A 105,687-nucleotide genomic window follows, 5' to 3' on the forward strand; every position below is an offset into this window, starting at 1 on the left:
GATGGTCAGGCGCTTGCGCCCGGCTGTCAATGCGCGGCTCCGTGACCATCACGGGGCGCCTTCATCTTTGTTGCTTGTGCGATATCGGGGGCTTCGCTAACCCATTCGCATGATGACGATCCTCGGAAAAGGCCGCACCCTGCGCGGCATCGCGTTTCTGGCGCTTGTCGCCCTGGCCTCCTGCGAGGCCACGACGGGCCGTCCCCCACTGCAGCAGGCCGCGCTCGAGGAGGGCGCGGTGGTCGTCGGCGGTCCCGGTGGCTATTGCATCGATCCGGTGACGCTCGAACGTCGCGCCGGGCGGGGTTTTGCGGTGTTGGCCTCCTGCCAGATCCTCAGCGGCGGCGAGAGCGGTGGCTTCGTCGATCCGATGATGCTGACGGTGACGGTCGGCCCGGTGGAGGGCGCGGCGGCGCTTCCCTCGCCCGAAACCATGGCCGCGGAGGCAGGGCAGCGGGTGATCGCCGGGGGCGGCGTGGTCGACGGGCTGTCGCTGGTGCATCTGGCGGCGGGCGGCAACCGGGTGCTGCCCGAGGGTGATCCGCGCCATTGGCGCGGCGCGTTCCGGCTGAACGGCCGGCTGGTGCTCATGGCGCTCTACGCGCCGAAGGACGGCACGCTGGCCGGGCGCGATGGCGCGGCCATGCTGCAGGCGGTGCGGGCGCGCATCACCCGGCTCAGCCCCGAGGCGGCGGTGCAACGCTGACCGCGCCACCGATCGCGGCCCCGTTTATTCGATCTTCGGGATTTGCCATAAGAACCGGACCGCGCGCGAAACAGCGCGCGACGTGGGATGGGCGAAGGACCGGGGACGCATGGCAAGGCAACGGGGCGGCGGATGGATGCGGCAGGCGCTGCAGGCGGCATCGCTGCGGCGCTGGTCGCGGCTGGCGGCCGAGGCGCCCGGCATGGCCTTGTCCGACCTGCGCAACCAGCGAAGCGCCGCGCGCCGCCTGCGGGCCCGTCTCGACGACCTTCTGCACGTGGCCGAAGAGCGGCTGGCGCTGCCGCTGATCGGCAACCAGCCCTTTCCGCGTCCGGCCGATGCGGACTGGGCCTGGCGCCCCGAACTCTGGAGCGGGCCAATGCCGCTGCCGGGCATCGCCTCTGCGCCCCAAAAGGCCCAGGTCGGCGCCGAGGCGAAGCTCTTTCACGACTGCCCGCGCTCCGAGATCACGCTGCGCCAGATCCGCAACCTGCGCGAAGCCGACGCCGCCCCCTACGGGCTGCGGCTCGACGTCTTCCGCTTCAGCGGCTCCTATCTGTCGCTGGCTGTCGACCTGCCCGCCGAGGCCCGCGCCGGCTTGAGCCGCCGCCACCTGATCCGGATCCAGACCATCGTCGAGATGGAAAGGCCGCTCGAGATCTTCGCCCGGCTCAACATCCGCCACGGGCCGAACACCGAGCAGATCCTCCGCGAACTGCCGCTGACCGCCGAGGAGATCGCCGTCGAGTTCGACCTCGCCTATACCCGGCTCAACGAGAAACGGGTCGACGGCGCGTGGCTCGACCTGATCTTCGAGGGGCCGGAGATGAATGAGGTGATCCTGCGGGACCTGACCTTCAGCCGCCGCCCGCGGGCGCCGCTCTGAGCCGGAGAGACAGATGAGCGACTACAGACTCACCAAGACCCGCTTCCGCGAAGGCGTCTGGCATGGGCTGCTGTCGGGCCCGCCCGGGAGTCAGCCCGAGATCAGCGTCACGCTCGACGCGGCACCGTTGCGCGGGGTCACCCTGTCCGAGATGGGCACGCGCGGGCAATGGGCGCTGGAGGTGCAGGTGCCGCTCGAGGCGGTTGGCGACGGGGTGCGGACCTTCGTGATCACCGAGGCGGCGAGCGGCGCGCTGCTGGAGAGCTTTACCCTGATCGCGGGCGAGGCCATGGCCGAGGACATCCGGGCCGAGATGTCGCTGCTCCGTGCCGAACTCGACATGCTCAAGCGCGCCTTCCGCCGCCACTGCACCGAGGCAGAGGGCCCCGCGGCTAGTTGACCTTGCCGCAGGCAAGCGCCAGTGTGCCCGAGATTTTTCTCTTTCGGCGCGTCGCCCGAGGTCATCATGTCCCCCTTGCGCGGCATTGCGCTGAAACTCACCTCCGTGGTGCTCTTCGTCTTCATGTCCGCCATGATCAAGGCCGTCTCCGACGAGGTGCCGACTGGTCAGGCGGTGTTCTTCCGCTCGTTCTTCGCGATCCCGGTGATCTTTGGCTGGCTGGTCTGGACGGGCAAGTTGAAGACCGGGCTGAAAGTCGCCAGTCCGATGGCGCATTTCCTGCGCGGCATCATCGGCGGCGGGGCCATGGCCTTCAGCTTTGCCGCGCTGGGGCTTCTGCCGCTGCCCGAGGTCACCGCGCTCGACTATGCCGCGCCACCCCTGACGGTGATCTTCGCGGCGCTGCTGCTGGGCGAGAAGGTTGGGCTGTTCCGCATCTCGGCGGTGTTCATCGGTCTTCTGGGCGTGTTGGTGATCATGCTGCCGATGCTCACCGTCTCGGAGGTGAGCCCGGCGGTGCTCTGGGGCATCGGCTTCGTGCTGACCTCGGCGGTGCTGCGGGCGCTGGTGCAGATCCATATCCGCCGCATGGTGCAGACCGAGGCGACCTCGGCCATCGTCTTCTATTTCTCGCTGACCACCACGGTGTTGTCGCTGCTGACCCTGCCCTTCGGCTGGGTGATGCCTGGGCCCGGCACCCTGGCCTTGCTGGTCAGCTCGGGGCTGATCGGCGGCGTGGCGCAAATCCTGCTGACCTCGGCCTACAAGGGTGCGGAGGCGGCGCTCCTGGCGCCCTTTGACTATGCCTCGATCCTCTTCGCGATCCTCATCGGCTACCTGGTCTTCGACGAGGTGCCGACGGTGCTGATGCTCGTGGGTTCGGCGATCGTCATTTCCTCGGGCATCGCCATCATCCTGCGCGAGCGCGCGCTCGGGCTGAAGCGGTTCAAGGCGCGTCCGGGAATGACGCCGCAGGGCTGACCCAAACTCAGTCGCGGAACAGCTCGGGGTGGGACCGGCGGTAGTCCGGAAGCTGCCGCAGCACGCCGGTCACATGATAGCGGGTCGCCGCGGCCGCGCCTTCAGCGTCGCGCATGATGATCCGGTCGACGATGCCACTGTGCTGGCAAATCATGTCAGGCGCCGAGAGGCTGCCCTCGACGGTGAAGCGCGGGCGGTCACTGCAGAGTTTCCATGCCTCGAGCCAGGGCCAGAGAGATCCCAGCCCCGCGCGTTCGGCCAGCGTGCGATGGAACCGGTCGTCGAGCCGCAGCAGATTGCCCGGGCCGCGCATGCCGACAAGCTTCTGGCGCAGGATTTGCTCGCGCAGATCGTTCATGAAATCGGTGTCGGCGCTGTGGGTGACGCGCCGGACAATCTCGGCCTCGGCCTGCTCGCGGAGAAAGACCGTGTTGCGCAGGCACGTCTCCGAGATCGGAAGCACCCGCGCCCGACCTTCCGCGCAACGCTCTACAAGGCCTTCGTCGCTGAGCAAAAGCAGGGCTGCGGAAACGGTTTCGAAAGAGATGCCCCGCTCTTCGGCGACGTCGGAGAGCGCCATCACCGTGCCGGGTGGAATCCGGTTGCGCGAAATGCCGTCGCGCAGGGTGACGAAGAGCTTTCGGACCGGCGGAAGATCAGATTCTCTGTCCGCCAAGGGTGCAACGCGCAGAACCATGGTACGATACCCGTACTTTACGTAGGGGGAGCGTAGGGGGTGCCCGTCTTTCCCGCAATCACTTCCTCGCGTCCCGGCCTTGCCCGCCGATATCCTCGGGCGCGACGGCAACAGTCTTCATCACCGCGTGGCACGGGGTGCCCGGGGCGAGCTGCAGCGCTTGGGCTGACCGCCGGGTGATGCGCGCCAGCACCCGGCCCGCCGCGGTGTCCAGCGAGACCAGCATCCCCGGACCATCACCGGCGCGGATTTCCTGCACCTTGCCGCTGATGATGTTCAGTGCCGAGAGCCCCTCGGGACGCTGCCGCGAGAGGATCACTTCATGTGCGGCGATGCGCACCCGTACAGGGGTGCCCGGTGCCGCCGCGAGCCGCGGGATAAAGAGCGCGGCGCCGCCCGCGTCGAGCTCGGTCAGCCCGTCGTCATGGTGCCGCGCCACGCGCGCGCTCAGCACCGCGCCTGCCGCCCGCGCTCCGAGCGGGGTGACGGCGGGATCGGCCAGAACCTCGGCCGCCGGACCCTGACGGGTGACACATCCGCCCTCCAGAACGACCACGGTCGTGGCGAGCCGCGCGACCTCGGCGGCGGAGTGGCTGACGAAGAGGATGGGGATCTTCGCCTCGTCACGCAGCCGCTCGAAGTAGGGGAGGATCTCGGATTTGCGGGCCTCGTCGAGCGCCGCCAGGGGTTCATCGGCAAGGATCATGCGCGGCGAGGAGAGCAGCGCGCGGCCGATGGCGACGCGCTGTTTTTCTCCTCCCGAAAGCGCGCCGGGGCGGCGCGCGAGCAGCGCGCCGATGCCCAGCATTGCGACCACCCGGTCAAAGTCCTCAGGCGTCGCGCGGTTCGGCGAGAACCACGATCCGTAGTGCAGGTTCTGGCGCACCGACAGGTGCGGAAAGAGTCGCCCCTCCTGGAAGATATAGCCGATGCGGCGCCGGTGCGGCGGCAACCAGAGGCGCCGGGCCGTGTCGAAAAGCACCAGATCGTCCGCCGCGATCCGTCCTGCATCGGGGCGCAGCAGCCCGGCCACGGCGTTGACGATGGTGGTCTTGCCCGAGCCCGATCGCCCGAAAAGCACCGTGATCCCCTTGGGAGCCTCGAAGCGCGCGTCGAGCGCGAAGCCAGCGAACCGATGGCGCAGGTCGACCGAAAGCGTCATGTGCCCGACACCCGCCGCTGCGCCCGCCGCGCCAGCCATTCCGACAGCAGCAGCGCCGACATGGCGACCGCGACAGAGACCGCCACCAGCCGCAGCGCGGCGCTTTCTCCGCCGGGCACCTGCAGGAAGGCGTAGATCGCCGAGGGCAGGGTCTGGGTCTGGCCCGGGATGTTCGACACGAAGGTGATCGTGGCGCCGAATTCGCCCATCGCCTTGGCAAAGCCGAGCACCGCCCCGGCGATGATGCCAGGCAGAATGAGCGGCAGGGTCACCGTGACAAAGACCCAGAGCCGCGAGGCGCCGAGCGTGGCGGCGGCCTGCTCAAGTTTTGGATCGACGGATTCGAGCGACAGACGCATGGCGCGGACAAGCAAGGGGAAGGCCATGATCCCCGCAGCCAGCGCCGCCCCGGTCCAGCGGAAGGCGAAGACAAGGCCGATCTGCTGCAACATCGAGCCGACGGGGCCGCGGGTGCCGAAGGTCAGCAGCAGCAGGTAGCCGGTGACCACAGGCGGCAGGATCAGCGGCAGGTGCACCAGCCCGTTGAGCAACTGCTTGCCCGGAAAGCGCCAGCGCGCCAGCGCATAGGCCGCCAGCAGCGCCGGGGGCAGGGCAAAAATCGTGGCCCAGAAGGAGACCCGCAGCGAGAGCCGCACCGCCTGCCATTCCTCGGGGCCGAGCCAGTCCATGCCTCAGCCGCCGGTGCCGGGCTGGGAGACGACCTCGAAGCCCTGCGCCTCGAAGGCGGCGCGGGCCTCGGGGCCGTGCAGGTAGGTCAGGAAGGCGGTCTCGGCCGCGCCGTCCCGCCCGGCCAGTTCAGCCACGGGGTAGACGATGGGCGGATGGCTGTCTTCGGGGAAGGTGCCGATCACCGAGACGTTTTTGTCGGCGGCGGCATCGGTGGCGTAGACGATGCCGAGCGGCGCCTCGCCGGTCGAGACCAACGCCAGCGCGGCGCGTACGTTGTCCGCCTGCGCCACCCGCGGCAGGGCCGTGTCCCAGAGGCCGAGGCTCTGGAGCGCCGCCTTGCCATAGATGCCGGCGGGCACCGCGTCGACCAGCGCCATGGCAAGGCGCCCGTCGCCCAGCATCGCGGGCAGATCGAGCGCGGGGCTGATCGCGACAGGGGCGGCATCGGCGCCATGGGCGATCAGCACGATGGAATTGCGCAGCAGGTCACTTCGGCTGCCGGGCTCGAGCAGCCCATCCGCATCCAGAGTGTCCATCCATTCCTCGTTGGCCGAGATGAAGATCCCGGCGGGCGCGCCCTGTTGGATCTGCCGCGCCAGCGCCGAGGAGCCGGCGAGCGAGACGGTGACCTCGTGGCCCGTTTTCGCCTCGAAGGCGGGGGCGATCTCGTCCATGGCGGTCTTCAGGCTGGCGGCGGCAAAGACGACCACCTCCTCGGCCTGCGCTGCCAGGGGCAGGGCGGCCAGCAGGGCAGCGGCCAGCGCCGGGCGGAGGAGGCGGGGAAACGGCATGGGAGAAAAGCCTTGGAAAGTGATATGTTCTTTGAAACATATCGCAATCAGGCTCCACCCGGGCAAGCGTTATTTCTCCTCGGGAATATCGGGGGGCGACACGGGCGCGTCGCGCAGCAGGCCGCGCAGGGTCTCGATCCGGTCTGCCCCGGCCTCGGCGATGGTGTCCTCGAGGGCGCGGTAGTTGGCCAGAACTTCCTCGCCTGTCTCGGTGAGATGCGCGCCGCCGCCCCTGGCGCCGCCGCGGCTGCTGTCGACCAGTGGTGCGCGGAAGGCGTGGTTCATCTCTTCGACGAGGCTCCAGGCGCGCTTGTAGCTCATCGCCATGGCGCGGCCCGCCGCGGCGATGGAGCCGGTCTCGCGGATCTGCTCCAGCAGGTCGGCCTTTCCGGGGCCGAGCATCGCGTCGGTGCCGAAGAGAATGCGCAGACGCAGCCTCGGCGGGCTCTGCATCTCGGGTCTGGACTCTTTCATGTTTAAAGTCTTCCTGCATCGTCGGTTTGCTGGCAAGCAGATGACCTCGCGACAGCGAGAAAAGATCATGCGAGACCGCAGAGCGGCTTTTCTTGCATTGTATTTCACGTGCGTCTGGCGAAGACTGATGCTCACAAAAAACGGCGGACCGCACGTAAGAGGCGGTCCCGAAGAAAACCAGGGAGTTATTCATGCTCAAACAACTTCTCGCCTCCGCGGCGCTCATCGCCTGCGCCTCCGCAGCCACGGCCGAGGTCAAGGTCGGGCTCATCACCACGCTCTCGGGCGGCGGCGCAGGGCTCGGCATCGACACCCGCGACGGCTTCATGCTGGCCGTCGAAGAGGCAGGCCGCGACGATCTCGAGGTGGTGGTCGAGGACGACCAGCAGAAGCCCGACGTCGCCGTGCAGATCGCCGACCGGATGATCCAATCCGACAAGGTCGACCTGCTGACCGGTATCGTCTGGTCGAACCTCGCCATGGCGGTTGTGCCCTCTGCGACCGCGCAGGGGCTGTTCTACCTGTCGACCAACGCCGCCCCGGCGCAGCTGGCCGGCAAGGGCTGCAACCCCAACTATTTCTCGGTCTCCTACCAGAATGACAACCTGCACGAGGCGGCGGGCGCCTATGCCACCAGCGCCAACTTCAAGAACACTTTCATCCTTGCGCCGAACTATCCGGCCGGGAAGGACTCGCTCAATGGCTTCAAGCGCTTCTTCGAGGGTGAACTGGCCGGCGAGATCTACACAAAGCTCGGCCAGACCGATTACGCCGCCGAAATCGCGCAGATCCGCGCTTCGGGCGCCGACAGCGTCTTCTTCTTCCTGCCCGGCGGCATGGGGATCTCCTTCCTCAAGCAATATGCCGACAGCGGCGTCGACCTCCCGCTGGTGGGTCCGGCCTTCTCCTTCGACCAGAACATCCTGCAGGCGGTGGGCGATGCGGCGCTCGGCGTGAAGAACACCTCGCAGTGGAACAAGGACCTCGAGAACGAGTCCAACGCCCATTTCGTCGAAGCCTATCTCGCCAAGTACGACCGCCTGCCCTCGCTCTACTCGGCGCAGGGCTACGACACCGCGCTGCTGCTGCTCTCGGCGATGGACAAGGCCGACATCGGTGACAAGGACGCCTTCCGCGCCGCGCTGGAAGAGGCGGATTTCGCCTCGGTCCGCGGTGACTTCGAGTTTTCGGCCAGCCATCACCCGATCCAGGACATCTACGTCCGCGAGGTGATCAAGGAAGGCGACATCCTCACCAACAAGATCGTCGGCACGGCGATCGAGGATCGTGGCCACGCCTACGAGGACGAGTGCAAGATGTAATTCAGACGGGTGCGGCCCTCCGAGCAGATGCTTGGAGGGCCGCGTTCCATCCCGGCCCCCGGGTCGGGCAACGCGGGCGATGCCCCGCTGCTGAATTGAGACGGACCACAGAATGACCCCCATCCTCATCGCCGAGCAGGTCCTCAACGGCCTGCAATCGGGCGTGATGCTGTTCCTCATGGCCGCCGGGCTGACGCTGATCTTCGGCGTCATGGGGCTGATCAACCTCGCCCACGGCTCGCTCTACATGGTCGGCGCCTTTGCCGCGGCCGCCACTGCCGCCGCAACCGGCTCCTTCCTGCTGGCACTGGTCGCGGCGCTGGCCGCCGCCGCCGCCGCGGGCGCGCTCGTCGAGCGGCTGGTGATCCGCAGGCTCTACGACCGCGATCACCTCGACCAGGTGCTGGCCACTTTCGCGCTGATCCTGATCTTCTCGGAAGGCACGCGCTGGATCTTCGGCTCCTTTCCCCTCTATCTCGACATCCCCGAGGCGCTCTCGGGGCCGGTCACCCTGCCGGGGGGTATCCAGTATCCGCTCTACCGGCTCTTCATCATCGGCATGGGCCTTGTCGTGGCTGCGCTGCTGTTCTGGCTGATCGCCCGCACGCGGCTCGGCATCCGCATCCGCGCCGGCGAGAACGACCGCGAGATGATTGCCGCGCTCGGCGTCGACATCGCCCGGCTCTACACGCTGGTCTTCGCACTCGGCGCAGCGCTGGCAGGGCTGGCCGGCGCGCTCGTTGGGGCCATCCAGTCGGTGCAGGTGGGCATGGGCGAGCCGGTGCTAATCCTTGCCTTCGTGGTGATCGTCATCGGCGGCATCGGCTCGATCGAGGGGGCGCTGGTCGGCGCGCTGCTCGTGGGCCTCACCGACACGCTCGGCGGCATCTTCCTGCCGCAACTCTTCGGCCTCTTCATGGACCCTGCCGCCGCCACCCAGACCGGCGCGGCGCTGGCGTCAATGGCGATCTATGTGCTGATGGCGGCCGTGCTCGTCTGGAAGCCGACCGGACTATTCGGAGCGAAATCATGAGCCGCGAACGTCTTCTGGGGGCGGTGGTGCTGCTGGCGCTTGGCCTCGTGCCGCTGGCCGCGCATCTGATGGGCGAGCCCTTCACCATCACCCTTGCGACCCGGGCCGCGATCCTTGCGCTGGCCGCCGTGGGGCTGAACATCGCGCTTGGCCTCGGCGGGTTGGTGAGCCTCGGCCACGCCACCTTCTTCGGCATCGGCGGTTACGCCATGGGGATCCTCGCCAGCCATGTGCAGAACTACGAGCCGATGTTTGAATGGCCTTTCCTCTTCGAGGGCTCGACCTCGATGCCGGTCATTTGGCTGGTGGCGGTGCTGGCCTCGGCGCTGGTCGCGTTGCTGATCGGGCTGCTGGCGCTGCGGACCTCGGGCGTCTACTTCATCATGATCACGCTCGCCTTCGGGCAGATGTTCTACTTCTTCTCGATCTCCTGGAGCCGCTACGGCGGCGAGGACGGCATGTCGATCTACGTGCGCAATGGCTTCCCGGGGCTCAACACGCTCGACCCGATCCAGTTCTTCGGCCTGTGCTACGCGGTGCTGTGCCTTGTGCTGCTGGGCGCGCATCTGCTGGCGCGCAGCCCCTTCGGACTGGCGCTCGGCGCAGCGCGGCAGAGCCCGGACCGGGTGCAGGCTGTGGGGCTCGACCCCAAGCGGCTGCGGCTGGTGGGCTTCGTCATCTCGGGCGCGATCACCGGCCTTGCGGGCGCGCTCTTCGCCGACCTCAACCGCTTCGTCAGCCCGACGATGTTCAGCTGGCAGACCTCGGGAGAGATCATGGTCTTCATCATCCTCGGCGGCGTCGGACGGCTGTTCGGCCCGGTGGTCGGGGCAGCGGTCTTCGTCATGCTCGAGCATTGGCTCGGCGACATGTCGGAATACTGGCACATATGGCTCGGGGTTCTGCTGCTCGCCGTAGTGCTCTTTGCGCGCGGCGGCCTTGTCGGGCTGATCGCGGGACGGGAGCGCGCCCATGACTGACGCCATTCTCGAAACCCGCGGGTTGGTGAAGACCTACGGCGCGCTGCGCGCCTCGGACGGCATCACGCTCGACCTGCGCCCCGGCGAGATTCACGCGGTGATCGGTCCCAACGGCGCCGGCAAGTCGACGATGATCAAGCAGCTCTCGGGCAATATCGCGCCGGACGAAGGCACCGTGCATTTCCTCGGGCGGGACGTCACCGGCCTCAGCACCATGGCCCGCGCCCGCATGGGGCTGGCGCGGACCTTCCAGGTCTCGGCGCTGGCGATGGAGGACACGGTGCTGCAGAACGCGGTGCTGGGTGCCCTCGGGGCGACCGCCTCGCCGTATCGCTTCTTCCGGCCTGCGCTGAAGCGCGCGGAATTGCGCGACCGGGCCATGGCCGCGCTGGACCGCATGGGATTGGCCGACCACGCCGCCACCGTGGTGAGCGAGCTGAGCCACGGCCAGCGCCGCCAGCTCGAGGTCGCGGTGGCGCTGACGCTGCAGCCGAGGGCCTTCCTGATGGACGAGCCGATGGCCGGTCTCGGCGGTGAGGGCTCACAGCAGCTCACCGGCATCCTCGACCGGCTGCGGACCGAGGCGCCGATCCTGCTCATCGAACACGACATGGACGCCGTCTTCGCGCTGGCCGACCGGATCTCGGTGCTCGTCTACGGGCGGATCATCGCCACAGGCACGGTAGACGAGATTCGGCGCAGCCCGGAGGTGCGCGACGCCTACCTTGGAGATGCCGAATGAGCCTTCTGGAACTGCACGATCTGACCGCCTCCTACGGCGCGTCCCAAGCGCTTTTCGGCGTCTCTCTGGAAATTGCCGAGGGCGAGGTTCTGGCGCTCATGGGCCGCAATGGCATGGGCAAGAGCACCACTGTCCGCTGCCTCAGCGGGATGATGGCGGCCGGGGGTGTCCGGCGCTTTGCCGGGCAGGACATCGGCAAGCTTCCCTCGCACAGGGTGGCGCGGCTGGGGATTGGGCTGGTGCCCGAGGGACGCCGGTGCTTCCGCGATCTTACGGTGACCGAGAACCTTATCGCCGCCGCCCGCCCGGGTCCGTGGGATCAGGCGCGGGTCGAGGCGCTGTTCCCCCGGCTGGCGGAGCGCCGCACGCAGGTGTCGGGCACGCTCTCGGGTGGCGAGCAGCAGATGCTGGCCATCGGCCGGGCCTTGATGACCAACCCGCGGCTCTTGGTGCTGGATGAGGCGACCGAGGGGCTCGCCCCGCTGGTGCGTCAGGAAATCTGGGACGCGCTGGGGGTGCTGAAGCGCGAGAGCGGTCTGTCGATCCTGGTGGTCGACAAGGCGCTGTCGGAGCTGGCGCAGGTCGCTGACCGCGCGGTGATCCTCGAGCGCGGGCGCTCCGTCTGGGACGGGGTGTTCGCCGAGGTGAAGGGCGAGGTGGCGGAGCGGTATCTGGGGGTGTGAGCCCGCCCGGACTCAAGGCGAAGCCGCCGGGCGAGCGCCTGCCCGTCCCCACGGGCTGGCGCTCTGTCATCGTCGCGCAACGCTCCCGTGTCGTCCGGATCTGGCTGGCATAAAGCGCGAAACTCCGGCGTTGCAGCGCCAGCCCCCGGGCAGGCGCTCACCCGGCTACCGTGGGACAAAAAAGGGGCGGGAAAATTTCCCGCCCCTTTCCCGTCTCTGATCCCGAAGGCTTAGGCCTGCAGCGGCTTGACCACCAGGTCGCCCTCTTCGCGCGCCTGCATCGCCTGCGCGGCGGCATGGGCGCCGGCGGCGGTGGTGAAATAGGGGATCTTGTCGTAGAGCGCGACCGAGCGGATGGCGCTGCTGTCCGAGATCGAGGCCGCGCCCTCGGTGGTGTTCAGCACCAGCTGCACACCGCCGTCCTTCAGCAGGTCGACGACGTTGGGACGGCCCTCGTAGACCTTCTTGACCACCTCGCAGGTGATCCCGGCCTCTTCGAGGAACTTGGCCGTGCCGACGGTGGCGAGGATCTTGAAGCCGAGGTCCGACAGGATCTGCGCCGCCTCGACCATCTGCGGGGTCTTGTCCTGGTCGCGGATCGAGATGAACACCGCGCCCTCTTCCGGGAGGTGCGTGCCCGCGCCCATCTGCGCCTTGAGGAAGGCACGCGGGAACGAGCGGTCCCAGCCCATGACTTCGCCGGTCGAGCGCATTTCCGGCCCGAGGATCGTGTCGACGCCCGGGAAGCGGGCGAAGGGCAGCACGGCTTCCTTGACCGAGAACCACGGCATGTTCGGATCGGCCAGCGTCATCGGGTCCGCCAGCGGCAGCGCGGTGTCGTAGTCTGCGTTCTCGGGGTAGGGTGCGCGCAGCGGGAAGGCCGAGAGCTTCTCGCCCGCCATGATCCGCGCGGCGATCGAGGCGATCGCGCTGTCGGTGGCCTTGGCGACGAAGGGCACGGTGCGCGAGGCGCGCGGGTTCACCTCGATGAGGTAGATTTCATCCTCGCCCTGCTCGTTCTTCTTGATCGCGAACTGCACGTTCATCAGGCCGACCACGTTGAGCGCCTTGGCCAGCGCCACGGTCTGCTCCTTGATCTGGGCGATGATCTCCTCCGAGAGCGAGAAGGGCGGCAGCGAGCAGGCGGAGTCGCCCGAGTGGACGCCGGCTTCCTCGATGTGCTGCATGATGCCGGCGACGTGCACGTCGGTGCCGTCGCAAAGCGCGTCGACGTCAAGCTCGGTCGCGCCCGACAGGTAGCTGTCGAGCAGCACCGGGCTGTCGCCCGAGACCACGACAGCCTCGGCGATGTAGCGCTCGAGGTGGGCCATGTCGCGGACGATCTCCATCGCCCGGCCGCCCAGCACGTAGGAGGGGCGGATCACCAGCGGGAAGCCAATCTCGTCGGCGATGGCCAGCGCCTGCGCGTCGGTCGAGGCGATGCCGTTGCGCGGCTGCTTGAGGCCGAGCTGGTTGACCAGCGCCTGGAAGCGCTCGCGGTCTTCGGCGAGGTCGATCGCGTCGGGCGTGGTGCCGAGGATCGGGATGCCCTCGGCCTCGAGAGCATTGGCCAGCTTCAGTGGGGTCTGGCCGCCGAACTGCACGATGACGCCGTGCAGCGTGCCGTTGTCCTGCTCGACGCGCAGGATCTCCATCACGTGCTCGAAGGTCAGCGGCTCGAAGTAGAGGCGGTCCGAGGTGTCGTAGTCGGTCGACACGGTCTCGGGGTTGCAGTTGACCATGATGGTCTCGTAGCCGGCCTTGGTCAGCGCAAAGCAGGCGTGGCAGCAGCAATAGTCGAACTCGATGCCCTGGCCGATGCGGTTGGGCCCGCCGCCAAGAATGACCACCTTCTTGCGGTCCGAGGGACGCGCCTCGCACTCGACCTCGCCCATCATCGGCATCTCGTAGGTCGAGTACATGTAGGGCGTCTGCGCCTCGAACTCGGCGGCGCAGGTGTCGATGCGCTTGAAGCTGGCGACGACGCCGAGGTCGGTGCGGCGCTTGCGCACGTCCTTCTCGGCAAAGCCGGTCAGCTTGGCGAGGCGGGCGTCGGTGAAGCCCATGATCTTCAGCGCGCGCAGGCCCTCGGCGTCGGTCGGCAGACCGTTCTCGCGGACCTGCTCCTCGGCCTCGACGATCTCGCGAATGCGGGCAAGGAACCACGGGTCGAACATGGTCACGCCGTGGATCTCGTCATCGGTCAGACCGTGGCGCATCGCCTGCGCGATGGTGCGCATCCGGTCCGGGGTCTGCTGGCCGATGGCCTTGATGACCGCCGATTTCTCAGGCGCGCCGGGGATTTCCACCTCGTCGAAGCCGGTCAGGCCGGATTCCATCGACGCCAGTGCTTTCTGCAGCGATTCATGGATGGTGCGGCCGATCGCCATCGCCTCGCCCACAGACTTCATCGCGGTGGTGAGATGCGGCTCGGAGCCGGGGAACTTCTCGAAGGCGAATTTCGGGATCTTGGTGACGACATAATCGATGGTCGGCTCGAACGACGCCGGGGTCACCTTGGTGATGTCGTTGTCGAGCTCGTCAAGCGTGTAGCCCACGGCCAGCTTCGCGGCGATCTTGGCGATCGGGAAGCCGGTGGCCTTGGACGCCAGCGCCGAGGAGCGCGACACACGCGGGTTCATCTCGATGACAACCATGCGGCCGTTGTCGGGGTTCACCGCCCATTGCACGTTCGACCCGCCGGTCTCGACACCGATCTCGCGCAGCACGGCGATCGAGCCGTTGCGCATGATCTGGTATTCCTTGTCGGTCAGGGTCAGCGCCGGGGCCACGGTGATCGAGTCGCCGGTGTGCACGCCCATGGGATCGACGTTCTCGATGGCGCAGACGATGATCGCGTTGTCCGCCTTGTCGCGGACGACCTCCATTTCATACTCTTTCCAGCCCAGCAGCGACTCGTCGACGAGGATCTGGTTCACCGGCGAGGCATCCATGCCCGAGCGGCAATAATGCATATAGTCTTCGCGGTTGTAGGCCACGCCGCCGCCGGTGCCGCCGAGGGTAAAGGCGGGGCGGATGATCGCCGGCAGGCCGATGTCTTCCAGCGCCTCAAGCGCGATGGCCACGCCGGCGTCGAGGTCGGCCTTTCCGTTCGCCTTCTTCGGCGCGGTGACGATGGTCGCGCGCGGGTTCTCGAGCCCGATGCGGTCCATCGCCTCGCGGAACAGGGCGCGGTCCTCGGCCATCTCGATGGCGTCGCGCTTGGCGCCGATCATCTCGACACCGAATTTCTCGAGCACGCCCATTTCCTCGAGCTTCAGCGAGGTGTTGAGGCCGGTTTGCCCGCCCATGGTCGGCAGCAGCGCGTCGGGGCGCTCCTTCTCGATGATCTTGGCAACGACTTCCGGCGTGATCGGCTCGATGTAGGTGGCATCGGCGAGCTCGGGATCGGTCATGATGGTGGCCGGGTTCGAGTTCACCAGGATGACCCGGTAGCCTTCTTCCCGGAGCGCCTTGCAAGCCTGGGCACCGGAGTAGTCGAATTCGCAGGCCTGCCCGATGATGATGGGCCCCGCCCCGATGATCATGATGGATTTGATATCGGTTCTTTTAGGCATGGGGCACCTTCATGTGATGTCAGTCGCGGTCGGGCAGGGGGCAGCGCGCGACGGAGTCGCCGCTCCCCGCAAATTGTCGTGCGTTATAGACAGAAGCTTTGCCCACGCAACCCCAGATCCGCCTTGTTTTCCTCTGCAAAGCAAATGGCGGCGACAGCGACGTGACAGCGGCGTGGCCGGAGCGTGACGCCACGTTGCCCATGGGTCACGGAGTCTTGCCCGAATTTCAACAGCAAGCGCCGGGCCGAGGGGGCGGCCCGGGTGGGTGAGCCGTTCGGCTGCGCGCCCCTATTGCGCGGCGTGCAGCATTTCCTGTTCACGGTCCCCGTAGAGATAGTCCCGGGTGGTCGGCACGGCGTACTGCTTGTGCGACAGCTGCACGTGGAAAACGCCCTGCCGGGTTTCCTCGAAGGCCGCCTCGCAGACCACGAGGTAGAGGCGCCACATGCGGATGAACCGCTCGTCGTAACCCAGGTCGCGGACCTTCGGCAGCGCCGCCTCGAAGCGGCGGCGCCAATGGTTCAGGGTCGGCCCGTAATGGCCACGCAGCACCTCTATGTCGGTCGCCCAAAGGCCAGACTTCTCGACTGCGGCGGACACTTCCGAGAGGCTGGGAATGTAGCCGCCGGGGAAGATGTATTTGTCGAGCCAGGGCGAGGTCGGCGCGGGCGGGGCGGTGTGCCCGATGGTGTGAATGAGCGCGACGCCGTCCGGCGCGAGCACCTCCTGCACCTTGGCGAAATACTCGCGCAGATGTGGGTAGCCCACGTGTTCGAGCATCCCGACCGAGACCACCCGATCGAAGCGGTCCTCGATCTTGCGATAGTCGAGCAGGCGGAAGTCGGTCTTGTCGGCGAGCCCGGCTTCCTCGGCGCGGCGCCTGGCGGTGGCGAGCTGGTTCTCGGAAAGGGTCACCCCGGTCACATGCACGCCGTAGTCGCGCGCCAGTGTCAGCGCCATGCCACCCCAACCACAGCCGATGTCGAGCACCCTCATCCCGGACTTGAGCAGCAGCTTGTGCGCGATATGGTCCTTCTTGGCCTTCTGCGCGGCCTCGAGGGAAATGCCCGGATCGGTGAAATAGGCGCAGGAATACTGCATGTCCTTGTCCAGGAAGAGCCGGTAGAGATCATCCGAGATGTCGTAATGGTGCTGCACGTTGGTCTGCGAGCGAAGCGGGTTGTTGCGCTGCTCGATGCCGCGCAGCGCGACGCGCATCCTGTCCATGGCCGAGAACCAGCTGGGCATCTTGCCCGACTGCTGATTGCGCACCAGCAGCGCGACGAAAGCGTAGAGCCGGTGCGGCGGGCAGTCGATTCTGCCGTCCATGTATCCCTCGCCGAGCGCCAGGACAGGGTTCGTACAGAGCTCGCCGATGATGCTGTCCTCGGTGAGCGTGACCTCGGCCTCCGGACCGGCTCCGGGTCCGTAGTCGCGACAGGTGCCGTCAGGCCAGGTGACCCGCAAGCGCCCTTCGACAATGAGTCTTTTCAATATCCGTTCGAGCAAGGTCTGCCACATGCCGGCCCCCCTTAACTGCGTGAAGTGCAAAAAACGGGTAAAAACGCCCTGAATCGCAAAAAGGTTCCCAGACGTTACAACATGAACGAAATATGGCAAATACCGTGGGCCTCCCTTGACTTCCCGCGGCTCTAGCGGTGTATCGGCGCCTAACTTTCCAGCAGTTTCCGAAGGGCAAGAGCCATGCATGCCTATCGCAGCCATACCTGCGCAGATCTGACCAAGGCCAATGTCGGCGAGACCGTGCGTCTCTCCGGCTGGGTGAACCGCATCCGCGATCACGGCGGCATTCTCTTTATCGACCTGCGCGACCATTACGGCATCACGCAAGTCCTGTGCGACCCCGACAGCGCCGCCTTTGCGGACGTCGAAAAGGTGCGCTCGGAGTGGTGCATCCGCATCGACGGCGAGGTGAAGGCCCGCGACCCCGAGCTGGTGAACCCCAAGCTGCCGACCGGTGAGGTCGAAGTCTTCGTGCGCGGCATCGAGGTGCTTGGCGCGTCGAACGAGCTGCCGCTGATGGTCTTCGGCGAGCAGGAATACCCCGAAGAGACCCGCCTGCGCTATCGCTACCTCGACCTGCGCCGCGAGAGCATGCAGCGCAACATGACCCTGCGCTCGGATGTGGTCGCCTCGATCCGCCGCCGCATGTGGGACAAGAGCTTCCGCGAGTTCCAGACGCCGATCATCACCGCCTCCTCGCCCGAGGGCGCGCGCGACTTCCTCGTGCCGTCGCGCCTGCACCCGGGCAAGTTCTACGCGCTGCCGCAGGCCCCCCAGCAGTTCAAGCAGCTGATCATGGTCTCGGGCTTCGACAAGTACTTCCAGATCGCGCCCTGCTTCCGCGACGAAGATCCGCGCGCCGACCGCTCGCCGACCGACTTCTACCAGCTCGACATGGAAATGAGCTTCGTCGAGCAGCAGGACGTCTTCGACACCATCTCGCCGGTGATCGCGGGCATCTTCGAAGAGTTCGGCGGTGGCCGGAAGGTCGATGCGCCCGGCGAATGGCCGCAGATCTCCTACCGCGACGCGGCCAAATGGTACGGCACCGACAAGCCCGACCTGCGCAACCCGATCAAGATGCAGGACTGCTCCGAGCACTTCCGCGGCTCGGGCTTCGCGATTTTCGCCAAGCTGCTCGAGCAGGAGGGTACCGAGGTCCGCGCCATCCCCGCGCCCACCGGCGGCTCGCGCAAGTTCTGCGACCGGATGAACGCCTTTGCCCAGAAAGAGGGTCTGCCTGGCATGGGCTACATCTTCTGGCGCGACCAGGGCGAGGGCATCGAGGCCGCCGGCCCGCTCGCAAAGAACATCGGCCCGGAGCGCACCGAGGCGATCCGTCAGCAGCTTGGGCTCGACGTCGGTGACGCCGCCTTCTTCCTCGGCGGCAAGCCCTCGAGCTTCGAGCGCGTGGCGGGCAAGGCGCGCGACGTGATCGGTGCCGAGCTGGGCCTGACCGAGACGGACCGTTTCGCCTTTGCCTGGATCGTCGACTTCCCGATCTACGAGAAGGACGACGAGACCGGCGAGATCGACTTCGAGCACAACCCCTTCTCGATGCCGCAGGGCGGCATGGAGGCGCTGATGGGCGATCCGCTCGACGTGCGCGGCTACCAGTATGACCTGGCCTGCAACGGCTACGAGCTGGTGTCGGGCGCAATCCGGAACCACAAGCCCGAGATCATGCTCAAGGCCTTCGAACTGGCGGGCTACGGCGAGGAAGAGGTGAAGAACCGCTTTGGCGCGCTCTTCCAGGCCTTCCACTACGGCGCCCCGCCGCACGGTGGCTGCGCGGCGGGCATCGACCGGATCGTGATGTTGCTGGCGGACGAGCAGAACATCCGCGAGGTCATCATGTTCCCGATGAACCAGCGTGCCGAGGACCTGATGATGCAGGCGCCTTCCGTGCCTGCCTCGGACCAGCTGATGGAACTCTCCCTGCGGGTCATCCCGCAAGAGTGACCGCAGGGGAAGTTCCGGTGCTAGAGACGCTCAGATCCCGCGGCTTCGATGTCGAAGTGCGCAACCATGCCGCGGCGATTCTGAGCGTCGATTTCCCCGAGGAGACGGCCGAGCTGGTCGAGACGCTCTCGGAGTTCAGCATCGAGCTGTCGGAGCTGATCGCCGGTGGCGGCGGCGAGTCGGGTCAGACCCAGCGGCTGCGACGCGCGCTCGCCGCCCGCGGCTGGGCCAAGCACAACTTCCTTGTCCAGACCATCGTCGACGGTGTCGAGCGCGAGGCGATCTCGCACGAGATCGACCACGTGCGCCGCGCCAAGGCCGGGCGGCTCGCACTCGAGATCGAGTGGAACAACAAGGACCCGTTCTTCGACCGCGATCTCGAGAACTTCCAGCGCCTGCACGCACAGTCGGCGATCTCGCTGGGGATCGTGGTGACGCGCGGGTCTTCGTTGCAGGACCGCATGCTGCCGCGCATCCGCGGCTGGCTCGAGGCGCAGGGGCTGCAATCGGAAGAAGACCTGCAGAGACTCGGCATTGGCGACCGCACCGCCAAGCAGCGCGCGGCGGTCGAGGCGCAGGTCGCCAGGGGCGTGTCCTTCCCCGAGGCATTTGCCCGCAAGTTCGTCGGCGACAAGTTCGGCACTGCCACCACCCATTGGTCTAAGCTCGACGAGCGCGTCCGCCGCGGCGTCGGCAATCCCTGCCCATTGGTGCTGATCGGCCTGCCGGACGCGATCCTGTCGGGCTGACGTCCCGAAGCTCCGGCGCTTCGGAAATGTTCAGAAGCGACCAAAGCGCGCCAGACGTCGAGCAGAGCCCTGGGGCGGGCGCTGGTTACTCCGCCGCGACGCTCGAATTGTAGCTGTAGGTTTTCCAAGTCGGCTTGTAATCGGCATCGGCCTGGTTGCCCCAGACCGTCCAGCCCTCGCGCACGCCACGCCCAAACATTTCGAGGTAGGGCCCCTTCGAGCAGCTCTCGATCAGCGTGTATTGCTCGTCGGGCTTGCGCGAGTGCTCGCGCTTGCGGGTCTGGATCATGTTGACCTGGCGCCGGCCCGCTGCTTCGGTCCGAGCGCTTCTGCCACGGGTTCCGAAGAGCAGCAGCTCGGTCACGTTGCGGAAGTAGAAGCCCACACCGCGCCCGTCCGAACCGCCGTCCTTGCGAATCTTGTGCCAGACGATGTTCGACTTGTATTCGAAGCCCCAAGAGCTGAGCACCTGAAGCCCCTCGGGCAGCAGCGCGTTGGGCACCCAGAGGTAGCAATGGGCCGTGTCCTGCAGGTGGTCGGCCACCGGCAGTGCGCAGATGTCCTCGAGCGTCATCGTGGGATAGCGCGCCAGGCGCTTATGTTCGGGGGCGACCTTCCCGGTGCGGTTGGTGAACCGCCAAGGCGGATCGGCCATCACAGTGGCGAACCGGTCGTCGCCAAGGAACTCGGACAGATGTTGCGCGGCGCTTTGTGTCATCGTCGAAATATAGCCCCCAGATCGAGCAAATGTCACGCGGCTTTCGCGCCCCGCGCGAGGCATTTACGCTCTATGGCAGGGCGCGAACAAAAATGGAACGATTCGACGCTGGGGAAGGCGCCCGATTGCCTCGACGTTGCGGAGCTTGGTCTAGCCCCGGCGCGCGCTGAGACGGACCAGTCAGCCGCGCCGTGGGGCTCGGGCCCCCTCCGGCGCGGCACTGTTCCAAGCGCGCAGGTCAGTCCTCGAGGTGATCTTCCTTCTTCTCCTCGATCAGCCCCAACTCCTTTTTCTTGCGGTCGAGGAAGCGCTGGCCGTAGGCATCGTTGTCCTCTTCGCCGACGACCTTGCGGGCACGGGCGAAGACGTCCTCCTCTTCTTCGTCCATGTGGTGCTCGTAATCGTGCTTGAGCGTGCGGAAGCGCGTCAGCCAGCCGGGCGAGGACATGTCCATCTCGTTTAATTCCTCGAGGATCTCGTCCATCTCGGCGTGTTCATGCACGGAATGGCGGGCGGCGTCCTGGCCCCAGGTGTGCTGCATCAACTCGGAATAGAACTCTTCTTCCTCGGCGGCGGAGTGGGATTTGATGTCGCGGTAGAAGGTGTTCCAGGCCTCGCGGCGTTCGGGGCTGTCGCCGGTGGTCTCGTCGATACGCTCGAGCAGAGCGCGATGCGTCTCGTGGTCCTTCTTGATGGCGTCGTAGATCGAGGTCATGGCAGCTCTCCGCGTGCAGATGGCGATTGCGCAGGCAACGCAGAGAGAGCTGCGCGGGTTCCGTCTGGTGGGAGGGCTCAGATCGCTATGCGGGTCGCCATGCGCTGGTGCAAGAGGGCAGAGAGCTGCGTGAGCGCCTGCGTCGTCGGGCGCCGCTCGGCCCGCGCCGCGGCCAGCGCCCGCGCCGCAGCCTCGAGCGCGCTGTCCCCGGCGCTGCGTGCCAGCCCGGCAAGAAACTGCGCGATATAGTCGGCGAGCCCGGGCTCTCCGGCCTCTTGCAAGAGCGCGGCGGCATGGGCGATGTCGTCCTGGTAGGCCAGCGGGTCGGGGGTGATCGGGTCGTCCGAAACGAGCCGGATGCCGCCGGGTTTGCGGCTGTCGGGCAGGGCGGCGATGATCGCGTTCTGAAACGCGAGCAGGCTGCGTAGCGGTTTTTCGAGGAAACCGTCAGCCCCGGCGGCGCGCAGCATGTTCTCGGCAAAGGGGTCGCCGCTGATGCCGAGGATCACCGGCAACCGCGGGCTGCGTGCCACCAGTTCGGCGATCAGCCCCGCACCCGATCCGTCGGGCAGTCCGAGGTCGATCACCGCGACGGTCGGTCGGTAGAGCGACAGGTGGCGTCGCGCCGCCTGCAGGCAGTCCGCCCGGCGGATCCGCGCGCCGCTGCGCAGGGCCATCAGGCGCAGCGCATCGCAGGCGTAGCGGCTGTCTTCCACCGCGAGGATCGTCATGCCGAGCAGGGGCCGGGTGGCGGTGGGGCGCGGTGGAAAGGGCGTGTTGCGGTTGCTGTCGGTCATGTCGCTGTCGGTCATCTGGCCTTCCTCGATAGAGCGGTCGGGCGGGGTCGAGAAGAGACGCCCGCGCCAGTCCATCGTGCCCCGCCTTGGCTAATGGGCGGTTAATGGACGCACCCGGCTTGCGGGGCAGGGGCCGCACGCGCGATAACCGGGCGACGCGAGGATTCGAGGGAGAGTGTCATGATCGGTCGTCTCAACCATGTCGCCATTGCCGTGCCCGATCTGGAGGCGGCCTCGGCGATGTACCGTGACACGCTGGGCGCGGCGGTCGGCGCGCCGCAGGACGAGCCGGACCATGGCGTGACGGTGGTGTTCATCGAGCTGCCCAACACCAAGATCGAGCTGCTCTACCCGCTCGGGGACGAGTCGCCGATCCAGGGCTTTCTCGACAAGAACCCCTCGGGCGGCATTCACCACGTCTGCTACGAGGTCGAGGACATCCTCGCCGCGCGCGACCATCTCAAGGCACAGGGGGCGCGGGTGCTGGGCAATGGCGAGCCGAAGATCGGCGCGCATGGCAAGCCGGTGCTTTTCCTGCACCCCAAGGATTTTCAGGGTACGCTCGTCGAGCTGGAACAGGTCTGAGGACACATCATGGCAATCACTTCCGGCATCGTGCTCTTCGCGGTCATCTGGTTCATGACCTTCCTTTGCGTGATTCCCGTGCGGCTGAAGACGCAGGGGGACCTCGGCGAGATCGTGCCCGGCACCCACGCTGGCAGCCCCGAGGTGCACAATCTCAAGCGCAAGGCTTGGATCACCACCGGCATTTCGGTTGTTCTGTGGGGAATCTTCGCGGGGATCATCTTCAGCGGGATGATCTCGGTCCGGGATATCGATGGCTGGATGTTCAACCGGATGGGCCCGCCCTTGACGGCTGGCGAGTGATCCCGCCAGCCCCGGCTTTCTAGCCTGATTGCCTAGCTCGCGGGGCGTTCGCCCTGCAGCCGGTGGTAGAGGTGGGTGAAGGTCGCCGCCCCGAGGATCGGGATCAGCAGGTTCACCAGCGGCACCGACAGCGGCAGCGCCATGAGCACGCCGGCGATCCAGATCGTCACGAGGTGGCGGCGGCGCAGCACGGCGGCCTGTTCCCGACCGACCCGGCGCATCGCCGCGAGGGTGAAATATTCCCGCCCCAGCAAGAAGCCGTTCAGCCCCCAGAAGATGAAGGGCGCGAGCGGGGCGAAGAAGACGTAGAGCACCAGCGCCACGAGGTTGGCCCCGATCAGCACGCCAAGGAAGCTCAGCGTGTCGCGCAATGCCTCGTCCCAGCTTACCTCGGTCGCCGGGCCGAGTGCGGGATAATGTCGGTCCTCGACCGCCTGCGCCACGTCGTCGAGGAAGAACGAGGTGATCGCCGAGGCAACGGGCACCATCAGCACCACCGAGAGCAGCATCATCAGCGGCACCGCACCCCAGCTGATCGCGGTGTCGACCCAGGTCACGTCGCCGATCCAGGGCAGCGAGACAGTGTCGCCGACCAGCCAGCCAACGACGGTGACGAAGACGAAGTAGATGAGCACGAAGAGCCCGACCGTCAGGCCGAGCCCCTTGAGCAGAACCGAGCGGAAGCGCGGATCGCCGATCTGGCCGATCGCGGCAAGAAAGGATGCCGGGATCATGCGTCCATCCAGGTGGTGATCGCCTCGAGGTCGGGGCGCGGGCGCTCCGGCGGGGCCGAAGTTTCGGTGCCGATGTGAATGAAGCCCGCGACGCGCTCGTTCTCGGCCAGCCCAAGCGTCTCGGCGACGAAAGTGCGGTCGTGCGAGGCCCAGCCGGTCAGCCAGTTCGCGCCCCAGCCCGAGGCCAGCGCGGCGTTGAGCAGGGCAAGGCAGGCGGCGCCCGCGGAATAGGTCTGCTCCAGCGGCGGAATCTTGGGGCTTTCCTTTTGCACCTCGATCACCGCGATGCAGAGCGGGCTATCGGCAAAGGCGGCGCGGGCCTTGGCGCCCTGGTCTTCGTCGATACCCAGCGCGGAAGCGCGGGCTGCGACGGCCTCGGCCATACGGTCGAGCGCGCCGCGCTCCAGCACGATGAAGCGCCAGGGCTCGAGCTTGCCGTGATCCGGCGTGCGCGCAGCGGCGGTGAGCAGCGGCAGGAGCGCCGCGCGGTCGGGTGCCGGGCCGGTCAGCGTCTTGGCCGGGCGCGAGCGCCGGCTGAGCAGGAAGTCCATCGCCTGCGGGTTGGGGGTGGGCATCGCCGTCTCCTCATTCAGTTGACCCCTATGTCAGGCTTTGACGGCGCGGATTCAACCGGTTGCGGTGCCGGGGTGTGCCTTGAGACAGGCCGAAGGCAGTCGGCGCCGAGTTGGGGGTGTCTGGTTTGCGACGGGCTGATATGAGCACGGGCAGCCGCACGAGGAGCCCCGCCATGGCCAAATCCGACCTTTCCCATCTCGCCGCGCCGGGTACGGTGCTGGAGCTGCGCGTTACCCCCAAGGCCTCGCGCAACGAGATCCGCGAGGAAGAGGGGCAGATCCGGGTCTACGTCACCACCGTTCCGGAAAACGGCAAGGCCAACGAGGCGGTGATCAAGCTGCTGTCAAAGGCGCTGGGGTGCCGAAGTCGCGGCTCACGCTGGTCCGCGGAGCAACGTCACGGGACAAGGCCTTCCGGGTGGAGGGGTGATCACTCCTCCTCGTCGGCTCCCTGCCTGGTATAGACGCCCTCGGGCAGGCTGATCGCGGCGGCGAGATCGCGCATCTGGGTCATCGAGAGCGTGATCTTGTTCACCCTGTCGGTGCGCGGATCATATTGCTCGACCGTGACGCATTCCTCGAAGCTCGAGACGATCACGTCTTCCTGCAAATGCGGCTCGCCCTCGTCGACGAGGGTCACCACTGTGGCGTCAAATTCGTGCTCGATGCTGAACATGAACCCAGCCTAGACCTGCCTTCACGCGGCGCGCAATCCACAAAATGTACCAGCCCCTGGCGGCGGCGCGGGGCCCACGCAAAAAGCACAAAGATGCCACTCTATGCGCGCTGCACTGGCGCCGGGGCGCGCCGCCGCCTATCCTTCGATCCATGACCCGAACCGGAGCGACCTTCCGCATGCGCCGACTTCTGCCCGTTTTCCTCGTCCTCGCCTCGGCCCTTGTTTCGGCCTGTGCCGTGGCGCCTGTTTCCTCGGTGCCCTCGGGTCGCAACGATCCCTTCTCTGGAGGGGGCGAATCCCGCGCCGCACGGCAGTTCACCGAGGTTGTCCACCGTGTCGAGCCGGTCGCCGAGAGCCAGTGCCGAAACTTCACCCGCGGCGGCGCGAACTGCGATTTCCTGATCGTCGTCGACGACCGCCCCGACGAGACGCCGAATGCCTTCCAGACCCGCGACAGCCAGGGGCGGCCGGTTCTGGCCTTCAACCTCGCGCTGATCCGCGAGGCGCAGAACGCCGACGAACTGGCCTTCGTCATGGGCCACGAGGCCTCGCATCATATCCTCGGACACCTCGACCGGGTGCAGGAGGATGCCGCCATCGGCGCGATCATCTTCTCGGGCATCGCCGCGATGACCGGCGCGGATGAGGCTTCGGTGCGTTCGGCCGAGGAATTCGGCGCCTCGGTCGGGGCGCGGACCTTTACCAAGAACTACGAGTTGGAGGCGGACGAGCTGGGCACGGTGATCACGCTGCGCAGCGGCTTCGATCCGATTCGCGGCGCGCGGTTCTTCGAGCGTTTGCCGGATCCGGGGAACCGTTTCCTCGGGACTCACCCGCCGAACAGCGAACGAATCGAAACCGTGCGGCGCACGAGCGAGGCGTATCGGGCCGGCGGCGGCGTCTGACGTTGATGTGCATCAAGGGGGCCGCCGCCCTGCCGTGCTAGGCTTGTCCCGAGGCAAGGCCGAAAAGGCCGCCAACAAGGGAGAAGAGCCATGCCTGGAGCGAAGGATTTCAAACGTCATGCCGGTCTCGTCGACCAGATGGCCGGAGCGCTCGGCGTCGACCTCGAAGAGCAGATGATGCGCGGACGGTTGAGCTTTGCCGGTCTCGAGGATGCGGTGCTGGCCTGCACCGGCTGCCACAAGCCCGGTGACTGCGAGCATTGGCTCGCCACCCGCGATGGCATCACGGCGGCCACGCCGGGCTATTGCCGCAACGCCGACCTTTTTCGCGATCTGACCGGACGCTAGCGCGATGATCTCGGCCAACATGCTGCGCGGCCCGAGGCCCTTTCCGCTGGGCGACGAGCGCAGCCATTACTGGCGCGTACAGCGCATGGCCCGGGCCACCGGTGTCGATCTCGCCGAGGCGCAGCGCCGCGGGGTGCTGCCGCAGGACGACTGGGCCGGGATGGTCCGGCGCTGCCGAGCCTGTCTCTGGGCCGAGGGCTGCGCGCGCTGGCTCGACCACCGGGCCGGTATAGAGGCCGAAGGGGAGGGCGCGCGCGTCTGGCCCGAAGACTGTGTGAACGGACGTCCTTTCAAGATGTTGCGGGATGAACTCCGGAACGAGGTGTGAATCATGCTGGGCGATCAGGCACGGCACTTCTGGATGGCGCGCAGCGTGGCGCGGGTCATGGGCCTCAACCTTGCCGAGCAGATCGACACGGGGCGGCTTCGGCCCGAGGAATATCAGGTGATGGTGGCCGCCTGCTGCGGCTGCGCGCTGGTGGAGCAATGTGAAAAGTGGCTGGCGACCCATTGCGATCTCGCCAGGGTGCCGCCGCCGGGATGCCGGATCTCGGCGCCGCTGACCCGGCTCAGGCGCGCGAAATGAGATAGGTGCACTTTTTTGAGAGGGGAGTGCATCTCACTGCGGCCCGTTAAACATGAGCGGGCCGCTTTTTTCTGCCCGGCTTCCGCGGCAGCCGGGGAGCGATCGTAAGACCGCGCCCTGCTCTGACCCTGCAGGCGGGGCTGCACGCTCAAGAAACAGGCTGATGCATCGGGACCGCCTTCCGTATAGGCGGTTCGCTTTGACTTGCACCCCGCGCCGCCGATAGCTAGTGGCGTTGCAAATTCTGGAGTACCCCGCATGGTCATGACCCGCTTTGCCGGCGCCGCGCTTGCGCTCGCGCTTTCCTTCGCATCTGGCACCGCTTCGGCGCAGGAGTTCGTGGCCAAGATCGGCCATCTCGAAAGCACGGCGCAGAGCCGCCACGTGCACCTCGAGAAGGTCGCCGAGCTGGTCAAAGAGCGCACCGAAGGCGCGGTCGAGCTGCAGATCTTCCCGCAGGGCCAGCTGGGCAACCAGCGCCAGATGAACGAGGGCGTGCAACTCGGCACCATCGAGGGCACCGTCGCCCCGGCCGCCTTCCTTGGCGGCTTCAACCCGGCGGTGTCGATCCTCGATATCCCCTACCTGATCCCCGAGGACGCCGCCGAGGCGCAGGCGCTGCGCGAGGGCCCCTTCGGCCAGGCGTTGCTGGACACCTTCTCGGACAAGGGCATGGTCGCGCTGATGCTCTGGCCGAATGGCAAGAAGCAGTTCACTTCGAACAAGCCGCTCGACAATCTCGCCGCCTTTGCCGACCAGAAGTTCCGGGTGATGGACAGCTCGATCCTCATTGAGCAGTTCAACGCGCTGGGCGCCTCGGCCATCGCGCTGCCCTTCGGCGAGCTCTACACCTCGCTGCAGACCGGCGTCGTGGACGGCGAGGAGAACCCGCTCGATACCATCAAGAACATGAAGTTCTACGAGGTTCAGGAGAACGTGGTGATCTCGGATCACGGCGCGATGGAAGACGTGGTTCTGTTCAACCCGATGTTCTGGGAGAGCCTGCCGGCCGAGTATCAGGACGTGATCAAGGGCGCCTTCGCCGAGGTCATCCCCGATCTGACCGCCCACAAGGCCGCCGCCGTCGAAGAGGCGCTGCAGGTGATCAAGGACTCGGGGACCAACGTCCGCGTCGCCTCGCCCGAAGAGCGTGCCGAGCTGCGCGAGCTGACCTGGGGCCCGGCCTCGGAAGCCTATGTCGCCATGGCCGGTGAAACCGGCAAGACGCTGCTGGACGCCTACGAGACGGCCACCGCCAAATAAGTCCGCGCCCCGCGGGGCGACCTGACTTTCCAAGACCTTACAGGGCGCCCGGTTCTCCGGGCGCCTCTTTGCAAGACGCCGCCCGACCGCTGATCCGGAGACCGCCCATGACATTCCTCAACTTGCTGCGAAGGGTCGAGCGCACGATCCTCGTGGTGCTGTTCCTGACCATGGTGGCGCTGTTCTTCGGCTCGGTGGTGGTGCGGGAATTCGGCGGCACCATGGCCAGCCGCTTTGCCTGGATCGAGGAAGCGGTGCGGCTGATGAACCTTTTCCTGGTCTTCCTCGCGCTCGGCCTCGCGCTGGAGCGCGGCAAGCACGTGGGCATCACCAACCTGCGCGACAAGCTGCCCGAACCCGCGCGGCGCTGGCTCTTGCGGGTCATCGACACGGTGGGGCTGCTCTTTTCGCTCTACGTGGCGTGGCTGGGCGTACAGATGGTTGAGTTCGTGCTCAAATCCGGCCAGACCTCGCCGACGCTGGGGATCCCCATGGGGCTGATCTATCTGGCGCCGGTCATCGGCTTCCTGCTGCTGGCGCTGCGCTACGGGCTGAGCCTCTTCGGCGTCATCGACCGCTTCGCGGCGCAGGCGGAGGCCGAGTGATGCTGATCCTGATCGTCCTCCTCGCCGCGCTGCTGCTGCTTGCCGGTTTCGAGATGCTGCTGGTGCTGGGCGTGCCCGCGCTGGCTTACAAGGAGCTCTTCTACGCGAGGCTGCCGGACCCGGCGATCGTGCAAAAGATCGTCGGCGGCATAGACCACACGACGCTGCTGGCCATCCCCTTCTTCATTTTCGCAGCAAACCTCATGGGGGCGGGGCAGATCGCCGCGCAGCTGGTCAACGTGGTGAAGGCGCTGGTCGGCCATACCCGGGGCGGCATCGGACACGTGGTGGTCGGCGGCTCCATGGCCTTTGGCGCGGTCTCGGGCTCGGCCCCGGCGACGGTCGCGGCGATGGGCCGAATGGTCTATCCCGAGATGCGCCGGGCCGGCTACTCGGACAAGTTCAGCCTCGGCCTGCTGGTGGCCAGCGCCGAGACCTCGCTGCTGATCCCGCCGTCGATCACGCTCATCGTTTACGGCTGGATGACCGGCACCTCGATCTCGCGGCTCTTTGCCGGTGGGCTCGCCGTGGGGCTGGTGCTTGGCCTGGCCTTCGCGCTCTTTGTCTGGCTCGAGGCCGGCAAGGGTGGGGTGACCCGCGAGCCGCGCGTGGCGTGGTCCGAACGTCTGCGGGCCATCTGGCAGGCGAAATGGGCGCTCGGGATGCCGGTCATCATCCTTGGCGGCATCTATTCCGGCGTCATCACCCCAACCGAGGCGGCGGCGGTCAGCGTGGTCTATGCCATCGTCGTCGAGGCCTTCATCCTGCGCAGCCTGACGTGGAACGACCTGTTCAAGATCACCGAGCGCAGCGCCATCAACACCGCGATCATCTTCGTGCTCTTGGCGATGGGCGGGCTGATCTCCTTCTTCGTGACGCTGGCGCAGGTGCCGAACTCGATCATCGGCCTTCTGGAGTCGGTGGACGCGGGCTGGATCACCTTCCTGATGGTGGCCAACCTCTGCTTCTTCGTCGCGGGCATGTTCATCGACCCGAACTCGGCGCTGCTGGTGCTGGTGCCGCCGCTCTTCCCGGTCGCGCAGTCGCTGGGGATTGACCCGGTGCACTTCGGCATGATCGTCACGCTGAACATCTCACTGGGGATGATCACGCCGCCCTTCGGGCTGGATATCTTCGTGGCCTCCTCGACTCTGGGCAAGCCGGTGTCGCAGATCATTGCCGGGGTCTGGCCCTTCGTCGTGGTCAACATCCTGGTGCTGCTGCTGATCACCTATCTGCCGCAGATTTCGCTCTTCGTGCCGAAACTGATCTTCGGGTGAGCCCGGCGCGCGGCGGCCCTCCACATCGCGGCGCCGCCCTGCTACACCTGCGACAACCTCGCGAGAAAAAGGGCGTTTGCGCATGACCACTCCGAAACCCGTTGTCCTGACCATCCTCGACGGCTGGGGCCTGCGAGACGAGACGGCGTACAACGCCCCGGCGCTGGCCAAGACGCCCACGATGGACAGGCTCTACGCCACATGCCCGCATGCCACGCTGGTCACCTTCGGGCCCGAGGTCGGCCTGCCGAGCGGCCAGATGGGCAATTCGGAAGTGGGCCACACCAACATCGGCGCGGGCCGGGTGGTGGCGATGGATCTGGGCCAGATCGACCTCGCGATCGAGGACGGCTCCTTCTTCAAGAACGAGGCGATCCTCGACTTCGCTGCCAAGGTGAAGGCTGCGGGCGGTCGCGCACACCTGATGGGGCTCGTCTCGGACGGCGGCGTGCACGGTCACATCACCCACATCAAGGCGGCGGTGAAGCTGCTGGTCGATCAGGGCCTCGAAGTGGTGCTGCACGCGATCACCGATGGCCGCGACGTGGCGCCGAAGTCGGGTGAAGGCTTCGTGAAGGATCTTGACGAAAGCCTGCCCGAGGGTGCCAGCATCGGCACCGTCATCGGTCGCTACTACGCCATGGACCGCGACAACCGCTGGGAGCGGGTTCAGACGGCCTATGAGGCGATGGTGGGCGGGAAGGGCGAAACCGCCCCCGACGCGGTCACCGCCGTTGCCCAGAGCTACGCCAATGACAAGACCGACGAGTTCATCCCGGCGACCGTGATCGGCGGCTACGAGGGGCTGACGGCGGGCGACGGTTTCTTCTGCCTCAACTTCCGCGCCGACCGGGCGCGCGAGATCCTCGCGGCCATCGGCGCGCCGGACTTCGACGGGTTCGAGCGCGAGAAGCCCGAGCTTTCGGCGCTGCTCGGCATGGTCGAATACTCGGACAAACACAACGCCTACATGACGACAGCCTATCCCAAGCGGGTGATCGTCAACACGCTGGGCGAATGGGTGGCCAAGCACGGGCTCACGCAGTTCCGCCTCGCCGAGACCGAGAAATATCCTCATGTCACCTTCTTCCTGAACGGTGGCAAGGAGACGCCTGAGGAAGGCGAGGACCGCTTCATGCCCAAGTCGCCCAAGGTGGCGACCTACGACCTGCAGCCCGAGATGTCCGAACCCGAGGTCGCCGAGCGCTTCGTCGCGGCGATCGAGAAGGGCTATGACCTCATCGTCACCAATTTCGCCAACCCCGATATGGTCGGTCACACCGGCGATCTCGACGCGGCAATCAAGGCCTGCGAGGCGGTGGACGACGGGCTCGGCAAGGTGGTCGCGGCGCTCGAGAAGGTCGGCGGCGCCATGGTGGTCATCGCGGACCACGGCAATTGCGAGACCATGTGGGACGACGAGACGAATGGGCCTCACACCGCGCATACGACCAACCCGGTGCCGGTGATCCTTTTCGGCGGACCCGAGGGCGCGACGGTGCATGACGGCATCCTCGCCGATGTCGCTCCGACGCTGCTGCAGCTGATGAACCTGCCGCAGCCCGAGGAGATGACCGGGACGAGCCTGATCGACGAATGAGAGCCGCCGCGCTGATCCTTTGCCTGATGGCGGGTCCGGCGCTGGCGCAGGCCCCGGGCGAGGCTGCCCGTGCCGCGGCACGGGCGCTGGAAGCGGCTTCTGTGCAATTGGGGCAGGCGGACACCGCGCGCGACCGCGTCAAGGCGCTGACCCGCACTGTCGAGGCCTATGAGGACGGGCTTGCCGCCCTGCGCGACGGGCTCCGGGACGCGGCCGTGCGCGAGACCGAGCTGAGCCGCCGGCTTGCCGCGCAGGAGGGCGAGGTGGCGCAGCTTCTGGGCGTGCTGTCGAGCCTCGGCAGCACGGCGGCCCCCGAGGCGCTGCTGCATCCGGCGGGGCCCGTCGGCTCGGCGCGGGCGGGCATGCTGCTGTCGGCGGTGACGCCGGGATTGGCGCAGGAGGCGCGCCAACTGCGCTCCGACCTCGACGAGGTGGCGCAGCTGCGGACCCTGCAGGAAAGCGCCGCGCAAACCCTGCGCGAGGGGCTGGCCGGTGTGCAGGCCGCGCGCACCGAGCTTAGCCAGGCGGTGGCCGACCGCACCGACCTGCCGATGCGTTTCACCGAGGACCCGGTGCGCACCGCGATCCTCATCTCGGCCACAGAGACGCTGGAGGGCTTTGCCTCCGGCCTGTCGAACATCTCGCAGGGCGAGGCGCCGAACCGGCTGCCACCCGTGGATGCGCGGCGCGGCAGCCTGCCGATGCCGGTGCGCGGGCAGGTGCTGCGCGCGGCGGGCGAGGCGGATGCCGCCGGGGTCTCGCGACCCGGCATCGTGATCGCCACGCTGCCGCAGGCCATCGTCACCACGCCCACTGCCGCCACCGTGCGCTACTCCGGCCCGCTGCTCGATTATGGCCTCGTGACCATTCTCGAGCCGCAGCCGGATTTGCTCATCGTCCTCGCGGGGCTGGACGAGACCTATGCGGCGACGGGGGAAATCCTTTCCGAGGGCGCACCCGTCGGGCTGATGGGAGATGCAGCAGGCGACGGGGCGTCACCGTCACGTGAAGGTTCCGGCGCTGGACGCACGGAGACCCTGTATATAGAGGTAAGAGAGGGCGACGCGCCCGTGGACCCGCTAGAATGGTTCGCCAGCGACAAGGGATGATCTGAGGATGAACAAGTTTCTGATGGCCGCACTGGGCGGCACCGTGGCAGGCGTGGTGGCGACGACGCAGTTCGTCGGCCCGCTGCTGGCCCAGGAAGCCGAGAAGAACACCAGCGTCTACGAACAGCTCGACCTCTTCGGCGACATCTTCGAGCGCATCCGTGCGCAATATGTCTCGGAGGTGGATGACAAGAAGCTGATCGAGGCTGCCATCAACGGCATGCTCACCTCTCTCGACCCGCATTCGAGCTACCTTCCGCCCGACGATGCCGCCGACATGCGCGTGCAGACACGCGGCGAATTCGGCGGGCTTGGCATCGAGGTCACCCAGGAAGATGGCTTCGTCAAGGTCGTCTCGCCGATGGACGGCACCCCTGCCGCCGAGGCCGGCGTGCAGGCCGGGGATTTCATCACCCATGTCGACGGCGAGTCGGTTCTCGGGCTGAACCTCGACGAGGCGGTCGACAAGATGCGCGGGCCGGTCGGCTCCGAGATCGTCATCACCGTGGTGCGCGAGGGTGAGGACGAGCCCTTCGATATCTCGATCATCCGCGACACGATCACCCTCACCGCCGTGCGCACCCGCCGCGAGGGCGACAGCGTGGTGCTGCGCGTGACCACATTCAACGACCAGACCTTCCCCAACCTCTCGGAAGGGCTGGCCAAGGAGGTCGAGGCCGCGGGCGGCATCGACAAGATCAACGGCATCGTGCTCGACCTGCGCAACAACCCGGGCGGCCTTCTGACCCAGGCGATCAAGGTCGCCGACGCCTTCCTCGACAAGGGCGAGATCGTGTCGACCCGGGGCCGCAACGCCGCCGATGGCGAGCGCTACAATGCCACCGAGGGCGACCTTTCGGACGGCAAGCCGATCGTGGTGCTGATCAACGGCGGCTCGGCCTCGGCGTCCGAGATCGTCGCCGGTGCGCTGAAGGATCACCACCGCGCCGTCGTCGTGGGCACCAAGAGCTTCGGCAAGGGCTCGGTGCAGACGGTCATGCCGCTGCGGGGCGACGGCGCGATGCGCCTGACCACCGCGCGCTACTACACCCCCTCGGGCCGCTCGATCCAGGCGCTCGGCGTCTCGCCCGACATCGTCGTCGAGCAGCGTCCGCCCGAGCCGGAGAGTGAAGAGGACACCGTGCCCGGCTTCGGCCGCTCCGAGGCCGACCTGCGCGGCGCGCTGGACAACGACAGCCTGACCGAGGACGAGGTCCGCCAGATTGAAGAGGACCGCGCCAAGGCCGAGGAAGCCGCCAAGTTGCGCCAGGACGACTACCAGCTGGCCTATGCGATCGACATCCTCAAGGGCCTCAGCGTTCTCGGCGACGAGCAGGCGCTCATGCAGCAGGCGCAGGCGGCTGACAAATAAGGTTTCCGGGTTTCCGGGACTGGCAAAGGCGCGTCCCGCGGGGCGCGCCTTTGTCCGTCGGGGGGTGCTTCCAGTGGCTTCGGCTCGTGGCCAGACGGGTCGTCCCTTCCAAAATTCCTGAACCGGCGCTAGCGTGCGCCGCAAACCAAGGAGCCTCCGATGAAGACCATGACCCCCGAAGAAATCGCCGCGCTGCCCTATCGCCGCAACGTCGGCGTGATGCTGGTCAACGCCGCCGGGCACGTCTTCGTCGGCCAGCGACTCGACAGCGAGGTGCCCGCCTGGCAGATGCCGCAGGGCGGGATCGACGAGGGCGAGGGGCCACAGGAGGCCGCCCTGCGCGAGCTCGAGGAAGAGATCGGCGTCAGCCCCTCGCTGGTCACCGTCGAGGCCGAGACCGAGGGCTGGCTCTGCTATGATCTGCCGCACGACATCGTGCCGCGCATCTGGAAGGGCCGCTACAAGGGGCAGGAGCAGAAGTGGTACCTGCTGCGCTTCCACGGCGAGGATGCGCAGGTCAACATCCAGACCGAGCACCCCGAGTTCTCGGAATGGTGCTGGCTGCCGGCGGATGAGGTTCTGGGCCAGATCGTGCCCTTCAAGCGCCCCGTTTACGAACAGGTCATCGCCGCCTTCCGGGAGAAGCTGTGATCCGTACCGCGTTCCTGTTCCTCGTTCTGTTGCTTGGTGTGGCCAGTCCGGCCTTTGCGCTCAAGTGCCTGCCGCCGGACGTGGCGCGCGACGTGCGCGCGGCGAAGTCCGAGCAGACCGAGTGGATCGCGGTGAACGGCATGCTCGAGACCGGACCGGTGCCACGCAGTTCGGGCGAAGTGCCCGCGCGCTTCTGGGGCTGGGCACTGGGGCGGGCGGGCTTCGACCGCCCCTTCGACCAGCGCATCACCCTGCGCGTTTCCTGCTACGGCCCATGGTGCGGCGAGGCTCGGACCGGCCCCATGGCGGCGCTGCTGAAGCGCGAGGAGGGCCGGCTTGTGCTGATCGCCGACCCCTGCAACGCCAACCGCTGGCCCGGTCCCAGCGCCCGCCAGGTGAGGGCGCTGGTGAAGAGCTGCGGCGCGGGGTGCCGCTGAATTACCGCAGCCGGTGCAGCACCTCGAGCGAGGCATAGCCGTCCGGCACCACGCCGACCGCACGCTGGTAGTCCCGCAGCGCCTTGATCGTGTTCGGCCCGATGCGCCCGTCGACCCCCGAGGGATCGAAGCCCGCCTGCCTCAGCCGCACCTGAAGCTCTTTGCGCTCGTCGCTGGTCAGCGCGCGCTCGTCATCGGGCCAACTGGCGCGGATCGGCGCGCCGCCCATGATCCGGTCGGCCAGGTGCCCGACCCCGATCACATAGGCGTCGGCGGCGTTGTAGCGCGAGATCACCTTGAAGTTCTTGAAGGTCAGGAAGGCCGCGCCCCTGTGTCCCGCCGGCAGCAGCAGCCGGGCCGAGCCGAAGTCCTGTACCGGGCGTCCGTCCATGCCGACCACGCCGAGCCGCGCCCAATCCGAGGGCATGCGGCTCGTGCTGCCCGCCAGCTCGTAGTCGAAGCCGCGCGGCAGCTGTACCTCGACTCCCCAGGGCTGACCGTGGATCCAGCCGTTCTCGGCAAGGTAATGCGCCGTCGAGGCCAGCGCGTCGGCGGGGTCGTCCGACCAGATGTCGCGCTTGCCGTCGCCGGTCCAGTCCACCGCCAGCGCGCGGTAGGAGGAGGGGATAAACTGCGTGTGGCCCATCGCCCCGGCCCAGCTGCCGGTCATGTGCTCGGGGCTGGTGTCGCCGTTCTGGATGATGTGCAGCGCGTCGATCAGCTGACCCTCGAAGAAAGAGCCCCGCCGCGAGCCAAAAGCCAGCGTCGCCAGCGCCGGGATCACCGGATGCGTGCCTCGATGGCTGCCATAGGCGCTTTCCATGCCCCAGATGGCCAGCACCACTTGCCGGTCGACGCCGTAGCGCGCCTCGATCTGGCGCAGAAGCTGGTCATGCTGCGCCAGCGCCGCCCGGCCGTTCTCGATGCGCGTGTCCGAGACCGCCGAGCCGAGGTAGGCCCAGAGTGTCTTGGTGAACTCCGCCTGGTTGTTGATCTTGTGCAACGCGTCCGTGTCGAGCGCGACGTTGCGGAGCGAAACGTCGAGGGTGCGCTCGCTGATCCCCTCGGCGCGGGCACGCGCGCGGAAGCTGGTGAGCCAGCGGGCGAACTCCTGCTGCACCTCGCTGGCGGGGACCACCTGCGCGGGCTCCGCCGCGACAAAGGCGAGAGGGCGCAGCGCCGGGCGCTGCGAGATCACCGGGGCGGTGAAGTCGTCTAGGCGGTCTGCCGAGACCTGCGTGGCCATCAGGCACAGCGCGAGGCCGGAAAGGCTCCGTTTCATCTGGGGTCACCTACTGCTCGTGTTCTTGTTGACCGGAAGGCTACCGCGTGCGAGGCGTTTTGCGAAGGAGGGGCCGCGATCACATTTCACGCAATCGGCAAGAGATTGCGGACGGGGGGCTCACATCCGGATCGCGCAGCTGCCTCTCTCGGCCTCCATGCGCGCCATGAAGCCGCGCAGCATCGGCACGCGCTCGGGCCGGAAGGAGGTCTCCAGCACCTCCATCCCGACCATCCGGTCGAGCCGAAACGTGCGGTAGTCGGCGCGCAGCAGGCACCAGGCGATCAGGCAATGCGAATTGTCGAGCAGCAGCAGCGACAACGGCTTCACTTCGCGCTGCGTCGCCGCGCCCTGCGCGTCGCGGTAGCCGAAGCGGATGTGCCACTCTTCCCGGCAGGCGCAGCGCAACCGGGCGGCGTCGATGGTGGGCTCGGCCGGGGGCGAGAAGCGATGCGCGGTCAGCACCGCGTGGCGCAGCTGGTGGGCCTGCCGCTCGGGCAGGCGGGCGCGCAGCTTTGCCAGCGCATTGCGCGCCGCATGGGCCAGCGCCGGATCGGCCAGCGCCTCGACCTCGCGCAGCCCCAGCACCAGCGCCTCGAGCTCGTCCTCGTCGAACGACAGCGGCGGCAGGTGCGGGTCCTCGATGAGGGTGAAGCCATAGCCGGCCTCGCCGTCGATCACCGCGCCGAGCCCGCGCAGAGACCCGATGTCACGATAGAGCGTGCGCTCCGACACCCCCGTTTCCTGCGCCAGCGTGGCGGCGGTGACGGGGGAGGGCAGGCGGCGCATGGCCTGCATGAGCTGGAAGAGGCGTTCGGTCCGGGACATGGCCGCATCATCCTGCACCGTCCTGACAGATTTCGGCAAGAGCGCCGGCTAGGGTCCGAGGCGCCGGCACTTCCTTCCCTCCAAGTCCCGAAAAGGACCCATTCCATGCTGACCCTGATTTCTCTACCGCCCGCGCTCGGCGAGCCGTCCAACAGTCCCTTCTGCGTGAAGGCGATGATCCTGCTGGAAATGTCCGGCCTCGACTGGCAGCCGCGATTCCTGCGGATACCCGAGGGGCCCTATGGCAAGTTGCCGGTGCTGGAGACGCCGCAGGGCGCGGTGCCCGACAGCGCGCTCATCCAGACTTGGCTGGAGGCGCAGGGGGCGGATGTCTTTCCCGGCTTCGACGGTGCCGCGCGCGGCATGGCCCATGCGGTGATGCGCCTGGCCGAGGACAGCCTGCGGTTGCAGCTGGTGCACGACCGCTGGCTCGATGCCCGCGTCTGGCCGCAGTTCTTCCCGCATGTGTTCAAGGACATGCCCGACGGGCTCGAGGCCAAGGTGCAGGAAAGCCAGCGGCAGGGCATGACGTGGCAGGGGATCGCGCGCTATTCGGAGGAGGACCGCTGCACGCTGGCGGAAATGGACCTCGATGCGCTGGTCGCCGTGCTGGGTGAGGGGCCGTGGCTCTTCGGCGCACGGCCCTCGGCTGCGGATGCCTCTGCGCTGCCTGTACTGAGCATGATCGACCGGCTGCCCGGCGAGACCGCGCTGCGCCGGGCGCTCCGCGCGCGGCAGCCGCTGATGGACTACGTCGCGCGCGGTCGAGAGACGCTCTACGCGCCGCTCAACGATCGGATTTACGTGTCCGGCTGACCTTGCGGGCGGTCTTGGCGTCCTTGGCGCGGGCCTGCACGTCCTTGCGGCGTGCGGGTCCCTTGCCCTTGCCGCCCTTGCCTTTCGGCCCGCCCTTGCCACCGGGGGTTTTCTTGAACCGCCCGTAGCCCGCGGGCTTGCGGTGGCGCGGGGCCTCGACCGCCTCGCCCGCCAGTTCCAGCAGTTCCAGCCCGATGCCGCCGGTCACCGGCGTCACGTCCACCAGCTTCACCCGCACCCGCAGGCCCAGCGTGATCAGCGTGCCGGTGTCGGCGCCCATCAGCGTGCCCGCGTCGCGGTCGAAGTGGAAGAACTCGTTGCCGAGGTTGCGGATCGGCACCAGCCCGTCGGCACCGCTCTCGTCGAGCTTCACGAAGACCCCGAACTTGGCGATACCGCTGATCCGCCCGCCGAATTCCGCGCCGACGCGCTCCGACAGGTAGGCCGCGAGGTAGCGGTCGGTGGTGTCGCGCTCGGCCATCATCGAGCGCCGCTCGGTGTCCGAGATGTGCTCGGCGGTCTGCTGCAGCCGCTCGATGTCCTCCTGGCTCAGCCCGTCGTCGCCCCAACCGTGCGCGGTGATGAGGCCGCGGTGCACGATGAGGTCCGAATAGCGGCGGATCGGCGAGGTGAAATGCGCGTAGTTGCGCAGCGCCAGGCCGAAGTGGCCGAAGTTCTCGGGGTTGTAATAGGCCTGCGTCATCGAACGCAGCGTGGCGAGGTTTATCAGCTCGGCATCCTCGCGCCCCGCCGCGTCGTGCAGCAGCTTGTTGAGATGCGCGGTCTTCAGCACCTGCCCCTTGGCCAGCGTCAGCCCAGAGGCCAGCGCGGTCTCGCGCAGCGCGTCAAGCTTTTCGGGCGGCGGCTCCTCGTGCACGCGGAAGAGCAGGGGTGTGCGCTTGGCGATCAGCGTCTCCGCTGCCGCCACGTTGGCGAGGATCATGAACTCCTCGATCAACTTGTGCGCGTCGAGCCGATCGACGAAGTTGACCGACGCCACGGTGCCATCCTCGGCCAGAACGATCTTGCGCTCGGGCAGCTCGAGGTCGAGCGGCTGGCGCCGTTCTCGCGCGGCGCGCAGCGCGTTGTAGGCTGCGTAGAGCGGGCGGATCACATCCTCCAGAAGCGGCCCGGTCTTGTCGTTGGGCTGGCCGTCCATCGCCGCCTGCACTTCGGCGTAGTTCAGCGAGGCGGGCGAGCGCATCAACCCGCGCTGGAACTCATGCGAGCGCTTGTTGCCCTCGGCGTCGATCACCATGCGCACCGCGATGCAGGCGCGCGGCACGCCCTCGTGCAGCGAGCACAGGTCACCCGACAGCCGGTCTGGCAGCATCGGCACGACGCGGTCGGGGAAGTAGCTCGAGTTGCCGCGCTTCTTGGCCTCGCGGTCGAGCTGCGAGCCCGGCAGCACGTAATGCGCCACGTCGGCGATGGCGACCCAGATGACATGGCCGCCGGGGTTCTTCGGATCCGTGTCGGGCTCGGCGAAGCAGGCGTCGTCATGGTCGCGCGCGTCGGCGGGGTCGATGGTCACCAGCGGCAGCTCGCGCAGGTCGGTGCGGCCCTTGAGGCCCGCGGGCTTCATCCGGTCGGCCTCTTCCAGCACCTTGGCCGGGAAGTCGTCGGGAATGCCGTGCTGGTGGATGGCGATGAGCGAGACCGCCTTGGGTTCCGACGGATCGCCAAGCCGCATCACGATGCGCGCCTTCGGCAGCCCCATGCGCGAGGCGCGCGGTCCGGCCTGCTCGGCCTCCACCAGCTCGCCATCCTTGGCGCCGCCCATGGCATCGGGGGCCACCAGCCATTCCTTGTCGGCGCCCTTGTCGATCGGCACGATGCGCCCGCCCTCGGGGCCCTTGCGGAAGATGCCGACGATCTTGCGCGGGCTGACACCGATCTTGCGAATGAGCCGCGCCTCGTAGTTGTGGTCGGCTTCGTGCACCACCTGCAGTTTGGCAAGGATGCGGTCGCCCTCGCCGAGCGCCGGGTCGGAGGCGCGCAGGACCAACAGCACGATCGGCTCGACGCCCTCGCCGTGCCATTCCAGTGGCTGCGCGAAAAGATCACCATTCTCGTCCGGCGCCCTGACCTGCAGCACCGAGACCGGCGGCAGCCGGTCGGGGTCACGGTAGGTCTTGTGGCGTTTCTCCAGGTGCCCCTCGGCCTCGAGCTCCTTGAGGATGCGCTTGAGGTCAATCCGCGCAGCGCCCTTGATGCCAAAGGCCTTGGCGATGTCGCGTTTCGCGGTCTGGGTCGGGTGCGCGGTGATCCAGTCGAGGATCTCGGCTTTCGAAGGCAATTTGCTCATGCCGCAGCCGTAGCATGGGCGGCGGGCAGCGTCATCGCGATTCTCTCGCGGTCTCACCTCTGCGGCAACCGCCGGGTTTGCCGCCGCGCCCGCCTCTTCGCCTGAACATAAATATCCCGGGGGAGCCGCCGCAGGCGGCGGGGGCAGAGCCCTCTTCTTCTCTTCGCCGCCGCCATCGCATTTGCACGCGCGCGCGCCGCGCGGTAGCCAAGGGCAAACCACGCCCGGAGATGCGCTCATGACCACCGATCCCGTTCAGCTTACCGCCGACCTCATCCGTTGCCCGTCGGTCACCCCCGAGGAGGGCGGCGCGCTGGTGTTGCTGCAGGGAATGCTGGAAGCGGCGGGCTTTGCCTGCACCCGGGTCGATCGGGGCGGGGTGTCCAACCTCTTCGCCCGCTGGGGCGAAAAGGGCCACGCCAGCACCTTCGGTTTCAACGGTCACACTGATGTGGTGCCGGTGGGCGATGTAGCCGCCTGGACCGTCGATCCCTTCGGCGCCGAGGTGAAAGACGGCATCATGTACGGGCGCGGCGCGACCGACATGAAGTCGGGCGTCGCCGCCTTCGCCGCCGCGGCGGTGGACTTCGTGAAAGAGACCCCGCCCGAGGGCGCCATCGTCCTGACCATCACCGGCGACGAGGAGGGGGACGCGCTGGATGGCACCACGGCTCTGCTCGACTACATGGAGGCCGAGGGCGAGAAGATGTCGATCTGCATCGTCGGCGAGCCGACCTGCCCCGAAGAGATGGGCGACATGATGAAGATCGGCCGCCGCGGCTCGATGAACGCGCATTTCACCATGACCGGCAAGCAGGGCCATTCGGCCTACCTGCACCGCGCGCTCAACCCGATGCCGGCCATGGCGCGGCTGATGGACCGGCTGTCGAGCCACGTGCTCGACGAGGGCACCCAGCATTTCGACCCCTCGACGCTGGCGGTGGTGACCATCGACACCGGCAACCCGGCAACCAACGTCGTGCCGGCGCAAACCCGCGCCACCCTCAACATCCGCTTCAACGACACCCACAGCGGCGCCTCGCTCTCGGACTGGCTGCGCGCCGAGACGGCCAAGGTCGATGCCGAGTTCGGCACCCGCACGGAGCTGAAGATCAAGATCTCGGGGGAGGCCTTCCTGACCCCGCCGGGGCCGCTCTCGGACCTGGTGGCGCAATCGGTCGAGGCCGAGACCGGCCGCACCCCCGTGCTCTCGACCACAGGGGGCACCTCGGACGCGCGCTTCGTGCGGCACCACTGCCCGGTGGTCGAATTCGGCCTCGTCGGCAAGACACTGCACCAGGTCGACGAGAACGTAGAAGTGGCCCAGATCACCCAGCTCAAGGCGATCTATACCCGGATGCTGCGCGCGTATTTCGCCTGAGGCGGGAAGGGCCCGTCAAAGCCCGCGCCGGGCCCGCTGCCCGGAGCGGGTAGCGGTGGGATTCGCCCCCTTCGCATCTGGCCTCCGCCACGGCAGGGCCGCGCTAAGTCGCCGGGGTGACGTTGGAATTCTCCCCGGTCCCGTCGCGCGCCAAAAATTTTGCCGCGCTGCGACATTCCTGCCACGCCCCCCGCGCCGCGTGGAGTTGCGGTAGACGAAGCCCGTTGCCTTGCGTATCCTCTGGCGCAAACGGGGCGCATACGATCCCGACTTACAGAGGCAGTATTGGCATGTTCCCCGAACGGTTTTCGAACCTTCCGGCTTACGCGTTTCCGCGCCTGCGGGCGTTGCTCGATTCCTTCGAGCCCGGCGGCGAGGTCATCCACATGACCATCGGCGAGCCGAAGCACGCCTTCCCGGCGTTCGTCGGCGAGGTGCTGGCCGAGTCGGTTCATGAGTTCGGCAAATACCCGCCCAACGAGGGCACACCGGAACTGCGCGCCACCATCGCCGCGTGGATCGCCCGCCGCTACGGCGTGACCGTCGATCCCGACACGCAGGTGAGCACGGTGAACGGCACCCGCGAGGGGCTCTACAATGCCGCCATGGCGCTCTGCCCGGAGACCAAGAACGGCCAGCAACCGCTGGTGGTGATGCCAAACCCCTTCTACCAGGTCTATGCGGTGGCCGGACTCTCGGTCGGCGCCGAGCCGGTCTATGTGAACGCGACCGAGGCGACCGGCCATCTGCCCGACATCGCGGGTCTGCCCGAGGACGTTCTCGCCCGCACTGCGCTGGTCTACCTTTGCTCGCCCGCCAACCCGCAGGGCGCCGTGGCCGACCAAGGCTACTGGCAGACGCTGATCGCGCTTGGCGAGAAACATGACTTCCAGATCCTCGCGGATGAGTGCTACTCCGAGATCTATCGCGGCGAGGCCCCAATGGGCGCGCTGCAGGTGGCGAGCGAGATGGGCGCCGATCCCGAGCGGGTGGTGATCTTCCACTCGCTGTCGAAGCGCTCGAACCTGCCCGGGCTGCGCTCGGGATTCGTGGCGGGCGGGCCCGAGAGCCTGCGCCGGATCAAGCAGCACCGGTCCTTTGCCGGCGCGCCGCTGCCCTTGCCCGTGCAGCGCGTGTCCGAGCGGGCCTGGGCCGACGAGACGCATGTGGAAGAGAACCGCGCCCTCTATCTCGAGAAGTTCGAGCTGGCGGACCGCATCTTCGGCAACGTGCCGGGCTACATGCCGCCGCAGGCAGGGTTCTTCCTCTGGCTGCCGGTCGAGGATGGCGAGGCCGCGGCGTTGAAGCTCTGGAAAGAGACCGGCGTGCGCGTGCTGCCGGGCGCCTACCTGTCGCGTGACACCGAGGCGGGAAATCCGGGGAAGGGGTTCCTGCGCGTGGCACTGGTGGCCTCCCGCGAGGAAACCGAGCGCGGGCTGACCCGGATCCGGGACTGCCTGTACGGGCAATAAGAAAAAACGACGAGGCGAGCGATGGCATATCAGGTGAAGGGGCGTGACCCGCTCTTCGACAGCAACATGCAGGCCGCGATCGAGAAGCGGGGCAGGGAGCTCGGCGGCATCGCCCTGATCGTTCTCGGCCTTCTGGCGGCGGCGATGATCGGGTCCTACACGCCGGACGATCCGTCGTGGCTCTCGGCCACCGACGCGCCGGTGCAGAACTGGCTCGGCCGGCTCGGCGCCTCGATCGCCGCGCCGCTTTTCATGATCGTCGGTCTCGGCAGCTGGGGCATCGCGTTGGTGCTGCTGGTCTGGGGTGTGCGTTTCGCCCTGCACCGCGGTGACGACCGGGCGCTCTCGCGCGTCGTCTTCGCGCCGATCTGGATCGCGCTGGCCTCGGTCTATGCCGCCGGGCTCACCACCGGGCCGGAATGGACCCACAGCTTCGGTCTTGGCGGACTTTTCGGGGACATGATGATGGGCACGGCGCTCGGCATCCTGCCTCTGAGCGCGGGCTTCGGGCTGAAACTGCTGACCGTGCTTCTGGGCGTTGGCCTGCTCGCGCTGGGGGCTTTCGTTCTGGGCTTCACCAAGCTTGAATTGCAAAACGTTGCGCGGTTCCTGCTGGTCGGGCTGATCATGTCCTATGCCTCGCTGCTGAACCTGCTGGGCCGTGGGGCCGGCGGCGCGATGGCCGCCGCGCACAAGGCGCAGGCCGCCCATTCCGACCGCCGCGCCCGCCGCGCCGAGGAAGCCGCCGAGGCGGAGGCCTGGGCTGCCACGCGCTATGGCGACACCGAGCAGGCGCAGGACTACCCGCAGGACTACGACCCGCAAGACTATGATCCCGAGCCACCGGTGCAGGCGCCGCGCCCGGTCTCGCGGGTGCGCCGAGCCGCCCCGCCGCCGCTCGAGCTGGAACCCGAAGAGCCCGAGCTGCTCGACGAGGACGATGCCTATGCCTACGCGCAGATGCAGGCATGGGAGCAGGCCGCCGCACCGGCGCCCGCCCCAGCACCCACCCCGCGCCCGGCACCCGAGCCGGTGAAGAAGCCGGGCCTTCTGGCCCGCATCACCCGCCGGGTCGAGCCGGATCCCGAACCCTATTATGACGACGAGGTCGAGCTCTTGCCGATCGAACCCGACAATGGCGAGGACCGGATCCGCGCCAAGATCGCCCACGCGGTGAAGAGCCGCCGGCGTCCCTCCATGCCCTCCTTCGGCAGTTCGAGCCGCACCGAGGATCCTAGCAAGCCGCTGACCAAGGGCCGTGGCCGTGGCCCGGCGCCGCTGATCTACAAGCCGACGCAGCTCTTGCGCGCCGAGCCGCCGCTGACCGCCGCGCATGCGGCACAGGAGCTGCCGCCCGAGCCGCCGCTCTCCGCCTCGCGGGCCGTGCCGCCGGCGCCCGAGCACCTCGCCGCGCGGCAGGGCTATGCCCAGACCTCGGGGCCCGCGCCCTTCACCCACGCCGAGGATCCCTATGACGCTCTGGCAGAGGCCGGTGCAGGCGCGCAGGGCTTCGATGACTACCGTGACTTTGACGATTACGGCGACGAGGCCTCTGCGGCCTATGGCGCGCAGCCCGTTCCGGCGGCCCGGCCCCGCGCCGAGGATCGCTACGCCGCGCAGCCGCTTGCCGAGGAAGATTTCGCCGAGGACGACTATTCGGACGATTTCACCTCCGACGGCGATGACGATGGCTACGGCGATGCCTACGTGGAGGCCGCGTCCCGCGACTACGACCTCGACGAGGAGGGCGACGAGGAGGATTACGTCCAGAGCTGGTCCAGCGATGGCGCCTCACGCCCGGAGATTCCGGTCGCCCAGCCCCGCAAAGTGGTGCAGAAACCCGAGCCCAAACCGATGCAGCCCTCGCGCCGCGCCCAGGCCGAGGCACAGCCGGCGCTGCATTTCACCGAGAACACCATCGACTACGAGCTGCCGCCGCTGCACCTCTTGGCCAGCGCAGAGAACATCGAGCGTCACGTACTCTCGGATGAGGCGCTGGAAGAGAACGCGCGGATGCTGGAATCGGTGCTCGACGACTACGGCGTGAAGGGCGAGATCGTCTCGGTCCGCCCCGGCCCCGTGGTCACCATGTACGAGCTCGAGCCCGCGCCGGGCCTCAAGGCCAGCCGTGTCATCGGCCTCGCCGACGACATCGCGCGCTCGATGTCGGCGCTTTCGGCGCGGGTCTCGACCGTGCCGGGCCGCTCGGTGATCGGCATCGAACTGCCCAACGACAAGCGCGAGATGGTCTCGTTCCGCGAGATCCTGTCGAGCCGCGACTACGACAACGGCACCCAGCGCCTGCCGCTGGCGCTCGGCAAGGACATCGGCGGCGATCCGGTCGTGGCCAACCTCGCCAAGATGCCGCACCTGCTGATCGCCGGCACCACAGGCTCGGGCAAGTCGGTGGCGATCAACACGATGATCCTGTCGCTGCTCTACAAGCTGACCCCCGAGGATCTGCGGCTGGTGATGATCGACCCCAAGATGCTGGAACTTTCCGTCTACGACGGCATCCCGCACCTGCTGAGCCCCGTGGTCACCGACCCCAAGAAGGCCGTCGTGGCGCTCAAGTGGGTGGTGGGCGAGATGGAAGACCGCTACCGCAAGATGTCAAAGATGGGCGTGCGCAACATCGACGGCTACAACGGCCGCGTCGCCGAAGCACTGAAAAAGGGCGAGATGTTCAAGCGCACCGTCCAGACCGGCTTCGACGACGAGACCGGCGAGCCGGTGTTCGAGACCGAGGAGTTCGAGCCGCGCAAGATGCCCTACATCGTCGTCATCGTCGACGAGATGGCCGACCTGATGATGGTCGCGGGCAAGGAGATCGAGGCCTGCATCCAGCGCCTCGCGCAGATGGCCCGTGCCTCGGGCATCCACCTGATCATGGCCACGCAGCGCCCCTCGGTGGACGTGATCACCGGCACCATCAAGGCCAACTTCCCCACCCGGATCTCCTTCCAGGTGACCTCGAAAATCGACAGCCGCACCATCCTCGGCGAGATGGGTGCCGAGCAGCTGCTGGGCATGGGCGACATGCTCTACATGGCTGGCGGCGCGCGCATCACCCGCTGCCACGGTCCTTTTGTGAGCGACGAAGAGGTCGAGGAGGTGGTGAACCACCTCAAGGCCTTCGGCCCGCCCGAATACGTCAACGGCGTGGTGCAGGGCCCGGACGACGAGAAGGCCGAGAATATCGACGCGGTGCTGGGTCTCAACACCGGCGGCAACACCGACGGCGAGGATGCGCTCTACGACCAGGCGGTGGCCATCGTCGTCAAGGACCGCAAGTGCTCGACCTCCTACATCCAGCGCAAGCTCGGCATCGGCTACAACAAGGCCGCACGCCTGGTGGAGCAGATGGAGGACGAGGGCGTCGTCTCGTCGGCCAACCACGTCGGCAAGCGCGAGATCCTCGTCCCCGAGCAGTGAGCTCTGTCCCGGCGCCACGCCTGTGGCCCCTCAGGGACCTGCGTATCTGAAAAGAGAAGAGGCCCGGGAGCGCGCGCTCCCGGGCCTCTTCTTCTATGTGCGCCTACCCCCGGGAAGCGCCCGCAGGGCGGGGCCGGAGTCCCCCGTCTTGCGCGGAGCTGCGCCGCCGGGCCGAGGCGGGGGCTTTGATCGCCCCGCCGCAAGCCCTAGATAGGCTTCAACGCCTGCGTGATATCGCATAGCCGCGCCGCGGTGTGCGACAGTCGGGCAGACCACGGCCAGAAGGACCTGAAGAATGATCCGCACTCTCATCGCCGCGCTCACGGCGCTGGTGCTCACCACGCTGCCGGCGGCGGCGCAGAAGCTCTCGCTGGGCGAGGTGTCCCAGTACCTGAACTCGATCCAGTCCGCGAAAGGACAGTTCACCCAGATCAACGGCGACGGCTCGATCTCGACCGGCACGATCTCGATCAAGCGCCCGGGCAAGGTGCGCTTCGAGTACAATCCGCCGGACCAGGCGCTCGTGCTGGCCTGGGCAGGGGCGGTCTATGTCTTTGACAAGAAGCTGGGCGGGCAGCCCGAAACCTACCCGCTGAGCCAGACCCCGCTGTCGATCATCCTCGACCGCAACGTCAACCTTGGCCGCGCCGGCATGGTGACCGGTCACGGATATGACGGTACCGCCACCACGGTGACCGCGCAGGATCCGCAGCATCCGGATCGCGGCTCGATCCAGATGAAGTTCACCGCGAACCCGGTGCAGCTGCGGCAATGGGTGATCACCGATGGCAATGGCGCCAAGACCACCGTCGTGCTCGGCGCGCTGAGCAATGCGCAGCTGCCGAACTCCGTCTTCGACGTGAACCGGGTGAAATAAGGCGGCCCCGCGCGGCCCGCATCATCGCCAAGACGCAGAAGGCCGGGCGCAGTGCCCGGCCTTTCGCGTTTCCTTGGCGCTGGCCTACCAGCGGCGCGCCTGCCGGCAATTGGCCAGCTGCACCTCGTAGACCACGGCGCGGTTGCCCACGTCCTCGGCCACGCGCAGCAGCCAGGACTTGCTGTTGTAGGTCCCGCGCGAGAAGCCGCCCCGGCCCTCGTGATAGGCAAGGTATTGGTTGCGTGCGTCGCGCAGACTGATTCCCAGCCGATCGCGGCTGCCGGCCATGTACCAGCCCATGAAATCCGTCGCGTCGCGGATGTCGTCGCGGTCGGCGCGCCAGCGGCCGGTTTCCTTGAGGTATTCGTCCCAGGTGCCGTCCAGCGCCTGACTGTAGCCGAAGGCCGAGCTTTGCCGGCCATAGGGAATCACCCCGAGCGCATAGCGGAACGGGGTCCGCGCGTCCGAGATGAATTTGCTTTCCTGATAGATCGTCGCCATCTGCACATGCACCGGCACACCCCATTTGCGCTCCGCGTCGCGGAACGCGCGGATATACTGGGGTCGCTCACGTATGATGGCGCATGCGTCTTCTAGATTGTTCGGGGCGCGGCCTGCACCGCCGCCTCCGCAGGACGCGGCCAACAACACCAGCGTCGCCGCGCGAAGCCATCTGCTCATCTGCCTCTCGCTTTTTTCTGCTCTTCTGGAAGTCTTTTTGCCTTTTGTTGACAGGGATTTTACCGCAAAGCCACCCGCGTTGGAATCACAATTCCTTCACCTCGGGTCGGCGGATCTCTGCCATACTGTCGGCCCGGTGTTCACAGTGTGTTTCCTCCGATGCCCGGCAAGGCATTGGACTTATTGCCGCAAAAATGTCAAAAATTGTTCTCAGAGGTGAACATGCACACAGCGCGCGCGAAATATCATCTGGGCCAGGTCGTCCGCCATCGCAAGCACCCGTTCCGCGGCGTGGTCTTCGATGTCGACCCAGAGTTCAGCAATACCGAGGAGTGGTATGAGGCCATTCCCGAGGAGTCGCGCCCGCGCCGTGAGCAACCGTTCTACCACCTGCTGGCCGAGAACGAGCAGAGCTTCTACGTGGCCTACGTGTCGGAGCAGAACCTGGTCGCAGATTATTCCGGCGAGCCGGTCGAGCACCCGGACATTCCTGACCTCTTCGGTGCCTTTGTCGACGGCAGCTACGAGTTGCACTTCCAGATGAACTGAAGAGCAAGAGCCTTGGAAGGCTCTTGCCGATGTCTTCGAAGAAATTTCGACCGCGCCGGGGTCAGGCAGCGTCCCGCAGCAGGTCGAGGAAAGCGCTCACATCCGCGGGTTGCAGCGACCAGTCGCAGACCAGGCGGCCGGTGAGCAGCTCGACATCGTCGCCCTCCAGATCGCCCGACGGGTAGTAGACCGCTCCGGCCTCCAGCACCTTGCGGTGCGCGGCGCGCGGCATCTCGAAGAAGACCATGTTGGCATGCGTGTCGTTGTGCACCGTCAGCCCCAGCCCCTTGAGACCTTGCAGCAGCTGGTCGCAGCGCGCGTTGGCCTTCTCCGCCAGATCCTTCCAGAGGTCATCCGTCAGGTAGGCGTCCATCTGCGCCGCCAGGTAGCGGTGCTTGGAGAAGAGATGCGCGCCGCGCTTGCGGCGATACTCGAATTCCTCGGCCTTGGCGGGATCGAAGATCACCACCGCCTCGACGCCCATCAGCCCGTTCTTGGTGCCGCCGAAGACGCAGATGTCGACGCCGGACTTCCAGCTCATTTCGGCCGGAGTGGCGCCGAGCTTCACCGCGGCATTGGCAAAGCGCGCGCCGTCGAGGTGGACCGGCAGGCCATACTCGCGGGCCACGGCGGTCAGCGCACGCAGCTCGTCGATCGTATAGTAGTTGCCCTTCTCGGTGAGCTGGGTGATCGACACCGGGCCGCGCTTCGGCCCGTGCACGCCGCGGTTGCCTTCGCCCTCGATCGCCGCGCGCAGCGCCTCGGGGGTCATGCGGTCGCCGCCCTTGACCAGCGTCAGCTTGGCCCCGCCGGAGTAGAACTCGGGCGCGTTGCACTCGTCCTCGTGGATGTGGGCCACCGGCGAACAGAAGACCGTGCCGTAGGGCGGGCAGAGCGTTGCTAGCGCCAGCGAATTCGCCGCGGTGCCGGTGGGTACCAGGTAGACGGCCGCCTCGGGAGCCTCGAAGAGATCGCGGATGCGCTCCGCCACCTGCACAGACAGCGCGTCCGACCCGTAGCCCGAGGTGTGGCCCTCGTTGGCGCGGGTCAGCGCCTCGAGCACCTGCGGAGGGATGGGGCCGGAATTGTCGGAGGCAAAGAACATCAGGTGGGCTCCTCGATAATGTAATCTTCCCAGTCGTCCTCGCCGACTTCGAACTCGGGCACGGTGCGGCCACGCATGGACACGCCGGCGGCATGGACGCTCTCGGGGTCGCCCGAGATCAGCGGGTGCCAGTCGAAGAGCGGCTTGCCCTGCCACAGCAGCCGATAGGCGCAGGTCTCGGGCATCCAGTAGGCGTGTTCGTCGATATTGTCGGGGCGCAGGACGATGCATTCCGGCACGAACTGGTGCCGGATCTCGTAGTTGGAGCAGAGGCAGGACTCGTCGTCGAGCAGGCGGCAGGACACGCAGGTCAGCGCGACCTCGCCGGTTTCCTCGTCCTCGAGCTTGTTGAGGCAGCACTTGCCGCAGCCGTCGCAGAGCGCCTCCCACTCCTTGTCATTGAGCTTGGAGAGCGGCTTCTTTTCCCAGAAGCGCGGGGTGAGCCCCTTGCGGTCGATGTGGTCGGTCATAGGGCGTCCAGAATACGGCGGGCCTCGGCGCTGTCGCAGTCCATCTGGGAGATCAGAGCCTCGAGCCCGTCGAACTTCATCTCGGGGCGGAGGAACTCGACCAGCCCGACCGACAGAACCGCGCCGTAGAGATCGCCGGAGAAATCGAAGAGGAAGGTTTCAAGGTTGGCGCTGTTCTCGCCGAACATCGGGCGTACGCCCAGCGAGGCGACGCCGTGGTAGCTGCCTTTGTGCGGGCCGGTCAGCACGTCCACCAGCACGGCATAGACGCCGTAGCGCGGCGGGTGCAGCCCGTCGATGCTCATGTTGGCGGTGGGATAACCGAGGGTCCGGCCAAGCTGGTGGCCGCCGACCACCTCGCCCTCGATCCGGTGCCAGTGGCCGAGTTGCGCCTTGGCCGCGCGCGGATCGCCCTCCGACAGCGCCCGGCGGATCGCGGTCGAGCTGATCTCGCCGCCTGCGGTGCCAAGGAGCTCGGCCACGGTGACGCCGAAGCCCATGTCTTCGCCGAAGCGCTGCAGGTCCGCGACCCGGCCCGCGCGGCCCTTGCCGAAGCAGAAGTCGGCGCCGACCACCACATGGCTGAGGCCAAGCCCGTCCACCAGCACCTCGCGGGCGAACTGCTCGGGCGTGAGCGCGGCCAGCGCGGCGTCGAAGGGCAGCTCGTAGAGCCGCTCGACGCCCAGCTTTTCCAGCCGCGAGGCGCGCGCCTTGGCGGACATCAGCCGGAAGGGCGGGGCATCGGGGGCGAAGAACTCACGCGGATGCGGCTCGAACGTCAGCACGCCGAAAGGGGCGCCTCCGGCCTTTTCCCGGGCCAGCTCGATCACCGCGCGATGACCGATGTGCACGCCATCGAAATTGCCGATGGCGACGCTGGCGCCGCGGTCGCGACGCTCGGTTGACTGGTAATCCCGGATGGTCCGCATGGGCAAAGCCCTAGCCTCGACTGCGGGGACGTGCAAGCGCCAGCGCGATGTGCTGCAGCCCCTCGGCGATGCGCTCCGAGGGAATGGAACTGTAGCCGAGGCGGTAGAAATTCCGCCGCCCGTCTCCCCGCTGGAAGAAAGGCGCACCGGGCTCGATCAGCACGCTTTCGCGCTGCAACGTCGCGCAAAGCTCGGCGGTATCGACGTCCTCGGGGGCGCGCATCCAGAACGACGAGCCGCCGTGCGCCGCGACGCCTGCCACCTCCAGCCCATTGCGGGCGATCTCGGCCTCCATCACCTGCCGCCGCTGCCCCAGCGCGCGGCCGATTCTCCGGACCAGGCTGTCGTAGTGGCCGAGGCTCAGAAAATGGGCAGCGGTGCGCTGGATGTGCCCCGGCGGGTGGCGCAGCACCGAGGCGCGCAGGGCGCGTGCCTCGCGGATGAAGGGCTCGGCGCCGACGAGATAGCCGAGCCGCAGGCCCGGAAAGAGCGACTTCGAGAAGCTGCCGACGTAGACAACCCGGCCGTCGCCATCGAGGCTCTTCAGCGCCGGGGTGGGTGGCTGCAGGTAGGCCATCTCGAACTCGTAGTCATCCTCGACGATCACCGCTTCAAGCGCGCGGGCCCGGTCCAGCAGCGCGCGCCGCCGCTCCAGCGGCAGGGTGGCGCCGCTCGGGCACTGGTGGCTGGGGGTGGTGAAGATCACGTCGGTGCCCTCGGGCACCGCCTCGGGTGGCAGACCCTGCGCGTCTACAGAAACCGCCGAGAGCGCGCAGCCGGTCTGACCGAGCAGCACCCGCAGCGCCGGGTAGCAGGGGTCCTCCACCGCCGCCCGCCGCCCCGGCGAGAGCAGGATCTGGCTTGCCAGCCAGAGCGCGTTCTGCGCGCCAAGGGTGATCAGGATCTCCTCGGGCCTGGCCTGGATGCCGCGCCGGGGCAGGGTCTGGCGGGCAAGGAACTCCACCAGCTGCGGATCGTCCCTGTCGTAATAATCCTGGGTCAGCGCGCCGAAGTCGCGTGCCCCCAGCGCCTGCACCGCGCAAAGTCGCCAGTTGGCGTGATCAAAGAGCTTCGGATCGGCTTGGCCGTAGATGAAAGGGAATCGATAGCTGGCCCAGTCGGACGGTCGCACGGGCACCGCCCCCGCCGCGAAGCGCCGCCCCATGGCGCGCTGCCAGTCGACCCGCTCGGCCCGCGGCGTCTCGGGAAAGTCCGGCGGCTCCGGGGCGCCTTCGGAGATGTAATAGCCCGAACGGTCACGCGAGGTGAGGTAGTCCGAGGCCTGCAGCTCGGTGTAGGCCAGCGAGACGGTGATCCGGCTGACCCCGAGATGCGCCGCCAGCCGCCGGGTGGAGGGCATCTTCTCGCCGCGCCTAAACCTGCCCGAGAGCACGCCCTCGGCGACCATCTGCTGGATCCGTGCCTGCAGCGTGCCCTGATCGCCGGGGCGCAGAAAGAAGGTCTCGACCGGGATTGCCATCTGGGCACTCTATCCTGCGCGTGGGAGAGGGGAAGGCCCCCAAAAGCGGCCTCCCCCCTTTGGCGCTGCGCGCTTCGCCCCGGGAACGTTCCCGGCCAGAAGACGGGGTGCCGGGGCCGGGGCTCAGCCGTAGTCGCGCTCGCCGAAGATCGCCGAACCGACGCGCACATGGGTGGCGCCGAAGGCGATGGCCTGCTCGAAGTCCGAGCTCATGCCCATCGACAGCCCGTCCAGCCCGTTGCGCTCCGCGATCTTCGCCAGCAGGGCGAAGTGCAGGCTGGGAGTCTCGTCCACGGGGGGGATGCACATCAGCCCCCTGAGCGGCAGGTCGAGTCCGCGCACCTCCTTGATGAAGGCGTCGGCCTCGGCGGGAAGGATGCCGGCCTTCTGCTCTTCCTCGCCGGTGTTGACCTGCACGAAGAGATCGGGACAGTGCCCCACCTCCTGCGCCAGCCGCGCCAGGGTGGTGGCGAGCTTCGGGCGGTCGAGCGAGTGGATCGCCGAAAAGAGCTGCATCGCCTGCCGCGCCTTGTTGCTCTGCAGCGGGCCGACGAGATGCACCTCGGCGTCGGGGAAGCGCTCCTGGAAGGCCGGCCACTTGCCGGCGGCTTCCTGCACCTTGTTCTCGCCAAAGAGCCGGTGGCCTTCCTCAAGCACCGCCTCGACGCGTTCGTTCGGCTGTACCTTGCTGACCGCGATCAGCTGTGCCGAGCCGGGCGCGCGGCCCGCTTTCTTCTCGGCCTTGGCAATGCGCGCCTTGATGTCGTTCAGTCCCATGGTTCCTCTCCCCAGGCCTCGATGAAAGGCGCCAGTTCGGTTTCGAATTTCTTCCAGGCCTGCGCCGAGCCGCGGTAGATCGGCTGGCGCGCCTGGCTGACGCTGAGCGTCTTCACCGCGCCCTGCGCCGCCTGCGTGTCAAGGCAGGCGGGATCCCAGTCGAGCCCGGCCGCCGCGACAAGGGCGCGGGCCTGGGGCTCGGGGTCGGCGACCAGCGCCTCGTAGCGGATCTCGTGCAGGCGGCCGGGCAGGGCTTCTTTCCAATGCGCCACATTGGCGCGGAAGCGCTTGATGGCCGTGGCGATCTCGGACAGGTCGTTGGCGTAGCGATGAGTGCCCGTCACGAAGTGGTTCTTGTAGATCGACAGGGCGATATCGCGCGGGTCACGGTGCACCACGATGATCTTCGCGCCGGGCAGCGCGTGGTCCAGCAGGCCGAAGATCAGGTGGCAGAGGATCGATTTGTCGGTGATCGCCCCTTGGCTACGTCCGGTGTCGCGGGCGGCGAGGCGCATGTACTGCGCGGCAAAGGCGGCGACCCGCTCGGGCGGTTCCTGTGCGATGGGGCGCATCTGCGCGCCGGCGCCGAAATAGCCGTAGGCAAGCTTCAGCGCGTGGCCCAACTCGCCGCCCGCCGAGACATCGGGATGGGCGCCGAGGATGCGCTCGACCAGCGTGGTGCCCGAGCGCGGCATGCCGGTGACGAAGATCGGGCGCAGGGCGGGGGGCGGTTCAACGGCCGGGGCTGAGACCAGCCCCACCTGTGCGCGGCGCACGGTGTCGAACTCGCGCGCCTGCGCGGCGCTGTCGAAAGGCGCGGCCTTGCGCTGCAGGGCGTTGGCGCTGGTGAGATAGGGGAAGACCTTTGCCGTCTGCCCGGTCTCCTCCATCACCTTGGCGAGCGCGAAACCGAGGTGCATGCGCTGGCGGTCCGAAAGATCGCGTCGGGCCCAGAGCTTTTCCATGGCGCGCAGCAGCGGATCGCCGGCGGCGAGCTTCTTTGCGGCGAGGAAGATGCGGTAGAGCTCGGGCTCGTTCGGGTGGCGCTTGATCAGCGCGCGAAAGAGCTTCTCGGCCTCGTCGAAGCGGCCCAGAAGCTGCAGGTAATGCGCCTTGTCGGCACGCGGCTTGATCGCCTTCGGCTCCGCCGCGATCTGCCGGTCGAGCGCGGAGAGCGCCGCTTCGGGCCGGTCCAGCGCGCGGTAGCGCTCAACGGCGGTGGCGGTGACCTGCGGCTGCTCCGGGGCGAGCTCCACGGCGCGGTCGAGGTAACGCAGGCAAGCCTCTCGGTCGCCCTGCTCGTAGCAGATCTGCGAGAGCTGGAAGACAAGGTCGGCGCGGGTCGGCTCAGAGGGAAGCACCTGCTCCAGCGCGGCGCGGGCCTCGCCGAGACGGCCCTTGGCAAGGGCGGGGCGGACCTTGTCGATCAGGCTGGCCTTGCGCGCGGCCGAAAGTGGCAGCATGGGGATCCCTCGTCGTTCATCCGGGTCCGTGCCCGGCGGTGATCTTGCGGGACCGTTCTGCCCGCTGAGGGCGCAAAAGAAAAGAGCGGGCCTAAGCCCGCTCTTCCCTAATCAGTCTAATCTCAGGTGAGATTAGAAGGACATTGCCAGACCCAGCGAGAAGGTGTCGTCTTCGTCGAACGTGGTGCCTTTGCTGTTGGTTTGCGTGTTGTCGAAGCTCGAGTGGCCGTAGCCAGCTTGCGCAACGAGGCCGCCACCGAGGTCGTAGTTCACAGCAATGCCGTAGCCTTCACGGCCACCAGCATCATCGAAGTCGTACTCGCCGTAGTTCACGCCGATCGAAAGAGCGTTCATCGAGTAGCCGAAGCCAACACCCCAATGCTCGCCGCTGTCGACATCGAACTCGTCTTCGCCCTGGATATCGCTGTAGGTCGCGCCTACTTCGAAGCCACCAGCGAAGCCAACGGTCGCGCCGACGCCCCAGACTTCAGCCCACTCGTCAAGCTTCAGGTAACCGAGGCCAGCGTTGAGATCGAGGCCCGAGAATTCGCCTGCGTAGCCAACGCCTGCCGACCACAGGGTCTCGCCGGAGTCTTCGCGGCCATAGGTCGCGGTGTCGGTGTCTGCATCGTACGCGGTCACGAAATCGCTGGGCTTCGAACCGTCGGCGATCTGCTCTGCGGACGCCGAGAAGGTCAGGCCCGAGAAGGCGTAGTCGAAGCGAGCGATCTGGCCGTCGGAGCCGTTCACGCCACCGTCGAACTCTGCGCCGTCGTTGAAGCCAGCGTGGACGGTTTCGTCGTCAGCCAGCGAGCCTGCGCCGCCGAGGTTCATCTCGGGAACGATCTTGTCGTATGCCGAGTCGGTGTCGCCCATGGTGAAGGTCGCGCCGCCGTACGAAACGAACAGTGCCTCACCGCCCTGCTGCCAGGGGTTGGTGAACGGCTTGCCGGCTTCGTCGAGGTCGATGTTCGCACCGAAGACCAGGCCGTTGTCGGCTTCGCCGGACATGGTGAAGGTCAGGTCGATGTCGGTGAAGAACTGAACTTCGTCGTTCTTCTGATCGAAACGGTTGCCCGGGTTGTAGATACCCATTTCAGCGTAACCGGACAGCGTGACTTCCGCCGAGGCGATGCCTGCGGTTGCAACCAGCGCGGTGGAAGCAAACAGAATCTTTTTCATTGTTTCCCTCATGTGTTCTAAGGCACGTACCAATCCGGGTAGCCCGGCCTTGATGGCCACTTCTATGCGCTCGGCCCGGTCGTTCTGGCAACCCGTCGCTGGGTCAGGCGCCCACGAAGCGAACCAGTGATGCCCAATTGCCACAAAGACATGACGGGCCCTTCGCGCCGCCGCCGCGGGCTCCCGCCGGTCCTGTCGGCGGTGTCCGGCGTGCAGCCAAAGCGCCGGATTGACGACTTGTGATAAGCGGGCCCGGCGAGTATGCAGGAGCAAAGAAGCAGACGGGCAGGAGCTTTGGTTTCATGGAATATAAGCGGTTTGCAAAAGCCGGCGCCCTGATCGCGGTTGCGGCGGGTCTGGCTGCCTGCAGTCAGAACGAGACCCGCCAGCCAGTGCAGACCCGGTCTGCCGACGAGATCATGGAAGCCGACATCTACGATGGTCGCGGTGCGCCCGACTCGACCATTTGGGACATTTTCAAGGCAAGGCCGGACGCCGGCCAGGTCGGCGCGGTGAACAAGTACATCTGGACCGCCTCGCTGCAGGTGCTCGACTTCCTGCCGGTGGAAAGCGTCGATCCCTTCACCGGGGTGATCACCACCGGCTATGGCACGCCCCCGGGCGGCGGTACCGCCTATCGCGCCACGATCCTCGTGTCGGACCCGGCGCTGGACGCGCGCTCGCTGAACGTGTCGCTGCAGACCCGCTCCGGCCCGGCCAGCGCCTCGGCGGTGCATGCGGTCGAGGACGCGATCCTGACCCGCGCGCGGCAGCTGCGGGCCGTCGACAGCAGGATCTGATCCCCAGCGGGACGCGACCACCGAGATGAAAAGGCCCGGACGCTTGTCCGGGCCTTCGTCGTTTCCGGGTGCGGCGGATCAGTCGCGCGGCGGGCGCGGCTCCAGCGCGGCGAGGCGGGTCACCCAGTCCACGTGTTTCGGCAGGCAATGGCGGCGCAGGTCATAGGTCCCCTGCACATGGGCACGGGCCGCCCCGCCGAGCCGGGCGCGGGTCGCCGGATTGTCGAGCAGGGCGCAGAGCCGGTCGATCAGCGCACCGCGATCGAAGAAGTCGACCGTCCAGCCGGTCTCATCCTCGGTCAGCGCCTCGCGCACCGGCGCGGTGTCGCTGGCAAGGATCGCGCAGCCCGCGCTCATCGCCTCGAGCAGCGACCAGCTGAGCACGAAGGGATAGGTCAGGTAGATGTGCACCCGGCTCACCTGGAGCATCGACAGGTACCGCCCGTAGGGCACCCGGCCAAGGAAATGCACCCGCGCCCAGTCCGCATCTGGGATCTGTCCGCGCACCTCATCGATGAAGATCTGCTTCCAGCTCTTGCTGTCCGGGGCCTTGGCGCCGTAGCTGACCTCGTCGCCGCCGATCAGGACGATCCGGGCGTTCGGGCGGCGGCGCAGGATCTCGGGCAGGGCGCGCATGAAGATATGATAGCCGCGGTAGGGCTCGAGGTTGCGGTTGATGAAGGTGATCACCTCGTCGTCGCGGGTCAGCACCTCGCCGCCGTCCAGTGTCAGCCGCGCGTCGGGGCTCGGCGCGACGAGATCGGTGTCGATGCCGTCGTGGGCGACAGTGAGCCGGTCCTGCCAGGCCGCGGGAAAGGTGCCCGCCTGGAACCGTGTCGGGCTGATCCCGGCGTCCATGACCTCTTCGTGCATGCGGTTGTTGAGGTTCTTCATGCGGATCCGCTGGACGTCGCGCAGCGACGGGTCCTTGGCGAACTCCGGATCGAAGCTCAGGAAGTCGGGCGAGGTCCGGTGGTACAGCTCGCAGTAAAGCCCGAGCCGGGCCTCGGGCCACACGTCCTTGAGGAACAGGCTCTCGCCCCAGCCGTGGTGCGCCAGAATCACGTCGGGCATGTAGCCCTGCGTCTTCAGCGCAAGCGCCGCGTTACAGCAACTCACGCCGCGCAGGATCTTGGTCTCGAAGTCGGTGAGATAGGGGTGGATGCCCTGGGTGCTGCTGCCGCGGATCTGGTAGGGCAGCACCTCCACCCCGTTCCAGGTGGTCGGCTCCTTGACCTTGGGAGTCAGCGCGGTGACCTCATGGCCGAGCCGGATGAGTTCGGGGGCGAGATGCTTGTACTGCCCAGGGAAATTCTGGTGGATACAAAGGACTTTCATCGGACTACATTCTTTTTTTGACTATTCGGTCAATGTTTCATGCGTGCCGGCTTCGGCCAATACAGTAATGCAGGACACGGCAATATTGCGGTACCGAGGTTGCGGAAATGTCGCCTGCATCCCCTCCTGTCGGAGACCGGGCACTGGACGTCCGGCGGGGGCTGCCCTATCACCCGCCAAGACCCATCCGCTCCGAGGGACAAGAGATTATGTCGCGCTACGACCCCGCCACGATCGAGCCGAAATGGCAGGCCGCCTGGGAAGACGCCCTGACCTTCAAGGCCACCCGCTCGGCCGATAAGCCGAAATACTACGTGCTCGAGATGTTCCCCTATCCCTCGGGCCGTATCCACATCGGCCACGTGCGGAACTACACGATGGGCGACGTGATCGCCCGCTACAAGAAGCAGAACGGCTTCAACGTGCTGCACCCGATGGGCTTTGACGCCTTCGGCATGCCGGCCGAGAACGCCGCCATGGCCTCGGGCGGGCACCCCAAGGACTGGACCTATTCGAACATCGACACGATGGTCGCGCAGATGAAGCCGCTTGGCTTCGGGCTCGACTGGTCGCGCATGTTCGCGACCTGCGATCCGGAATACTACGGCCAGCAGCAGGCGCTGTTCCTCGACATGCTCGACAAGGGCCTCGTCTACCGCAAGAACGCCGTTGTGAACTGGGACCCGGTCGACATGACCGTGCTCGCCAACGAGCAGGTCGAGAACGGCCGCGGCTGGCGCTCGGGCGCGCTGGTCGAGCGCAAGGAACTCACCCAGTGGTTCTTCAAGATCTCCGACTTCTCGGGCGAGCTGCTCGATGCGCTGGATACGCTCGATGACTGGCCCGCGAAGGTGAAGCTGATGCAGGCGAACTGGATCGGCCGCTCGCGCGGCCTGCAGTTCTCCTTCGACACCGTCGCCGCCCCCGCCGGTTACGAGAAGATCGAGTGCTACACCACGCGCCCCGACACGCTGCACGGCGCCTCCTTCGTCGGCATCTCGCCCGACCACCCGCTCGCGAAAGAGCTCGAGAAGGAAAACGCCGAGCTCGCCGCCTTCGTTGCCGAGTGCCGCCGCATGGGCACCTCGGAAGAAGAGCTCGAAAAGGCCGAGAAGCGCGGCTTCGACACAGGGCTCAAGGTCCGTCACCCGTTCGATCCGAATTGGGAACTGCCGGTCTACATCGCCAATTTCATCCTCATGGATTACGGCACGGGCGCGATCTTCGGCTGCCCGGGCCACGACCAGCGCGACCACGACTTCTGCAGCAAATACGGCCTGCCGATCGTCGAGACTTTTGTCCCGCTCGAGGGCGAGATCGACATCCAGGCGGAGCCCTTCGTGCCTGCCAAGACGGAAAAGGTGCGCTACACCCGCCTCGTCGCCGGGACCGAAGTGCAGACCGGTGAGGAGGGCGTCAACGCCGCCGTCGACTTCTGCGAGAAGAACGGCATCGGCGAAGGCGTGACCAAGTACCGCCTGCGCGACTGGGGTCTCTCGCGCCAGCGCTACTGGGGCTGCCCGATTCCCGTGGTCCATTGCGAGGCCTGCGGCGTGGTGCCCGAGAAGAAGGAAAACCTGCCGATCAGTCTGCCCTACGACGAGGACGGCAAGGCGATCGACTTCTCGGTGCCCGGCAACCCGCTCGACCGCCACCCGTCGTGGCGCGATTGCGCCTGCCCGTCCTGCGGCGCCCCGGCGCGGCGCGAGACCGACACGATGGACACCTTCGTCGACTCGAGCTGGTATTTCGCCCGCTTCACCTCGCCGCGGGCCGAGACGCCGGTGGACATGGCCGAGGCCGAGTACTGGATGAACGTCGACCAATACATTGGCGGCATCGAACACGCGATCCTGCACCTGCTCTACTCGCGCTTCTTTGCTCGCGCGATGAACCTCACCGGCCACCTGCCGGAAAAGAGCAAGGAGCCGTTCAAGGCGCTCTTCACCCAGGGCATGGTGACCCACGCGATCTACCAGACGCGCAATGCCGACGGCCGCCCGGTCTACCACTACCCCGAGTCGGTCGAGCTGAGGGACGGCAAGGGCTTCCTCGAGGACGGCACCGAGGTCGAGATCATCCCCTCGGCCAAGATGTCCAAGTCGAAGAACAACGTCGTCGATCCGGTGGCGATCATCGGCCAGTACGGCGCCGACACCGCGCGCTGGTTCGTGCTCTCGGACAGCCCGCCCGAGCGTGACGTGGAATGGACCGCGTCGGGTGCCGAAGCGGCCTCCAAGCACCTCGCCCGGGTCTACCGCATCGCCGCCGAGATCGCCGCATCCGATGCCCCCGCCGGGGCCGAGGATGCCGCCCTGCTGCGCGAGATGCACAAGGCGATCCACGACGTGACCATGGGCGTCGAGAGCTTCGGCTTCAACGCGGCCATCGCCAAGCTCTATGCCTTCACCGCCGTGCTCGGCAAATCGCAGGCGGGCGCTGCTGCCAAGAAGGAGGCGGCCAAGGTTCTTGCGCAGCTGATGTCGCCGATGACCCCGCACCTGTCCGAGGAAATCTGGCATCTGCTCGGCGGCGAGGGGCTCATCGCCAACGCGCCCTGGCCCAAGGCCGACGAGGCGATGCTGGTCGAGGACAGCGTCACCCTGCCGATCCAGGTCAACGGCAAGCGCCGCGGCGAGCTCACCGTTCCCAAGGACATGGCCAAGGAAGAGATTGAAAAACTCGTCCTCGCGCACGAAGCTGTGGTGCGGAGCCTCGAAGGGGCCGCCCCGAAGAAGCTCATCGTTGTGCCTGGCCGGATCGTCAATGTGGTCGCCTGATCGAAGAACCCTGCTTGTAGCCTGCGGCGCCTTGGCGCTCGCGGGCTGTGGCTTTGCCCCGGCCTACGGGCCTCAGGGCGGCGGGCAGAAGCTGCTCGGGCAGATCGCCTTTGCCGATCCCGACTCGCCCGACGCCTATCTCTACACCCGCCGGATCGAGGAACGGCTCGGCCGCGCCGCGCCCGGCGCGCCCTACCGGCTCGACACCTCGTTGCGGACCGAGACCTCGGGGCACGGCTCGCTCGCCGACGGCAACACCACCCGCATCCGGGTGATCGGCACCGCGTACTTCACGCTGCGCGACGCCGTGACGAACGAGGCGCTGACCTCCGGCGACACCTCTACCTTCACCGGCTATTCCACCACCGGCTCGACCGCCGCCACCCAGGCCGCCGAGCGCGACGCCGAGGAGCGGCTGATGCTCATGCTGGCCGACCGGGTCATCGACCGGCTGCTGCTGGTCGCGGCGGACCTGCCGCAGTGACGGGGGTCTCGTGAAACTCGGCGGGCGCGACGCACAGGCCTTTTTCCGCAAGCCGGACCCGACGCGCTCTGGCGTGCTGCTCTACGGCGAGGACGCCATGCGCGTGGCGCACCGGCGGCAGGAAGTCATCACGGCCCTTGTCGGCCCCGAGGCCGAGGCCGAGATGCGCCTGACCCGCATGGGCGGTGCCGACCTGCGCAAGGACCCGGCGCTGCTGCTCGACGCTGTGAAGGCGCAGGGCTTCTTCCCCGGACCACGTGTGGTCTTCGTCGAAGAGGCGACCGACGGGCTTGCCAAGACCATGGGCGCGGCGCTGACCGATTGGCGCCCGGGCGATGCGCAGATCATCGTCACCGCCGGACAGCTCACCGCGAAATCCGCCCTCCGCAAGCTCTTCGAGGCCGCCCCCGAGGCGCTGGCTATCGGCATCTACTCGGACCCGCCGGGCCGCGAGGAGATCGAGGCCGCGCTGAAGAAGGCCGGTCTCACCCAGGTCGACCGCGCCGCCTTTGACGCCCTCGAGCATCTCGCCCGCGCGCTCGAGCCGGGCGACTTCCGGCAGGTGCTGGAAAAGCTCGGGCTCTACAAGCTGGACGATCCCGCGCCGCTCACCCCCGAGGAGGTGGCCGCCTGCGCCCCCGCCTCGATCGAAGCCGAGCTCGACGACATCCTCAACGTGGTCGCCGAGGGCCGCTCGCCCGAAATCGGACCGCTGATGCAGCGGCTCGAAGGGCAGGGGGTCGCGCCGGTCACGCTGCTGATCATGGCGATGCGCCACTTCCGCGTGCTCTACGCGCTCGCCTCGGCCCAGGGCGGCCCTCAAGCCGGGGTGCAGCGCCTGCGCCCGCCGCTCTTCGGCCCGCGCCGCGACCGGATGCTGCGCCAGGCCTCGGGCTGGACTGCCGATCGGCTCGAGGATGCGCTCTCGATGCTGATGGAGACCGACCTCTCGATCCGCTCCGCTGGCGCCCGCGCCCCGGCCATGGCCCTCGTCGAGCGGAACTTCGTGCGCCTCGCCTGGCTCGCCTCGCGGCGCTAGCCGTTTCGATCGCGATCTGCCAGCCTCTCGATCTGCCCCATTCGCCAGAGCTTGATCTCGCGCGCCAGCCGCAGCGAGGGCTTCACCATGAAGAGCACCGAGCCGACGGTGAAGAGCCAGATGGCGGCGGTTTCGTACTGCTTCCAGAAGAACAGCACCGAGCCGATGGTGAAACAGAGCGCGGCGCCGAAATCCACCGCCGTATGGGCGATCTCGAAAAGCGCGTAGACGCGCCGCGTGTCCGCGTTACGCTCGCGGTTGCGGTGATCGAAAAGCTTCATGAGCCCCAAGATGGCGCAGGTTTCAAAAAGGAAAAGGCCCGACGCGGATGCGCCGGGCCCCAAATTCCTGCCATGGCCGCGCTTAGCGCGACAGGCCGCCGTGCAGCGTCGGCACATCGAGCGAGGCAAAGCCGTAATGGCGCAGCCAGCGCAGATCCGAATCGAAGAAGGCGCGCAGGTCGGGGATGCCGTATTTCAGCATGGCGATCCGGTCGATCCCCATGCCGAAGGCAAAGCCCTGCCATTCGCTCGGATCGATGCCGCCGGCCTGCAGAACCTTGGGGTGCACCATGCCCGAACCCAGCACTTCCAGCCAGTCGTCGCCTTCGCCCACGGTGACCGAGCCGTCCTTCCACTGGCACTGGATGTCCACCTCGGCCGAGGGTTCGGTGAACGGGAAGTGCGAGGCGCGGAAGCGGGTCTTCACCGAGCGGCCGAAAAAGGCCGAGAAGAACTCTTCCAGAACCCACTTGAGGTTCGCCATGGAGATGTCCTTGTCGATGGCAAGCCCCTCGACCTGGTGGAACATCGGCGTGTGGGTCTGGTCGTAATCGGCGCGGTAGACGCGGCCCGGGCAGATGATCCGCGTCGGTGCGCCGCCGGCTTCCATCGAGCGGATCTGCACCGGCGAGGTATGGGTGCGCAGCACGTGCGGCGGGCGGTTGTCGCCGTCTTCGCGGTGCATGTAGAAGGTGTCCATCTCGGCGCGGGCCGGGTGGTGGCCGGGGATGTTCAGCGCGTCGAAGTTGTACCAGTCGGTCTCGACCTGCGGCCCTTCGGCGACGGCAAAGCCCATGTCGGCGAAGATCGCGGTGCATTCCTCCCAGACCTGGCTGACCGGGTGGATGCTGCCGACGCGCCGGTTGCGGCCGGGCAGGGTCACGTCGAGCCATTCCGCCTGCAGCCGCTCGTTCAACGCTGCATCTGCCAGCGCCGCCTTCTTGGCGCCAAGCGCGGCGTTGATCTCATCCTTCAGCGCGTTGAGCTTCGGCCCCATGAGCTGGCGCTCCTCGGGGCTCATCTTGCCGAGGCTCCGCATCTGAAGGCTGATCTCGCCCTTCTTGCCGACGGCCTGCACCCGCAGATCCTCAAGCGCGGATTCATCCGCCGCCTTGCCAATCAGGTCGATATACTTGTCGCGCAGGTCGTCCATTCCGGGCCTCTTCCGAGCATCTCTTCGGGTCCGTCCACTACCGGCTGCGGGTCCGGCGCGCAAGCCTGCGCCGCCCGCCATGTTCCTCTAGGTGCAAATATCCCGGCGGAGCGCCCGCAGGCAGCGGGGGCAAAGACCCCACGCGCGCGCAGAACGAAAAACGCCGCCCCCGAGGGAGCGGCGTTTCGAAAGTCAGCCGTTGGCGCCCGATCAGGCGGCCAGCGCGCCCTTCGCCTGGTCGACGATGGCGTTGAAGGCGTCCGGCTCGTGCACGGCGAGGTCCGCCAGCACCTTACGGTCAACTTCGATGCCAGCCAGGTTCAGGCCGTTGATGAACTTCGAGTAGGTCAGAGCCTCGTCATGTGCGCGCACTGCCGCGTTGATCCGCTGGATCCACAGGGCGCGGAAGTTGCGCTTGCGGTTCTTGCGGTCGCGGGTCGCGTACTGGTTGGCCTTGTCGACGGCCTGGGCTGCAACCTTGAAGGTGTTCTTGCGGCGGCCGTAGTAACCTTTGGCTGCCTTGATGACCTTCTTGTGACGGGCGTGGGTGACGACACCACCTTTGACTCGTGCCATTGTTCAGCTCTCCTTTATCAGCGGTCGTAGGGCATGTAGCCCTTGACGATTTTCGCGTCGGGAGCCGACAGCGTGGTCGTGCCGCGCGCGTCGCGGATGAATTTCGTGGTGCGCTTGATCATGCCGTGGCGCTTGCCGGCCTGACCAGCGACGACCTTGCCGGTCGCGGTGACCTTGAAGCGCTTCTTGGCGCTCGACTTTGTCTTCATCTTGGGCATTTTCGTCTCCTTAACGAAGTGCGTACAGGCGCGACTCGGCATGCCGCAATGGGCCGGCCGCGCGGTTAGAGGCGCCCCTATAGGCGGGGGGCCTGATATTTGCAAGCCGGAATCGCCTCCGGAAGGGCCGTGAGCGTGGCCCGCGCCGACAGGCAGCGCGGGCCCCGCTCTCGGGGAACGATCACTCGGGATCGGTCGAGTAGATCAGCCGCTCGTCGCAGGGGGCAACGCGCAGGATGTTGGTGGTGCCCGACATGTTGAAGGGCACGCCGGCGGTCACGATGATATGGTCCTCGGTGCCGGCATAGCCCTGCGCCCGCGCCGCGCGCGCGGCATTGACCACCGCCTGCTTGAAGCGCTCGAGCTCGCCGGTCATCACGCAGTTGGTGCCCCAGGTCAGCGACAGCCGCCGCGCCGTGCCACGCAGCGAGGTCATCGCGATGATCGGCACCCGCGGGCGCTCGCGCGCGACCAGCGCCGCGGTGGTGCCCGAGGAGGTGAAGCAGCAGATCGCCTTGACGTTGGCGGTCTCGGCGATCTCCCGCGCTGCCGCCACGATGCCATCGGCGACGCTGGTGCGCTGGATGTTGCGCGAGTTCTCCATGACCTCGGTGAAGGTCGGGTCGTTCTCGACGCTGATGGCGACGTTGTTCATCGTCGTCACCGCCTCGACCGGATATTGCCCGGCGGCGGATTCGGCCGAGAGCATCACCGCGTCGGCGCCCTCGTAGATCGCCGTCGCCACGTCCGAGACCTCGGCGCGCGTCGGCATCGGGCTCTCGATCATCGATTCGAGCATCTGGGTCGCCACGATCACCGGCTTGCCGGCGGCGCGGCACTTGCGGATCAACCGTTTCTGGATGGGCGGCACCGCCTGCACGGGAAGCTCGACGCCGAGATCGCCACGCGCAACCATGATGCCGTCCGAGACCGCGAGGATTTCGTCAAAGGCCTTCACCGCCGAGGGCTTCTCGATCTTCGACAGGATCGCGGCGCGGCCGTCGCAGAGCTTGCGCGCCTCCTCCACGTCCTCGGGGCGCTGCACGAAGCTCAGCGCCAGCCAGTCGACGCCGAGCGCCGCGGCGAACTCGAGGTCGGAGCGGTCCTTCTCCGACAGCGCCGCCAGCGGCAGCACCACGTCGGGCACGTTGACACCCTTGCGGTTCGAGATCGTGCCGCCCGCCTCGATCACGCAGTTGGCGAAATCTTCGCCGCATTCTTCGACCCGCATGCGGATCTTGCCGTCGTTGACCAGCAGGTGCGCGCCAACGCTGAGCGCCTGGAAAATCTCGGGATGGGGCAGGCAGACGCGCTTTTCGGTGCCCGGCGTCTCGTCGAGATCGAAGCGGAAGGTCTCGCCCCATTCCAGCTCTTCCGAGCCGTTGGCGAATTCACCGACACGCAGCTTCGGTCCCTGCAGGTCGGCGAGGATGGCGATCGGGCTGTCGAGGTCCTTCTCCACCTGCCGGATGGCGCGGTGCAGCTTGGTGATGTCCTCGTGGCTGCCGTGGCTCATGTTCAGGCGGAACACGTCTGCCCCTGCCTCGTGCAGCGTGCGGATCATCTCGTAGGTATTGCTGGCCGGCCCGAGCGTGGCCACGATCTTCACTTTGCGCAAACGTCTCATCTGGGACTCCTCGACCTCGTGCCGCGGCCGCGCCGGGCCGCCTTGCTGCAGAGCAGCGTATTCTCATTCAGAATAGTGGTTCAAAGTTAAACCAACCACCCTCGTCACGGTTAGGTTATCGCTAACAGTCGCGCCTTTTATCGCGGAATTCCCTTCCCGGCGCAACTGATCTAGAGAGGTCCTATCACGTCACGTGCTCCCAAGACATGGCGGCAGACTGCGAAGCGATTATGACCCACACGCCATTCCACATCGAAGGCGCCACGCGCAAAGGCCGCTTTCTCATCACCTGCGACCATGCGACCAATAGCGTGCCGGCAGAGCTCGGGGGAAGCCTTGGTTTGCCGCCCGAGGACATGGCCCGCCACATCGCCTACGATATAGGCGCGCTGGGGGCCGCCCGCGCCCTGGCCGAGGCGCTCGACAGCCCGCTGGTCTGGTCCGATTTCTCGCGCCTTGTCATCGATCCCAACCGCGGCGAGGACGATCCGACGCTGCTGATGCGGCTCTACGATGGCTCGATCATCCCCGGCAACCGCCATGCGGATGCGGCCGAGCGCCAGCGCCGGATCGAGGCCTACTGGCGGCCCTATCACGCTGCCGTCGCCGGGCTGCTCGAGGCGCGCCCCGAACTGGCGCTGGTCTCGGTGCATTCCTTCACCCCGCAGCTGCGCGGGCGCCTGCCGCGGCCGTGGCACCTGGGCATTCTGCATGCCTGGGATGCCCGGCTCTCTGACGCGCTGCTTGACGTGCTCGCGCAGCAGCCCGATCTGGTGGTGGGGCGCAACGAGCCTTACCCTGGCCATCTGCCCGGCGACGCCGTGCATCGCCACGCCCTGAAACATGGCCGCCACAACACGCTGATCGAGCTGCGCAACGACCTCATCGCCGAGCCCGAGGCGCAGGAAGACTGGGGCCGCCGCCTCGCGCCCTTGCTGAAGACCGCGCTGGCCCGCGCCCCCGAATAAGAGGAGAGAGACCATGGACGACCAGACCCGCATCGAGCTCGAGGCTGCCGCTTTCCGCCGGCTGCGCCAGCACCTGATGCAAGACCGCCCCGATGTTCAGAACATCGACCTGATGAACCTCGCCGGGTTTTGCCGCAATTGCCTGTCGCGCTGGTACGAGGAAGCCGCCACCGAGCGCGGAGTCGAGATGAGCAAGTCCGAGGCCCGCGAGATCTTCTACGGCATGCCCTACGACGAGTGGCGCGCGCAGAACCAGACCGAGGCGAGCCCCGACAAGCAGGCCGCATTCGAGAAGTCCTTCGCGGAAAACGTCACCGACAAGAAATGAGCCGCGAGGCCCGCGCTTTCTTCTAGCCGGGAAAATCGCACAGGGGGCCGGGGGTGCGAAGCCTTCGGCCCCTCTCTCTCTCTCGGCCTCAGCGAGCCTCGGGAATCTTCCCGGCAATCCACCGCGCGAACTCGTAGTTCGGCCGCTCGAGATGCGACAGCGCCCCGGGCGCGGCAAAGCGCGATTGCATCCCCTTCCAGACCCGCTCGGTACACCCCCGGTCCTCATCGTTCACCGCATCGAGCAGCGCCTTCAGCGCGGTGAAATGCGAGGCCGCCTCGGGGTCGGAGATGAAATCCGGGTGCAGCCCACCGCCGAAAAGGATCTTCACGTGGCCCGGTCCATCGGGGGTCAGGCAGAGGTACCAGAAATAACCCGGCGTCAGGGTGATCAGCAGCGACGGGTAGACCGCCAGCAACCAGGTCCGGTAACGCTCCTCGCCCTGGAGCGTGGTATTGCCGGGATGGGCGATCGACAGTGCGATCGAGTCGTCCTTCAGGATGTGGTGGTAGTTGAAGCCCTCGAATCCCTCGGGGCAGGTCATCTTCCTCAGATCCACGGCGCCGCCGATGGTGCCGCCATGGCACATCGGCAAGTGGTAGCTCTCCATGAAGTTCTCGGCGAGGATCTTCCAGTTGGTGGCCCAGCGGTGCTCCTCGCGAAATGTCTCGACGTAGTCCTCCATCGCCAGGTAGCCGACAAGGTCATCGACCTCGCGCAGCGTATCGCCGGGCTCGGGCAGGTCCGGATCGAGGGTGACCATGATCCAGCCCTTCCAGTCGACGCAGCGGACCTGCGGCAGGCGGGTGCTCTCCTTGCAGAAGCTGCCGTTCAACTCCATCGCCGGGGCACCGCGCAGCGACCCGTCGAGATTGTAGCTCCAGGCGTGGTAGGGACAGGTGATGGTGCGAACGTTGCCGCGCCCTTCCAGCAGCACTGACATGCGGTGGCGGCAGACGTTGGACAGCGCCCGCAGCAGCCCCTCGCGGTCGCGCAGCACGACGATCGGCTCTCCGGAGATCTCCAGCGTCAGGTAGTCGCCCGGCGCCTTCAGCGCATCGACACGCCCGGCGCAGAGCCAGCTCTTGCCGAAGACATGTTCCTGCTCGAGCCCAAGGAACTCCTCGGAGGTATAGACCGAGACCGGCATGGCCTGCGCCCTCTCGAAGGGCACCGCGACATTGGCGCGCAGTTCGGCAATGGGGTCGTGCAGGGTCATTCTGTGCTCCGATGCGGCTTCGCAGAGCCGTTTAGAAACCGTTAATGGACGGCGCGCAACGAGCCTGCAAAACGCGCGCCCGTCAAGTCCAACTGCCGTGCCTTGGCGCAGGCGGGCATCACGTGCGGTGATCGAGGGCAGCACGAAACGGCGTTTGACCGTCCCCGCGGGGACGGCGATGACGTGTTGCGAACATTCACGGGACGAGACACATGACGAAGATCACCCTCTACGGCCACCCCGACAGCGGCCACGCCAACAAGGTGGCGCTGGCCCTCGTCCTCGGCGGGATCGCGCATGAGACCGTCTTCGTCGACATCTGGGCCGCGCCCGAGACCCGCCCCGCCGCCTTCCTCGCGGCCAGCCCCCTGGCGCAGGTGCCCGCGCTGGTGATCGACGGCGAGGCAATGACCCAGTCCGGTGCCATCCTGCTCGAGATCGCCCGCCGCTGGCAGGTGCTGGGCGGCGAGAGCGCCGCCGGGATGCGCCGTGGCGCCGAACTCTTGATGTGGGAGGCGAACCGCATCGGCATGTGCCTGCCGCAACTCATCGAGGCGCGGCGTCCCCGCGGGGACAGCTTTCCGGGGGGCACCGTGGCGTGGCTCACCGGGCGCTACGAGACCGACCGAGACAACTTCGCCCGGCTGCTGGGCAAGGCGCTTTTCTTCCACGGGGATGCCCCGGGGATCGGAGACTGTGCCATCTGGGGCTACGTGCAATGGCTCGACAAGGCCGGGGTTGCGCCCTCCGAGGCGATGACCGGCTGGATCGGGCGCATGCAGGCCCTGCCGCAGATGCGTCCCCGCGGGGACAGCTGGTTTCCGGCCTGAGCACGGCGGGACTGCCGCGCAACCTTGAGGTGAGTTGGTCCGCTGCGCAGGCCATCCGATCCTTGCCGTGGTCTCGGTGTTCGGGCGGCAGCGCCCCGCGCGTCGGCGAAGCAATGCCGCATTGCAGAGCAAACTGCGACAAATTGACTTTAAGCGAGGGGTGCAACGTCCCGTTGGAGCCTGTCCTGTGGTAAGGGTGGGGCAATTCTATCCTGCTTGGAAGGAGCCCAGACATGGATAAGCCGACCCCCCGCAAGACCACTTCGCGCAGCCAGTCGACCGCGTCGCGGGGCACCAGCCCGCGCCGCCGCACTCAGGCGAAACCCGCAGATGTGACCCCGGCCAAGACTGCAACTTCCGTGACAAAAGAGACACCTGAGACGGTTGCCGCCGCCCCGGCGTCGGCCCCCGAAACGCCACACACCCCCGCTTCCGCGCCGGTGGAGGCAGCTGCGCCCACGCCCGTCGAGCCCGCGCCCAAGCCGCGGCCCACGCCGCCACGCAGCGTCGCGAAACCCGCCGAATCGAGCGAGCCGACCACCGAGCCCGCGGCCAAGGCAGCCTCGAAGCCCGCCGCTCCGAAGACCGCCGCCCCGAAACCGGCCGCCCCGAAATCGGTCGCGTCGAAGCCGGCATCCAAACCGGCTCTCGCGGCCGCCGCGACGGTGGCGCCTGTCGAGCGCAGCGTGCGCATGAGCTGGGATCTCGAGCCCTATGCGGCCACCGCCCTGGTCGACACCATGCTCGACATCGGCGCCGAGCTGCAGAGCTTCACGGCCGAGCGGGTGCGCGAGGACGTGGCGACCCAGCACAGGATGCTGCACTGCAAGACGCCCGGCGAGCTGATCCACATCCAGAGCGCCTTCTTCCAGAAGGCCAGCGAGGATTACCGCGCCCATTGGGGGCGCCTCGCGGAACTGGGCAACAAGCTTTCGATCTTCCCGACCTGAGCTTGCGAGCCCCGTCCCGTCCGCTCTGCGGGCGGGCGCCCTCCGGGGTGCTGCTCAGGGGTATCGCTCAGGCGCGCTGGGCGAGCAGGCGGGCGAGGGTCGGGCTCAGCGCTTCGGCGATCTCGGCATGTCCGGCGGGGCTCAGCGCCTCGGCGGCGGCCGCGGCCTCGAAATCGGCAAAGACCATCCCCTCCGTCCCGGCTGTCAGTGCGGCGGCAGAGAGCGGCTGGTCGAGCAGCGCCGCGGCCCGGGGGCGGAGTGCCTCGAGCATGCCGCGCTCGATGAAGAGCGGCGCGGGGGCAAGCGCGTTCACATGGGTGTCGGGCGGCGGGTGACCAGCGGCCCAGACCAGCACGGCCCGCCCGCCGAGCAATGTCAGAAGGTGCTTCATCCGGGCCACCCAGGCGAGCCGAAGCTCGGCGGTGACCTCGGCAAAGCGCTTTTCCGATACCTCGCGCAGCCGGCCCAGCATGTGCAGCGTGAAATGGAACTCGGTGAAATCGACCTCGGGAAAGAGCTGCTGCAACCGGTCCGAGGCGCGCAGGAAGCGGTCGTTGCGCCGCGGGTGCACGCCGTAGAAGCGGTTCGACATGTTCTGCGCCCCCATCACCTGGATGACGCAGAGCTCGGCGCGGGCGGCAAGGTTCAGCACCGCCGGGTCGCCGAGGTAGAGGTCGATCCCGGCGTTCACCACGCCGAGGTTGACGCAGGGCAGGGCGCCGGAAGGCTCCGCCTCCCCGCTCTCGCTGCCGGTCCTCTTTGCCCCTTCTGCCAGCGCGCGCTCGACCAGCGCCGGGAAGGGCGCCGTGACGAAACGGCCAAGGGTCTCGGCCCCGCCGAGAAAGGCAATATAGGGCGCGTCGAGAGCGCGCTTCGGCCCGCGGAACAGCAGGCGCGAGCGGCCATACCGACAGGGAAAATACTCCAGCGCACCCTGAAAAGACCCGGCAACGGACATGACGCCCCCCATTCTGATTCCCATTCACCCAAGGTCAGGATCAACACCCCGTCCCAACAATTCGCTAATGCGAAAATGCAGGCAAAAATTGCAGCACCCCCGCTTGCGGCGGGCTGGCGCGGGGGCATAAGGTTGCCGCGCATCAGAGCAGGATAGGGCGCATGGAAATCAAGAGCATCGGTGTCATCGGCGCGGGTCAGATGGGCAATGGCATCGCCCATGTCATGGCGCTTGCGGGCTACGAGGTGCGCCTGTCGGACGTCAGCCAGGAGGCGCTCGACGCCGCGCTGGAGCTGATCACGCGCAACCTCGACCGCCAGGTCAGCCGCGAGAAGATCTCGGGCGAGGCCCGCGATGCTGCGCTGGCGAAGATATCCACGACGCTCGACAAGGTCGAGATCGCCCATACCGACCTGGTGATCGAGGCCGCCACCGAGCAAGAGGCGGTGAAAACCAAGATCTTCGAGGGTCTGGTGCCGCACCTGCTGCCGCACACGATCCTGACCTCGAACACCTCCTCGATCTCGATCACCCGGCTCGCCTCGCGCACCGACCGGCCCGAGAAGTTCCTCGGCTTCCACTTCATGAATCCGGTGCCGGTGATGCAGCTCGTCGAGCTGATCCGCGGCATCGCCACCGACGAGCCGACCTACAAGGCCTGCCTCAAGGTGGTCGAGAACCTCGGCAAGACCGCCGCCTCGGCCGAGGATTTCCCGGCCTTCATCGTCAACCGCATCCTGGTGCCGATGATCAACGAGGCGGTCTACACGCTCTACGAGGGCGTCGGCAACGTGCGCTCGATCGACATGGCGATGAAGCTCGGCGCCAACCACCCGATGGGTCCGCTCGAGCTGGCGGATTTCATCGGCCTCGACACCTGCCTTGCGATCATGAACGTCCTGCACGACGGGCTTGCGGACACCAAGTACCGCCCCTGCCCGCTGCTCACCAAATACGTCGAGGCCGGCTGGCTTGGCCGCAAGACCAAGCGAGGGTTCTACGACTACCGCGGCGACGAGCCGGTTCCGACGCGCTGAGGCGCCGCGCACCGCCTGGAGCTTCTTCTTTTCGGAGATGCGCCGGGGGCGAATTGGCCGCAGGCCAAGAGGGGGCAGCGCCCCCTTTATTTCTGCCAGCGCGACCGCGCCAGGGCGGCCTCGCCTAGCCCTTCAGCGCCAGCGTCCGGGCCCGCAGCGAGGCGACGAACTCGCGCTGGTTGCCGCTCCAGCCGCGCACTTCCTCGGGGCTGATCGGCGTGCCGACAACCGGTCGCTGCGGCCGTCCGCAGGCGTGGATCACCTCGTGGATCAGCAGGCCCTGGCGCAGCGTCGGCGAAAGCCGGTTGGCGATCTGGTAGGCGCGGCTGTTCTGGCCGGGGAAGTAGATCGGCACCACCGTGGCGCCCGACCGCTGGATCATCTTCGCGGTGAAGGGGTTCCACACCGCCTCGATCGCCGCGCCGAACAGGGAGTCGGACGAGGCCACGACACCCGACGGAAACAGCGCGATCACCCCGCCGCGCTTGAGGTGCTCCATGGCCGTGGCGCGCATCTCGAGGCTCTGCTCGCGCGCGTTCTCCTCGTGCGGGAAGGGCACGGGGATCATGAACTCGGCGATCTCCTGCACCCCGGTCAGCAGCGAGCGGGTGAGGATGCGGTAGTCGGTGCGCACCCGTCCGATCAACTCGGCGAGGATCATCCCGTCGACCAGCCCGTGCGGGTGGTTGGCGACGACGATCACCGGGCCCTCGCGCGGGATACGGGCGATCTGCTCGGCGGGGGTCTGCAACTCGATGCGCATGATCCGCAGCGCCTGCGCCCAGAACGCTTGTCCGTCGGGCACGCCTTCGCGCTCGAAGCGGCGCACAAGGCGGATCAGCGGGAATTTCCCGGTCATCCACTCCAGCGCGCGGATGGTGTTGGCCTTCCACGGATTGGTGAAGGTATTGGCGTAGCTGAGCCTGCGCTTGTCATAGGGCGCTGGCGGAGCCTTCGTCGACTGCGGCGCCGCGCCGCCCCCCTTGGCCGGGGCGTCATAGCTGTCGAGCATGTGCCTCCCCCGCTGTGTCATGCGGCCGGTCCGCGCGTCAATTGTCCTCGCCGAAGCGATTGGCGACGAGGGCCTCGAGCGCATCGGCGAGCGCCTTGGCGTCGGGGCCCGAGGTTTCGACTTCAATAGAGCTTCCCTTGGAAGCTGCCAACATCAAAAGCCCCATGATGCTGTCCCCGCCGGCGCTCATGCCATCCTTGGAGACCTCGGCATGGGCGTCGAATCCTTCGACCACCTCGACCAGCTTGGCGGAGGCGCGGGCGTGCAGCCCCTTTTCGTTGACGATGTTCAGCACGCGGCGAACAGAGGTATCACTCATCTTAAAACTCTTGGTTGCGGGGCCATCGCGCGGCTTGGGATGCGGTCCTAGACCGGATCGGGCCGGACGTTCTGGCTGTCAATGTATTTGCGGCCGGCCTCGAGCGCGCCGCGCACCGCGTCGGGCACCGACAGCTGGCGGGTCTTGGCGAGCTTGATCAGCATCGGCAGATTCATCCCGTAGAGGATGCGGCGGTTCTCCGGCTGGCAGGCGAGCAGGCTGAGGTTGGAGGGCGAGCCGCCGAAGAGGTCGGTGACCAGCACGACGCCGTCACCGGTATCGACGCTGTCCGCGGCGGCGCAGATCTCGGATTGCTTCTTGGCGCGGTCGTGCTCGGCCTCGATGGAGATCGCGAGGATTCCGGGCTGCACACCGACCACGTGTTCGACGGCCGAAAGGTATTCCCTTGCCAGCCCACCATGCGCCACGATCACGATGCCGATCACGCCTGCGACCTCTCGTCCAGTCCAGTTGCCACGCCCTTGGCGGCTTGGCCGCGGCGTTCGAGTTCCCGGTGCCTAGTTGACACCTGCCAGCCCTGCTCTGCAAGGGCACGCGCGACGGTTTCCGCCACGGTGACGGAACGATGCTGCCCACCGGTGCAGCCAAATCCGAAGGAGAGATGCGCCTTGCCTTCGTCCGTGCAGGCCGGAAGGAGAAAAAGCGCGAGATCGATCACCTTTTGCATGAACGGATCGAAGCGCGGATCGGCTTTCACATGTGCCTGCACCGGCGCGTCGAGCCCGCTGAGCGCGCGCAGCTCCGGCACCCAGTGCGGGTTGTCGAGGAAGCGGCAGTCGAAGACCATATCGAGCCCTTGCGGCAGGCCGCGCTTGTAGGAAAAGCTCTCGACCGAGACGGCCAGCTGCTGCGCCTGCGCCCCGGCGAACCAAGTGGCGAGCTGGGCGCGCAGTTCGTGCGGGCTCAGCTCGGAGGTGTCGATCAGGATGTCGGCGGCGGCGCGGGCCTGTTCGAGCAGCGCCAGCTCGCGGGTGATGCCCTCGGTATAGGCGCTGTCGGGCGCGAGTGGGTGGCGGCGGCGCGTCTCGGAATAGCGCCGGGCCAGAACCGTCGGCGCGGCGTCCAGATAGAGGAGCTGCGGGGTGATCTGCATCTGCTCGGACAGTGCGGACTGCAATGAGAGCAGCCCCCCGACGGTGAAGTCGCGGTTGCGGATGTCGACGCCAAGCGCCAGCGGGCGCTCGAGCGCCGGACCCTCGAGCAGCCGCGGGATCAGCCCCAGCGGGATATTGTCGATCGCCTCGAAGCCGAAATCCTCCAGCGCGTTGATCGCGGTGGAGCGCCCGGCGCCCGAGGGGCCGGTCACCAGCACGACGTGCTGGGGTCCTTTCGGCGAGTCATCCATTGTCCGGATCCCTTGTTGCGCCTTTGAGATATTGAACGAGCGCTGCGGGAAAATAGGGGTGCGCGGCATTGTGAAGCAATGGGAGATTTCGCGTCTGCAGCATGATTTCCCGCAGAGGCGGCAGGCGTTCGGTTTCCGGGGTGTCGAGGTCGAGCACGGCAACGACCTCGGCGCGGGGCAGGTGGTCGGCCTGCAGCAGCCCGAGCCCGCGCGCCTCGATCATCCCGGCGAGAGGGGCAGGGGGGCTCGCCCAGAGCGCTCCCGCCTCCAGCGTCAGCACCACGCGGTCGTCCGCCACGAGCCGCGCCCCGCGCGCCATCATCTCGAGCGCGAGGCCGGATTTGCCTGCGCCCGAGGCGCCGCGGATCAGCAGCGCGCGCCCGGTCACCGCCACGGCGGTGGCGTGGAGGATCAGCGGATTGGGTGTGGTCATCGGATCAGATCGGCAGGCCGACGACAAAGCGCGCGCCCAGCGGCTCCGAGGTGATGTCCGCCTCGGTCGGGCGGATGTTCTCGGCCCAGATCACCCCGCCATGCGCCTCGACGATCTGCTTCGAGATCGCGAGGCCGAGACCGGAGTTGTTGCCGAAGTCGTTCTCGGGGCGTTGCGAGTAGAAGCGCTTGAAGATCTTCTGCAGCGCCTCTTCGGGGATGCCGGGGCCCGTGTCCTCGACCACCACCAGCACGCGGTTGTCGCGGCGGCGGGCCCAGACGCGGATCGCGTCGCCATCCTCGCAGAAGGAAATGGCATTGGTGATCAGGTTGACGAAGACCTGCGCGAGCCGCGGCTCGAGCCCGTTGATGCGGATCGGCTTCTCGGGCAGGTCGGTGATGAATTCGATGCCCTTCTTGCGCGCGTCCTCGCCGAGGAACTGGCCGAGGTTGCCGAGCATCTCGAGCAGGTTGAACTCCTGCTCCTCTTCCTTGACCAGCTCGGAGTCGAGCCGCGAGGCGTTGGAGATGTCCGAGACCAGCCGGTCGAGGCGGCGCACATCGTGTTCGATCACGTTGAGCAGCTTGTCGCGGTGCTCTTCCTTCTTGACGATGCGCAGCGAGCCGATGGCCGAGCGCAGGCTGGCGAGCGGGTTCTTGATCTCATGTGCGACGTCCGCGGCGAACTGCTCGTTGGCGTCGATACGGTCGTAGAGCGCTGCGACCATGCCGCGCAGCGCGCCCGAGAGGCGGCCGATCTCGTCGGGGCGGGCGGTGAGATCGGGAATGCGGATGCGGCGCGAATTGCCCTGCGACTTGTTGCGGTCTCGGCCGATCTCGGCGGCATCGGCGAGGTCGGAGATCGGGTTGGCGATGGTCGAGGCCAGCACCAGGCTGAGGCCGATCGAGACCAGCGTGGCGATGACGAACATCTGCAGCACCCGCTCTCGCTCGGCGCTGACCGCGAGGTCGATCTCGGGGGCGGCGGCAACGAGCGCGACGCTGCCGATGATGTCGCTGCCCTGGCGGATCGGCGCGAAGGCGGTGAAGACGGTCTCACCCTCTTCGCCCAGGCCAGCTTCGACGCGCGGGGTGGCGGGATCGCCCGCCTCGATCTGCTGGCGGAGACGGTCCTCGAGACCCAGCGCCTCGGTCTGCTGGAAATAGGCGAAGATGCCCGAGATGCCCTGCCAGAGCTGGTCGAGCAGTTGCGAGATCATCGTCTCGCGCCCCGTCGCGCTGCTGGAGGGGGGCGGCGGGCCGCCGGCCTCGCCGACGAGGAAATTGCCGGTGTCGAAGATCAGCACGCCAGTGCCGCGGCGCAGCTCGAGGGCCCCCAGCGTGGCGGCGACATCGATGCCGTCGGAGGAGCCGAGGCTGACCGGCGCGCCCTCGGGCAGTTGCATGGCAAACACGTCGGCGATCAGCTCGGCCTGGACGAGCGTCGCATCAGCGCGCTGCTGCGCCAGCGTATCGCGTGAGGAATTGAGCCAGAGAATGCCTGCGGCCAGCACGTTCAACGCGATGAGGTTGAACGTGATGATCTTGCGCGTGAGCGGAGACCGATTCAAGGAGAAGAGGGAGCGCCGCGCACGGCTGTCCCGCAATTCCTTTTCCACGGTGCTGTCCGGGGCGATCCAGTCGTCCCCAAGAACAACATCGGCATCCTGCCTGTCGCCCGACTCCGCGTCGCGCATGGAGATCCTTTCGGCCAGGGCCATCGCTTACTCTTCGTTGTAACGATACCCGATGCCGTAGAGTGTTTCGATGGCCGAGAAGTCTTCGTCCACGGTCCGCATCTTTTTGCGCAGGCGCTTGATGTGGCTGTCGATGGTGCGGTCGTCGACATAGACCTGGTCGTCGTAGGCCACATCCATGAGCTGGTCACGCGACTTCACGAAGCCGGGCCGCTGGGCCAGCGCCTGCAGCAGAAGGAATTCGGTGACGGTGAGCGAGACGTCCTTGCCCTTCCAGCTCACCGCGTGGCGTAGCGGGTCCATGGTGAGCGAGCCGCGGGTCATCAGCTTGGTGTCTTCGGTATCCCCAACCACTTCACCAGCCTGGGCTTCCTGACGGCGCAGGAGCGCGCGGATCCGCTCGACCAGCAGGCGCTGGCTGAACGGCTTCTTGACGTAATCGTCCGCGCCCATGCGCAGGCCGAGAACCTCGTCGATCTCGTCGTCCTTGGAAGTGAGGAAGATCACCGGCATGCGGGATTTCTGGCGCACCCGCTGGAGCAGATCCATCCCGTCCATGCGCGGCATCTTGATGTCGAAAACCGCCATGTCGGGCATCTTCTTGCTGAACGCATCCAGCGCAGATTGCCCGTCATTGTAAGTTTCAACCTCGAACCCCTCCGCCTCGAGTGTCATGGACACGGATGTCAGGATGTTCCTGTCATCGTCCACCAGGGCGATTTTAGACATAGCACTTCATCCTTGTACTGCTCTGTTATGCCTTCTTTTTCGCCGAGTATGCGAAGTTTCGGATTGTTCAACAATCCCATACCGCGAATCAGTACAGAGCTGCGACTTAATTGCAGCGCAGATTGAGTAACGAATGGCTAAATTGCCTCACCATACCAGTGCAAGTTGCAAAAACCGTGACCGATGGTAACGCTAGCCTGAACGGGTGCTAACGCTAAAGCCATTTTGATTGCGCTAACGTCCCGGATGACTTCTGTTCTTGGCCGATCCCAGCATGTTAAAGGCTCTGATACCGGTGGCGGGCGCTGCCGGTGGACGGCAGCCACTGTGCCGCCCCAATGACTACCGCCGCCCAGACAAGCGGCTACAGGAGCTTGGCAGATGACATTTGGACGGGTGAACCCGCAATTCCGGCTTGAAGATCAGGGGATCGAAGGGCTGGGCAATGTCTATTACAATCTTATGGAGCCCGCGTTGATCGAGTCCGCGCTAAAACGCGGCGAGGGCACGCTAGGCAAGGGCGGCGCCTTCTACGTGACCACGGGCAAGTTCACCGGCCGCTCGCCGCAGGACAAGCACGTGGTCAAGACCGCCTCGGTCGAAGACAAGATCTGGTGGGAAAACAACCGCGCCATGTCGCCCGAGGGCTTCGACGCGCTGCATGCCGACATGCTCGAGCACATGAAGGGCAAGGACTACTACGTTCAGGATCTCATCGGCGGCGCGGACCCGGCGCATTCGATCAAGGTGCGCATGGTGACCGAGCTGGCCTGGCATGGGCTCTTCATCCGCCACATGCTGCGCCGCCCCGAGCGGGAGCAGCTTGACGAGTTCCTCGCTGATTTCACCATCATCAACTGCCCGAGCTTCAAGGCGGACCCCGCCAAGCACGACTGCCGCACCGACACCGTCATCGCGCTGAACTTCGACAAGAAGACCATCCTCATCGGCGGCACCGAATACGCCGGCGAGAACAAGAAGTCGGTCTTCACGCTGCTGAACTACCTGCTGCCGCTCAAGGGCATCATGGCGATGCACTGCTCGGCCAACCACGCGCCGAACAACCCGGTCGACACTGCCGTCTTCTTCGGCCTGTCTGGCACCGGCAAGACCACCCTCTCGGCCGATCCCGAGCGCGTGCTGATCGGGGACGACGAGCACGGCTGGTCCGACCGTGGCACCTTCAACTTTGAAGGCGGCTGCTACGCCAAGACGATCAACCTCTCGGCCGAGGCCGAGCCCGAGATCTACGCGACCACCTCGAAGTTCGGCACCGTGATCGAGAACATGGTCTTCGACGAGGAGACCTTCGAGCTCGATTTCGAGGACGACAGCCTGACCGCCAACATGCGCTGCGCCTACCCGCTCGAGTACATCTCGAACGCGTCGTCCACCGCGCTTGGCGGCCACCCGAAGAACATCATCATGCTGACCTGCGACGCCTTTGGCGTGCTGCCGCCGATCGCGCGGCTGACCCCGGCGCAGGCGATGTACCACTTCCTGTCGGGCTTCACCTCGAAAGTGGCGGGCACCGAGCGCGGCGTGACCGAGCCGCAGCCGACCTTCTCGACCTGCTTCGGCGCGCCCTTCATGCCGCTGCGCCCGGAAGTCTACGGCAACCTGCTGCGCGACAAGATCGCCAAGCACGGCGCGACCTGCTGGCTGGTCAACACCGGCTGGACCGGCGGCGCCTATGGCACCGGCCACCGGATGCCGATCAAGGCCACCCGTGCGCTGCTGCACTCGGCGCTGAACGGCTCGCTGGCGAAGGTCGAGTTCCGCAAGGACCCGAACTTCGGCTTCGAGGTGCCGGTCTCGGTGGAGGGCGTGCCCGAGCTGCTGCTCGACCCGCGCCGCACCTGGTCGGACAAGGAGGCCTTTGACGCGCAGGCGCAGAAGCTGGTGAACATGTTCGCCGAGAACTTCGCGCAATACGTGCCCTACATTGACGACGACGTGAAAGCCGCCGCGATCGGCTGATGCGTCTTGCCGCGATCCTCATGATGCTGGCCGGACCCGCCTTGGCGGGGTCCGGCCTTTCTTTTGCCGAGCCGCCGGTGATGCTGATCGAACGCGGTGTGATCTGCCAGGTGACCCCGGAGGGCGCCAGGGCGGCGCCGGAGACCGAGCAGGGGATCATCAACCTCATCGAGCCGGGACGGCGCGTCGACTTCGCCACCGAGGTGGTGCCGGCGGCGCTTGGGATCAGCTTCGGCATCCGCTTCACGCTCGCCGAGACCGCCGCGCCGCTCGCGCTGCGGGTCATCGTCACCCACCCCCCGATGGGCTCGCGCGGGGTCGAGGTCGAGAGCTGGACCACCGGCGCCGCGCCCGGCGCGCCCAGCCTGAGCCTCTTCACCTTCGAATACGCCTACGAGATGGTCGAAGGCGACTGGACCATGGCGCTCGAGGCGGGCGGCGAGCGGCTGCTGGAGCAGCATTTCACCGTGGTTCCCGCCGATGCGGCGCGGCCGGTCCTGGCCGCCTGCGACGGCCCGGCGGCGATGTCCTGACGCTGCGGCCACCCGCCGGAATCACCTTATGCGGTATCTGAGCTGCGCTGGATCACGCTCTGCGGGATTGTGCCGCTGAGGCGTCGAATTCCGGGACAGATTTCCTGCGAGAATTGTCCTCAATTGCGCACGCGTTTCTCCGATTTCATCCACAGGCCTGAAGCGCGAGTCAGGCTGCTGAAAAGACTCGGAACCTTGAGTCCGCCCCCCTGCGGACTCCCCGGAGTTGCCCACAATCAGTGAGTCTGCATGTTGAGTAAATAACAGATCGTTCCACAACTTATTGAGTGCGTCACGAACATTTCGCTTTACAGAAGGTGCGGGCCACAGGCACGATATATGGTAAGAGACGAGGGTTCACCCCCAACATCTCTACGAGCAGGCACCTAGCACGCGGGGCTCTGCCAAGCCCCGAAGCTACAACCATAAGAGGTGGCGCATGGCACTGTCCGAAGACTTTCTGAGCGAAGAGCTGCACCCCATCGACATCGTCGAGACCCTTGCCGAGACCAACGACTGGGATTTCGACCGCGTCGGCGAAGATCAAATCGCCATGGCGGTCGAGGGGCAGTGGCGCACCTATTCGATCACCCTCGCATGGTCGCCCTACGACGAGACGTTGCGGATGATCTGCAGCTTCGAGATGGAGCCGCCAAAGGACTCGCTGCCCGAACTCTATGCCGGTCTCAACGCGGTCAATGACCAGTGCTGGGCAGGGGCTTTCTGCTACTGGGCGGAATCCAAGCTGATGGTCTACCGCTATGGGCTGGTGCTCGCCGGGGGTCAGGTGGCCAGCGCCGAGCAGATCGACACGATGATCGGCGCGGCGGTGATGACCTCGGAGCGCTACTACCCCTGCTTCCAGCTGATCAACTGGGCCGGCAAGAGCGCCAAGGAAGCCCTGCAAATCGCCATGGCGGAAGCCTACGGCCGCGCCTGAGCGCGGCTTGTCGGGAGCGCGAGACCGCCCCGAGGGGTCCTCGCGCCCCCTAGTGGATACCCAGCGCGGTTTCCTTGAGCATCTCCGCCGAGGCGCGCAGCGCCGCCGCCTCGGACGGATCGAGATCGGGGGTCAGCGTCGTCAGCACCCCGCCCGCGCCGACCACGCGGGGCAGGCTGAGCGCCACTTCCTCGACCCCCTGCACCCGCGGCGTGACCACCGAGACCGAGAGCACCGCCCGCTGGTCGTCGCGCACCGCCTGCACGATCCGGGCGAGCCCTGCGCCGATGCCGTACCAGGTCGCGCCCTTGCCCTGGATGATGCGATAGGCGGCGCGGCGCACCGCCTCATCGATGCCGGCGCGGATTTCGGGGGTGATCGGCGCGTCGACCTGCTCGGCGAATTCGCTGACGGTGAGCGCCCCGGCCCGGGCCGAGCTCCAGCCCAGCACCTCTGAATCGCCGTGCTCGCCGAGCACGTAAGCATGTACCGATTGCGCCGCGATGCCGAGGTGATCGGCCAGCAACCAGCGAAAGCGCGCGGTGTCGAGGATGGTGCCCGAGCCGATCACCTGCCCGGCGGGCAGACCCGAGGCGCGCAGGGCCACCTCGGTCATCACGTCGACCGGGTTGGAGGCGACGAGCAGCATGGCCCCGGGGGCGGCTTTCTGCACCCCTTCGATCACCTGGGCAAAGACCTCGGCGTTGCGCGACAAAAGGCTCAGGCGGCTTTCTCCGGGCTTCTGCGCCACCCCTGCGGCGAGGATCACGATCGCCGCACCTTCGAGCCGTTCGTAGCCGCCGGAGCGCACCTGGCAGGGATGGGCGAAGGGCACCGCGTGGGCGATGTCCTCGGCCTGGGCCCGGGCCAGCGCCGCGCTCTTGTCCACCAGGACGATCTCGCTCGCGCCGCCGCGCAGGGCCAGAGCGTAGCCCGCCGCCGAGCCGACCATGCCCGCGCCCACGATTCCCACCTTCATGGCATTCTCCCTTCCGCTGTTGGGCTACCATGGCACGGGAGGGGCGAGGGGCCAAACCCGCAGGGCCCGGACGCGGCCGCGAAGGCGCGACTATTCGCCCGTCGCCCAGCCCGCGCGCAAACGCCCGCTGCGCCATGGACACCCGGGGCGACGTGGCTATAGTGCCGCCTCCACAAGGCGGGTCCAAAGGCGGATCCCGCAGGCGAAAGAGGCCCGGACATGACGGAACAGGTGAAGGTCGGCATCATCATGGGCAGCCAGTCGGACTGGCCCACGATGCAGGAAGCGGCGCAGATGCTCGACGAGCTGGGCGTGGCCCATGAGGTCAAGATCGTCTCGGCGCACCGCACGCCGGACCGGCTCTGGACCTATGGCAAGGAAGCCGCCGGGCGCGGGCTGCAGGTGATCATCGCCGGGGCCGGGGGCGCGGCGCATCTGCCGGGCATGATGGCCTCCAAGACGCGCGTGCCAGTGATCGGCGTGCCGGTGCAGACGCGGGCGCTGTCGGGCGTCGACAGCCTCTATTCCATCCTGCAGATGCCGCGCGGTTTCCCGGTGGCGACCATGGCGATCGGCGCGGCGGGCGCGGCCAATGCGGGTCTGATGGCGGCGGGCATCCTCGCGCTGCAGGATCCGGCGCTGGCCGAGCGGCTGGACGCCTGGCGCCAGGCGCTGTCGGACTCGATCCCCGACGAGCCGGTGCGGGACTGACCCCGGTCTGATCCCGGCCCGCGCAGATGGGCCGGGTGCGCCCTCTGTGGCGCAGTCCGTCCCCGCGTCACACAAAGGGGTGTTGCAAGCCGCGCCAATCCGCAGGAAAAGCGGCGAAACCCGACCCCAGCAACGGAGGCCCCCATGTCTGACGCTCTTCCCCAAGGTGCAACCATCGGCATTCTCGGCGGCGGACAGCTGGGACGGATGCTCTCGGTGGCCGCCAGCCGCCTCGGCTACCGCACGCATGTCTTCGAGCCGGGCGCCGAGCCGCCCGCCGGCCATGTCGCCCACGCGGTGACTACCGCCTCCTACGAGGACAAGGCGGCGCTGACCCGGTTTGCCGAAGCGGTGGACGTGGTGACCTACGAGTTCGAGAACATCCCCACCGAGGCGCTCGACACGTTGCAGGCGCTGCGCCCGATCCGCCCGGGGCGCGAGGCGCTGCGGGTGAGCCAGGACCGGATGACCGAAAAGGAGTTCCTGTCGGGTCTCGGCCTGCGCACCGCGCCCTTTGCCGCCGTCGACACCGAGGTCGACCTGAACAACGCGCTCGAGCTGATCGGCGCGCCGGCCATCCTCAAGACCCGCCGCTTCGGCTACGACGGCAAGGGGCAGGCCCGCATCCTGTCGAAGGATGACGCCGCCGATGCGTTCGACGCGATGAACGGCGCCCCGGCGATCCTCGAGGGGTTCGTCGAGTTCAGCCACGAGGTCTCGGTGATCGCGGCGCGTGGCACGAGCGGCGAGGTCGCCTGTTTCGATCCCGGCGAGAATGTCCACCGCGACGGCATCCTGCGCACCACAACCGTTCCTGCGCGGCTGACCCCGGCGCACCAGCAGGACGCGATCCTGCTGGCGGGCCGTATCCTCAACGCGCTCGACTACGTGGGCGTGATGGGGGTCGAGCTCTTCGTCTGCGCCGACGGGCTGGTGGTCAACGAGATCGCGCCGAGGGTGCACAACTCCGGCCACTGGACGCAGAACGGCTGCAGCGTGGACCAGTTCGAGCAGCACATCCGCGCCGTGGCCGGCCTGCCGCTGGGCGATGGCGGGCGCCATTCGGACGTTCAGATGGAAAACCTGATCGGCGACGATATGGACCGGGTGCCCGAGCTGCTGCGCGAGGCCGACACCGCGCTGCACCTTTACGGCAAGGCCGAGGCCAAGCCCGGCCGCAAGATGGGCCACGTCAACCGCATCGTGCGCGGCGGCTGATCTGTCGCGGGCGCTTCAACCTATGAAGCGCCCGGCCACATCCCCGCTCATGTAGGCCACGCGGCCCCCGGCAATCGTCGCCACGATGCGGCGCGTGTCCTGCTCGCGGATGATCAGGTCGGCGCGCAGCCCGTCCTCGATCCGGCCCCGGTCGGTGAGCCCCAAGAGCCGCGCGGGCCCTTCCGACACCAGTTTCCACGCCGCGACCTCGTCCAGAAGCCCCAGCTCGACACAGCGCCACGCGGCACGTGCCGGGGCGGGGTAGTGATAGTCCGAGGCCAGCGCGTCGCAAAGCCCCAGCCCCACCAGCTCCAGCGCCGAGACGTTGCCCGCATGGCTCGCCCCGCGCACCACGTTGGGCGCCCCCAGCACGATGAATTCGCCGGCCGCGCGCGCCGCCTGTGCCGCCTCGACCGTCTCGGGGAACTCCGAGACGCGCACGCCGCGCGCCCGCCAGCCGGCACGGCCCTCGGCGGTGCGGTCGTCGTGGCTGCCCATGGTCACGCCGCGCGCCGCCAGCCGCGCGCAGAGCCCGTCCAGCGCCGTCGGCACTTCGGCCCCCCGGTCGTGCAGCCCCATCATCAGCGCCAGATGCGCCTCGGGGCTGCGGCCGCTTTTCAGCGCCTGCCCGGTGAGCCGCGGCGGCTTGCGCCCCTCGGCCAGCCGCTGGTGCGGCAGGTGGTCGTTGAACACGACGTAGGAGATGCCCCAGCGCGCAATCGCCTCCTCGGCTCCGGCAAATCCATCGAGGAAATGCGTCTCGAGCCGCAGTTGCAGGCGGAGGTCCACGGGCACTGTGGGCGCGACCTCGGTGACGGCGGCAAAGACCTCTTCGGCGAACTCCGGTCCGCGCATCCCGCCTTCCCAGGACCAGAACTGCGCCAACGCAGCGGTGGTGATGCCGCAGGCCGCCAGCTCGGCGGCGCAGGCCTGCACCCCCGACGCACGCTCGCGCAGCGCGCCCCGGCGCGGGGCCATGTGGCGCTCGAAGCCGTCGCCATGGGCGTCGACAATGCCCGGCAGCACCTCGAAGCCCGCGAGGTCCACGGCCCTGCCGCCGCCGCCGCCGAGGCGGCCATCGTGGAGGGACAGCGGCGCGTCGCTCCAGCCCTCGGGGCGCAGGACGGGGGCATTCTGAAGGGTCAGGTCGAGCACGGGTTGGGGCCTTTCGTCGGGCCCTGAAGGGGCAGGGCTGGGTCGGCGCTTGAGATACGCGCCCACCCAGCCCTATGAAAGGGGCAAAAGGACACGCCCGAAGGGAAGCCAATGCTGAAGTCCCCCCGCCTCGCCGCCCGCGCCGTGCTGCTGCACGAGGACCGGCTGCTGCTGGTCAACGCCTGGCCCGGCGGCAGGAGCGACCTCTGGTGCGCCCCGGGCGGCGGCATCGAGCCCGGGTCCTCGCTGCCCGAGAACCTCGCTCGCGAGTTGCGCGAGGAGACCGGGCTCGAGATCACCGTCGGCCCGCCCTGCCTGGTGAACGAGTTCCACGACCCCGCAAGCGGCTTCCACCAGGTCGAGATCTTCTTTCGTTGCCGGATCGCCAGCGGCACACTCGACGCCGACTGGCAGGACCCCGAAGGCGTGGTGACCGAGCGCCGCTTCGTCACCCGCGCCGAGATGGAGGGGCTGCGCTTCAAGCCGAGCAGCCTGGCGCATGTGGCCTGGGGCAGGGGCTTCGGCTACGACCCGCTGGAGCTGATCCAGCATTGAGCGTCTGGACCGCGCCGCGGCCTGCGCCTAACGTGACGCCATGCTAGGCTACGCGCTCAAACGTCTGACCTCGCTGGCGGTTTCCTTGCTGGTTGCGTCGCTGGTCATCTTCCTGGTGGTCGAGGTCGCCCCCGGCGATCCGGCCAGCTACATGCTTGGCATGAACGCGCAGCCCGACACGGTGGCGGCGCTGCGGGCCGAGCTTGGCCTCGACCTGCCGAAATGGCAGCGTTACCTTGCCTGGCTCGGCGGCATGCTAAGCGGTGACTTCGGCACCTCCTACACCTACCGCACGCCGGTGGCCGAGATGGTCGCCGAGCGCATCACCGTCTCGCTGCCGCTGGCGCTCTACGCGCTGGGGCTCTCGACGCTGATCGCGCTGCCTGCGGGCATCTTCGCCGCCGCCCGCCGGGGCAGGGCGGGAGACGCGGCGGTGATCGGGGCGACGCAGCTCGGCATCGCCATCCCCAACTTCTGGTTCGCGATGCTGCTGGTGCTGCTCTTCGCGCTGAAGCTGCGCTGGTTCAGCGCCGGCGGTTTTCCCGGCTGGGAGTCCCCGCTTCTGGCACTGAAATCGTTGACCTTGCCGGCGGTGGCGTTGGCGCTGCCGCAGGCGGCAATCCTGGCCCGGGTCATGCGCTCCTCGCTGATCGATATCTTGTCGGAGGATTTCATCCGCACCGCGCGCGCCAAGGGCCTGTCCCGCAGGCAGGCGCTCTGGCGGCACGGTTTGCGCAACGCGCTCATCCCGGTGCTGACCATCCTCGGGCTGCAGTTCTCCTTCCTGCTGGCGGGGGCGATCATCATCGAACAGGTGTTCTTTCTGCCCGGCCTCGGCCGGCTGATCTTCCAGTCGATCACCCAGCGCGACCTGATCGTGGTCGAGAGCGTCGTCATGCTGCTGGTCTTCGCGGTGATCGCGGTGAACTTCCTCACGGACATGGCCTATGCCATCGCCGATCCGAGATTGAGGCGCGCGAGATGAGACCCACCCTGATCCTCGGCGCGCTGCTGACGTTGGTCTTCACCCTCGCGGCGCTGCTCTCCTTTGCCTGGACCCCGGGCGATGTCGAGGCGGTGAACATCGCCGCGCGGCTGCAGCCGCCCTCGACGGCGCATCTGCTGGGCACCGACCACCTCGGCCGAGACATGCTGAGCATGGTGATGACCGGCGCGCGCACCTCGCTGGCGGTGGCGCTGGTGGCGGTGGGGCTCGGCATGGGGCTCGGCGTGCCGCTGGGGCTCTCCGCCGCCGCAAGGCAGGGAGGCTGGCTCGACGAGCTGGTGATGCGCACCAACGATCTCATCTTCGCCTTCCCCTCTTTGGTCATCGCCATCCTGATCACCGCCATCTTCGGCCCCGGAGCGCTCAACGCCATCCTTGCCATCGGTATCTTCAACATCCCGGTCTTCGCCCGGCTCACTCGCGGCGCGGCGCTCAGCTTCTGGCGGCGCGAGTTCATCCTTGCCGCCCGCGTCGCGGGCAAGGGCGCGCCGCGGATCAGCGTCGAGCACATCCTGCCCAACCTCGCCAACCTCCTGATCGTCCAGGGCACCATCCAGTTTTCGCTCGGCATCCTCGCCGAGGCGGGTCTTTCCTACGTCGGCCTCGGCGCCCAGCCGCCGGTGCCGAGCTGGGGCCGGATGCTGGCCGACGCGCAGACCATGGTGGCGCTCGCGCCGCATGTGGCCATCGTGCCCGGCCTCGCGATCCTGCTGACGGTGCTCGGCCTCAACCTGCTCGGCGACGGGCTGCGCGACGCCCTCGATCCCCGCCTGAGGCCCTCCCGCGCATGAGACTTTCTTCTAGGCAAACCTATCCCGGGGGTCCGGGGGCAGAGCCCCCGGTCCGGCAAGCGCCAGAGGCGCTGCTGCAGGTCAAGGGGCTCAGCCTCTCCATCGGCGGCGCCGCGATCCTGCAGGATGTGTCCCTGTCTCTTCCGCAGGGCGAGATCCTCGCGCTCACCGGCGAGTCGGGCTCGGGCAAGTCGATGACCGCGCTTGCTGCCATCGGATTGCTGCCGGACCGGGCCGAGACCTCCGGCAGGCTGCTTCTCGCGGGCCGTGACCTGCTGACCTTGCCCGAGCGGGACCTCTGCGCCCTGAGGGGCCGCGAGGTGGGGATGGTCTTCCAGGAGCCGATGACCGCGCTCAACCCGGTCCAGCGGATCGGGGACCAGGTGATGGAAACCATCCTGATCCACAAGGCGATGCCCCGCGCCGCCGCCCGCGCCCGCGCCGCCGAGGTCATGGCCCGCGTCGGGCTCGACCCCGCGCGCATTCCGCCCAGCCGCTACCCGCACGAGCTCTCGGGCGGGCAGCGCCAGCGGGTCGGCATCGCCATGGCCATCGCGCTGCGGCCGAAGCTGCTGATCGCCGACGAGCCGACCACCGCGCTCGACGTGACCACCCAGGCGCAGATCCTTGAGCTGCTCACCGGTCTGGTGCGCGAAGAGGGGATGGGGATGCTGATGATCACCCATGACCTTGCCGTGGTGGCGGGCATGGCTGATCGCATCGCGGTGATGAACGCGGGCCGGATCGTCGAGCAGGGGCCGACGGCGCAGGTCCTCTCGGAACAGCGCCACCCCTACACCCGCCAGCTCTTCGAGGCCTCGCGCCACCAGGCGGCGCTGGCCCCGATCCCCTCCGGCGAGCCCCTGCTCAGCGTGCAGGAGGCGGTTCGTGACTATCCCCTGCCGCGCAAGAGCCTCCTTGCCCCGCGCGGCCAGTTCCGCGCGGTGAAGGGCGTCAGCTTCGACATCCGCCGGGGCGAGCGGGTCGGGCTGGTGGGCGAGTCGGGCTGCGGCAAGTCGACGCTCGCCCGCGCGATCCTCGGGCTCGAGCCGCTGCAGGCGGGGACGATCACCTTGGGTGGCAGACCGATCCTTTCGCATGGCAAGCCGGACCCAGACATCCGGCGCCGGGTGCAGGTGGTTTTTCAGGATCCCTACGGCTCGTTCAACCCGCGCCACAGCGTCGGCCGGATCATCGCCGAACCCTTCCATCTTCTGCCCGATCCGCCGAAGGGCGCGGCGCGGCAGGCCGCGATCGCCGGGGCGCTCACTGCCGTAGGGCTGAAGCCCGAGCACGCCGAGGCCCCGATCCATGCCTTCTCGGGCGGCCAGCGCCAGCGCATCGCCATCGCCCGCGCGCTGATCATCGAGCCCGAGCTGGTGATCTTCGACGAGGCGGTCTCGGCGCTCGATGTGCGGGTGCGCGCGCAGATCCTCGACCTTGTGGCCGAGCTGTCGCGCACAAGGGGCCTCGGCTATCTTTTTGTCAGCCACGATCTTTCGGTGGTGCGCGGGGTCACTGACCGGGTTTTGGTCATGCGCGAGGGCGAGATCGTCGAACACGGCGCGACGGCCGAGGTGTTTGACAATCCCCGGCACTGGTATACCAAATCTCTCATGGAGGCGGCGCCGAGACTTCCGGCGCCGGAGAAGGGAGGAGAGGACGATGCCGGAGGGAAGCCCCTTTGACAGCGCCCGCGTGCTCATTGGCGGCACATGGCGCGAAACCGCGGACACGCTACCGCTGAGCGATCCGTCAACGGGCGCGGAGATCGGGCGCATCGCCCGGGGTGGCAAGGCCGAGATCGACGCGGCCGTGACGGCGGCGCAGGCCGCGCTGGACGGTGAATGGGGGGCGATGACCGCGCTGGAGCGTGGGCGCATCCTCACCCGCATCGGGGTGCTCGTGCTCGAGAATGTCGACCTGCTCGGCCGTATCGAGGCTCAGGACGTGGGCAAGCCGCTGGGCCAGGCGCGCGCCGACGCGGTGGCGCTGGCGCGCTACTGCGAGTTCTATGGCGGCGCGGCGGACAAGATCCACGGCGAGACCATTCCCTACCTCGATGGCTACACCGTCTACACCCTGCGCGAGCCGCATGGGGTGACCGGCCATATCGTGCCTTGGAACTACCCGATGCAGATCATCGGCCGCTCGGTCGGTGCGGCGCTCGCCATGGGCAATGCCTGCGTGCTGAAACCGGCCGAGGACGCCTGCCTGACCGCCCTGCATTTCGCCGATCTGGCGCAGCAGGCGGGGCTGCCGGCGGGGGCGCTCAACGTGGTGCCGGGGCTTGGGTCCGAGGCGGGCGCGGCGCTGTCATCCCACCCGGGCGTGCAGCACATGAGTTTCACCGGCTCGGTCGCCACCGGCGCCGCGGTGCAGCGCGCGGCCGCGGACAACGTGATCCCGGTGACGCTGGAGCTGGGGGGCAAGTCGCCGCAGCTGGTGTTTGCCGATGCCGATCTCGATGCGGCGCTGCCTTTCCTGGTGAATGCCGGGTTGCAAAACGCCGGGCAGACCTGCTCGGCCTCCTCGCGCATCCTCGTGCAGCGGGAGATCCTCGATGAGGTGATGGCCCGCATGGCGGCCGCCTACGAGGCCAAACTCGTCGGCCCCGCCATGGAGGATCGCGACATCGGCCCGCTGATCAATGCCGCCCAGAAGCGCCGCGTCGAGGGGTTCCTGGAGCAGGGTGCAGACCTGCCGGTTCTGGCGCGGGCGCGGTTGGCCGAGGGGTTGCCCGAGGGCGGGCATTACGTCGCCCCCTGTCTTTATGGCCCGGTCCCGGCGGAGCACGCGCTGGCGCAGGACGAGATCTTTGGCCCGGTTCAGGTGGTCATCCCCTTCGAGGACGAAGAGGAAGCGCTGCGCATCGCCAATGGCACCGCCTACGGGCTGGTCGCCAGCGTCTGGACCCGCGACGGCGCGCGGCAGATGCGCCTCGCAAGGAAGCTGAAGGCCGGGCAGGTGTTTCTCAACAATTACGGCGCGGGGGGCGGGGTCGAGCTGCCTTTCGGCGGGGTCGGCAAATCCGGCCACGGGCGGGAGAAGGGGTTCGAGGCGCTCTACGGCTTCTCGGTTCTGAAGACGGTGGCGGCGCATCACGGCTGAGCGTGGCACGTGAAGTGATGAGGGAGGAGACAGGCATGAGACTTTCGGGAAAAACCGCCATCGTGACCGGCGCGGGATCGGGCTTCGGTGCGGGCATCGCGCGGCGCTTCGCGGCAGAGGGCGCGCGGGTGATGGTCGCCGACATCAACATGGAGGGCGCCGAGGCGGTGGCTTCGGAATTCGGCGGCATCGCGCATCAAGTGAACGTGGCCGACGGGGCGTCGGTCGAGGAGATGACGCTGCGCGCCGGCGCCGAGCTCGGGCGGGTCGATATCCTTGTGAACAACGCCGGGGTGACCCACCTGCCGGGCTTCATGGAAGACATCAGCGAGGCGGATTTCGACCGGGTCATGGCGGTGAACTGCAAGTCGGTCTACCTGACGGCCCGCGCGCTGGTGGCTGGGATGAAGGCGCGCGGCGCGGGAGCGATCCTCAATGTCGCCTCGACAGCAGGCGTCTCGCCGCGACCGAAGCTCAATTGGTACAACGCCTCGAAGGGCTGGATGATCACCGCGACGCGGGCCATGGCGATCGAGCTCGCGCCCTTCGGCGTGCGGGTCAATGCACTGAACCCGGTGGCGGGCGACACCCCGCTTCTGAAGAGCTTCATGGGCGAGGACACGCCCGAGATGCGCGCCAAGTTCCTCTCGACCATCCCGATGGGGCGGTTCTCGACCCCCGAGGACCTTGCCAATGCCGCGCTCTACCTCTGCTCGGACGAGGCGTCCTTGGTGACCGGGGTCTGCATGGAGGTGGACGGGGGGCGCTGCATTTGAGGGACGCACCGTGGGGGCTCCCCCCGCCGCCGGCTGTGCCTCGTCTCCCCCGGGGTATGTGGAAGAGAGAAGAAGACGGGACTTCAGGCTGCTCTCGGCGACTTGGCGGACCAACGCCTTCATGGGGTCTGAATATGCGCAAAGGCGCCTGCACCAGTGGGCGCCCTTGTTTTTTGCCGCAGTGCAGCAAAATATAAAGATGTGGCTGCAAGGAGTGGACTCATGCGACCCGGCCCTCTCAACCTGATTACCGACGTTCCTGGCCTGCGGGTCGGCAATGCCGAGGATTCCTTTCTGAAATCCGGCGTCTCCGTGGTGACCGCCGCGGCGCCGATGGTCGCCTCGGTCTCGGTCATGGGCGGCGCGCCCGGCACCCGCGAGACCGACCTCTTGGCGCCTGACAAATCCGCACCTGGGGTCGATGCGCTGGTGCTTTCGGGTGGCAGTGCCTTCGGGCTGGCGGCGGCGCAGGGGGTGATGGATGCGCTGCACGAGGAGGGGCGGGGCTTCGAGGTCTTTTCGGCGCGGGTCCCCATTGTGCCGGCGGCGATCCTTTTCGACCTGCTCAACGGGGGCGATAAGCGCTGGGGCGTAAATCCCTATCCCGGGCTCGGGCGGCAGGCGCTCGCCAATGTCGGCAGCAGCTTCAAGCTCGGCTCTCGCGGCGCAGGCTGCGGCGCGCAGACTGCGCAACACAAGGGCGGGCTGGGCTCGGCGTCGCTGGTGCTCGAGGGCGGGATCACCGTCGGCGCGCTGGTGGCTGTGAACCCGATGGGCAGCGTGACCACGCCATCGGGGCGGCACTTCTGGTCGGCACCCTTCGAGATCGGGGCGGAATTCGGCGGGCTCGGGCCGGAGCCGGCAGCGGGCTTTCAGGACATGCCCGAGAGCCGCAAGTTGGGGGCGATGGCAGCGCTGGGGAACACCACGATCGCGGTGGTCGCCACGGACGCGCAGATCGACAAGGCGCAGGCGCACCGCATCGCCGTGGCCGCACAGGATGGCATCGGCCGGGCCATCCTGCCGGCGCATTCGCCGATGGACGGGGACCTTGTGTTTGCCTGCTCCACGGGCCGCGTGCCGCTTGCCGAGCCGGCGCTGCAGCTGGCGCAGATCGGCCACGCGGCGAGCCTTTGCCTGGCCCGCGCAATCGCGCGCGGCGTCTGGGAGGCGACGCCGGCCTTGGGCGACACGCTGCCGACGCTGCGCGAGGACTTGGGGCTCTAGCGCGTTCCGCTCAGCGCAGGATCGGCGGGCTGTCGGGGTCGGATCCGGGGGCGATGCGCTCGATGCGCGCGGGCTCTTCGATCTCGGGCAGATCAAACCGCAGGCCGACCCGGGTCAGGCTGGCCGCCAGCTCGTCGCTGTCGCGCAGGAAGAGAACGTCGAGCGCCCCGGCCTCGATGCCCGAGAAGACCAGCGCCTCGTTCACCGCGCGCGCCAGCGCATCCTCTGCGCCGGGCACCGCGCCAGCGAAGGCGAGGATGTGTCCACGGCCGCCACCCTCGTAGCGCGCCCCGGCGAGCCAGGCGCAGCGGGCAAAGCCAGCCGCGGTGGCGAGCTTGGTGTCGAGCGCCGCGAGCAGCGCCTCGGGCAGGCCGCCGGGCTTGGTGACTTCCTCGATCCGGGCGGCCTCTTCGCGGGGCCCATGGCCGAGGGTTTCGGCCAGCCAGTCCACGGCTTCGGCGGGCAGCAGGGTGGAGGCCTCGGAGACCTCGATGTTCACTGCCAAGCCGATGCCCTGGCCGGCCAGCATGTTGGCCACGGCGCGGCCCGAAAGGGCGGCATAGGGCGCGGCACGGCCGACGAATTGCGACAGCCGTTCCTCGCGGTCGAAGACCAGCACGAAGCGGGCGTCGCCGAGGTCGAAGAGCTCGGGCTCAATCTGGTCGCCATCGATCTCGCGGGTGAGCAGCAGGAAGAGTTCGCCGTCGGCCAGGCGCTCGTAGAAGCGCAGGCGGGCGTTGTCATCCTCGGGGGCGGCCTCCATCGCGCTGAGCGCGGCATCGAGCGGTGTGATCGTCATGTCAGAACCTCGCGGACACGGGCGCGCAGGACGGGCAGGAGCTCGGCCTCGAACCACGGATTGCGTTTGAGCCAACCCGTATTGCGCCAGGACGGGTGGGGCAAGGGCAGAGCGTGGGGAAGGTGGGCGCGCCAATTGGCCACCGTCTCGGTGACGCCGGTCCTGCTGCCGAGATGGTAGCGTTGCGCAGGGCCGCCGATGTAGAGCCGCAGCGGCAGAGGGCCGAGCGCCTCGAAAAGCGCGTCGTGCCAGGTGGCGCGGCAAATCGGCGGGGGCGGCAGGTCGGAGCCCTTGGCGTCATAGCCCGGAAAGCAGAAGGCCATGGGCACGATGGCGACGCGGCTCTGGTCCCAGAATTCCTCTTTCGACAGGCCCAGCCAATCACGCAGCCGGTCGCCGGAGGGGTCGTCGAAGGGCCTGCCGGATTTGTGCACCCGCATCCCGGGCGCCTGTCCTGCGATCAGCAGCCGCGCGCCGGGGCGGAACCAGGGCACCGGCCGCGGGCTGTGCCGGGTGGCGGTGGCAGCAAACCGCGCGGCGCAAAGGCGGCAGGCGGAGATGCTGTCTCGGAGGGGGCTCAGGCGCTCGGTCATGCGGAAGAGATAGGTCCAGGGGAATCGGCCTGCCAGTGGCGCGACGGTCGCGCGATCACGCAGGTGGGCACGACTATCCGCGCATCGGAGATGGTGGGCTGCGGAGGGGGAGGATGTTTCAAAATTTGGCCATAATGTGACCTAATTCGCCAAATATCCGTCACGCATCCCGGGGGCCGGAGTATGTTGGCCCTGTGAAGGGGGTCGGGTGATGATTGAGTTCGATATGGTCAGCAAGTCCTTCTGGACCGGGGAGCGCCGCAAGGTGATCCTTGATCGCGTGTCCTTTCAGGTCACCGTCGGCGAGAGCATCGGCATTCTCGCCCCGAACGGCACCGGCAAGACCACCCTTATTCGCATGATGGCCGGACTCGAGAAACCCGACGAGGGCGAGATCCGCCGGACCTCGCGCGTGTCCTTCCCGCTTGGCTTCATGGGCGGCGTGGTGTCGAAGATCTCGGCCCGCGAGAACGCGCGTTTCATTGCGCGCATGTACGGGCTCGATCCCGAGTACGTCGAGGCCTTCTGCCGCTGGCTCTGCGGGCTCGGCGAGTATTTCGACCAGCCGATCGGCACATATTCGTCGGGGATGAAGGCGCGGTTCACCTTCTCGCTGATGCTGGCGCTGGACTTCGACATTTACCTCATCGACGAGGGGATGCCGAGTTCGACCGATGTCGAGTTCAACCGCAAGGCCGGCGAGATCCTCGCCGAGCGTCTGCGCACCACCACCATCGTGATCGTCTCGCACCAGCCCGCGATCCTCGAAAAATTTGCCAGCAAGGCGGCGGTCCTGATGGACGGGAAGCTGCACCAGTTTGACACCTTGGAAGAAGCGAAACGGCTCTATGACTACGAAACCCAAGGCTAAGAAGTTCCGCATCCGCCGCCCCGAACCGGGGCAGGTCGCCGCCGCGCCGCAGTCGGAGCCGCGCCCGACGTCCACTTCACCCGGTCGCGCCGCTGCACAGGACAAGACACCCGGCACGGCCGCAGCGTCACCGAACCCTGCCGCCGGGGCCGCCGATCTTGACGCGATCCGGGCCGAGGGGCTGACCGGGCGCCAGCTGCGCCTCGCCCGGCGGGTGGCGCAGAAGAACGGCTTCGAGCCGGCCTCCGATCTCGACGCGGTGCGCATGCTGCGGGCGCGGGGCATCGATCCGTTCCAGCGCAGCTCGATGCTTGAGTTGGTGGTGCCCGAGACGGGCGGAAGCGGCGGCGGCAAGAGATCGGGCGCCGGGCTGCCGGCGCTGCCCACAGGCAGCGAGGGGTTGCCGGAGCCTGTGGCGCCCAAGAGCCAGTTGCCGTCTACCGAGACCGCCAGCCCCGCCGAGCGCCGCGCCGCCGAGATCATGAAAATCCAGCAGGAGCTGGCCAAGCGCCGCCGCAAGAAGCAGATGATGCTGCTCGGCCGGCTGGCCTTTTTCGTGATGCTGCCGACGGTGCTGGCGGGCTACTACTTCTACGTGTTGGCGACACCGATGTATGCCACCAAGTCCGAGTTCCTCATCCTCAAGGCCGAGAATTCCGCTTCGTCCATGGGCAGCCTCTTCTCCGGGACGCAGTTCGCCACGAACCAGGATGCCATCGCGGTGCAGAGCTACCTTATGTCCAAGGACGCCATGCTGCGGCTCGACCGCGACGAGGGGTTCAAGGCGCATTACCAGCAGGCGCGGATCGACCCGTTGCAGCGGCTGGACGATGGGGCCTCCAACGAGGAGGCCTACGGCATCTACAAGCGCAACATCGAGATCGGCTACGACCCGACTGAGGGCGTGGTGAAGATGGAGGTGCAGGCCGCCGACCCCGAGACCGCCGCGCGCTTCAGCCGGGCGCTGATCAGCTACGCCGAGACCCGCGTCGACAACCTGTCGCTGCGCAAGCGCTCCAACGCGGTAACGGATGCCGAGGTCGGACTCGAAGAGGCGCAGGCCGACCGGCAGGAGGCGCAGGAGAAACTCGTGCGCCTGCAGCAGCAGGGCTCGGTGATCGACCCGGAGGGCCGCATCGCCTCGCTGCGCACCCAGATCAGCAACGTCGAGGTGCAGCTGCAGGAGAAGCAGCTGACCCTGCAGGCACTGCTCGACAACGCGCGGCCCAACAGCAGCCGTGTCGAGGGGGCGCAGGGCGACGTGCGGCGGCTCGAGGCGCTGCTCGTCGATCTCAATGCGCAGATGACCAGCGCCACCACGGGGGAGGATTCGCTGGCCGAGAAGGCGGTGCAGATCCAGCTCGCGCAGGCCGATCTCGCCACGCGTGACCTGATGCTGCAGACCGCGCTCGAGCGGCTCGAACAGGCGCGGCGCGATGCCGAGAGCCAGGCGCGCTACCTGACCACTTCCGTCGAGCCGGTGGCCTCGGAGGACCCGAGCTACCCGCGCGCCTTCGAGAACACGATCCTCGCCTTCCTGATCTTCTCCGGTATCTACCTGATGATCTCGCTGACCGCCTCGATCCTGCGCGAGCAGGTGTCGACCTGAGCGCAAGTCGCGCGCCGACGAGCCAAAAGAAAACGCCCGGTCGATGACCGGGCGTTTCGCTGTCTGCTCGAGCTCGCCCGGCGGATCAGGCGGCCTGCGCGCGCGAGGGCTTCAGCGCCTCGCCCCAGACGGCCAGCTCGTTGAACATGCCCTTGAGGCCGTCCACCACGGGCTGTTCGGGGCGCAGCACGCCGTCGTCGCCAATGAAGTTGAACACGAAGGGCACCGGCACCGACTGCGGCAGCGCCATGACGTTCATGTTGACCAGCAGCTGGCGCAGCTCTTGCGCGGCGCGCATGCCGCCCGAGACGCCACCGTAGCTGACCACGGCCGCGACCTTGCGCTCCCATTCCACCGCGAGCGCCTGGATGGCGTTGACCAGCGCGGCCGAGGGGAAGCTGTTGTATTCCGGGGTCAGGAAGACAAAGGCATCGGCCTCGGCGATCTTGGCGGCCCATTTCTTCGTGTGCTCGTGCTCGTAGGCCTGGGCGCGCGGGTGGCCGGCCTCGTCGAGCAGCGGCAGGTCGATTTCCTTGAGGTCGACGACTTCGACGTCGAAGCCGTTCTGCTCGCGGGCGAGTTCTTCGACCCACTTGCCGACGATCGGGACGATGCGGCCGGGGCGGGTGGAGCCGAGGATGATCTTCACTTTAAGAGACATGGGAGCTGTCCTTCTGCGGTCATGTGGGAGTGGGCGGCCGGGGAGGGAGATGGCCGTTCCTTGCGCTCTTACCTACGCTCGTATGGCGCAGGGACAATCCCCCCAGGCGCACACCGCAGGTGCGTTGCTGCACGGGCGTGCGGCGCAAGGGTCTACGCAACGAGTGCGCTTCGTGCGCGTTGGGTTCGCGACAGAAGACGGAGATTCCCATGCCGAAGGACGAGACACGCCAAGCAGAACTCTACCGGATGGTCATGCCGAAACACCTGTGTCCCTGGGGTCTGAAGACAAAGGACCTTCTGGAGCGCGAGGGCTACGAGGTGCATGATCACCCGCTCCGCACCAAGGAAGAGACCCAGGCCTTCCAGCGCGAGCACGGTGTAGAGACGACGCCGCAGACCTTCATCGACGGCGACAGGATCGGCGGCTACGAGGATGTGCGCCGACACTTCGGCAAGCCTGTGCGCGACCCGGAGGCTACTTCCTACCGCCCGGTCATCGCGATCTTCGCTGTAGCCTTCCTGATGGCGCTGGCGCTGAGCTGGCTTGTGCTGGGCACGCTGTTTTCGTGGCGGGTGATCGAGTGGTTCATCGCCTTCGGCATGGTGCTGCTCGGTCTTCAGAAGCTGCAGGATGTCGAGAGTTTTCAGACCATGTTCCTGAACTACGACCTTCTGGCGCAGCGCCATGTCCGCTATGGCTATGTCTACCCGTTTGCCGAAAGCGGCGCGGGCCTGCTGATGCTTGCGGGGGTGCTGACCTGGCTCGCGGCCCCTGTGGCGCTGGTCATCGGCACAATCGGCGCGGTCTCGGTCATCAAGGCGGTCTATGTCGACAAGCGCGAGCTCAAATGCGCCTGCGTCGGCGGCGGCAGCAACGTGCCGCTGGGCTTCGTGTCGCTGACCGAGAACCTCGCGATGATTGCCATGGGTCTCTGGATGTTGGCCAAACTTCTGTTCTGAAATGAAAAGGCCCGCCGGCGAGGGCGGGCCTTTCGCTATCCGTCTGCGCGGGGCTCAGACCTTGTCAGTCAGCTCCGGCACCGCGCTGAAGAGGTCGGCGACGAGGCCGAAGTCGGCGACCTGGAAGATCGGCGCCTCTTCGTCCTTGTTGATCGCCACGATCACCTTGGAGTCCTTCATGCCCGCGAGGTGCTGGATCGCGCCCGAGATGCCGACCGCGATGTAGAGGTCCGGCGCGACGACCTTGCCGGTCTGGCCAACCTGCCAGTCGTTCGGCGCAAAGCCCGAATCCACTGCGGCGCGCGAGGCCCCCACGGCGGCGCCGAGCTTGTCGGCGAGCTTCGCGATCATCGCGAAGTCCTCTTCCGAGCCGACGCCGCGGCCGCCCGACACGACGATCTTCGCCGAAGTCAGCTCGGGGCGGTCACTCTCGGCCATCTTGTCCTCGACCCATTCGGACAGGGCCGGGTTGTCCCCCGCGCCGATGGTCTCGACTGCGGCCGAACCGCCGGTGCCTGCGGCTTCGAAGGTAGAGGTCCGGAAGGTGATGACCTTCTTTTCATCCTTCGATTTCACCGTCTGGATGGCGTTGCCGGCGTAGATCGGGCGCTCGAAGGTGTCGGCGTCGACCACGGCGGTCACATCGGTCAGGATCATCGCGTCGAGCAGCGCGGCGACGCGCGGCAGGATGTTCTTCGCATCGGTCGTGGCCGGGGCAACGATGTGGCTGAAATCGCCCGCCAGCGACACGATCAGCGCTGCGACCGGCTCGGCCAGGCGGTGGCCGTAGAGCGCGTCCTCGGCGACCAGCACCTTGGCGACACCGTCGATCTTGGCGGCTTCCTCGGCGGCTGCGGCAGCCGAAGCACCGGCGGCCAGAACCGTGACCTCGCCCAGTTTCGCGGCCGCGTTCACGGCCTTGGCGGTGGCGTCCAGCGCCAGGGCACCGTCGTTGATTTCAGCAAGAAGGAGAACAGCCATCAGAGAGCCCCCGCGTCTTTCAGTTTCGCCACGAGCTCGTCGACCGAGCCCACCTTGATGCCGGCGGCGCGCTCTGCGGGCTCCGAGGTCTTGACGATCTCGAGGCGCGGCGAGACATCGACGCCGAAATCGGCGGCGATCTTCTCGTCGAGCGGCTTCTTCTTGGCCTTCATGATGTTCGGCAGCGAGGCATAGCGCGGCTCGTTGAGGCGCAGGTCGGCGGTGATGATGGCGGGCAGGGCGACCTTGATGGTCTGCAGACCGCCGTCCACTTCGCGCGCCACGGTGGCGGCATCGCCCTCGATGTCGAGCTTGTTGGCATAGGTCGCCTGCGCCCAGCCCAGAAGGCCCGCCAGCATCTGGCCGGTGGCGTTCATGTCGTTGTCGATCGCCTGTTTGCCCATGATGACGAGCCCCGGCGCCTCTTCCTCGACGATCTTGGCGAGGATCTTTGCGACCGCGAGCGGCTCGATGTCGGTATGCACGTCCTCGGCGGCGGTCACCAGGATCGCGCGGTCGGCGCCCATGGCCAGCGCGGTGCGCAGGGTTTCCTGGCTCTGCTTCACGCCGATGGAGACGACGACGACCTCCTCGGCCTTGCCGGCCTCCTTGAGACGGATCGCCTCTTCGACGGCGATCTCGTCGAAGGGGTTCATCGACATCTTGACGTTGGCAAGATCGACGCCCGTGCCATCCGCTTTCACGCGGACTTTCACGTTGTAGTCGATCACGCGCTTCACGGGCACAAGCACCTTCATGAGCGGATCTCTCCCTTGGTTTCGCCGCGCGGGACGCGGCACTTCGTATTCTCCCGTGGGGTGATAGCGAAGTGAACGCTGGGGAAACAGAGACAATTTGCGCAAGCGCAGCAAAAGGACGCTGCGTTTTCGCGAGGTCATGGCCTCTGACGCGGTGGCATGTCGCGGCGGAAATTCGAAGGGTCGGAAACGCATTCAGGGCGATTTCGCCGAGTGCCTGAAAATTAGGCGACCACGTTCCGGTTCCTCGCGCAGGTTCTGGTGGCCGGCGGAACCTCGCTCTGCGCATGATTCGAGGGGGTGTCTGCGGGCGGGCTGACGAAGCAGAAGGGCCGCCCGGAGGCGGCCCTTTGCGGATCAGGTGAAGGTGTTGTTCCTCGGGAAGCCCCGCGGCGCCATGCGGCCCGCGGTGGCACGCTTGGCAATCCACTCGCTGAGGTCCGTCTCGGTGCGGGTGCGCCCCGCCGGGTCCTTCCAGCTGAGACCGTCGGCCAGCGTGAAGGTGGTGATGTCCGACAGGCCGCCATCCTTGTATTTCTGCAGGCGCACGCCCTTGCCGCGGCCCATTTCGGGCAGCTCGTCGAGCATGAAGACCAGCACCTTGCGGTTCTCGCCGACCACGGCGACGGCATCGCCCTGCACCGGTTTGCAGACCTTGGCGATCACGTCGTCGCGCACGTTGAGCACCTGGCGGCCGGTGCGGGTCTGGGCCAGCACGTCGGCCTCGGGCACCAGGAAGCCATCCCCGGCGGAGGAGGCGAGCAGCAGCTTGCGGTCCGGGACGTGGCTGAAGATGTCGATGATCTGCGCTTCGTTGGGGAGATCGACCATCAGACGCAGCGGCTCGCCCATGCCGCGCCCCCCGGGCAAGTTGGCCGCCGAAAGCGTGTAGAACCGCCCGTTCGAGCCGAAGACCAGCAGCCGGTCCGTGGTCTCGGCGTGGAAGATGAAGCGCGGGCCGTCGCCGTCCTTGAACTTCAGCTCGGAGCCGAGGTCGATATGGCCCTTCATCGCGCGGATCCATCCCATCTGCGAGCAGACCACGGTGATCGGCTCACGCTCGATCATCGCTTCCAGTGGCACGTCCTCGACCTCGCCCGCCTCGGCGAAGCCGGTCAGACGGGCGCCGCGGTCAAGCCCCTTGGTGAAGGCCTTCTTCACGTCGCGCAGCTCGCTCGAGATGGTCTTCCACTGCAGCTCTTCGCTGGCCAGCAAGTCCTCGAGCCCGGCGCGCTCCTCCATCAGCTGGTCGCGTTCGGCGACCAGCTCCATTTCTTCGAGCTTGCGCAAGCTGCGCAGGCGCATGTTGAGGATGGCCTCGGTCTGCACCTCGGTGAGGCCGAATTCCTCGCCCGACACAGAAGCAGGAGAGACGTAATCGGCCTCGGATGTCGCCCGAGCTGTCTTCCGGCCCCAGTCCTCGCGCATCAGCGCGGCCTTGGGGTCCTCGTCGTAGCGAATGATGTCGATGACGCGGTCGAGATTGAGGAAGGCGATGATCAGGCCCTCGAGCACCTCGAGGCGATGGTCGATCTTTTCCATCCGGTGCCGCGAGCGGCGGCAGAGCACGTCGCGCCGGAAGTCGAGGAAGGCGCGCAGCACCTCCTTCAGCGAGCAGACCTTCGGCGTCACCCCGTCGATCAGCACGTTCATGTTCAGCGAGAAGCGGATCTCGAGGTCCGAGTTACGGAACAGCATGTTCATCAGAACGTCGGGATCGACGTTCTTGGTCTTCGGCTCGAGCACCATGCGGATGTCCTCGGCGCTCTCGTCGCGGATGTCGGCGAGGATCGGGACCTTCTTGGTCTGGATCAGCTCGGCCAGCCGCTCGACCAGCTTGGACTTCTGCACCTGATAGGGGATCTCGGTGACCACGGCCTGCCACATGCCGCGGCCAAGGTCCTCGACCTCCCACTTGGCGCGCAGGCGGATCGAGCCGCGGCCCGTCGCATAGGCCTGGGCGATGTTGGCGCGCGGCTCGACGATCACCCCGCCGGTGGGGAAATCGGGGCCGGGCACGTAGTTCAGCAGCGTCTCGTCCGCCGCGTTCGGCGACTTGATGAGATGCAGACAGGCGTCGATCAGCTCGCCGATGTTGTGCGGCGGGATGTTGGTCGCCATGCCCACCGCGATGCCGCTCGATCCATTGGCGAGCAGGTTGGGGTAGGAGGCGGGCAGCACGACAGGCTCTTCAAGGCGGCCGTCGTAGTTCGGGCGGTAATCGACCGCGTCCTCGTCGAGACCCTGCAGCAGCGCCTCGGCCATGATGGTCATCCGCGCCTCGGTGTAGCGCGAGGCCGCCGGGTTGTCGCCGTCGATGTTGCCGAAGTTGCCCTGACCGTCGACCAGCGGGTAGCGGATGGTGAAATCCTGCGCGAGGCGGGCCATGGCGTCGTAGATCGCAGCGTCGCCGTGCGGGTGGAAGTCCCCCATGGTGTCGCCGGAGATTTTTGCCGACTTCAGAAAGCCCCCGGTGGAACTAAGTCGCAGCCGGCGCATTGCATAAAGGATACGACGATGCACGGGTTTAAGCCCGTCGCGGGCGTCTGGCAGCGCCCGGTTCATGATCGTCGAAAGAGCATAAGTCAGATAGCGCTCGCCGATCGCCCGGCGCAGAGTTTCTGCCACGTTACGAGGGTTCATGTTGGGGTCATCGACGATATCATTCATGCATATTGTGATACCCGCGCTGAAAAGCGCGGGCAAGCGATCCCCAGCGGGAAATCAGCCAGGGCGCCAAATTTCCCGAATTCCGCTTATCCGAGACGCTGAAATCAACTATGGTGTGTATGGCGCCGAGTATTTGAGCGGCGCGTTTGCGGCCCTTTTCACCCAGCCCTTTCCTGTACGGGAGATTTCAGCATGAAAAGTCTGATGGTCACGACCTTTGCCGCGCTCGGCTGGGCCTGGTACGCATTGTCCGGCGGCGCGAATTTCGAGCCCGGGGCGCACTCCGTCGAACTTCCCAACCTGCTTGCCTGGGGCTTCACCAGCCCGGCGGCGCCGCGTGCGGCCTCGGCTTCGATCGCCAGCGCGCAGACCGCCCCGGAGGTCACCCGCGCCAGCACCGCCTCGCTGGCCGATATTTCCGCCCCCGATTCGCCGCAGCCCGCGGTGACCAAGGTGTCGGCGGGGGCGATCGACGTGTCGCTCGCCGCGGTCCCCGCGCAGCCGATCTCGGCCAGCTTCGAGCCGGAAACCGCGGTTGCCACGCCTGCGGTCGCCACCGCCGCTGCGACTGATGCGATCTCCGCGGACCTGCGCCGCGTCACCGGCACGCGGGTCAACCTGCGCCACGGACCCGGCACCGGTTACTCTGTCGTCGGGCAGCTCGCCGAAGGTGCCAAGGTCGAGGTGCTCTCGGACCCCGGCGACGGCTGGGTGAAGCTCCAGGCCCAAGGCGGCACCGCCGGCTGGATGTATGACGCCTATCTGAGCGCCGCCAACTGAGCGGCGCCAGGCCCGGCCGCAGAACCCGGCGGCCGATTGCAGCCCGCCGCTGGCTCGCCTATGCCTGCAATAAATAGGCAAGGCAGCACGGCAGGGCAGGCATGATGGCGCAGACAGAGGCGCAGGGTGGGGCAGGGACCCCGCGGAAAACCATTCTCATCACCGGCTGTTCCTCGGGCATCGGCGAAGCTGCCGCCCGAGGTCTTCGCGCCCGCGGCTGGCGCGTTTTCGCCAGTTGTCGGCGCGAGGGGGATTGCGCCCGCATGCGGCTCATGGGCTTCGAGAGCCCGCGGCTCGACTACACCGACGAGGCGTCGATGGCGCAGGCGCTGGCCGAGGTGCTGGCGGCGACAGGCGGCACGCTCGACGCGCTCTATAACAACGGCGCCTATGCCGCACCCGGGGCGCTGGAAGACCTGCCCACCGGCGCGCTGCGCGAGATCTTCGAGGTCAACCTTTTTGGCTGGCACACGCTCACCCGCATGGTGATCCCGGTGATGCGGGCGCAGGGCCACGGTCGCATCATCAACTGCTCCTCGGTGCTGGGACTCGTGCCGATGCCCTGGCGCGGTGCCTATGTCTCGACCAAGCACGCGCTGGAGGGGCTGACGGACGTGCTGCGCCTCGAGATGTCGGACACGCCGATCAAGGTGATCCTGCTCGAGCCCGGCCCGATCACCTCACGCATCCGCGCCAATTCTGTTCCGCATTTCGAACGCTGGGTGGACTGGCAGGCCAGCCCGCGCCGCACGCAATACGAGCGCTCTCTGCTGAAGCGGCTCTACGCACCATCGGGCGGCCAGCCGGACACCTTCGAGCTGCCGGGCTCGGCGGTCACCGAGAAGCTCATCCTCGCGCTCGAGAGCGACCACCCGGCGCCGCGCTACTACGTGACCACCGCGACGCACATCATGGGCACCCTGCGCCGCCTGTTGCCGACCCGGCTGCTCGACGCGCTGATCGCCCGCGCCCGGTGACGAAGGCGCCGCGACGGGTGGCGCGCTAAGGTCGCAGCCGCGCCGGCTTCGCTTTTGGGCCCGAACCGGCTATGTGGGGGCAAAGAGGATAGGGAGGCTGCGCAATGCAGAAGGATCCGCTGTTTCTGGTCGTGGCCGTCGTGATGATGGCGGTCGTGGGCATCCTGCTCTTCGGCATCGGTTCCTTTGCCAAGGGCGGGGCCTTCAACAAGAAATACGCCAACAAGGCCATGCGCTGGCGCATCATCGCGCAATTCGTCGCGGTGCTTCTGATCCTGCTGTTCGTGTTTATCCGGAGAAGCTGACGATGATCGTGCTCAACAAGATCTACACCCGCACCGGCGACAAGGGCGACACCGCGCTGGTCGATGGCTCCCGGGTGCCGAAATACTGCGCGCGGGTGGAATCCTATGGCACGGTGGACGAACTGAACTCGGTGGTCGGTCTCGCGCGGCTGCATGCGGAGGGGGAGCTCGACGCAGCGCTGGCGCGGATCCAGAACGACCTTTTTGACCTCGGCTCTGATCTCGGCCGCCCCGAGATGGCGCGCGACGCCGAGGCCGGCTACCCGGTGCTGCGCGTGACGCAGGCGCAGGTCGAACGGCTCGAGGCGGAGATGGACGCGATGACCGCCCAGCTCGAACCGTTGCGCAGCTTCGTGCTGCCCGGGGGCTCGCCGGCCTCGGCTTTCCTGCACCAGTGTCGCACCGTCGCCCGCCGTGCCGAGCGCCGCGCGGTTGAGCTGGCGGCTTCGGAGGAGGTGAACACACATGCGGTGAAATACCTCAACCGGCTCAGCGACTGGTTCTTCTGCGCCGCGCGCATGGCCAATGACGGCGGCACCGCGGACGTGCTCTGGGTGCCGGGCGCGCACCGGGAGTAGCGGACGGGGGCTAACCTCCTAGGCCTGCGTCCAGGTCATCCCCGGGATATTCGGCCCCGGGCGAAGGCTCCGGCGAGCTCGGACTTGGCTTTTCGGGCGCGGACTCTGCCCTGGCGACATGCTGGTTGAGGGCCGGGCGCGCGAAAGCGTGACCGATTTAGCGCGGCTTTGAGGCTGCAGATATCAACAGACGCTTGATTTTCCGCTCCCGACCCAATAAACGGCCCGCGATGCGAAACCGGGTCGCAGTCGACCCCCTAGAGGTGAGACGTCTGGAAAGATGGCAAAGGAAAAGTTTGAGCGCGGCAAACCGCACTGCAACATCGGCACGATCGGTCACGTCGACCACGGCAAGACCACGCT

At 67.3% G+C, this 105,687-nt stretch carries 107 protein-coding genes and 2 pseudogenes; 61 read left to right on the top strand and 48 right to left on the bottom strand.

What is annotated here, in order from left to right; genetic code table 11:
* Positions 1-109 precede the first annotated feature (109 nt).
* From G0Q01_RS07950 to G0Q01_RS07965, 4 genes are all read left to right on the top strand, one after another.
* Entirely contained in the window at positions 110-706 is a 597-nt protein-coding gene (locus tag G0Q01_RS07950; protein ID WP_235939834.1) for a dihydroxy-acid dehydratase, read from the top strand.
* Between the two features lie 109 nt (positions 707-815).
* On the top strand, positions 816-1,592 hold the full coding sequence (locus G0Q01_RS07955) for a DUF6478 family protein (protein WP_164213238.1): 777 nt from the start codon (positions 816-818) through the stop codon (positions 1,590-1,592).
* A 13-nt stretch (positions 1,593-1,605) separates the two neighbouring features.
* Entirely contained in the window at positions 1,606-1,992 is a 387-nt protein-coding gene (locus G0Q01_RS07960; RefSeq protein ID WP_164198603.1) for a hypothetical protein, read from the top strand.
* A 66-nt stretch (positions 1,993-2,058) separates the two neighbouring features.
* The gene (locus G0Q01_RS07965) at positions 2,059-2,973 is read left to right on the top strand and encodes a DMT family transporter (protein WP_108967373.1); all 915 of its coding nucleotides are present in this window, start codon (positions 2,059-2,061) and stop codon (positions 2,971-2,973) included.
* Positions 2,974-2,980: 7 nt separating this feature from the next.
* On the opposite strand, the gene G0Q01_RS07970 is transcribed toward G0Q01_RS07965, so the two are convergent.
* The 5 genes and pseudogenes from G0Q01_RS07970 to G0Q01_RS07990 all read right to left on the bottom strand — a co-directional run bounded on the left by G0Q01_RS07970 (position 2,981) and on the right by G0Q01_RS07990 (position 6,787).
* On the bottom strand, positions 2,981-3,649 hold the full coding sequence (locus G0Q01_RS07970) for a GntR family transcriptional regulator (protein ID WP_164213239.1): 669 nt from the start codon (positions 3,647-3,649) through the stop codon (positions 2,981-2,983).
* Positions 3,650-3,728: 79 nt separating this feature from the next.
* Positions 3,729-4,832, bottom strand: a complete 1,104-nt coding sequence (gene modC, locus G0Q01_RS07975) for a molybdenum ABC transporter ATP-binding protein (RefSeq protein ID WP_164213240.1) — start codon at positions 4,830-4,832, stop codon at positions 3,729-3,731.
* Positions 4,829-5,521 (bottom strand): molybdate ABC transporter permease subunit, encoded by a 693-nt coding sequence (modB, locus tag G0Q01_RS07980; RefSeq protein ID WP_164213241.1) that lies wholly within the window; start codon positions 5,519-5,521, stop codon positions 4,829-4,831. The genes modC and modB overlap by 4 nt, the downstream gene beginning before the upstream one ends.
* Positions 5,522-5,542: 21 nt before the next feature.
* Positions 5,543-6,313: pseudogene (modA, locus tag G0Q01_RS07985) on the bottom strand (molybdate ABC transporter substrate-binding protein); the annotation flags it as partial.
* Between the two features lie 69 nt (positions 6,314-6,382).
* Positions 6,383-6,787 carry a winged helix-turn-helix domain-containing protein gene (locus tag G0Q01_RS07990; protein WP_235939844.1) on the bottom strand — a complete coding sequence of 135 codons (405 nt, stop codon included), beginning with the start codon at positions 6,785-6,787 and terminating at the stop codon, positions 6,383-6,385.
* A 191-nt stretch (positions 6,788-6,978) separates the two neighbouring features.
* Between G0Q01_RS07990 and G0Q01_RS07995 the strand changes: the two genes are divergently transcribed.
* From G0Q01_RS07995 to G0Q01_RS08015, 5 genes are all read left to right on the top strand, one after another.
* Complete coding sequence (locus G0Q01_RS07995) at positions 6,979-8,109, top strand: ABC transporter substrate-binding protein (RefSeq protein WP_164213243.1); 1,131 nt, start codon at positions 6,979-6,981, stop codon at positions 8,107-8,109.
* 112 nt (positions 8,110-8,221) lie between these two features.
* The gene (locus G0Q01_RS08000) at positions 8,222-9,142 is read left to right on the top strand and encodes a branched-chain amino acid ABC transporter permease (RefSeq protein ID WP_164213244.1); all 921 of its coding nucleotides are present in this window, start codon (positions 8,222-8,224) and stop codon (positions 9,140-9,142) included.
* On the top strand, positions 9,139-10,122 hold the full coding sequence (locus G0Q01_RS08005) for a branched-chain amino acid ABC transporter permease (RefSeq protein ID WP_164213245.1): 984 nt from the start codon (positions 9,139-9,141) through the stop codon (positions 10,120-10,122). The genes G0Q01_RS08000 and G0Q01_RS08005 overlap by 4 nt, the downstream gene beginning before the upstream one ends.
* The gene (locus G0Q01_RS08010; RefSeq protein WP_164213246.1) at positions 10,115-10,864 is read left to right on the top strand and encodes an ABC transporter ATP-binding protein; all 750 of its coding nucleotides are present in this window, start codon (positions 10,115-10,117) and stop codon (positions 10,862-10,864) included. Before G0Q01_RS08005 ends, G0Q01_RS08010 begins: the two co-directional genes overlap by 8 nt.
* Complete coding sequence (locus tag G0Q01_RS08015; protein ID WP_164213247.1) at positions 10,861-11,547, top strand: ABC transporter ATP-binding protein; 687 nt, start codon at positions 10,861-10,863, stop codon at positions 11,545-11,547. Before G0Q01_RS08010 ends, G0Q01_RS08015 begins: the two co-directional genes overlap by 4 nt.
* 230 nt (positions 11,548-11,777) lie before the next feature.
* On the opposite strand, the gene carB is transcribed toward G0Q01_RS08015, so the two are convergent.
* On the bottom strand, positions 11,778-15,125 hold the full coding sequence (gene carB, locus G0Q01_RS08020; RefSeq protein ID WP_164213248.1) for a carbamoyl-phosphate synthase large subunit: 3,348 nt from the start codon (positions 15,123-15,125) through the stop codon (positions 11,778-11,780).
* Positions 15,126-15,413: 288 nt separating this feature from the next.
* A complete protein-coding gene (locus tag G0Q01_RS08025; protein ID WP_164213249.1) occupies positions 15,414-16,646 on the bottom strand; it encodes a cyclopropane-fatty-acyl-phospholipid synthase family protein in 1,233 nt (410 codons plus the stop codon).
* Positions 16,647-16,829: 183 nt separating this feature from the next.
* On the opposite strand from G0Q01_RS08025, the gene aspS reads away from it, so the two are divergent.
* Both aspS and G0Q01_RS08035 read left to right on the top strand, forming a co-directional pair.
* Positions 16,830-18,611, top strand: a complete 1,782-nt coding sequence (gene aspS, locus G0Q01_RS08030) for an aspartate--tRNA ligase (RefSeq protein ID WP_164213250.1) — start codon at positions 16,830-16,832, stop codon at positions 18,609-18,611.
* Between the two features lie 17 nt (positions 18,612-18,628).
* Positions 18,629-19,360: a BglII/BstYI family type II restriction endonuclease gene (locus G0Q01_RS08035; protein ID WP_164213251.1), complete on the top strand. Its 732-nt coding sequence runs from the start codon at positions 18,629-18,631 to the stop codon at positions 19,358-19,360.
* Between the two features lie 85 nt (positions 19,361-19,445).
* Here G0Q01_RS08035 and G0Q01_RS08040 read toward each other — a convergent pair whose 3' ends face one another.
* The 3 genes from G0Q01_RS08040 to G0Q01_RS08050 all read right to left on the bottom strand — a co-directional run bounded on the left by G0Q01_RS08040 (position 19,446) and on the right by G0Q01_RS08050 (position 21,665).
* Positions 19,446-20,078, bottom strand: a complete 633-nt coding sequence (locus G0Q01_RS08040; RefSeq protein ID WP_164213252.1) for an MT-A70 family methyltransferase — start codon at positions 20,076-20,078, stop codon at positions 19,446-19,448.
* Positions 20,079-20,316: 238 nt separating this feature from the next.
* The gene (locus G0Q01_RS08045; protein ID WP_164198616.1) at positions 20,317-20,793 is read right to left on the bottom strand and encodes a hemerythrin domain-containing protein; all 477 of its coding nucleotides are present in this window, start codon (positions 20,791-20,793) and stop codon (positions 20,317-20,319) included.
* 77 nt (positions 20,794-20,870) lie between these two features.
* Positions 20,871-21,665: a response regulator gene (locus G0Q01_RS08050; RefSeq protein ID WP_370526690.1), complete on the bottom strand. Its 795-nt coding sequence runs from the start codon at positions 21,663-21,665 to the stop codon at positions 20,871-20,873.
* Positions 21,666-21,770: 105 nt separating this feature from the next.
* On the opposite strand from G0Q01_RS08050, the gene mce reads away from it, so the two are divergent.
* Together mce and G0Q01_RS08060 are read left to right on the top strand one after the other, a co-directional pair.
* Complete coding sequence (gene mce / locus G0Q01_RS08055; protein ID WP_164198617.1) at positions 21,771-22,175, top strand: methylmalonyl-CoA epimerase; 405 nt, start codon at positions 21,771-21,773, stop codon at positions 22,173-22,175.
* Positions 22,176-22,184: 9 nt separating this feature from the next.
* Positions 22,185-22,478 (top strand): DUF1467 family protein, encoded by a 294-nt coding sequence (locus tag G0Q01_RS08060; protein WP_164198618.1) that lies wholly within the window; start codon positions 22,185-22,187, stop codon positions 22,476-22,478.
* Positions 22,479-22,510: 32 nt separating this feature from the next.
* Here G0Q01_RS08060 and G0Q01_RS08065 read toward each other — a convergent pair whose 3' ends face one another.
* Positions 22,511-23,212, bottom strand: a complete 702-nt coding sequence (locus tag G0Q01_RS08065) for an EI24 domain-containing protein (RefSeq protein ID WP_164213253.1) — start codon at positions 23,210-23,212, stop codon at positions 22,511-22,513.
* Positions 23,209-23,787: a nitroreductase family protein gene (locus G0Q01_RS08070; protein WP_164213254.1), complete on the bottom strand. Its 579-nt coding sequence runs from the start codon at positions 23,785-23,787 to the stop codon at positions 23,209-23,211. Before G0Q01_RS08070 ends, G0Q01_RS08065 begins: the two co-directional genes overlap by 4 nt.
* Positions 23,788-23,960: 173 nt before the next feature.
* Between G0Q01_RS08070 and G0Q01_RS08075 the strand changes: the two are divergent.
* Positions 23,961-24,217: pseudogene (locus tag G0Q01_RS08075) on the top strand (DUF167 domain-containing protein).
* On the opposite strand, the gene G0Q01_RS08080 reads toward G0Q01_RS08075, so the two are convergent.
* Positions 24,218-24,463: a hypothetical protein gene (locus G0Q01_RS08080; protein ID WP_108967336.1), complete on the bottom strand. Its 246-nt coding sequence runs from the start codon at positions 24,461-24,463 to the stop codon at positions 24,218-24,220.
* A 179-nt stretch (positions 24,464-24,642) separates the two neighbouring features.
* Here G0Q01_RS08080 and G0Q01_RS08085 point away from each other — a divergent pair, with 179 nt between their 5' ends.
* The 12 genes from G0Q01_RS08085 (at position 24,643) to G0Q01_RS08140 (ending at position 34,622) form a co-directional block, all read left to right on the top strand.
* Positions 24,643-25,371 carry a M48 family metallopeptidase gene (locus G0Q01_RS08085; protein WP_164213255.1) on the top strand — a complete coding sequence of 243 codons (729 nt, stop codon included), beginning with the start codon at positions 24,643-24,645 and terminating at the stop codon, positions 25,369-25,371.
* A 90-nt stretch (positions 25,372-25,461) separates the two neighbouring features.
* A complete protein-coding gene (locus tag G0Q01_RS08090; protein ID WP_108967332.1) occupies positions 25,462-25,719 on the top strand; it encodes a DUF6455 family protein in 258 nt (85 codons plus the stop codon).
* 4 nt (positions 25,720-25,723) lie between these two features.
* The gene (locus tag G0Q01_RS08095; protein WP_235939846.1) at positions 25,724-26,047 is read left to right on the top strand and encodes a DUF6455 family protein; all 324 of its coding nucleotides are present in this window, start codon (positions 25,724-25,726) and stop codon (positions 26,045-26,047) included.
* Between the two features lie 3 nt (positions 26,048-26,050).
* Positions 26,051-26,305, top strand: a complete 255-nt coding sequence (locus tag G0Q01_RS08100) for a DUF6455 family protein (RefSeq protein WP_203594938.1) — start codon at positions 26,051-26,053, stop codon at positions 26,303-26,305.
* Positions 26,306-26,563: 258 nt separating this feature from the next.
* Positions 26,564-27,568 (top strand): TRAP transporter substrate-binding protein, encoded by a 1,005-nt coding sequence (locus G0Q01_RS08105; protein WP_164213256.1) that lies wholly within the window; start codon positions 26,564-26,566, stop codon positions 27,566-27,568.
* 107 nt (positions 27,569-27,675) lie between these two features.
* The gene (locus G0Q01_RS08110) at positions 27,676-28,173 is read left to right on the top strand and encodes a TRAP transporter small permease (protein WP_164198627.1); all 498 of its coding nucleotides are present in this window, start codon (positions 27,676-27,678) and stop codon (positions 28,171-28,173) included.
* Entirely contained in the window at positions 28,173-29,453 is a 1,281-nt protein-coding gene (locus G0Q01_RS08115) for a TRAP transporter large permease (RefSeq protein ID WP_164213257.1), read from the top strand. The genes G0Q01_RS08110 and G0Q01_RS08115 overlap by 1 nt, the downstream gene beginning before the upstream one ends.
* A gap of 82 nt (positions 29,454-29,535) precedes the next feature.
* Positions 29,536-31,053, top strand: coding sequence for a 2,3-bisphosphoglycerate-independent phosphoglycerate mutase (gene gpmI, locus G0Q01_RS08120; protein ID WP_164213258.1), 1,518 nt, complete (start codon positions 29,536-29,538; stop codon positions 31,051-31,053).
* Positions 31,050-32,162: a murein hydrolase activator EnvC gene (locus G0Q01_RS08125; protein ID WP_164213259.1), complete on the top strand. Its 1,113-nt coding sequence runs from the start codon at positions 31,050-31,052 to the stop codon at positions 32,160-32,162. Before gpmI ends, G0Q01_RS08125 begins: the two co-directional genes overlap by 4 nt.
* A gap of 7 nt (positions 32,163-32,169) precedes the next feature.
* Positions 32,170-33,534: a S41 family peptidase gene (locus G0Q01_RS08130; RefSeq protein WP_164198631.1), complete on the top strand. Its 1,365-nt coding sequence runs from the start codon at positions 32,170-32,172 to the stop codon at positions 33,532-33,534.
* Between the two features lie 168 nt (positions 33,535-33,702).
* A complete protein-coding gene (locus tag G0Q01_RS08135) occupies positions 33,703-34,185 on the top strand; it encodes an RNA pyrophosphohydrolase (protein WP_164213296.1) in 483 nt (160 codons plus the stop codon).
* Complete coding sequence (locus tag G0Q01_RS08140; RefSeq protein WP_108967318.1) at positions 34,182-34,622, top strand: hypothetical protein; 441 nt, start codon at positions 34,182-34,184, stop codon at positions 34,620-34,622. Before G0Q01_RS08135 ends, G0Q01_RS08140 begins: the two co-directional genes overlap by 4 nt.
* 1 nt (position 34,623) lies before the next feature.
* On the opposite strand, the gene G0Q01_RS08145 is transcribed toward G0Q01_RS08140, so the two are convergent.
* Positions 34,624-35,904 (bottom strand): lytic murein transglycosylase, encoded by a 1,281-nt coding sequence (locus G0Q01_RS08145; RefSeq protein ID WP_164213260.1) that lies wholly within the window; start codon positions 35,902-35,904, stop codon positions 34,624-34,626.
* A 120-nt stretch (positions 35,905-36,024) separates the two neighbouring features.
* Positions 36,025-36,732, bottom strand: coding sequence for a YafY family protein (locus G0Q01_RS08150; RefSeq protein WP_164213261.1), 708 nt, complete (start codon positions 36,730-36,732; stop codon positions 36,025-36,027).
* A 105-nt stretch (positions 36,733-36,837) separates the two neighbouring features.
* Between G0Q01_RS08150 and G0Q01_RS08155 the strand changes: the two genes are divergently transcribed.
* On the top strand, positions 36,838-37,548 hold the full coding sequence (locus G0Q01_RS08155) for a glutathione S-transferase family protein (protein WP_164213262.1): 711 nt from the start codon (positions 36,838-36,840) through the stop codon (positions 37,546-37,548).
* On the opposite strand, the gene rnr is transcribed toward G0Q01_RS08155, so the two are convergent.
* Positions 37,520-39,856, bottom strand: coding sequence for a ribonuclease R (rnr, locus tag G0Q01_RS08160; RefSeq protein ID WP_108967310.1), 2,337 nt, complete (start codon positions 39,854-39,856; stop codon positions 37,520-37,522). The genes G0Q01_RS08155 and rnr overlap by 29 nt on opposite strands.
* A gap of 238 nt (positions 39,857-40,094) precedes the next feature.
* Here rnr and dapE point away from each other — a divergent pair, with 238 nt between their 5' ends.
* The 4 genes from dapE (at position 40,095) to G0Q01_RS08180 (ending at position 47,021) form a co-directional block, all read left to right on the top strand.
* On the top strand, positions 40,095-41,237 hold the full coding sequence (dapE, locus tag G0Q01_RS08165; protein WP_164213263.1) for a succinyl-diaminopimelate desuccinylase: 1,143 nt from the start codon (positions 40,095-40,097) through the stop codon (positions 41,235-41,237).
* Positions 41,238-41,527: 290 nt separating this feature from the next.
* The gene (locus G0Q01_RS08170) at positions 41,528-42,709 is read left to right on the top strand and encodes an aminotransferase class I/II-fold pyridoxal phosphate-dependent enzyme (RefSeq protein ID WP_164213264.1); all 1,182 of its coding nucleotides are present in this window, start codon (positions 41,528-41,530) and stop codon (positions 42,707-42,709) included.
* A gap of 21 nt (positions 42,710-42,730) precedes the next feature.
* Entirely contained in the window at positions 42,731-46,144 is a 3,414-nt protein-coding gene (locus tag G0Q01_RS08175; protein WP_164213265.1) for a DNA translocase FtsK, read from the top strand.
* Between the two features lie 295 nt (positions 46,145-46,439).
* Positions 46,440-47,021, top strand: a complete 582-nt coding sequence (locus G0Q01_RS08180) for an outer membrane lipoprotein carrier protein LolA (RefSeq protein WP_108967302.1) — start codon at positions 46,440-46,442, stop codon at positions 47,019-47,021.
* Positions 47,022-47,105: 84 nt separating this feature from the next.
* Here the strand turns inward: G0Q01_RS08180 and G0Q01_RS08185 are convergent, their stop codons facing one another.
* Positions 47,106-47,702 carry a lytic transglycosylase gene (locus G0Q01_RS08185; protein ID WP_164198639.1) on the bottom strand — a complete coding sequence of 199 codons (597 nt, stop codon included), beginning with the start codon at positions 47,700-47,702 and terminating at the stop codon, positions 47,106-47,108.
* 222 nt (positions 47,703-47,924) lie between these two features.
* Between G0Q01_RS08185 and hspQ the strand changes: the two genes are divergently transcribed.
* Positions 47,925-48,251, top strand: coding sequence for a heat shock protein HspQ (hspQ, locus tag G0Q01_RS08190; RefSeq protein WP_108967822.1), 327 nt, complete (start codon positions 47,925-47,927; stop codon positions 48,249-48,251).
* A gap of 61 nt (positions 48,252-48,312) precedes the next feature.
* On the opposite strand, the gene G0Q01_RS08195 is transcribed toward hspQ, so the two are convergent.
* The 7 genes from G0Q01_RS08195 to G0Q01_RS08225 all read right to left on the bottom strand — a co-directional run bounded on the left by G0Q01_RS08195 (position 48,313) and on the right by G0Q01_RS08225 (position 55,657).
* Positions 48,313-49,356, bottom strand: a complete 1,044-nt coding sequence (locus G0Q01_RS08195; protein ID WP_164213266.1) for a low specificity L-threonine aldolase — start codon at positions 49,354-49,356, stop codon at positions 48,313-48,315.
* Positions 49,356-49,826: a YcgN family cysteine cluster protein gene (locus tag G0Q01_RS08200; protein WP_164198641.1), complete on the bottom strand. Its 471-nt coding sequence runs from the start codon at positions 49,824-49,826 to the stop codon at positions 49,356-49,358. Before G0Q01_RS08200 ends, G0Q01_RS08195 begins: the two co-directional genes overlap by 1 nt.
* A complete protein-coding gene (locus tag G0Q01_RS08205; RefSeq protein WP_164213267.1) occupies positions 49,823-50,755 on the bottom strand; it encodes a bifunctional riboflavin kinase/FAD synthetase in 933 nt (310 codons plus the stop codon). Before G0Q01_RS08205 ends, G0Q01_RS08200 begins: the two co-directional genes overlap by 4 nt.
* Before the next feature lie 10 nt (positions 50,756-50,765).
* Positions 50,766-52,235, bottom strand: coding sequence for a PLP-dependent aminotransferase family protein (locus G0Q01_RS08210; protein ID WP_164213268.1), 1,470 nt, complete (start codon positions 52,233-52,235; stop codon positions 50,766-50,768).
* 123 nt (positions 52,236-52,358) lie between these two features.
* A complete protein-coding gene (locus tag G0Q01_RS08215; RefSeq protein ID WP_164213269.1) occupies positions 52,359-53,012 on the bottom strand; it encodes a YggS family pyridoxal phosphate-dependent enzyme in 654 nt (217 codons plus the stop codon).
* Positions 53,003-54,475: a sulfotransferase gene (locus tag G0Q01_RS08220; protein ID WP_164213270.1), complete on the bottom strand. Its 1,473-nt coding sequence runs from the start codon at positions 54,473-54,475 to the stop codon at positions 53,003-53,005. Before G0Q01_RS08220 ends, G0Q01_RS08215 begins: the two co-directional genes overlap by 10 nt.
* Positions 54,476-54,607: 132 nt before the next feature.
* Positions 54,608-55,657: a porin gene (locus G0Q01_RS08225; protein ID WP_164213271.1), complete on the bottom strand. Its 1,050-nt coding sequence runs from the start codon at positions 55,655-55,657 to the stop codon at positions 54,608-54,610.
* Between the two features lie 419 nt (positions 55,658-56,076).
* On the opposite strand from G0Q01_RS08225, the gene G0Q01_RS08230 reads away from it, so the two are divergent.
* Entirely contained in the window at positions 56,077-56,457 is a 381-nt protein-coding gene (locus tag G0Q01_RS08230; RefSeq protein ID WP_164198696.1) for a DUF3576 domain-containing protein, read from the top strand.
* Between the two features lie 78 nt (positions 56,458-56,535).
* Here G0Q01_RS08230 and G0Q01_RS08235 read toward each other — a convergent pair whose 3' ends face one another.
* Entirely contained in the window at positions 56,536-57,795 is a 1,260-nt protein-coding gene (locus G0Q01_RS08235) for a glycosyltransferase family 4 protein (protein ID WP_164213272.1), read from the bottom strand.
* A gap of 209 nt (positions 57,796-58,004) precedes the next feature.
* On the opposite strand from G0Q01_RS08235, the gene leuS reads away from it, so the two are divergent.
* The 3 genes from leuS to holA are packed head-to-tail and all read left to right on the top strand — an operon-like array spanning position 58,005 to position 62,098.
* Positions 58,005-60,575 (top strand): leucine--tRNA ligase, encoded by a 2,571-nt coding sequence (gene leuS / locus G0Q01_RS08240; RefSeq protein ID WP_164213273.1) that lies wholly within the window; start codon positions 58,005-58,007, stop codon positions 60,573-60,575.
* Positions 60,562-61,059, top strand: coding sequence for an LPS assembly lipoprotein LptE (gene lptE / locus G0Q01_RS08245; RefSeq protein WP_164198649.1), 498 nt, complete (start codon positions 60,562-60,564; stop codon positions 61,057-61,059). The genes leuS and lptE overlap by 14 nt, the downstream gene beginning before the upstream one ends.
* Positions 61,060-61,069: 10 nt before the next feature.
* Positions 61,070-62,098, top strand: coding sequence for a DNA polymerase III subunit delta (gene holA / locus G0Q01_RS08250; protein ID WP_164198650.1), 1,029 nt, complete (start codon positions 61,070-61,072; stop codon positions 62,096-62,098).
* Here holA and G0Q01_RS08255 read toward each other — a convergent pair.
* The 5 genes from G0Q01_RS08255 to pyk form a co-directional block, all read right to left on the bottom strand.
* Entirely contained in the window at positions 62,095-62,379 is a 285-nt protein-coding gene (locus tag G0Q01_RS08255; RefSeq protein ID WP_108967818.1) for a YrhK family protein, read from the bottom strand. The two genes, holA and G0Q01_RS08255, sit on opposite strands and share 4 nt — an antisense overlap.
* Before the next feature lie 82 nt (positions 62,380-62,461).
* Complete coding sequence (gene pheS / locus G0Q01_RS08260) at positions 62,462-63,532, bottom strand: phenylalanine--tRNA ligase subunit alpha (RefSeq protein ID WP_108967277.1); 1,071 nt, start codon at positions 63,530-63,532, stop codon at positions 62,462-62,464.
* 210 nt (positions 63,533-63,742) lie between these two features.
* Positions 63,743-64,108, bottom strand: coding sequence for a 50S ribosomal protein L20 (gene rplT, locus G0Q01_RS08265; protein ID WP_108967275.1), 366 nt, complete (start codon positions 64,106-64,108; stop codon positions 63,743-63,745).
* 17 nt (positions 64,109-64,125) lie between these two features.
* On the bottom strand, positions 64,126-64,326 hold the full coding sequence (gene rpmI, locus G0Q01_RS08270; protein WP_009504408.1) for a 50S ribosomal protein L35: 201 nt from the start codon (positions 64,324-64,326) through the stop codon (positions 64,126-64,128).
* A gap of 181 nt (positions 64,327-64,507) precedes the next feature.
* Positions 64,508-65,953 (bottom strand): pyruvate kinase, encoded by a 1,446-nt coding sequence (gene pyk, locus G0Q01_RS08275; RefSeq protein ID WP_164198651.1) that lies wholly within the window; start codon positions 65,951-65,953, stop codon positions 64,508-64,510.
* A gap of 230 nt (positions 65,954-66,183) precedes the next feature.
* Between pyk and G0Q01_RS08280 the strand changes: the two genes are divergently transcribed.
* Both G0Q01_RS08280 and G0Q01_RS08285 read left to right on the top strand, forming a co-directional pair.
* Positions 66,184-66,921, top strand: a complete 738-nt coding sequence (locus tag G0Q01_RS08280; protein ID WP_164198652.1) for an N-formylglutamate amidohydrolase — start codon at positions 66,184-66,186, stop codon at positions 66,919-66,921.
* A 13-nt stretch (positions 66,922-66,934) separates the two neighbouring features.
* The gene (locus G0Q01_RS08285; RefSeq protein ID WP_164198653.1) at positions 66,935-67,249 is read left to right on the top strand and encodes a DUF1244 domain-containing protein; all 315 of its coding nucleotides are present in this window, start codon (positions 66,935-66,937) and stop codon (positions 67,247-67,249) included.
* A gap of 88 nt (positions 67,250-67,337) precedes the next feature.
* On the opposite strand, the gene G0Q01_RS08290 is transcribed toward G0Q01_RS08285, so the two are convergent.
* Positions 67,338-68,468, bottom strand: coding sequence for an SRPBCC family protein (locus G0Q01_RS08290; protein WP_164198654.1), 1,131 nt, complete (start codon positions 68,466-68,468; stop codon positions 67,338-67,340).
* A gap of 212 nt (positions 68,469-68,680) precedes the next feature.
* Between G0Q01_RS08290 and G0Q01_RS08295 the strand changes: the two genes are divergently transcribed.
* Complete coding sequence (locus G0Q01_RS08295; RefSeq protein WP_164198655.1) at positions 68,681-69,298, top strand: glutathione S-transferase family protein; 618 nt, start codon at positions 68,681-68,683, stop codon at positions 69,296-69,298.
* A 313-nt stretch (positions 69,299-69,611) separates the two neighbouring features.
* Here G0Q01_RS08295 and G0Q01_RS08300 read toward each other — a convergent pair whose 3' ends face one another.
* Positions 69,612-69,992, bottom strand: coding sequence for a hypothetical protein (locus G0Q01_RS08300; RefSeq protein ID WP_164213274.1), 381 nt, complete (start codon positions 69,990-69,992; stop codon positions 69,612-69,614).
* On the opposite strand from G0Q01_RS08300, the gene G0Q01_RS08305 reads away from it, so the two are divergent.
* Entirely contained in the window at positions 69,991-70,248 is a 258-nt protein-coding gene (locus G0Q01_RS08305) for a phasin family protein (protein WP_108967814.1), read from the top strand. The genes G0Q01_RS08300 and G0Q01_RS08305 overlap by 2 nt on opposite strands.
* Before the next feature lie 67 nt (positions 70,249-70,315).
* Here the strand turns inward: G0Q01_RS08305 and G0Q01_RS08310 are convergent, their stop codons facing one another.
* Positions 70,316-71,206 (bottom strand): DUF6473 family protein, encoded by an 891-nt coding sequence (locus tag G0Q01_RS08310; RefSeq protein ID WP_164198656.1) that lies wholly within the window; start codon positions 71,204-71,206, stop codon positions 70,316-70,318.
* Positions 71,207-71,367: 161 nt separating this feature from the next.
* On the opposite strand from G0Q01_RS08310, the gene G0Q01_RS08315 reads away from it, so the two are divergent.
* On the top strand, positions 71,368-72,243 hold the full coding sequence (locus G0Q01_RS08315) for a 3-hydroxybutyryl-CoA dehydrogenase (RefSeq protein ID WP_164213275.1): 876 nt from the start codon (positions 71,368-71,370) through the stop codon (positions 72,241-72,243).
* 124 nt (positions 72,244-72,367) lie between these two features.
* Here the strand turns inward: G0Q01_RS08315 and G0Q01_RS08320 are convergent, their stop codons facing one another.
* Genes G0Q01_RS08320 through G0Q01_RS08350 form a run of 7 tightly spaced genes read right to left on the bottom strand, consistent with a single transcriptional unit; the run spans position 72,368 to position 77,798 of the window.
* Positions 72,368-73,255: a lysophospholipid acyltransferase family protein gene (locus G0Q01_RS08320; RefSeq protein ID WP_164198697.1), complete on the bottom strand. Its 888-nt coding sequence runs from the start codon at positions 73,253-73,255 to the stop codon at positions 72,368-72,370.
* A 37-nt stretch (positions 73,256-73,292) separates the two neighbouring features.
* On the bottom strand, positions 73,293-73,574 hold the full coding sequence (locus G0Q01_RS08325) for an HPr family phosphocarrier protein (RefSeq protein ID WP_095882339.1): 282 nt from the start codon (positions 73,572-73,574) through the stop codon (positions 73,293-73,295).
* Positions 73,575-73,621: 47 nt separating this feature from the next.
* The gene (locus tag G0Q01_RS08330) at positions 73,622-74,020 is read right to left on the bottom strand and encodes a PTS sugar transporter subunit IIA (protein WP_108967259.1); all 399 of its coding nucleotides are present in this window, start codon (positions 74,018-74,020) and stop codon (positions 73,622-73,624) included.
* Positions 74,017-74,940 carry an RNase adapter RapZ gene (gene rapZ, locus G0Q01_RS08335; RefSeq protein WP_164198658.1) on the bottom strand — a complete coding sequence of 308 codons (924 nt, stop codon included), beginning with the start codon at positions 74,938-74,940 and terminating at the stop codon, positions 74,017-74,019. Before rapZ ends, G0Q01_RS08330 begins: the two co-directional genes overlap by 4 nt.
* Positions 74,933-75,373 (bottom strand): HPr kinase/phosphorylase, encoded by a 441-nt coding sequence (locus G0Q01_RS08340; protein WP_108967255.1) that lies wholly within the window; start codon positions 75,371-75,373, stop codon positions 74,933-74,935. Before G0Q01_RS08340 ends, rapZ begins: the two co-directional genes overlap by 8 nt.
* A 4-nt stretch (positions 75,374-75,377) precedes the next feature.
* Complete coding sequence (locus G0Q01_RS08345; RefSeq protein ID WP_164198659.1) at positions 75,378-77,093, bottom strand: sensor histidine kinase; 1,716 nt, start codon at positions 77,091-77,093, stop codon at positions 75,378-75,380.
* 3 nt (positions 77,094-77,096) lie between these two features.
* Positions 77,097-77,798 (bottom strand): response regulator transcription factor, encoded by a 702-nt coding sequence (locus G0Q01_RS08350; RefSeq protein WP_092426129.1) that lies wholly within the window; start codon positions 77,796-77,798, stop codon positions 77,097-77,099.
* 381 nt (positions 77,799-78,179) lie between these two features.
* Here G0Q01_RS08350 and G0Q01_RS08355 point away from each other — a divergent pair, with 381 nt between their 5' ends.
* The 3 genes from G0Q01_RS08355 (at position 78,180) to G0Q01_RS08365 (ending at position 81,251) form a co-directional block, all read left to right on the top strand.
* Positions 78,180-79,778 (top strand): phosphoenolpyruvate carboxykinase, encoded by a 1,599-nt coding sequence (locus tag G0Q01_RS08355; protein ID WP_108967252.1) that lies wholly within the window; start codon positions 78,180-78,182, stop codon positions 79,776-79,778.
* Positions 79,778-80,311, top strand: coding sequence for a DUF3859 domain-containing protein (locus G0Q01_RS08360; RefSeq protein ID WP_164198661.1), 534 nt, complete (start codon positions 79,778-79,780; stop codon positions 80,309-80,311). Before G0Q01_RS08355 ends, G0Q01_RS08360 begins: the two co-directional genes overlap by 1 nt.
* 439 nt (positions 80,312-80,750) lie before the next feature.
* Positions 80,751-81,251, top strand: coding sequence for a YbjN domain-containing protein (locus tag G0Q01_RS08365; RefSeq protein ID WP_108967248.1), 501 nt, complete (start codon positions 80,751-80,753; stop codon positions 81,249-81,251).
* Between the two features lie 49 nt (positions 81,252-81,300).
* Here the strand turns inward: G0Q01_RS08365 and G0Q01_RS08370 are convergent, their stop codons facing one another.
* Complete coding sequence (locus G0Q01_RS08370; protein WP_164198662.1) at positions 81,301-82,230, bottom strand: L-lactate dehydrogenase; 930 nt, start codon at positions 82,228-82,230, stop codon at positions 81,301-81,303.
* A gap of 219 nt (positions 82,231-82,449) precedes the next feature.
* On the opposite strand from G0Q01_RS08370, the gene purE reads away from it, so the two are divergent.
* Both purE and G0Q01_RS08380 read left to right on the top strand, forming a co-directional pair.
* Complete coding sequence (purE, locus tag G0Q01_RS08375) at positions 82,450-82,941, top strand: 5-(carboxyamino)imidazole ribonucleotide mutase (RefSeq protein WP_108967245.1); 492 nt, start codon at positions 82,450-82,452, stop codon at positions 82,939-82,941.
* 144 nt (positions 82,942-83,085) lie between these two features.
* Positions 83,086-84,159: a 5-(carboxyamino)imidazole ribonucleotide synthase gene (locus G0Q01_RS08380; protein WP_164198663.1), complete on the top strand. Its 1,074-nt coding sequence runs from the start codon at positions 83,086-83,088 to the stop codon at positions 84,157-84,159.
* Between the two features lie 15 nt (positions 84,160-84,174).
* Here G0Q01_RS08380 and G0Q01_RS08385 read toward each other — a convergent pair whose 3' ends face one another.
* Entirely contained in the window at positions 84,175-85,314 is a 1,140-nt protein-coding gene (locus tag G0Q01_RS08385) for an alpha-D-ribose 1-methylphosphonate 5-triphosphate diphosphatase (protein ID WP_164198664.1), read from the bottom strand.
* A gap of 111 nt (positions 85,315-85,425) precedes the next feature.
* Here G0Q01_RS08385 and G0Q01_RS08390 point away from each other — a divergent pair, with 111 nt between their 5' ends.
* The 7 genes from G0Q01_RS08390 (at position 85,426) to G0Q01_RS08420 (ending at position 92,780) form a co-directional block, all read left to right on the top strand.
* Entirely contained in the window at positions 85,426-85,869 is a 444-nt protein-coding gene (locus tag G0Q01_RS08390) for an NUDIX hydrolase (RefSeq protein WP_164198665.1), read from the top strand.
* A 40-nt stretch (positions 85,870-85,909) separates the two neighbouring features.
* Positions 85,910-86,854, top strand: coding sequence for an ABC transporter permease (locus tag G0Q01_RS08395; RefSeq protein WP_164198666.1), 945 nt, complete (start codon positions 85,910-85,912; stop codon positions 86,852-86,854).
* On the top strand, positions 86,851-87,666 hold the full coding sequence (locus tag G0Q01_RS08400; RefSeq protein ID WP_164198667.1) for an ABC transporter permease: 816 nt from the start codon (positions 86,851-86,853) through the stop codon (positions 87,664-87,666). The genes G0Q01_RS08395 and G0Q01_RS08400 overlap by 4 nt, the downstream gene beginning before the upstream one ends.
* The gene (locus tag G0Q01_RS08405; RefSeq protein ID WP_164198668.1) at positions 87,663-89,354 is read left to right on the top strand and encodes an ABC transporter ATP-binding protein; all 1,692 of its coding nucleotides are present in this window, start codon (positions 87,663-87,665) and stop codon (positions 89,352-89,354) included. Before G0Q01_RS08400 ends, G0Q01_RS08405 begins: the two co-directional genes overlap by 4 nt.
* Positions 89,332-90,777 carry an aldehyde dehydrogenase family protein gene (locus G0Q01_RS08410; protein WP_164198669.1) on the top strand — a complete coding sequence of 482 codons (1,446 nt, stop codon included), beginning with the start codon at positions 89,332-89,334 and terminating at the stop codon, positions 90,775-90,777. Before G0Q01_RS08405 ends, G0Q01_RS08410 begins: the two co-directional genes overlap by 23 nt.
* A gap of 35 nt (positions 90,778-90,812) precedes the next feature.
* A complete protein-coding gene (locus G0Q01_RS08415) occupies positions 90,813-91,553 on the top strand; it encodes an SDR family oxidoreductase (protein ID WP_164198670.1) in 741 nt (246 codons plus the stop codon).
* A gap of 222 nt (positions 91,554-91,775) precedes the next feature.
* On the top strand, positions 91,776-92,780 hold the full coding sequence (locus G0Q01_RS08420; RefSeq protein ID WP_108967234.1) for a P1 family peptidase: 1,005 nt from the start codon (positions 91,776-91,778) through the stop codon (positions 92,778-92,780).
* 10 nt (positions 92,781-92,790) lie between these two features.
* Here the strand turns inward: G0Q01_RS08420 and G0Q01_RS08425 are convergent, their stop codons facing one another.
* A complete protein-coding gene (locus G0Q01_RS08425; RefSeq protein WP_164198671.1) occupies positions 92,791-93,579 on the bottom strand; it encodes an SseB family protein in 789 nt (262 codons plus the stop codon).
* Positions 93,576-94,172, bottom strand: coding sequence for a uracil-DNA glycosylase family protein (locus G0Q01_RS08430; RefSeq protein ID WP_164198672.1), 597 nt, complete (start codon positions 94,170-94,172; stop codon positions 93,576-93,578). Before G0Q01_RS08430 ends, G0Q01_RS08425 begins: the two co-directional genes overlap by 4 nt.
* A gap of 211 nt (positions 94,173-94,383) precedes the next feature.
* Between G0Q01_RS08430 and G0Q01_RS08435 the strand changes: the two genes are divergently transcribed.
* Positions 94,384-95,043, top strand: coding sequence for an ABC transporter ATP-binding protein (locus G0Q01_RS08435; protein WP_092426167.1), 660 nt, complete (start codon positions 94,384-94,386; stop codon positions 95,041-95,043).
* Positions 95,021-96,652, top strand: coding sequence for a capsule biosynthesis protein (locus G0Q01_RS08440; RefSeq protein ID WP_164198673.1), 1,632 nt, complete (start codon positions 95,021-95,023; stop codon positions 96,650-96,652). Before G0Q01_RS08435 ends, G0Q01_RS08440 begins: the two co-directional genes overlap by 23 nt.
* 85 nt (positions 96,653-96,737) lie before the next feature.
* Here the strand turns inward: G0Q01_RS08440 and G0Q01_RS08445 are convergent, their stop codons facing one another.
* A complete protein-coding gene (locus G0Q01_RS08445; RefSeq protein WP_164198674.1) occupies positions 96,738-97,313 on the bottom strand; it encodes an NADPH-dependent FMN reductase in 576 nt (191 codons plus the stop codon).
* Between the two features lie 209 nt (positions 97,314-97,522).
* On the opposite strand from G0Q01_RS08445, the gene G0Q01_RS08450 reads away from it, so the two are divergent.
* Positions 97,523-98,275 (top strand): glutaredoxin family protein, encoded by a 753-nt coding sequence (locus G0Q01_RS08450; protein WP_164213276.1) that lies wholly within the window; start codon positions 97,523-97,525, stop codon positions 98,273-98,275.
* Between the two features lie 54 nt (positions 98,276-98,329).
* Here the strand turns inward: G0Q01_RS08450 and G0Q01_RS08455 are convergent, their stop codons facing one another.
* The 3 genes from G0Q01_RS08455 to G0Q01_RS08465 form a co-directional block, all read right to left on the bottom strand.
* A complete protein-coding gene (locus G0Q01_RS08455; RefSeq protein WP_164213277.1) occupies positions 98,330-99,256 on the bottom strand; it encodes an electron transfer flavoprotein subunit alpha/FixB family protein in 927 nt (308 codons plus the stop codon).
* On the bottom strand, positions 99,256-100,014 hold the full coding sequence (locus tag G0Q01_RS08460) for an electron transfer flavoprotein subunit beta/FixA family protein (RefSeq protein WP_164198677.1): 759 nt from the start codon (positions 100,012-100,014) through the stop codon (positions 99,256-99,258). Before G0Q01_RS08460 ends, G0Q01_RS08455 begins: the two co-directional genes overlap by 1 nt.
* Positions 100,015-100,371: 357 nt before the next feature.
* Positions 100,372-102,684, bottom strand: coding sequence for a DNA topoisomerase IV subunit A (locus G0Q01_RS08465; RefSeq protein ID WP_164198678.1), 2,313 nt, complete (start codon positions 102,682-102,684; stop codon positions 100,372-100,374).
* Between the two features lie 192 nt (positions 102,685-102,876).
* Here G0Q01_RS08465 and G0Q01_RS08470 point away from each other — a divergent pair, with 192 nt between their 5' ends.
* The 5 genes from G0Q01_RS08470 to G0Q01_RS08490 all read left to right on the top strand — a co-directional run.
* Positions 102,877-103,464: an SH3 domain-containing protein gene (locus G0Q01_RS08470; protein ID WP_164198679.1), complete on the top strand. Its 588-nt coding sequence runs from the start codon at positions 102,877-102,879 to the stop codon at positions 103,462-103,464.
* Positions 103,465-103,565: 101 nt separating this feature from the next.
* Positions 103,566-104,441, top strand: a complete 876-nt coding sequence (locus G0Q01_RS08475; RefSeq protein WP_235939848.1) for an SDR family NAD(P)-dependent oxidoreductase — start codon at positions 103,566-103,568, stop codon at positions 104,439-104,441.
* Between the two features lie 104 nt (positions 104,442-104,545).
* The gene (locus G0Q01_RS08480) at positions 104,546-104,746 is read left to right on the top strand and encodes a twin transmembrane helix small protein (RefSeq protein WP_108967216.1); all 201 of its coding nucleotides are present in this window, start codon (positions 104,546-104,548) and stop codon (positions 104,744-104,746) included.
* Between the two features lie 2 nt (positions 104,747-104,748).
* Positions 104,749-105,324: a cob(I)yrinic acid a,c-diamide adenosyltransferase gene (locus G0Q01_RS08485; protein ID WP_164198680.1), complete on the top strand. Its 576-nt coding sequence runs from the start codon at positions 104,749-104,751 to the stop codon at positions 105,322-105,324.
* A gap of 280 nt (positions 105,325-105,604) precedes the next feature.
* On the top strand, positions 105,605-105,687 hold an 83-nt coding region (locus tag G0Q01_RS08490; protein WP_235939862.1), incomplete at its 3' end, for a GTP-binding protein.

The organism is Salipiger sp. PrR007 (assembly GCF_010499845.1).
GTDB lineage: Bacteria > Pseudomonadota > Alphaproteobacteria > Rhodobacterales > Rhodobacteraceae > Salipiger > Salipiger pacificus_A.

Excerpts from the sequence above, each read along its gene's own strand:
- G0Q01_RS08095 (WP_235939846.1), top strand. The coding sequence starts at position 25,724 with ATGATCTCGGCCAACATGCTGCGCGGCCCGAGGCCCTTTCCGCTGGGC.
- G0Q01_RS07955 (WP_164213238.1), top strand. The coding sequence starts at position 816 with ATGGCAAGGCAACGGGGCGGCGGATGGATGCGGCAGGCGCTGCAGGCG.
- rpmI (WP_009504408.1), bottom strand. The coding sequence starts at position 64,326 with ATGCCCAAGATGAAGACAAAGTCGAGCGCCAAGAAGCGCTTCAAGGTC.
- G0Q01_RS08395 (WP_164198666.1), top strand. The coding sequence starts at position 85,910 with ATGCTAGGCTACGCGCTCAAACGTCTGACCTCGCTGGCGGTTTCCTTG.
- G0Q01_RS08045 (WP_164198616.1), bottom strand. The coding sequence starts at position 20,793 with ATGACCTCGATCTACGACGCCATCAAGAAGGACCACGAGACGCATCGC.
- G0Q01_RS08090 (WP_108967332.1), top strand. The coding sequence starts at position 25,462 with ATGCCTGGAGCGAAGGATTTCAAACGTCATGCCGGTCTCGTCGACCAG.
- G0Q01_RS08115 (WP_164213257.1), top strand. The coding sequence starts at position 28,173 with ATGCTGATCCTGATCGTCCTCCTCGCCGCGCTGCTGCTGCTTGCCGGT.
- G0Q01_RS08360 (WP_164198661.1), top strand. The coding sequence starts at position 79,778 with ATGCGTCTTGCCGCGATCCTCATGATGCTGGCCGGACCCGCCTTGGCG.
- G0Q01_RS08355 (WP_108967252.1), top strand. The coding sequence starts at position 78,180 with ATGACATTTGGACGGGTGAACCCGCAATTCCGGCTTGAAGATCAGGGG.
- G0Q01_RS08315 (WP_164213275.1), top strand. The coding sequence starts at position 71,368 with ATGGAAATCAAGAGCATCGGTGTCATCGGCGCGGGTCAGATGGGCAAT.
- G0Q01_RS07990 (WP_235939844.1), bottom strand. The coding sequence starts at position 6,787 with ATGAAAGAGTCCAGACCCGAGATGCAGAGCCCGCCGAGGCTGCGTCTG.
- G0Q01_RS08380 (WP_164198663.1), top strand. The coding sequence starts at position 83,086 with ATGTCTGACGCTCTTCCCCAAGGTGCAACCATCGGCATTCTCGGCGGC.
- G0Q01_RS08220 (WP_164213270.1), bottom strand. The coding sequence starts at position 54,475 with ATGCTGCCACTTTCGGCCGCGCGCAAGGCCAGCCTGATCGACAAGGTC.
- G0Q01_RS08110 (WP_164198627.1), top strand. The coding sequence starts at position 27,676 with ATGACATTCCTCAACTTGCTGCGAAGGGTCGAGCGCACGATCCTCGTG.
- G0Q01_RS08425 (WP_164198671.1), bottom strand. The coding sequence starts at position 93,579 with ATGACGATCACACCGCTCGATGCCGCGCTCAGCGCGATGGAGGCCGCC.
- G0Q01_RS08230 (WP_164198696.1), top strand. The coding sequence starts at position 56,077 with ATGGAAGCCGACATCTACGATGGTCGCGGTGCGCCCGACTCGACCATT.
- G0Q01_RS08175 (WP_164213265.1), top strand. The coding sequence starts at position 42,731 with ATGGCATATCAGGTGAAGGGGCGTGACCCGCTCTTCGACAGCAACATG.
- G0Q01_RS08130 (WP_164198631.1), top strand. The coding sequence starts at position 32,170 with ATGAACAAGTTTCTGATGGCCGCACTGGGCGGCACCGTGGCAGGCGTG.
- G0Q01_RS07960 (WP_164198603.1), top strand. The coding sequence starts at position 1,606 with ATGAGCGACTACAGACTCACCAAGACCCGCTTCCGCGAAGGCGTCTGG.
- G0Q01_RS08290 (WP_164198654.1), bottom strand. The coding sequence starts at position 68,468 with ATGACCCTGCACGACCCCATTGCCGAACTGCGCGCCAATGTCGCGGTG.
- G0Q01_RS08280 (WP_164198652.1), top strand. The coding sequence starts at position 66,184 with ATGACCCACACGCCATTCCACATCGAAGGCGCCACGCGCAAAGGCCGC.
- G0Q01_RS08005 (WP_164213245.1), top strand. The coding sequence starts at position 9,139 with ATGAGCCGCGAACGTCTTCTGGGGGCGGTGGTGCTGCTGGCGCTTGGC.
- G0Q01_RS08415 (WP_164198670.1), top strand. The coding sequence starts at position 90,813 with ATGAGACTTTCGGGAAAAACCGCCATCGTGACCGGCGCGGGATCGGGC.
- modC (WP_164213240.1), bottom strand. The coding sequence starts at position 4,832 with ATGACGCTTTCGGTCGACCTGCGCCATCGGTTCGCTGGCTTCGCGCTC.
- G0Q01_RS08295 (WP_164198655.1), top strand. The coding sequence starts at position 68,681 with ATGACGAAGATCACCCTCTACGGCCACCCCGACAGCGGCCACGCCAAC.
- G0Q01_RS08305 (WP_108967814.1), top strand. The coding sequence starts at position 69,991 with ATGAGCTGGGATCTCGAGCCCTATGCGGCCACCGCCCTGGTCGACACC.
- G0Q01_RS08410 (WP_164198669.1), top strand. The coding sequence starts at position 89,332 with ATGCCGGAGGGAAGCCCCTTTGACAGCGCCCGCGTGCTCATTGGCGGC.
- G0Q01_RS08440 (WP_164198673.1), top strand. The coding sequence starts at position 95,021 with ATGACTACGAAACCCAAGGCTAAGAAGTTCCGCATCCGCCGCCCCGAA.
- G0Q01_RS08010 (WP_164213246.1), top strand. The coding sequence starts at position 10,115 with ATGACTGACGCCATTCTCGAAACCCGCGGGTTGGTGAAGACCTACGGC.
- G0Q01_RS08390 (WP_164198665.1), top strand. The coding sequence starts at position 85,426 with ATGCTGAAGTCCCCCCGCCTCGCCGCCCGCGCCGTGCTGCTGCACGAG.
- purE (WP_108967245.1), top strand. The coding sequence starts at position 82,450 with ATGACGGAACAGGTGAAGGTCGGCATCATCATGGGCAGCCAGTCGGAC.
- G0Q01_RS08205 (WP_164213267.1), bottom strand. The coding sequence starts at position 50,755 with ATGCGGACCATCCGGGATTACCAGTCAACCGAGCGTCGCGACCGCGGC.
- G0Q01_RS08060 (WP_164198618.1), top strand. The coding sequence starts at position 22,185 with ATGGCAATCACTTCCGGCATCGTGCTCTTCGCGGTCATCTGGTTCATG.
- G0Q01_RS08480 (WP_108967216.1), top strand. The coding sequence starts at position 104,546 with ATGCAGAAGGATCCGCTGTTTCTGGTCGTGGCCGTCGTGATGATGGCG.
- dapE (WP_164213263.1), top strand. The coding sequence starts at position 40,095 with ATGACCACCGATCCCGTTCAGCTTACCGCCGACCTCATCCGTTGCCCG.
- G0Q01_RS08345 (WP_164198659.1), bottom strand. The coding sequence starts at position 77,093 with ATGGCCCTGGCCGAAAGGATCTCCATGCGCGACGCGGAGTCGGGCGAC.
- G0Q01_RS08320 (WP_164198697.1), bottom strand. The coding sequence starts at position 73,255 with ATGCTCGACAGCTATGACGCCCCGGCCAAGGGGGGCGGCGCGGCGCCG.
- G0Q01_RS08455 (WP_164213277.1), bottom strand. The coding sequence starts at position 99,256 with ATGGCTGTTCTCCTTCTTGCTGAAATCAACGACGGTGCCCTGGCGCTG.
- G0Q01_RS08420 (WP_108967234.1), top strand. The coding sequence starts at position 91,776 with ATGCGACCCGGCCCTCTCAACCTGATTACCGACGTTCCTGGCCTGCGG.
- G0Q01_RS08405 (WP_164198668.1), top strand. The coding sequence starts at position 87,663 with ATGAGACTTTCTTCTAGGCAAACCTATCCCGGGGGTCCGGGGGCAGAG.
- G0Q01_RS08050 (WP_370526690.1), bottom strand. The coding sequence starts at position 21,665 with ATGGACTGGCGCGGGCGTCTCTTCTCGACCCCGCCCGACCGCTCTATC.
- G0Q01_RS08085 (WP_164213255.1), top strand. The coding sequence starts at position 24,643 with ATGCGCCGACTTCTGCCCGTTTTCCTCGTCCTCGCCTCGGCCCTTGTT.
- G0Q01_RS08180 (WP_108967302.1), top strand. The coding sequence starts at position 46,440 with ATGATCCGCACTCTCATCGCCGCGCTCACGGCGCTGGTGCTCACCACG.
- gpmI (WP_164213258.1), top strand. The coding sequence starts at position 29,536 with ATGACCACTCCGAAACCCGTTGTCCTGACCATCCTCGACGGCTGGGGC.
- pheS (WP_108967277.1), bottom strand. The coding sequence starts at position 63,532 with ATGGACGACCTGCGCGACAAGTATATCGACCTGATTGGCAAGGCGGCG.
- G0Q01_RS08465 (WP_164198678.1), bottom strand. The coding sequence starts at position 102,684 with ATGAATGATATCGTCGATGACCCCAACATGAACCCTCGTAACGTGGCA.
- G0Q01_RS08195 (WP_164213266.1), bottom strand. The coding sequence starts at position 49,356 with ATGTTCTTTGCCTCCGACAATTCCGGCCCCATCCCTCCGCAGGTGCTC.
- G0Q01_RS08370 (WP_164198662.1), bottom strand. The coding sequence starts at position 82,230 with ATGAAGGTGGGAATCGTGGGCGCGGGCATGGTCGGCTCGGCGGCGGGC.
- G0Q01_RS07950 (WP_235939834.1), top strand. The coding sequence starts at position 110 with ATGATGACGATCCTCGGAAAAGGCCGCACCCTGCGCGGCATCGCGTTT.
- G0Q01_RS08485 (WP_164198680.1), top strand. The coding sequence starts at position 104,749 with ATGATCGTGCTCAACAAGATCTACACCCGCACCGGCGACAAGGGCGAC.
- G0Q01_RS08215 (WP_164213269.1), bottom strand. The coding sequence starts at position 53,012 with ATGGGACTGAACGACATCAAGGCGCGCATTGCCAAGGCCGAGAAGAAA.
- modB (WP_164213241.1), bottom strand. The coding sequence starts at position 5,521 with ATGGACTGGCTCGGCCCCGAGGAATGGCAGGCGGTGCGGCTCTCGCTG.
- G0Q01_RS08430 (WP_164198672.1), bottom strand. The coding sequence starts at position 94,172 with ATGACCGAGCGCCTGAGCCCCCTCCGAGACAGCATCTCCGCCTGCCGC.
- G0Q01_RS08445 (WP_164198674.1), bottom strand. The coding sequence starts at position 97,313 with ATGTCTCTTAAAGTGAAGATCATCCTCGGCTCCACCCGCCCCGGCCGC.
- G0Q01_RS08460 (WP_164198677.1), bottom strand. The coding sequence starts at position 100,014 with ATGAAGGTGCTTGTGCCCGTGAAGCGCGTGATCGACTACAACGTGAAA.
- G0Q01_RS08125 (WP_164213259.1), top strand. The coding sequence starts at position 31,050 with ATGAGAGCCGCCGCGCTGATCCTTTGCCTGATGGCGGGTCCGGCGCTG.
- G0Q01_RS08105 (WP_164213256.1), top strand. The coding sequence starts at position 26,564 with ATGGTCATGACCCGCTTTGCCGGCGCCGCGCTTGCGCTCGCGCTTTCC.
- G0Q01_RS08145 (WP_164213260.1), bottom strand. The coding sequence starts at position 35,904 with ATGAAACGGAGCCTTTCCGGCCTCGCGCTGTGCCTGATGGCCACGCAG.
- G0Q01_RS08340 (WP_108967255.1), bottom strand. The coding sequence starts at position 75,373 with ATGACCACACCCAATCCGCTGATCCTCCACGCCACCGCCGTGGCGGTG.
- carB (WP_164213248.1), bottom strand. The coding sequence starts at position 15,125 with ATGCCTAAAAGAACCGATATCAAATCCATCATGATCATCGGGGCGGGG.
- hspQ (WP_108967822.1), top strand. The coding sequence starts at position 47,925 with ATGCACACAGCGCGCGCGAAATATCATCTGGGCCAGGTCGTCCGCCAT.
- leuS (WP_164213273.1), top strand. The coding sequence starts at position 58,005 with ATGTCGCGCTACGACCCCGCCACGATCGAGCCGAAATGGCAGGCCGCC.
- G0Q01_RS08400 (WP_164198667.1), top strand. The coding sequence starts at position 86,851 with ATGAGACCCACCCTGATCCTCGGCGCGCTGCTGACGTTGGTCTTCACC.
- lptE (WP_164198649.1), top strand. The coding sequence starts at position 60,562 with ATGTGGTCGCCTGATCGAAGAACCCTGCTTGTAGCCTGCGGCGCCTTG.
- G0Q01_RS08135 (WP_164213296.1), top strand. The coding sequence starts at position 33,703 with ATGACCCCCGAAGAAATCGCCGCGCTGCCCTATCGCCGCAACGTCGGC.
- G0Q01_RS08155 (WP_164213262.1), top strand. The coding sequence starts at position 36,838 with ATGCTGACCCTGATTTCTCTACCGCCCGCGCTCGGCGAGCCGTCCAAC.
- G0Q01_RS08470 (WP_164198679.1), top strand. The coding sequence starts at position 102,877 with ATGAAAAGTCTGATGGTCACGACCTTTGCCGCGCTCGGCTGGGCCTGG.
- G0Q01_RS08015 (WP_164213247.1), top strand. The coding sequence starts at position 10,861 with ATGAGCCTTCTGGAACTGCACGATCTGACCGCCTCCTACGGCGCGTCC.
- G0Q01_RS08325 (WP_095882339.1), bottom strand. The coding sequence starts at position 73,574 with ATGAGTGATACCTCTGTTCGCCGCGTGCTGAACATCGTCAACGAAAAG.
- aspS (WP_164213250.1), top strand. The coding sequence starts at position 16,830 with ATGCATGCCTATCGCAGCCATACCTGCGCAGATCTGACCAAGGCCAAT.
- G0Q01_RS08025 (WP_164213249.1), bottom strand. The coding sequence starts at position 16,646 with ATGTGGCAGACCTTGCTCGAACGGATATTGAAAAGACTCATTGTCGAA.
- G0Q01_RS08000 (WP_164213244.1), top strand. The coding sequence starts at position 8,222 with ATGACCCCCATCCTCATCGCCGAGCAGGTCCTCAACGGCCTGCAATCG.
- mce (WP_164198617.1), top strand. The coding sequence starts at position 21,771 with ATGATCGGTCGTCTCAACCATGTCGCCATTGCCGTGCCCGATCTGGAG.
- G0Q01_RS08365 (WP_108967248.1), top strand. The coding sequence starts at position 80,751 with ATGGCACTGTCCGAAGACTTTCTGAGCGAAGAGCTGCACCCCATCGAC.
- G0Q01_RS08225 (WP_164213271.1), bottom strand. The coding sequence starts at position 55,657 with ATGAAAAAGATTCTGTTTGCTTCCACCGCGCTGGTTGCAACCGCAGGC.
- rapZ (WP_164198658.1), bottom strand. The coding sequence starts at position 74,940 with ATGGATGACTCGCCGAAAGGACCCCAGCACGTCGTGCTGGTGACCGGC.
- G0Q01_RS08235 (WP_164213272.1), bottom strand. The coding sequence starts at position 57,795 with ATGAAAGTCCTTTGTATCCACCAGAATTTCCCTGGGCAGTACAAGCAT.
- G0Q01_RS07995 (WP_164213243.1), top strand. The coding sequence starts at position 6,979 with ATGCTCAAACAACTTCTCGCCTCCGCGGCGCTCATCGCCTGCGCCTCC.
- rnr (WP_108967310.1), bottom strand. The coding sequence starts at position 39,856 with ATGAGCAAATTGCCTTCGAAAGCCGAGATCCTCGACTGGATCACCGCG.
- G0Q01_RS08450 (WP_164213276.1), top strand. The coding sequence starts at position 97,523 with ATGCCGAAGGACGAGACACGCCAAGCAGAACTCTACCGGATGGTCATG.
- G0Q01_RS08300 (WP_164213274.1), bottom strand. The coding sequence starts at position 69,992 with ATGCGCACGCTGCGCTCGACAGGCGCCACCGTCGCGGCGGCCGCGAGA.
- G0Q01_RS08070 (WP_164213254.1), bottom strand. The coding sequence starts at position 23,787 with ATGCCCACCCCCAACCCGCAGGCGATGGACTTCCTGCTCAGCCGGCGC.
- G0Q01_RS08285 (WP_164198653.1), top strand. The coding sequence starts at position 66,935 with ATGGACGACCAGACCCGCATCGAGCTCGAGGCTGCCGCTTTCCGCCGG.
- G0Q01_RS08200 (WP_164198641.1), bottom strand. The coding sequence starts at position 49,826 with ATGACCGACCACATCGACCGCAAGGGGCTCACCCCGCGCTTCTGGGAA.
- G0Q01_RS08475 (WP_235939848.1), top strand. The coding sequence starts at position 103,566 with ATGATGGCGCAGACAGAGGCGCAGGGTGGGGCAGGGACCCCGCGGAAA.
- G0Q01_RS08350 (WP_092426129.1), bottom strand. The coding sequence starts at position 77,798 with ATGTCTAAAATCGCCCTGGTGGACGATGACAGGAACATCCTGACATCC.
- G0Q01_RS08100 (WP_203594938.1), top strand. The coding sequence starts at position 26,051 with ATGCTGGGCGATCAGGCACGGCACTTCTGGATGGCGCGCAGCGTGGCG.
- G0Q01_RS08040 (WP_164213252.1), bottom strand. The coding sequence starts at position 20,078 with ATGACACAAAGCGCCGCGCAACATCTGTCCGAGTTCCTTGGCGACGAC.
- G0Q01_RS08210 (WP_164213268.1), bottom strand. The coding sequence starts at position 52,235 with ATGGCAATCCCGGTCGAGACCTTCTTTCTGCGCCCCGGCGATCAGGGC.
- G0Q01_RS08150 (WP_164213261.1), bottom strand. The coding sequence starts at position 36,732 with ATGTCCCGGACCGAACGCCTCTTCCAGCTCATGCAGGCCATGCGCCGC.
- G0Q01_RS08170 (WP_164213264.1), top strand. The coding sequence starts at position 41,528 with ATGTTCCCCGAACGGTTTTCGAACCTTCCGGCTTACGCGTTTCCGCGC.
- G0Q01_RS08080 (WP_108967336.1), bottom strand. The coding sequence starts at position 24,463 with ATGTTCAGCATCGAGCACGAATTTGACGCCACAGTGGTGACCCTCGTC.
- G0Q01_RS08255 (WP_108967818.1), bottom strand. The coding sequence starts at position 62,379 with ATGAAGCTTTTCGATCACCGCAACCGCGAGCGTAACGCGGACACGCGG.
- rplT (WP_108967275.1), bottom strand. The coding sequence starts at position 64,108 with ATGGCACGAGTCAAAGGTGGTGTCGTCACCCACGCCCGTCACAAGAAG.
- G0Q01_RS08065 (WP_164213253.1), bottom strand. The coding sequence starts at position 23,212 with ATGATCCCGGCATCCTTTCTTGCCGCGATCGGCCAGATCGGCGATCCG.
- G0Q01_RS08435 (WP_092426167.1), top strand. The coding sequence starts at position 94,384 with ATGATTGAGTTCGATATGGTCAGCAAGTCCTTCTGGACCGGGGAGCGC.
- G0Q01_RS08185 (WP_164198639.1), bottom strand. The coding sequence starts at position 47,702 with ATGAGCAGATGGCTTCGCGCGGCGACGCTGGTGTTGTTGGCCGCGTCC.
- pyk (WP_164198651.1), bottom strand. The coding sequence starts at position 65,953 with ATGAGACGTTTGCGCAAAGTGAAGATCGTGGCCACGCTCGGGCCGGCC.
- G0Q01_RS07965 (WP_108967373.1), top strand. The coding sequence starts at position 2,059 with ATGTCCCCCTTGCGCGGCATTGCGCTGAAACTCACCTCCGTGGTGCTC.
- G0Q01_RS08310 (WP_164198656.1), bottom strand. The coding sequence starts at position 71,206 with ATGTCCGTTGCCGGGTCTTTTCAGGGTGCGCTGGAGTATTTTCCCTGT.